This is a genomic window from Halogranum gelatinilyticum (assembly GCF_900103715.1).
GTDB lineage: Archaea > Halobacteriota > Halobacteria > Halobacteriales > Haloferacaceae > Halogranum > Halogranum gelatinilyticum.
Map to the genome: position 1 here is coordinate 496,519 of NZ_FNHL01000002.1, position 112,542 is coordinate 609,060.

The following is a 112,542-nucleotide window of genomic DNA, read 5'->3' on the forward strand; positions in this document are numbered from 1 at the left end:
TCGTTCGTTTCTCAGTCAATTCCTCGGTCGGGGTGGGATCTTCACTCATTGCTGTAGCTCCCACGCCCGATTGACGACAGATTCAAGAAGCCGCCCACCAAATCGACTGATGAGCGGTGACAGTCCTGACTGTCGCCCGTCGGGCGTGCTGTTGTTGACCCGGCATCCAAGCCAACTTCCACATTACCCTGGATGCAAACGGGTCCCGCGTCCGACTGCTTCTACGACGACCAACTTTGTCTGCACCTAGCTCTATCTAACTCCCCCCACTTAGTATTACCGCAGCAACACCTACGACATCCACCAAAATGGTTAACAAGATAGCCCAATTAAACAATAGCATAGGTGGATACCGACTATGGACGAGACAAAACAAATGATGCCTTCGGATGATCGGGATAGGGGAATACTCACTCCAGATGATCGTAAGTTCCTGAAGGGAAAGAAAGAATTCTCGAGTGAACAATCTGAGCGGGATGCTCGCTACAGGATACGTAAGAGGGTCAAGAATTCGATATTGGACTTCAGTATCCTTCTACATCACCTTGACGAGAGAGATCGAAAGCAGGTATTCTCGAAGCATATGGCGAAGTCTTCTGATGATGAGATATCTAGCGAGAAGCTACGCGAATTTGTTGAATCAACTATGTTCTCGCAAGGGATTTCCGACGCAATTTCTCTACTATATCTGGGCGTCAGCGATGCTGGCGATTCATTTGAGGCGGTTCTCAAAGAAGGAGTTGCTGGTGCTGAGGAGAGTAAGGGATACTTGGTTGACAGCGTCTCGGTCGATATCGATGTTTCTCGTGGGAAGCCCGACATGGAAGATCTTGTTTCGAAGTTGAATAGTGGCGAACCCTTATCCGAAGAAGAGATTAGAGCAGTCATCAACTCTGGCCAATTTGACATCGATGCCGAGTCGCTTGATATGCTTCTCCAGCAGATATCATCTCAATTATCCGTAGAGTCTGAGGATGTCGAGATTAATCTGAATTACGAACCAGATGACGAATAGCGGTTAACTCTACGATGTCGTAGTGAGTGAGTAGTCAGACAACTCGCGCTGCTTCTCCTCTTCGACGTAGTGTTCTATCGCCGTTGCCCATTTCCGCAGGTGGTTCGCATTTGCAGCGTGGTCGGTGTCGTCCAACGCTTCCTGATACTTGTCGTCGCCGTCCCATAGTTCTCCAACGAGGTCATCGAGCGTCTCATTCGTGACAGTCTCGCGATGCCCGTCTCTGGTTGTGATATAGTGTTGGGCTCGAGCTTTGCGATCATCTGCGAGCTGGAATATGTCGCTCCAAGAGTTCATGACCGGGTCGCAGGCTTGACACTCACAGAGCGGGTCATCAAAGTCCGTGCCAAGGTCTTCGACGTCGTAGACGTTGAGGAACTCCTTCACGGGGTTGTAGTAATATCGAACACTGTCACCACTGCCACCACCGGAGTCCGTTTTTTCCGATTTAGACTCGCCATGCTCGATTCCAAAGCTTACACCACGGAGACCGAAGAAGGCCATTAGATTAGCGAAGTAGTCACTGTACATCATGTGCGGATCAACTCCTCGCTGGGAGACCCGTTCAACCAAGTCGAGAGCTTTGCAGAGTTCCCCGATAGAAACATCTCGCTTATCGAATCCATCAATCCACAGGAACACCTCTCGAACCGGAGCCTCCTCCACTGCACGTACAATCTCTCTTCTGTTGCTCTCGGTATGGATGAAGGATTTATCCACGTAGAAGCAGGGCTTGACGGGACAATCACTGTATTCGGCCGCGTAGTTGATAATCTCCTCATTCGCCCGGATATCTGGCCGACTATTGATCTTAACGTACCAAGGAACCAGGGCTCGAGGAGTTAGACTGGCAACGCTGTCGAGGTAGCGTCCTAGCTTGTTTTCGCTGGCCTCATCCAGCAAATCCAGTTGCAGGTCGCACGACTTCTCGATTATCTTCTTCTGGTCTTCGCGACTGAAGTCGAAGTAGTTGAGGTTGCTCCGATTTTCCAGCACGTCAGAGATTGGTGGCCCGTAGTATTCTGCCAGGTTACTCGCCCACGAGCGAAGCTCTCCGTTCGACTTTCGAAAGTTGTCTCCCTTCCTGAACTCGGGGAGGTACGGTTGAACGTAGAAGTCTATCTGCTGTTCCGGTTGGAGGTTGGACAGCGTCCCAGCGATCTTGTCTGTCTCTGTAACGACGAAATGAGACGAAACTATGAGAGAATCGTAGTAGGGTGCAGCACGCTCAATTTCTTTGTACTCGCCGAAGGTGTAGTAGTGGAGGCTATTTTCGAACATGGTTGCGGACGTATTCCTGCACCCGAGATTTCGCGTGTGTGCTAGGATCATTCCGCACAGGAGGTGATAAGCATTTCACATGAGTTCCTACTGATAGAAGACCTATCGGTGAATCATCAATCCGAGAGACGAGATCGTCGGTGATGTTCTCTTCCCAAACCGATAGGTAAGAGAAGTCCACGACTGAGGTGTTTCTCTCGGCTTGGTTGATTCCTCGCTTGAAGTCTCGAGATTTCAGTTCCACAGCGACCGTGGTATTGCCCTGTAAGGCGACGATGTCGATAGGGATAGAGTAGAGACGTGCCTCTGTTGCAAATTGGTACCCTTCTTCGCGGAGGTAGTCAGCGACAATGCCCAGTTGATATTTTTCCGACCAGTACATCAGAGACCTACCCCAGAACGTCTTCCTTGATTTTCGACTTGTCGGTGTACTCTGGGTATTGCTCGTAAACGTACTCGAGGAGGTCGTCTAACTCCAGGTCATTGTATTTCTCGACGAGTGTCTCCAGATCTTCCTTCGTCTCGGGGTCAAGAACAGCGTCCAGCTCTTGGCTGATTTTGCGGCCTTTCTCAGTTATCACGAACTTCTTTCCGGCATGGTTGCTCCGATCCTCGGAGTCTCGGATGTAGTCATAGTCTTCGTCGGATTCAATTTCTTCGATGGCACCCAGAGAGATGAGGAACTCCAACGCGTCGAATGCACCTTCCGAAAAGGGACCGTAGTGGTAAGACTCGAATTCGAACGTGATGTCTTCGTAGAGGTTACTGAACTCGCTCTCGTGTTCGATGAGGAAGAGTAGCTTCTGTAGGCGTGTGGTTCCCTCGATCTCGTCGGCATATCGGAAGAGCAGAAATGCGACGTCCTCTCTGCGGTCGATATCGTCGATATTAGCCATATCAAGCCTAATAGGGCGAGTATGGAATAGTGTTGTGGAGTGTGAATGTACGTTCTTCAATCTATTATATGGTGTCAATTGTGAACCGGTCCCCATCAGTCACTCGGGGTGAAAGCCCGTGAATACGTAATCAATTAAGTCCTACTTCATTGACTCTGGAACCTACCACTCCTCTTCACGAACTGCTGTGTCTGGATCCATTTGCACATGACGTACTTGAATGTCTGGTGGGTTGGGGGAATTTTCTATTTGAGCCTTAGTGGCACCCATTTTAATCGCTGTTTCAAGAGATGTTCTACCCTTGATTGGAACTATGAATTGGACGACTTCGGTCGAATAATTTGATCCATCCACTCCCTGATATTCAAGTCCTATCGAAAACGAATACACACCTATCCCAGACACCTCATGTAATTTCTGTGATATTAGCTCAAAAGCCCATGGTGAAAATCTATCGTTGCCATGTCCATATTCCTTTTTGACCAACACACTTGGAGATATGATGAAAATATTCGACTGCTTAGGATGGAGATAGTTATCATCTGCTTGATACCAATCTAATTCACTTTCATCAAGAGTAACATCCTCAGTATGAGGTTTGAGAATCATGTCGTCTGATTTTGTATGTGGTGTGATCTTCACACGAATGTTGCTCGCAGGGCCGGTACCAATGTTCGAAATCTTCAGTTTAAATTGGCTACTTGGTTCGCTGTAAGGCCTTAATTTATCAACTACAAGATTCGGCTTTTGATTCAATGATAAGATTTCTTTTTGATCTCTCTGAATCTCGCTCTGGGAATCAAGAAGCGAAGTTTGTTTCTCTTGGAAGGAGGCCTGATCAGATAGTGACTCTGCTTGTGCAGAAAGGGCAGCCGCCTGATCGCTTAGGGCATCGGCTTGCTCTTGTTGTGTCTGTCCTGAACTCCAATACAGATACAAAAGCCCTAGGGTAAGGGTAGCGTCAATAATAATGCCAAATAGTTGGATTTCATCCCCTTCCGGTGCCAACATTAGGATTAATATTGAAAGAATATAGAAACAGACCGTAGATAAGGCAAGAGCGAAGCTAGCATATACAAACTTATCAATTATGTCTTGAATTTTCATTAGAGGAGAAATTATAAGCATCACATATATGCCTGTTTGTCACACAGTTGTGAGCTGGTTTTCACGCCAGCATATATTGATATCACAACTGAATTGTGGTCAATGAATTCACTTTTCCACTGAGGTTTTCATTAAACAAACCCAGCCCACTCACTCGGTCTCACTTTATCCGGTGGCCGCGGTCTCGGCATCGGCCGCATCAACTCCGCGTTCACCTTCCCCTCGAGGTACAACTCGCCCCACACAGTAATCTCGAAGTGATCTGCATCGGCATCGTCGGAGATCGGCGCGACCATCCCTGCGTGAGACAGTACACGACACCGCTCTCGCACGCGACGAGCTGAAGCGTCGGCACTCAACTCACGCGAGATGAACTCGGGTGAGCAGAGGCCTTCAGCTTGCAGCATCTCCAGTATCCGGTCATCTACAGCATTCTGCCACCGACCACTCTTCCTCGGAGCCGACATTGATAATTTTCCTACGAACCGGATTCAGCGACGCCATTGCTGTTTCCGTTATCGCCTTCATCTTCAACAGCGTTTACCGGACGGTCCTGCTCAGCATCCCACTCGCCGTCGAGATACTGTTCACCCTTCTCGGTGATGATGTAGACACCGTTGCCGAGAGCGGTGAGCATCCCATTTTCGGCCAGTTTTTTCAGACGACGAGATACGTGGGCGCGAGATACGTGGATGAATCCGCTATCCGCCAACTGCTTCGGAGAGCCAGAACCCTCCTCACGAATCACCTCGAGGATTCTGTCGTCCCAAATAGTCATCCACGAACCCGAATGTCGCATTAGATGCGAATAAACACGGGCGTTGGGTATACAATTGGTTTCCTACCGATAGTATTCGGGCATACTGTTACGACACGTCGTTACATATATGTAACAACGGTTCTACAGCGTAGATGCGGAGTTGTGAGACGAGCTGACGGCTGGTGATGATTTTGTAGGCCCCGCGGTGGTGCTGGAACCACCACCACGGGGAAGCTCCGTCAACCGCTATGACGGAAATTAAGACCGCGGGATTGCAGTCCCGCACGACAGTGGAGGCACCGCCCTTTGATAAGAGCGACGACGCTGACTGCGCAGTCTGTGGCATCCGACCAGCCGAAGGGCTGGACGCACGGACCCGCGAGGGCGTCTGTTCTACGTGTGCGCGTCTCCGGTGCGACGGAGGACGCGACGAGTACGACTTCTTCGACCTCGAGGGAGAGACAGAAATCGACGTCCGGTGTACCACACCGTGTGGCGCGCCGGACCTCTGCGACGGCTGGAACGAGACCGTCGAACTCGACGAACCAGCGTACATCGACGAGAACGAGCGCGTTCACTTCCCCGGCTTCGAGTGGCAGTGTCCCGAGTGTGGGAACCCGTACGAGTTCGTCGTCAACGGTGTGGAGGTGAGCAACCTTGTCTGAAGCCACGCAGTCCCGTGAGGAACTGTTGGTCTCCGACCTCACCGCGTTCCAGACTAACGCACTGTACGTTATCGCAGGTGAAGAGGACACTGAGCAGTGCTACGGGCTGGAAATCATGCGGCGTCTCAGAGAGGTCTACGGTAGGGTCATTCACCACAGCCGCCTCTACACGAACCTCGAGAGACTCGTCGACGATGACTTCGTCGCCAAAGGTCAACTCGACGAGCGCACGAACTTCTACGTCCTCACCGAGAAGGGACAGTACGCGCTTCGTGAATACCTCGAGTGGCAGGCTCGTCACTTGGGTCCAGAAGTTTCCGAGGAAGGTGACGACGCATGACCGACGACCTCGAGCCGCTCAAACCCCGCGAGGCGGTGAAGATGTATCTCGACTCTCGACGCAACGAGGTCAGCGACCAGACGCTGCAGTCGCACGACTATCGACTCCAGAAGTTCGTCGAGTGGTGCCAGGACAACGAGATTACCAACATGAACGACCTCGGCGGCCGCGACCTCCACTTCTTCCGCGTTCACCGCCGGGAGGAGGACGGGTTGAAGCCGGTCACGATGCAGGGACAGCTCTCGACACTCCGGCGGTTCCTGCAGTTCTGTGCGACGGTCGACGCCGTCGACTCCAACCTCGCCTCGAAAATCATCCTCCCGCGGCTCAAGCGCGGCGAGGAGGCTCGCGACATCAAACTCGAGCCCGACCACGCTGAAGCGATTCTCGAGTGGCTCGACACGTACCACTACGCGAGCCGGAAGCACGTCGAGGTACTTCTCGCGTGGCACACCGGGATGCGTATCGGTGCGATGCACGCCATCGATGTCGACGACGTCGACTTCGAGGACCTCTGCATCGAACTCCGCCACCGACCGGAGAGCGACACGCCGCTGAAGAACGGTATCGACGGCGAACGTGACATCAGTATCACGCTGGAGATCGGGCAGGTGCTCCACGACTACCTCGAGGTCAACCACTTCGACGTGACCGACGAGTTCGGACGGAAGCCGTTCCTCTCGTCTTCACACGGCCGCGTCTCGATTTCGAACATCCGCGGTGACTTCTACGCGTCCACTCGCCCCTGCAATTGGGGGAACTGTCCGCACGGACGCGAGCTCGCCGAGTGCGAGGCCATCAACCGTACCTCGGCGAGTCGCTGTCCGTCGTCTGTGAGTGCTCACCCGATTCGTCGTGGGTCAATCACTCACCAACTACGGCAGGACATCCCGACCGACATCGTGAGCGGCCGCGTGAACGCGACGCCCGAGATCATCGACAAGCACTACGACCGTCGGACGAAGCGCGACCGGATGGAACAGCGTCGTCAGCACCTGGAGAAGCTGGAGTGATTCTGGTGCGCTTTTTCACAACCCCAATTTCCCGCCCGAACCTGCCGGCCAGTTTCCGACTAGGTTCTTCGCCAGTCGCCGCGTTGGCCCATCCACTTTGCACTCGGCCCTTGGCCGAGTGCGGCTGGGGCCAGACAACTCCCCAGCCACTTAACTTCGTTACAACACCACCGAGAGACTTCTCGGTGCTGTCTTCTCGACTCCTCACCACCGGGAATGACGCCTGTTTCGTCCGTGGACGTCCACCGGAGCCTCGAAGACAACTGTCTGAAGCATAGGGTCTCCCGTTTAGCTAAATATTTAGATGAGCATCTAAACGCAGCACCGTCTCACTCGAAACTGCCCAGCGTCGCCTGGTCACTGTCGCCGCCTCCCTGCCCGTCACCCGCGTCGTCGTCTGCAACAGGTTCCGGGCCTCCACGTCGAGAGAACGACGCTCGGCGACGGATCTCCGGATCCGCCATCGCTTCGCTCGCTCGCTCCTGCAACTTCCCGAAGCGGTCCTGTGCCGACTGTCGTTTGGCCTCGTAGCCGACGATGGGCCGGGGGTAGTCCTCACCGACTTCGACGCCGCACTCCGACTGGACGTGGAGGGGTGTCTTTTCGGGTTGGTCGAGATAGTCGGCTGGGAGGTCGCGGAGTTCCGGTACCCATCGGTAGACGAACTCGCCGTCAGGGTCGTTGTCGCGGACCTGCTTGCGTGGGTTGTAGATCCGCATGGAGTGGACGCCGGTGACGCCGGTCTGCATCTGCCACTGGGTGTAGTTGATGGCCGGGTCGGCGTCGACGAGATGGTAGTAGAACCAGTCCGCACCGACCCGCCAGGGCTGTTCGAGGATATAGCCGAAAAAGGAGGCGCACATCGCCCGCATTCGGAAGTTGAGCCAGCCCGTCTCGCGGAGACAGCGCATCGAGGCGTCGACCATCGGAAACCCCGTCTCGCCGCGTTTCCATGTCTCGACGAGGTCGGCGTCGTGGTTCGAGCGGTTGAACCCCCGGAACACCGGGTTGACCGCGACGTCCATCCAGCCGGGCCAGTCTTCGAGTTTCTGGTTGTAGTGGCGGTTCCAGTAGAGTCGCGAGACGAACATCGACCGCCCGCTGCCGTCGGGTGCGTCGCGCTGGACGCGCTGGTAGACCTCGCGGACGGAGAGACAGCCGAAGCGCAGGTAGCCCGAGAGCCGACTGGTGCCCGTCTCTGCGGCACTCGGCGAGGAGATAGACGACGGATACGACCGGATCACGTCGACGAAGCGGTCCAGCCGGGCGACCCCCGCCCGGCGGCCGCCCTTCGGGACGCCGGTCTTCTCGGGAGAGACGTCGTACTGTTCCTCGATTGCCGTGGTCGTGACCGTCGAGTCCACGCCGTGGTCGCCGAATCCGGAGTCGTCGGGTGCGACGGTGTCAGTCTCGAAGTAGGTCTCGACGTGGTCGCTCCAGTTCTCGCGGGGGTCGTCGACACCGCGACGAAGCCCGTCGCCGTCGACGAAGGTGACGCCGAAGCGGTCGGCGAGGCGGTCGTCGCGGCGGCGGCCGTAGCGGCCGGTCGGTTCGGCCGTGGTGACGACGTCCCAGCCGCGGTCGACGAACTGTCCGAGAATCGTTTCGGGGTCGCCGTGGGCGAGGACGAGGTCGACGCCGCGCTCGGCGTACTGCTCGCCGAGGTCGTCGAGCGACTCGTGGAGAAACCGGCGGCGGGCGTCGCAGGCGAGCGAGCCGTCGGTGTAGAACTGGGGGTCGAAGAGGAACAGCGGACAGACGGTGTCGTACTCGCGGGTGGCGTAGGTGACGGCCGGGTTGTCGGCGACGCGGAGGTCGCGGCGATGCCAGAGGACGCACGCGGTGCCGTCGCTCTCGCTCTCGTCGGTGACAGCGGTGCCGACGTCTTCGGCGTCGTCGACGTCTGTGATTCCGTCACCGTCTTCGGCGTCAGCAACGTCTCCGGTGTCGCCACCGGCGGGGCTGTCGTCCGGTGTCGGCTGCGTCTCGCGGGACACGCGTCGGACTTCGGAGCGAGAGCGAATAACCGTGTGGTGTGGAGCGGGGTCGCGGCACCACGGCTCAGACGCGAAGCAGCCTGAGTCGTCCGGCGACCAGCCCGAGTACCGCACCGGTGAGATGTGCGACGAGCGCGCTGCCGGGCGCGCTGAACAGCAGCGTCAGCCCGCCTGCGACGACGGCGACGAGGAGGACCGTCACGCGTGGCGGGAGGCGAAAGCGGTCGAGCAGCGTCGACGAGACGGGATTGGCCGCGAGGACGTAGCCGACGAGTGCGAACGCCGCGCCGCTGGCACCGAGGACGCCGACACCGGGAGCGAAGAGACCGCCGAGCCAGACCTGCGCGAGACCGGCGAGGACGCCCGTCGTGAGGAAGAAGGCGTGAAACCGCAGGCGCGTCGTCGACCACGCGACGAGGCTGCCCGCGACGGCGACGACGACGGCGTTCGAGACCAGATGGCCCGGACCGGCGTGCGCGTAGACGCTCGTCACGAGTGCCCACGGTGGCGAGAGCACGGGCGGTGCGAGGACGAACAGCCCGGTGAGGCCGACGAGCGCGGCGGTCCACGTCAGAAGCGAGACGACGGCCATCGCCGCGAGCGTCTCGACGACCGGGTTACCGAGCAGCGCGCGCGAGACGAGCGACCGGGAGTCGGGAGGGTCGGAGTCGACGCCGGGGCGGGTTCCGGCGTCGGTGGTGTGAGGGCGAGTGGAGGACACGGCTCTGGTGGCCCGTCGGTAGGGGTCGACCAAAACCCTTCGCCCAGGTAGAGAGCACACGCTGGGGTCACGCCTTCGCACAGTCCCTATCAGTACTTATCCGCTCGTCTCGTACTTCGAGCGTGGCAAAGGACGACTTCACAAGCATCACCGGTCTTCCGGAAGAACTCGGCATCGACGACGACCTCCAGCGCGCCCGACAGCTGCTCACGGTCCGTGTCGACAGCCGACGCTACGGAAAGCCGGTCACCCTCGTCGAGGGCTTCGACCGCAACACCGACGTCAAGTCGCTCGCGAGCGACCTCAAGCGGGCACTGGCCTGTGGCGGGACGGTCGAAGACGGCACCATCGAACTGCAAGGGAACCATCTCCGGCGCGTTCCGGACCTCCTGGCCGACCGCGGTTACGACGTGGTCCGCTAACCGACTCGTCGGTCGTCGTTCTCGTCGTTCTCGTCGTTGGTGCGTCGAGAGCGACGGCTCGGCTCCGTGCCCATGCGAGAGCCGTTCGAATAGCCCGATAGTTCAAATATCGCGAGGACCACAGCCAACGTAGATGTTCCGCGACGTCGCCACCGACGGCCCGCTGTTCAAAGCCAAAGAGAGCGTCGGCGTGTTCGTCCGCAACGTCCCCTCGCTCGGGACCCTGCTGGCGAATCGAACCCAGCACTTCGAGCGCGCCCACGCGGTGCTCCCCTCGGACGCTGTCGTCGGCGAGTCCGTCGAGCTGACGGTGCAGGCGTGGGACCAGTGTGAACGGCTCGTCGACGACTTCCGCGGCTCGTTCGCGCTCGCCGCGACCGACCCCGACGCGGACCACCCAGAGGAGGTCCGCTTCGACCCGCACAACGGCGGGGTGACGAAACTCAGGGAGCTCTCCTTCGAGACGCCGGGCGTCCACTATCTCGTCCTCACCCACGACGAGTCGGGCGAGCGGTTCGTCACGAACCCCGTCCGAGTACACGAGACCGAGCCTGACCGACGGCTCTACTGGGGCGACATCCACCTGCACTCACAGATCTCCGACGGCACGGGGAGCATGGCGAAGGGGATGCGCTTCGGGCGGGACGTGATGGCGCTCGACGTCGTCGCCTACACCGACCACGACACGATGGGCTTCTTCATCCCGCCGAGCTGGCAACAGAAGCGGATGCACCGCGACTACTTCGACCGGATGAAGTCCGTTACCGACGACTTCCACGACCCCGGCGAGTTCGTCACGCTCATGGCCTACGAGTGGACGAAACAGCCCAACCGCGGCGGCCACATCAACGTCTACTTCGACGGCGTCGACGAGGCCGAGCTGTTCGACTCGATCGCGACGGAGACCGACACCTACGAGAAGCTCTGGGACCGCCTGCGCGAGTGGAACGAGTCGGGCGAGGGGCAGGCACTCACCATCCCCCACCATCCCGCGGAGAAGATGTATCCCTTCGACTTCTCGGCGATGGACTACGACGACGAGCTCGCGCCGCTCGTCGAGGTCTACTCGCAGTGGGGGTCGAGCGAACGTCCCGGCAGCGACGGCAACCAATACCCGCTCGCCATGGGCCAGGGCGAGGTCGACGAACCGGGCCACTACGTGCAGGACGCGCTCGAACTCGGCTACCGCGTGGGGATGGTCGCCTCCGCGGACTACCACGGGCCGCATCCGGGCCACTCGCTCATCCACGCTGACGCCCATCTCCCGAGTCTCGCCGAGTGGCGCGAGGACGGCCTCGGCTGGGCCAACATCTGGCGCGTCTGGGACGAGGGGAGCTACCCCGGCGGTCTCAACGCCTTCTCGGCCACGGACCTCTCGCGTGACGGCATCTTCGACGCCCTCGCCGACCGGCGGGTCTACGGGACGACCCAGCCCCACCGCATCGTCGTCGACTTCGCGGTCGACGGGACGCGCGTCGGCGAGAACGACAGCACGGTCGTCGTCGACGACGCGGAGACCGAGCGAACCGTCGAGGTCGACGTCGCCGGGACCGCGCCGCTGGAGCGCGTGGAGGTCGTCAAGAACAACGAGGTGCTCGCGGACGCGACCACCCTCACGAGCGCGACCGAGGGACTGGCGGCCAGCGACGGCGGGGTCGACGACGGCGACGGCGACGGCGACGAGTTCGCTGTCACCCATCTCGAAAACGGCAGCCTTGCCGAGTCCGTCGGCGACACGGTAGACCTCTCGGAGTACGTCTGCACGGCCACAGTCACCGACGACGAGCCGGTGACGGGGATGGCCTGGGACGAGGAGCGCGGCACCGACGCCGACGTCTACTACGTCCGGGTGACCCAGACCGACGGCGGGATGGCGTGGGTCGGCCCGGTGTGGGTCGAAGTCGCCTGACCTGTCGACGCACTTATTCTCCCGCCCTCAGTGAGTGGGGATATGCCCTCCACACGTCCGAGACGACAGCGGCAGGTCCGACAGTCCGACGGCGATACCGATTCACCCAGCCGCCCAGCGGCAGGGCGGTGACCCGTCGTGCCTGACTTCTTCACGCGACTCGACGACGGCTGGGACCGCGCGAGCGACGTGCTCGAACTCGCGTTCGTCCCGTTCGTCGTCGCGCTCCTGAACGTCGACGCGATACAGCGGATCTTCGCCCGCGAGAGCGACTTCTCGATCGGCGTGACGCTCCGCCCGCCGTCGGCCGTCGTCGACGTCTGGACGTTCGTCCAGCTCCCACAGCAGACGCTCTCGACCGGGACCGGCGGGACGAACGTGACCCTCGGCGGCCTGTTCGCGTTCCCCTCTATCCCCTTCTCGGTGGCGGCCGCGGGTCTCGTGCTCCTCCTCTGTCTCGAAGCCCTCCTGACCGCCGGCTTCCTCGGCAGCCTCAGACAGCAGCTGACGACGGGGTCGTACGACTTCGGCGTGGCCGTCGGCCGGTACACGGTCCCGCTTTTGGTCTACCGACTCGCCGTGACCGCGCTGGGCTTCGGACTCGTCGGGAGCGTCTTCCTCCTCGGCCCGAGCGGGCCGGGAGTCGTACTCATTCTCATCGCGATACCGGTCGGGCTACTGCTCAGCTATCTGTTCTATCCGATTCCGTATCTGGTCGTCCTCCGCGAACGCGGCCTCGCGGACGCCGTCGCCGGGAGTCTCGACCTCGCGACCGGGACGAAGGGCTACTTCGGCTACACGCTCGGCTTCGCCGGGTTCTCCGCGGTCGTCTCGCTCGTCGGCACGGCGGTCGTCGTCAACCTCGGCCTCGCCGGGATCCTCGTCGGTGCCGTCGCGGCCGCGCCGCTCGGACTGGCGTTGAGCACGACGACGCTGCGTTTTCTCGCCGACATTGACGACGCGTCGCCGACGGTCGAGTGGCCCGCTGACGACGGCGGAAACCCGAGCGACGAGGGCGACGTTCCGACGGGTGGGCCAGCGGCGACGACCGACTCCGGGAGTTAGAACCCTTCGCGGAGGAAGACCCGCTCCGAGGGGAACACAGCGGCCAAGCTGTCGCGAGCCGCGTCCGTCTCGATAGTCACGTCGCCGGTGCGTTCGAGATCCGCGACGGAGCGCGAGCCGACGACGAGCTGTGAGAGCGCGCCGATGCCGACAGTCACGTCCGCATCTTCCTGCCCGCCACCGTCGTGACGGCGACAGGTTACCCCGTCGCCGTCGACCGAGAGAACGAACAGCCCGTCGTTCCACGCGTACTGGTCGTCGGAGACGGCGAGGGCGACGGTCCCTGCCACGTCGCTGGGGGCGAGCGAGAGCGCGTCGACGGCGGCTTCGAGGTCGACGATACGGACCATCGGTCCGGGTTTGATGCGGACCTCGGCGGCGCGGGGGTCCGGGAGGCTATCGAGCAGCGTCGGCTCGTCGCGGTGGCCGTGGAGCCGTACCTCGTCGACCTGCGAGTCGTGGTCGCGGCAGAAGCGCAGGAGCTGGCCGCGGGCCGCCTCGTCCAGCCCGGCGAGTTCGTGGACGGTCATGCGTTTGTCGTCGCCGTCCTCGTCGACCGTGTAGAAGACGTAGCCGCGAAGCTCGCCCGACTCGTCTTCCCAGCCGTAGGCGTAGGGGTCCTGCCGCCAGCCGCGGAAGGTGCGAGTCCGCCACCAGCCTTCGGTACGGTCGAGGCTCAGCGTCTCGGTGGCCCACTCGCGGTGGACGTCGTCGACGGCGGCCCAGTCGTCGGCAGCGAGGCGGCGGAACGATCCGGCGGGGGCGGGCACGACGGCCGCGAGTTCCTCCGGCGGCAGTCGCGTCTCGGTGGACTGGTTTGTCATCCCGTAGCCGAAGCGCTGGTAGAACTCGTACTCGAAGGGCCAGAGGACGGCGAACGCGATACCCTCTTCGCGGAGTTCGCGGTGGAGATGGGCCAAGAGGTCGCCGATGAAGCCCTGTCGGCGCGACTCGGGCGGGGAGGCGACCGCCGAGACGCCGCCGACGTGGTGGAAGTCGCCGCGGATGCGCGCCGTGAAGTCGTAGTAGGCGCACATGACCCGGAGGTCGTCGGCCGCGAGGTCCTCGTCGCTGGTGTCGGGGGCGACGTCGTACAGGCCGCGTCGGTGGTAGATGTCGGGGCGGGGATGGTCCTCGTTGTCGGGGTCCGGTCCGGCCTCGGGGCGGAAGGCGTAGGTGAGAAGCCGGTTGACGCGGTCGTCGTGGGCCTCGGGGATGGGGCGGTAGTGCATAACCGGGAGACGGCGGGGAGGGTCAAAACCTTCGTGGTGGCGTGTGGCTGCGTGTCACTGACCCCAGAGCCGACGGCGACGAACCGAGGGGTTCAGGTCGCTTCGGTCCCGAGGCGGTAGTATGAGTGACGTGAGTGAGCAGAGTGAAGCGGATGGACTGCTGTCGGGCGACCGGCTGCTCGTTCTGGCCATCCTCTTCGTCGGCGTCGTCGGCTCGGGTATCGCCCGGTGGCTTCTCGGCAACGCGGGCTTCGAGACGCTCGGCATGGTCGTCTTCGTGCTCGGCTACGGGGGGATGGTGTTCACCCTCTGGTACGGCTGGCTCCGGCACATGGAGTTGACCGGACCGGGCGGGCAGTAGAACGGAACTTTAATGCGGTATTCGCGGTGAGTTAGGAACAAGAATGCTGCCGCTACAGGTCATCGACAGTTTCCTGCTCAACTACAACGTCGGGCAGGCACTGCTCTTGGGCTTCGTCGTGACGACACTCGGGGCACTGCCGCTGAAATCGCAGAAGATCGTCGCCATCAACACGGTACTGTTCGGCGTCATCTTCATGCTCACGCCGCAGTCCATCGCTGCCGCACACTACCTGTTCCTCGGGCTTGCACTGCTCATCGTCGGCCCCCTGCTGTACGTCACGGCGAACAAGTAACTCTCCGACTCCGGACTCTCCGGCTCGGGACTTCCCGACTCCGTGGCCGCTCACGACGACGGTCCCGGTGACTCGTTTCGGCACTGACGTCCCGGCGCGGCCGGGATAATCTCCATCTTCGCTACCTTTTTGCTTCGACCTCAGAAACCGCAAGGCATGATTACGGTGAGGGCCCCGGCGACGAGTGCCAACTTGGGGAGCGGATTCGACGTCTTCGGTGTGGCCCTCGACCACCCGGCGGACGTGGTCAGTGTCGAGAAAGCCGACGAGACGACCATCGAGGTGACGGGCGCGGGCAGCCAGTTCATCCCCGAAGACCCCAAACGCAACACGGTCGGCGCGGTCGTCGAAGCACTCGACGCGCCCGCTCACATCAAGATCGACAAGGGCATCCGACCGGCCTCGGGACTCGGCTCGTCGGCTGCGAGCGCGGCCGCGGTCGCCGTCGGTCTCAACGAACTCTACGACCGCGGTCTCACGCGGGAGGAACTCGTCCCCATCGCGGGCGAGGGCGAGGCAGTCGTCTCCGGTGAGGCCCACGTCGACAACGTCTGCCCCTCCATCCTCGGTGGCTTCACCATCGCCGCGAACGGCGACATCACGACGGTCCCGGCGTCGATTCCGCTCGTCGCCTGTCTTCCCGAAATCGCCGTCTCGACGCGCGACGCCCGGCGGGTCGTCCCCTCGGAGGCGTCGATGGACGACGTCGTCCACACGGTCGGCCGTGCGGCGACGTTGACCGCCGGGATGTGTCGGAACGACCCCGACCTCGTCGGCAAGGGGATGCACGACCGGGTCGTCACGCCCGTCCGCGCGGAACTCATCACGGGCTACGAGATGGTCCGCGAGGCGGCCTTCGAGGCGGGCGCGACCGGTGTGACCGTCAGCGGGGCCGGTCCGGGTATCCTCGCGGCCTGCCACTCCGGGGACCGTCGGGAGATCGCCAGCGCGATGGTCGACGCTTTCGCCGACGCCGGCGTCGACTCGCGGGCCTACCAGACCCGCATCGGCGACGGCGCGGAAGTTCTCAGTCGCTGACGTCGCTGTGAGTTCGGTGTCGTCTCGTACCGTGAGCCGTTGCTCTCGCGACTATGTCAGGCTCTCACCCGTGACAACCGCTACACGAGAGACACTGGCGTGGCCCGAGATGACAGTTCTCCGAGAATGTTCATCACCTCCCCACCCCTCTCTGAGATATGAACCGTGCACTCGTCGTCGTCACCGACACGGACCGTAGCGACCGCATCCTCCGCGAGGCTGGCGACATCGTCGCCGGCAACGGGGCAGAACTCGTGCTCCTCTCAGTCACGCCGACCGAGGAGTACGAGCGCACGCAGGACGCCGTCGCCGCCATCGGTTCCTCGGACGTCGTCTACACCATCGAACAGGCCGAGGAGTCTGCGACACGAAAGCTGAAGAAAGCCGCCTCGCGGGCGTTCGACGGCCGCGACGTCGACTACCACACGAAGGTCGTCTTCGGCCGCAAAGTCGACAGCATCCTCGACGTCGCCGACGCCTACGGCTGTGACCATCTCTTCATCGGCGGTCGCCGCCGCTCACCGACGGGGAAGGCACTCTTCGGCGACCTGACCCAGCAGGTGCTGCTCAGCTTCGACGGCCCGGTGACGGTGCTGCTCGGCGACGAAGAGTAGAGAACCGTCGCAGTGGCGGTGTTGTTGCTGTCGCAGTGCGGAAGCGTTCAATAACGTTGTACCGCGAGCGAGCGAAGCGAGTCTCGCGGGGCGGGTTTTTTCGCCGAGCTTTTTTAGTGGGGTTGAGGCCGCCGTAGGCGGCCGAGGCCCCACGCTGAAAAAAGGTCGTTTCTAGACGCCGCGGCCCTGCAGCTTCTCCTCGTCCTTCATGTCGGTGTTCGACTGGCCCTTCATCCCCTTGCCGATGCCGGAGGCGATCTCGGCGAGCGTCTCGGGGTCGTCCCAGTTGTTGACGGCCTCGACGATGGCGTTGCCCATCTCGACGGGGTCCTCGGCACCGAAGATACCGGAGCCGACGAAGATGCCGTCACAGCCGTGGTGCATCATGAGTGCCGCGTCGGCGGGCGTGGCGATGCCACCGGCCGCGAAGTTGACGACGGGCAGCCGACCCATCTCGGCGGTCTCGTGGACGAGGTCGGCGGGGGCCTCGTGCTCGCGGGCCCACTTCTCACGCTCCTCGTGGTTCATGCCGGTGAGCTGGCGAATCGCGCCCTTGATGGCGCGCTGGTGGGTGACGGCTTGGTTGACGTCGCCGGTCCCGGCCTCGCCCTTGGTGCGAATCATGGCCGCGCCCTCGTCGATGCGGCGGAGTGCCTCCTGAAGGTTGCGCGCGCCGCAGACGAACGGCGAGGTAAACTCGCGCTTGTCGATGTGGTATTCGTCGTCGGCGGGGGTCAGGACTTCCGACTCGTCGATCATGTCGACGCCGACGGCTTCGAGGATCTGTGCCTCGGTGTGGTGGCCGATGCGGGACTTCCCCATCACCGGGATGGAGACCTCGTCGATGATCTCCTCGACGGCTGCGGGGTCGGCCATCCGGGCGACGCCGCCGCGCTTGCGGATGTCGGCCGGGACGGCCTCCAGGGACATGACGGCGACCGCACCGGCGTCCTCGGCGATTCGAGCCTGTTCGCGCGTGACGACGTCCATGATGACGCCGCCCTTCTGCATCTGCGCGAACCCTCGTTTGACGAGTTCGGTTCCGCGCTTGAGGTCTTCGAGGTCAGTCTCCTCGGGCATAGCTGAGGCTTGGAGCGGACACACTTAACGGGTGTCTTTCCGGTGCTATCACGAGGCGTGAACCGCCGGCACACAGCGGACGTTATTACCTCAGCGCGCGACATAATAGGTAGGTGATTCTCGTGTCAACAGTAACCAAGCAGCAGCCACAACGCAAGAGCACACTCGTCAACGCCCTCATCGGCGCCGTCGTCACGGTCGTCGTGTCGTTCGTCCCGTTCTCGCCGATAATCGGCGGCGGCGTCGCCGGCTACCTCCAGCACGGCAGCCGTGAAGAGGGGGTGAAGGTCGGTGCCATCTCGGGTGTCATCGCGACCATCCCCGTCGTGCTCGCGGCCCTCCTGATCGCGAGCGTCTTCACCATCGTCCCGTCGGGGACGGGCGGCCTCGGACTCGCCGTCGGTGGTCTCGTGCTCGCGCTCATCGTGTTCCTCGTCGCCGGTCTCTACACGGTCGGTCTCGGTGCGGTCGGCGGCTACCTCGGTGCGTATCTCGCCGAGGAGCGCGTCGAGGACGAGAATCACATGGACGCGTAGTCCGAGGACCGGACCGACTGACCCGGCTTCGGCGACCGTCATCACTTTATCACCGCTCTCCTTCCGACTCGTCATGTCTGTGACCGACAGGGACGGTCGGCTGTCCGACCCGGCCGACCTCCCGCGGTGGCTCGCACCGCTGCCACGGTGGTTGGAGGACTTCGGACTCAGAGCCGCGTGGCTCATCGTCGCCATCAACCTCGCCGGGACGGCCTTCGGCTTCTGGTACTACGGTTTCCAGCCGATTCCGCTCTCGACGCCGCTCATCGGTCTGCAGTTCGCGAACGAGCCCGTCTCGATGTGGGCGTTCGTCCCCGACAGCCCGGTCGCGACGCTCTTCATCGGTCTCTCGCTCGCGCTCTGGAAACTCGGCCGGTCGAACGAGTACGTCAACGCCCTGGCCTTCTTCGGCTGTTGGAAACTCGGCTTCTGGACGCCGTACGTCCTCACGGTCTTCTTCGACGGCTTCATCGGCGTCGGCTGGCCGATGTACGCCTTCCTCTTCGGCAGCCATCTCGCGATGGTCGTCGAGGCCTTCCTCATCCACCGCTACTCGGACTTCCCGGTCAAGGCCGTCGCCGTCGCATTGCTGTGGTACGGCTTCAACGACGTCGTCGACTACTTCGTCCCCATCGTCGGCACGCCGCACCACACGAACGTCCCCGGACAGATGATCGACGCGACGACCGGCTTCTTCACCCATCCCTCGCCGGCCCACGAGTACGCCGCTGCTGGCGCGGTGGTCCTGACGCTGACGGCGACGTTCTGGGCACTGTCGACGCGCGTGAAGAAACTGGAAGTCGGTGCAATCGAGGAGTAACGAGCACTCGCCGGCGCACGTATTCTTAAACCGGAAGGGAGCGAAAGACGGCGCATGAGCCTGTTCGACGCCGTCGCGGACCGTCCACTCACCGTCGAGTCGAGCGACCGCACGCGCCACGAGCGCGACACTTCCAGTGACTTCGTGCGCGTCTCGACCGTCTACGCGCTCCACGGCGACGGCGTCACCGGACAGGGCGAGGACGTCACCTACGACGCCGAGGACCACGACGCGCTCGCGGACGCTCCCCCGCTCGTCGGCGACGGCGACGACCAACTGGCTCCCGGCGAGTACAGTTTCGCCGAGTTCTCCGACGCGCTGGACGACGTCGACCTCTTTCCGACGAAGGACCCCGAGCGGAAGACGGGTCACGCCTACCGTCGCTGGGCCGTCGAATCGGCGGGCTTGGACCTCGCGCTCAAGCAAGCGGAGACGAATCTCGGAGCGGCACTCGGCCAGGAGTACGGGCCGCTCCGGTTCGTCGTCAGCACCCGCCTCGGCGAGCCACCGAGTACCGACCGCGTCCACGACCTGCTCGACGCCTACCCGGACACGGAGTTCAAACTCGACCCGATCTCGGAGTGGGACGACGAGATCGTCGACGACCTCGCGTCGACGGGCGCAGTACGTATCCTTGATCTGAAAGGCCAGTACGAGGGGACCGACGTGGACCAGCCGCCGGACCCCGAACTCTACCAGCGCGTCTTCGACGGCTTCGGCGAGGCGGTCGTCGAGGACCCTGGCTTCACCGACGGGACGGCCCTGCTCCTCGAAAACAACGTCCCGCGCATCTCGTGGGACTACCCCATCACCGGCGTCGACAGCATCGAAAAACTCCCCTTCCCGCCGCAGTGGCTCAACATCAAGCCCTCGCGGTTCGGGACGGTCGAGTCGCTGTTCGACACCCTGGAGTACGCCGCCGAGAACAACATCACCCTCTACGGCGGCGGCCAGTTCGAACTCAGCGTGGGGAGAGACCACATCCAGGCACTCGCCTCGCTGTTCTACGCGGACGGCCCGAACGACGTCGCACCCGGCGTCTACAACGACCCCGAGATTCCCGAGGACGCCCCGACGAGTCCGCTCCAGCCCTCCGCAGAGCCGGACGGTCTGGGATTCTCGTTCTGAGTTAGTTGTCGGCGTGGGCGCGGACCCACAGCTCGCCGATACGCGACAGCCGCGTCCGGTAGGACTTCCCGCGTTCTTCCTGTTCGACGTAGCCCTTGCCGCCGGGACCGAGGCGGTCGACGTTGTAGATGACCTTCGAGCGGAAGCTGTCCGTGTACTCCTCGTTCAACTCGCGGGCGAGCACCTCTGCCAACTCCGAGACCGAGGCGAACTCGCCGTGGTCGCCGAGGAGAAAGAGGATGACCTCCTCGAAGGGCTTGACGTTCGAGAAGGAGGCGACCGGTAGCTCGACGATGTGGCCGTCACCGATCTTCTTCGCGCCGATGGTCGTCCCCCGCTCGTCGAACTCCTCCAACAGGTCGGAGATGCTGGCGAGATGGGTCGCGATCTCCTCGTCGTCGGCGTCGAGGTCGCCGTCGCGGACGCCCGCGAGCAGGTCCTTCGCGGCGCGCAACTCCTCGGCCAACTCGGTCTCCAGATACTTCTCGGGGGCGGTGTAGTAGGTGTGGATGCGGTCGCGGTCCTCCTGCCGTTCGAGGGTGATGGAGTGCGCCGCCGTCGCGAAGGCGAAGGAGACGGGCCGCGGCATCGCGCTGATGTTGACCCAGACCTCGCTTCCGGCGTCGAGTTCGGCGTTGATGAGGTCGTAGGCTTGCTCGAAAGCGGCGTCGTAGTCGTAGACACCGGCGACGACGACGCGCTCGGTTTCGGCACCGAGCAGGTTCGTGAAGTCCTTTTCGAGCTTCTTCGAGAGGTTCCGAGAGTATTCGACGTTGGCCTCGCTACCAACTGCGCCCTCCAAGAGGATGACGCGGTCCACGTCCAGTTGGTCGCGGATGAGCGGCGCGATGAGCCGGTCGTAATCGAAGCCGACCGGCACGATGTGGGTTTGCATGGGCGTCGGTTCGCAAGACCCGGGCAAAAGGATTCACTTCGCGGGCGTCGCGACGAGCAACGAGACGCCCGGTGCGGTGAGAAACGACTCCCGGTCGGTGACCTCGAAGCCGGCCTCGGCGAGCCACGCTACGACGTCGTCCACGTCGTGGGCACGGTGGCCGAGTGTGACGAGATAGGTGAGGCCGACGAACCCGACCGTCGCACGGGCCAGCGTCGTCCGCCCCGTCCCGTCGAACTGGTCGAGGACGTACAGTCGGCCGCCGGGAACGAGCGCGTCGCGGACTCGCTCGAACAGGGCGACGTTCTCCGGGCCGTCGTGGGCGTGGACGACGTTGAACAGGAGGGCAGTGTCGTAGCCCTCACCCAGCTCGTCGGTCGTGTAGTCGCCGGCGATGAACGAGAAGCGGTCAACAACGCCCGCGTCACGGGCTGTCTCCAGTGCCACCGCTCGGGCAGGTTCGGTGTCGAACACCGTCACCAGCGCGTCGGTGTGGCGGTCGGCGAGCGTGGCCGCGTACAGCCCGTGACCGCCACCGACGTCGAGGACGCGGGCGTGGCTTGGGAGACTCACCTTCTCGACGACGGTTGGGGCGAGGACGGCCGCCGCAGCGCGAAAGCCCTCGTGAGCCAGCTGCCACCGCTCGGGGTGGTCGTCCAGCCACTCGTAGAGCGTCTGTTCGGGTGCTCCCGTCCGGACGGCGGTCGTCATGTTGGCCTCCCAGAACGGGAAGACCACCTCGTGCCAAAACGTCAGCCACGGGCCGACGCCGTCGGTGGCGAGTAGCCACCGCTCCGTCATCGGCGTGGTGGCGTAGCGGTTGCCGTCACGGGTGAGGTAGCCGAGGGCGGTGAGGAAGTCACAGAGCGGCTCGAGTCCAGCGGGCTCGCAGTCGAGCTGTGAGGCCACGTCGTCGAGGGTCGCCGGGCCTGTCGCGAGCGCCTCGAACAGTCCGAGGTCCAGTGCGAGGCCGACGGCCCGCTCGCCGCCCGCACCGACCAGATCGAGGACGGGTCCGGGTGCTCTGTTCAGTTGGAGCATGACGAACCGCTCGAAGAGATTGGGCGCGACGGGCATGGAACCGATACGTCACCCGACAGCATCAGAGTTGTCAGCAGACGAACCCGACTACCGCTCGCTCAAATCCGGCCCAACACGTCCCGGCTCGACACGACCTGCGCGAACTCCCGATGCAAGTGCGCTAACGCGGTCTTGTGCATCGTCTCCGCCGAGTAGTACTCACCACTCGGTCCCTCTCGGTCGAACGTCGCCGTCGCGTCGTCGACGAGAATCGGCTCGAAACCGAGGTTCTCGGCCATGCGGGTCGTCGTCGACACGCAGTGGTCCGTCGTCAACCCGGCGATGACGACCGTCTCGTGGCCGTTCTCGTGGAGATAGTCCGCTAACTCCGTGCCGACGAACGCGCTGTTGACGCGCTTGACCAGCTCTTTCTCGCCCTCTTGCGGGACGAACTCGGGCTTGAACGCGAAGCCCGGCGCGTCACCGCGGAGCGGCGAGTTCTCCTCGGTCGAGTCGTGGCGAACGTGGACCACGGGGCGGTCGGCGGCGCGCCAGGCTTCGAGCAGATCCGCGAGTCGCGTCTCCAGGTCGGGGTTGTTGCGCTCGCCCCAGACCGGGTCGTCGAAGCCCTGTTGAAGGTCGACGAGGAGGAGAAGTGCGTCGTCGGGGAGCGCGTCGAGACTCACGCCTTCACCCGTTGCCACCGCTCCGGAACCGGAGCCTTCGGATGCTCACGCGAGATTTCGATGGGGCACTCGTCGGGGGCTTGGGACTCGTCGGCCGAGAGCATATACTGGTGCCACTCGCGGTCGCCCTCGACGCCCCAGTCGCCGATCTTGGCGTGCGGACAGACGCCGTCGTAGGCTGCGAGACGGTCTTGGATGACCTGGCGGGCCTGCTGACCCGCCTCGGTGTCGGCCGTGATGCCCTCGAACAGCTTGCGCGGCTGGAACGTGATTTCCAGCCCGAGCGGACAGTAGCGGCTCATCCGCTCCTCGTAGAACGGCGCGCGGCAGGTGGGGAACATCGACTCGCCGGCGAAGGAGAACTCCCAGTACTCGCTGTCGGGGTCTGTCGGGATGTCCTCGGGCCACGGCTCGGGGTCGTGGACGTGGAGGAACTGGAGGACGTGCCAGAGCTGTTCGTGGTACTCGCGTTCTGTGAGGTCCTCCTCGGGCGGCTTGAAGAACGTCACGAGCGAGCAGCGGTCGCTGAAGTCCTGGAACGTGTCGAGATATTCGATGAGCGTGTCCCGCAGTGCGAACAGCGCGTCCGGCTGGGTTGTCGACTCGACGAAGGTGTAGAGCGCGTCGCCGTTGCGCTCCGATTCGATGCCGAAGTAGCAGGGGAACGGTTCGCCGTCGCGCTCGTCGAGCATGGAGGCGTGGAACGTCTCGAAGTGGTCGACCGCCCAGTCGGGCAGGTCGCCGGAGTCGATACGGCCCATCACCGTCTCTTGGTCGAGGAGCGACTGAACCCCCGGTTCGTTCATAGTCGAAATCAGGGATGCGGAGCGATTTAGGTTTCGGTCCCGGCCGACCGTTCGAGTGCGAAAACAGGACGTAGCGTCGACGACAGGTCAGTCGGCGCGCAGCCCGTCGGTAAAGCGCGTCGAGTTCTCCGCGGCCGACGGCGACGTGAACGCCGAGACAGCAACGGTGAGCAGCAGACCGAGTGCCATCCCGTAGAGCGCGAAGTCCCAGCCGAGATAGGTCGCCGGCAGCCCGCCACCGAGGCCGAGCAGGTCGGCGATGGCGGGTGAGAAAACGTGTGCGAGGTAGAAGGCTTGGCTGCCGACGAGTCCCGCAATCATCCCGTTTCGGTTCGTCCCGCTCCAGTAGAGCGCGACGATGACCGGCAGCGCGAGCTGTGCGTAGCCGCCGAAGGCCGTGTCGCCGACGGTCACGAGCGACCCCGGCCGGAACAGGCTGGCGACGAAGGCGATGACGGCGAAGGCGACGACGCCGAAGCGGGCCACCCAGCCCTCACGCTGGCTGCTGGCGGCGGGGTCGACGAGCGGCCGGTAGATGTCCCGCGTCAGATACGACGACCCCGAGAGGAGCATCGAATCGGACGAGGACATCATCGCCGCCATCGCACCGGCGATGACGAGCGCGGCGAACCACACTGGCGTATATTCGTTCAGGAGTGCCGGGACGACGTTGCCGCCCTCGGGCACCGTCACGCCGAGCCCCTGCGCCCACGACCCGAGCATGAACGCCGGAACGAAGAGGAGGACGACGAGCACGGGCCAGAGCGCGAACGACCGCTTCAGCACGCGGTCGGACTTCGCGACGAAGAACCGTTGGTTGATCTGCGGGAACATCGCGACGCCGAAGGCGATGGTGACCGCCGAGGAGATCATCCACTTCGCCGAGTACAGCCCCCCACCCGAGAGGGTGAAGAGGTCGAAGCTTCCCTCCCCGCCGCCGAGTGCGAGGAAGTCGGGGTTGTTCTGGGCGAGCGCGCTCGTGGCGGCACCCGGGCCGCCGACGGCGACGAGGACCCAGGCGACCGCCGCCCACGTCACGGTGAGCATGAACAGCCCCTGAATCGTGTCGGTCCAGGCGACGCCCCGCAGGCCAGCGAGGACGACGTAGATGATCATGAAGACGGTGATGAGTGCCGCGCCAGCCCAATAGGGAATCATCCCGTCGGTGAGGCCGACGAGTGCCTCACCGGCACCCATCTGCTGGAGCATCACGTACGGGAACAGCCAGAACAGGGAGATACCGGCGACGAGCGCGCGGAGCCCAGTCGAGCCGAAGCGGTCGCCGAGCATCTCGCCGAGCGTGACGTAGCCCTGCGTGCGGCCGACGAGCCACTGTTTGTAGCCGATGACGTACCAGAGGATGGCGAAGAGGATGCCGTCCATCAGCCCCATGACGAGAATCCACTCGGGACCCGCGTTGAACGCGAGGTCCGGGCCGCCGAAGAAGGTGAACGCCGAGAGCAGCGTCGCGAAGGTCGTAAACAGGAGGACGACCGTCCCCATCGACCGGCTCGCGAGATAGTAGTCCTCGGCCTCGCGGCTCGTCACGCGGTAGGCGAGCAGCCCGACGCCGAGTGCGACGACGAGGTAGAGACCGATGACGCCGAGTTGGATTCCGAGGTCACCCGACCCCGTCTGAATGGGTAACAGGTCAGCCACGGCTGACCCCCATCACGCTGTCCCACCCGGTCTGTGTGAAGGCGTAGAACGTCGCCGTCGCGAGCACCATCCAGCCGATGTGCCACCAGAGCCACAGCGGCAGCCCGGCGACGACCTGCGAGTTACCCCACAGGAACCACGGGATGGCGAGTGCGACGAGGACGGCGAAGACGGCCGCCCAACGGATCGCGTCGGTATTCGGACGCATACATGAAGAGTAGCTCACACGCATACGTAAAGATTGCTAATAGTCGTTCTTCGGCCAGTATTGAAGACAAATTCTCTTCACAGGGGCGGGTGACTACCGTCGGAGCTAACTACCGGCCCCTGACATCACATCTCATGGACACTGCGATTCAGCTCTACTCGCTTCGCTCACTCGACGAACCGCTGGAAGAGACGCTCGCCCGCGTCGCCGACGCCGGACTCGACGGTGCGGAGTTCGCCGGGACCGGCGACGCCTCGCCGACGGAGTTGCGCGCGACGCTCGACGAGCAGGGTCTCGCCGCGGCGGGCGCGCACGTCCCCATCGAGGTCATCGAGGACGACGTGGCCGACATCGTCCGGACCTGCACACTCCTCGGGACCGACACGCTCGTCGTCCCCATCCTCGACGCCGACCGCTTCGCCGACGCCGACGCGGTGGCGGAGACGGCGACGATGCTCTCTGAACTCGCCGAGCGCGTCGCGGACGACGGGCTCCGGCTCGCGTACCACAACCACGAGCTGGAGTTCGTCGCGGTCGACGGCGACGGTGCAGGCGACGGCGAGGAGTCGGAGACCGCCTTCGAGCGGCTGGTCGAGACGACCGAGGGCGTCGACTTCGAACTCGACGTCGGCTGGGCGCACGCGGCCGGAGCCGATCCGGTCGCGCTCATCGAGCAGTACGGCGAGCGGATCTCGCGTGTCCACCTGAAGGACGTCGCCGTCGACGCCGCCGCCGAGCGCGGTGGTCGGCCGGTCGACCTCGGTGTGGGCGACGTGCCGCTGGTCGAGTGCGCCGAGGCGGCCCGCGCCGCCGACGTCGACTGGGCAGTCTTCGAGCACGACGCGCCGGAAGACCCGGTCGCGTTCGTGGAGAGCGCGGGCGAGTGGTCCGACCGCGTGTAAGAGCGCGGGCGAATGGGTCAACCGTAGATAGGAGCGCGAATCAGCAGGTCGTCCGGTTGCCGTCCGGCGGCCGTCCGGCAGTCGTCGGGCGGTCGTGCGAATAGATTCCAGGGAGCTATCGCCAGTACGATAGGTATTTCCCCCGTGGCGGACGTATATAAGACGAGTGGGAGCGGCCCACATCACTATCACCATCATCACCCCCACGGAGGGGGATTCCATCATGGACGACACAGCAAAATACCTCATCCACGCAGCCATCACCGCCGACGGGGTGGTCGAGCGGAGCGACGTGGTCGGAGCCATCTTCGGGCAGACCGAAGGCTTGCTCGGCGACGACCTCGACCTCCGCGACCTCCAGCAGTCCTCGAAGGTCGGCCGCATTGACGTACAGATACAGAGCGAAAACGGTCAGTCCTACGGCGAGGTCACCATCGCCAGCAGCCTCGACAAGGTCGAGACCTCCATCCTCGCGGCCTCCCTGGAGACCATCGCCCGCGTCGGCCCATGTCAGGCCACCGTCGAGGTGACCGACATCGAGGACGTCCGGGCGGCCAAACGCCGCGAAGTGGTCGAGCGAGCCAAGGAACTGCTCGCGGACTCCTTCGACGAGAGCGTCATGACCAGCCGCGAGATCCTCGAAGAGGTCCGGGAGTCGGTCCGCGTCGGCGACATCACCGAGTACGAGGGCTATCCCGCCGGGCCGAACGTCGACAGCTCCGACGCCATCATCGTCGTCGAAGGGCGCGCTGACGTGCTGACGCTCCTGCGCTACGGCATCAAGAACGCCGTCGCCGTCGAGGGGACGAACGTCCCCGACGTCGTCGCGTCGCTGACCCAAGAGCGCAACGTGACCGCCTTCCTCGACGGCGACCGCGGCGGCGAACTCATCCTGCGCGAACTCGCGCAGGTCGGGACCGTCGACTACGTAGCGTTCGCCCCGCGCGGCCGCTCGGTCGAGGATCTCGCCCGCCACGAGGTCATGTCGGCACTCCGCGACAAGGTGCCGTACGAGACGCTCGACGACGAACCGGTCGACCGGGAGTCGCTCCCGACCACGGAGACCGCTGCGACGCCCACGCCGGAGGAATCGGTAGACCCTCGGGTGGAGCTGTCGGCGACGACTGAGTCGTCGCCAGCTCCCGCCTCGGAGCCTGACGAGTCCGAGGCCAGCGTCGCCGGGACGAGCGCGACGGCCGCCGAGACCGACGCGTCCGCAGTGAGCCGCGAACGGGCCGTCGGCTCCGACGTCTCGGCCAACGGGACGGCCGACGGCGCGGCCGACGACGCGGTCACCGTCGAACCCATCCCGCGTGAGACCGACACGGGCGAGCGCGACGAGACGGGACCGACGGACGGCCGTGACGAGACGGACGAAACTGGAGAACCCGACGCCGGTGCCGACGAAGCGGCGGCCGAGTCGGCCGAGTCGGATGAAGCAGATGAAGCGGACGAAGCGGATGCGGCTGTCGGGGACCCGACACCGTCGCTCCGCGAACACGTCCGAGAGGTCGTCGCAAGCGAGTCGTCGACTGTCCGACTGCTCGACGAGACACTCGCCCAACTCGGCGAGTCGCCCGCGGCCGACGCCTTCGACGCCGTCGTCGGGGCCGAGACCGCCCCCTACGCACTCGTCGTCGACGACGAGATCAGTCAACGACTCGTCGACATCGCCGCCCAGCGCGGCGTCGAACACATCGTCGGCCGCTCGGCTGGCGAGTTCGTCAAGAAACCCGTCGGCGTCCGCGTCCGGACGGCCGACCAGCTGTTGAACGACTGAGTAGCCAGTAGACTCTGAATCAGCGGACCGCTCTTTTATACCGTCTTCACGAACCACAGTGCCGGCGCGCCACCGAAGTAGTCCGGCCGCCGCTCGCGCTCCTCGAAGCCGATGGCACGGTAAAACGCCTGCGCCCCTTCGTTGTCGGGTTCGACCGCGAGCGTCACCTCCTCGCCCGCGGCGAGACCGTCCGTGACCGCGTCGAGCAGTGCCGTCGCGTGGCCCTCGCGGCGGTGGTCGTCGTCGACGACGAGTTCCGCGACGTGGACGCCGTCGCCGGGGACGGGCAGGACGTAGCCGACGACGTCGCCGTCCACGGTCGCGACGAGCACGTCGCCGACGACGAGACCGTAGTCCAAGAGGTCCGGACTCTGGCGGGGAAGGAGCGACTGGAGTCGGGCGAGACGGCTGCCGTCGGTGGGTGTGGCGCGGCGAATCATGCGTAGGTCAGAGGAGGACGACCGCGAGGACGACACTCACGACTGCACCGGCGAGCGTCGCGAGGAAGTTCACGCTCTGGTTGCCGATGCGGTCGCCTTCGACGGTTGCCCCGAGCAGGCTGTCGACGGTCATGCCGCCGAGACCGCCGCCGACGATGACGAGTGCGCCGAAGAGCGGGTCGGCGATAGGCAGGCTGACGACGGCGATGGCGGCGACGAGGGCCGCACCGGCGATACCGGCGAGTTCGCCCTGCCACGTCACCCCGCCGTCGGTGCCGGGCGGGACGCGTTCGAGCGTCGTGATGAGCCGCGGCGTGTCGAACAGGCCGCCGATCTCGCTGGAGAGGGTGTCGCTCATGGCCGTCGCGAGCGACCCGGTGAAGGCGAACAGAAACAGCGTTCCGGGCAGCATGACCATCTCGCTGGCCGCGAAGCCGATGACGGCAAAGAGGGCGACGGCGGCGTTGCCGAGGACGTTGCCGCTGCCGCGGGCACCCTCGTTGTCCTCGGCGACGCCGCGGTCCAGTTTGTCGTCGTATTTGAACTTCGTCGAGAGGCCGCCGACGCCGAAGAAGGCGATGAGGACGGCGAACCAGCCGAAGCCGCCGAGGATGATGGTCAACACGCCGAGCAGCACACCCGCCAGCATCCCGGTGACGGAGGCCGTTCCGAGCGCGTAAGAAGCGTAGCCGAGGACGACCATCACGGCCAGCGCGCCGACGATCTCCAGCGGCGGAATCGTCGTGACGAGCTGGGCGAAGAACCACAGGAGTAGCCCCACGGAGAGCATGACGAGCGGGTCGTCGCGCTCGTAGAGCACGGAGCGGAGCAGCGCGGCGACGAGCGCGCCGGTCGAGGCCAGAAAGGCGGCGACGGCGGGGTCGATACTCGTCGTGGTGACACTCGCGGTCGCGACCTGGCCGACCGTCCCGGCGAGGAAGCCGACGACGGTGAAGCCCAGCGTCCCGATGAAGGGGTCGTCGGAGTAGTCGCCGACGAACCGCTCGCCGAGGTTGCCGTAGGCGAGGACGAGCACCGCGGTCACGAACAGGCTCACCGGCATCGGGTCGGTGAGCACGGTCGCGAGCAGTGCGAGTCCGGTCGCGGCGAGCGAGAAGCCCGCCAGCCCATTGAGGCGGCGGTCCTCGTAGTCACCGGGACGTGCGAACAGCTCGAACAGCGGGCCGTCGTCGACGACAAAGGCCGCCAACGCCGCGATGACGGCGAACGGGACGGCCGCCGCGGCACCGAGTATCGGTGCCGCGAGCGACAGCGTCCCCACGGCGGCGAACCCGCCTGCACGCCGGAGTGTCGAAGTCACATCTGCCGGTATCGCCGACGCACACTTAACCCTCCCGACACGCCCGACCGGGACGTGACCCGGGGTGACACAGAAGGCGTTTAACGCTGCCACTCCGTCTCGCCGTGTGTGGGACTCTACGACGCCTATCTCGCGATGCGTCACCGCCGCGCCGAGGCCGAGCCACCGGCACATATCGCGGTCGTCATCACCGAGCGCGACCTCCTGGAACAGGGCGCGTACGACACGCTGGAGGCCTTCCTCGGCTGGGCCTTCGAGTACGGTGCCGAACGCGTCACGGTCTCGGTGAGCGTCCTCGACGAGGCCGTCGCGCCGACGCTCGAACGCGAACTCCGCGACGTCGACGCTCCCCGTCCGGTCGCGGTCCGCGGTCCCGGCGACACCGAGCGCGCCGACGAACCCATCCAGGTGAGCATCGGGCTCGGCGGCAAACACGAGTTCGCCGAGGCCGTCCGCGCGCTCGCAGAAGAGGTCGACGCGGGGCGGCTGGCCCCCAAGGACATCGACGAGAGCGACGTCGAAGACCGCCTCGTCTTCCCCGAGGAACCCGACCTCGTCATCAAGACCGGCGCGGAACGGCTCTCGGACTTCATGATCTGGCAGTCGGTCTACTCGGAACTCTACTTCACCGACGTCAACTGGCGAGATTTCAGGAAGCGCGACTATCTCCGCGCCGTCTTGGACTATCAAGATCGGCAGCGGCGGTTCGGCCGCTAGGCCGAGCCATCAAATCTCTGATTCGCGTGGTTCGGTCGCTGACGGTCACGTCCGCGCCGCCAGATATACCACCGCCAGCTCGTGGAGTGCGGGATGGGGCATCGCTCGCGGGCGAGCCTCCCAGACGAGTTCGAGTGTCTCACGGAGCGGGCACTCCCTCTCGGTTGCGAGTGCCGTCGCGAGCACCGTCGCGCTCCGTGAGATACCGGCACTGCAGTTGACGAGGAGCGTCCCGTCGCGTCGGTGAAGTGTCCGGGCGGTGTCGACCGCTGCCGCGAACGCGGCCCAGTCGTTGCCGGGACCGTCGGTCAGCGGGTGGTGGTGCGTCGTAAGCGGAGACGGCTCACTCGACACGGAGAGCACGGCGTCGAAGGTTCCCTCGGGCAGTCGGGTCGCTGCGTGACGGTTCCCGATGAAGAGTTTGTCGTCGATACGTCGGACGGTGATGTGGGTTCGGTCGTCTCCAGCCATGGCTGTACGACCCGGCCGTGACCCGAGACGAGCGAGTCAGTCCGCCGTCTCGTTGCCCTGCCGCTCCAGCTCCGCCGACAGCTCCTCGGCACCGCGGTTCGACAGCTGCTCGCGCAGGCGACTGCCGACCGCGCGGGCCTCGTCGAGTTCGACGCTCGCCAGCGCGCGGACCAGCGCGACGGCGCGCTCCGTTCTGGTGCGCTGCCACGACGCCTCGCGGGACTCGTAGGTGCGGATGCCGCGCAGGAAGTCGACCTTCGAGAACTCCGGCCAGTAGGGAGCACAGAAGTAGACGGCCGCCTCGTTGCCGTTGGCGTGCCACGGCAGGAAGTTCGAGGTGCGCTCGTCGCCGCCGGTGCGGATGATGAGGTCGACGTCGCGGACGGGCTGGCGGTAGAGCCGCGATTCGACCGCCGCGCTGTCGATGTCTGCGGGGTCGAGGTCGCCCGCCTCGACAGCCTCGGCGACGTCGCGGGCGGCTCGGAGAAGTTCGTTGCGGCCGCCGTAGGCGAGCGCGATGTTCAATCTGAACTCCTCGTAGTCGGCAGTGCGGCGCTCGGCGTAATCGATGGCGTCGGTGACGCGCTCGGGGAGGCGGTCGATGTCGCCGATTGCGCGGATGCAGACGCCGTTGTCGTGGACGCGCTCGGCGTCGGCGAACTCGTAGAGCTTGTCCTCCAAGAGGTCGAACAGCGGTTCGAGTTCGCCCTCGGGGCGGTTGAAGTTCTCCGTCGAGAAGGCGTAGAGCGTCAGCTCCTCGATACCGAGTTCCTCACACCAGTCGAGGACCTGTTCCGTGGTCTGGGCGCCCGCGCGGTGGCCGTCGGGGGCGTCCTCGCCACGGTTGCGCGCGTAGCGGCGGTTGCCGTCCTGAATGATGGCGACGTGGGCTGGCCCGTCGTTGAGTTCGCGGCGAAGCAGCCGCTCGTACCCGCGGGCGAACGCCGTCCGGAGCCACTGGCGCATACTGTCTGTGGCTGTCGCCGCCGACCCGTATACGTTTTGTGACCCGTCGGTGACGTGTCTCGCCGCCGTCGGTGCGCGTTTCCGCCCTAAACGGCGTCGTTGACGCTGAATAACCGCGTCCGTGTCGCATCGGCCTCCCACCGTCGCTCGCGACGGAACCGCCACCCGTATATCGGAGCACCGACGACGACGAGTTATGAGCGACGCTGTCGACGACGACCTCTATCAACGCACCCTCGCGCTGCTCGAACCGGGCGACATCGAACTCGTGGGCGCGATTGTCCATACGGACCTCGGTGGCCAAGAGGACCTAGAGATGCACGAACTCACGGTCGAGTTGAACGACGTCATCGCCGAGCACGCGGGGAAGGGCGAGACGTACATCTACGCCGGAAACGACAATACGGACTTCGCCTCGAACCAGTTCCACGGGCTGACGCTCGACGGCGACGAGTTCGTCTGGGAGTGCCAACAGCTGCTCCGAAGCGGCACGTTCGACCTCGTGTTCTACTACGAAGCGATCGCCGACCAGGACGCCATCGTCGCCGCCATCGAGGAGACCGACCACGTCGACCGCGTGACGCCGGTCCCCTGAGCCGCGGCCCACGTCTCTTCTTCCTGCGAGCGACGCGAAACCTGCTCACCAGCGGTAGCCGTGCGTCGGTGTATCCCGCGCCGCTTATGCTTCGGCAGTCCTGACAAAGTGGTATGAAACAGGTGGACGCGGACCTCTCTTCGCTCGACCGTGCCATCATCAACGCCTTCCAGGGTGGCTTCCCGGTCGTCGAACGCCCGTTCGAGCCAGCGGCCGCAGCGCTCCGCGAACGCGGCGTCGACGTCTCGGCATCCGAACTCTGCGAGCGTATCCGCGAACTGGACGACGAGGGTGTCCTGACGCGGTTCGGCGCGCTCGTCAACGCCCAGGAGATCGGCGGCAACGCGACGCTCGTCGCGATGCACGCGCCGCCCGAACGCTTCGACGAGATCAACGAGCTGGTCAACGGTCACATCGAGGTCGCGCACAACTACGAGCGCGAGCATCCCCACCTCAACATGTGGTTCGTCGTCAGCGTCGCCGACGAGGACCGCATCGAGGAGGTACTGGCCGAAATCGAGGAAGAGACCGGCCAGCCGACCTACAACCTCCCCAAGGTTCGGGAGTTCCGCGTCGAGGCGAAGTTCCTCGTCGACGGCCCGGTTCCCGAGGGCGACGTCGACCTCTCGCATCTCGGCCCGGACGTCGAACCGAGCGGCCGGACGACGCTCACACCGGAGGAGCGCGATCTGGTTCTGGAGATTCAGGGCGGGCTTCCCATCACGGAGACGCCCTACGCCGACGTCGCCGACGCGCTCGGCGCGGAGACCGAGTGGGTCGTCGAGACCATCAAGCGGTTCAATCAGGAGGGGAGGGTCCGTCGCGTCGGCGTCATCCCGAACCACTACGCGCTCGGCTACACCGAGAACGGGATGACCGTCTGGAACGTCCCCGACGAGCTCGTTCCTGAAGTGGGCCCCGCCGTGGCCGGACTGGACTTCGTGACCCACTGCTACCAGCGGCCCCGCCACGAGGGCGTCTGGCCGTACAACTTCTTCGCGATGACCCACGGCCGCAGCGAGGAGGAGAGCCAGCGACGGATTCAGGAAGTGAAGGCGAAGATGGAGGAGTTCTGGGACGTCGGCGACGACGACTGGGACTCGCTGTTCTCGACGCGCATCCTGAAGAAGACGGGCATCCGTCTGGCCGAACGCGCCGACGCCAACACGGAGTGAGATGATTCCACTGGTCCACGACTTCAGCGGCGAGACGGTGCTGGTCTTCGGGGGCGGTCCCGTCGGCGCGCGGAAGGCCCGACGGTTCGCCCGCGAGACGCGGACCGTGGTGGTGAGTCCCGACTTCAGTGATCGGGATTTCGGCGACGCCGAACTGGTCCGTGCCGCACCCGACCCCGACGACGTGGCCGACTGGGTCGCCCGCTTCGACCCGGTGCTCGTCGTCGCGGCGACGAGCGTCGCGGCGGTCAACGAGGCCGCAGAGCGAGCGGCGAGAGACCACGGCGCGCTCGTCAACCGCGCGGACCACAGCGGCGAGCGCGACCCCGGCAGCGTCGTCGTCCCCGCCACGGTGGAGGACGACCCGGTCTCGGTGGCCATCTCGACGGGGGGCGTGAGCCCGGCGCTGTCGAAGTATCTCCGCGAGCGAATCGAGGACGAACTGGCCGGTGCGGGCGGGATGGCCGAGCTGACCGCCGAGCTGCGGTCGACGTTGAAAGAGAGCGACCTGTCACCCAGTGAGCGGCGGGATGTTGTCCGGGCAGTGGTGCAGTCGTCGCCCGTTTGGAAGGCTTTACGTACAGGGGAATCCAACCCCCGCGAAGAGGCAGCGCGCGTGATAGGAACCCAGTTCGGAACCGACGTCAGCAAGCACGTTCGAGGTGAGACCCGATGAACTACGGTGGTGTCATCTCGGCTGTGAGCGTGTCGCATACGAACGCGACCGTCGACGACATCGAGGCGGCCTGTCGCGACAGCGAACGGGCACTCGTCGAGGAGCTTCTCGCCCACGAGGGCGTCGACGAGGCGTTCGCCATCCAGACCTGTAACCGCGCGGAGGCGTACGTCGTGACGGCGGACGCCGCCGTCGGCCGACGCGCACTTTCGAACTTCGCCCCCGACGTCCGCGACGGCGCGGTCGTCGAGATGGACCACGAGGAGAGCATCCGGCATCTCATGCGAGTCGCCGCCGGACTCGAATCGCTGGTCGTCGGCGAAGACCAGATTCTCGGCCAGCTCAAGACGGCGATGGACGAGGCCCGAGCGGTCGGCGGCGTCGGCGAGATGCTCGACGACACGCTGACGAAGGCCATCCACGTCGGCGAGCGCGCCCGGACGGAGACAGCGATCAACGAGGGCGTCGTCTCGCTCGGCAGTGCCGCGGTCAGACTCGCCGAAGGGACGCTCGACCTCGACGGGACGACGGCACTCGTCGTCGGCGCGGGCGAGATGGGGACGCTCGCCGCACGAGCACTCGACACCACGTCGGTCGGGACGATTCTCGTCGCCAACCGGACCGTCCCCCACGCCGAACACGTCGCGAGCGAGATCACGACCGACGCGAGCGCGGTCGCGCTCGACGCGGTCCCCGCCGCGACGGCGGAGGCCGACCTCGTCATCACGGCGACCGGCAGCCCGGACTACGTGCTCGACGCCGAGACCCTTCGCGCGTCCGGCGAGACGCTCGTCATCGACCTCGCCCAGCCGCGCGACGTCGACCCCGAAGCGAGCGACGTCGACGGCGTCCGGTTCCACGACATCGACACACTCGAAGCGGTGACCGCAGAGACTCGGGCCCGCCGACAGGCGGCCGCCGAGGACGTTCGAGCGATGATCGACGACGAATTCGAGCGCCTGCTGGACGCCTACAAGCGTAAGCGGGCCGACGACGCGATCAGCGCGATGTACGAGTCCGCCGAGGACGTGAAACAACGCGAACTCGACACCGCGATGACCAAACTGGAGGCACAGGGCGAGTTGACCGACGAACAGCGTCAGACGGTGGCGGCACTGGCGGACGCGCTCGTCGGCCAGCTGCTCTCGGCTCCGACCAAGAGCCTTCGGGAGGCGGCCGCCGAGGACGACTGGACGACCATCCAGACGGCGATGCAGCTGTTCGACCCCGAGTTCGGCGGCGACCTACCGGACCTGCCGTCGGGCGCGGAACCGCGTGAGGGGAAGCCGAAAGACGTCCCCGAGGACGCCGACATCCCGAAGCGCGTGCTCGAACAGCTCTCCGACGACTGATCTCCGACGACTGATTCTGCGGTGTTCCGACCCTCGACGACTCGGTTCACGAGCGGCCGCGACGGAACGGGCCAAAGCGTTTTCACGTCACCGAGAGAAAAAGTGAGGTATGGCAGAGGTACTCGACGACGACGAGATCGAACAGAACCTACCCGAAGGGTGGGAACGCGACGGCGACGAAATCGTCCGGACGTACGAGTTCGACGACTACCTCCAGGGAATCTCCTTCGTGAGCGACGTCGGCGAGGTCGCCGAGGAGGAGTTCCACCACCCCGAGATCGTCGTCGGGTACAAGGAGGTCGAGGTGCGGCTGACGACCCACGACGCGGGCGGCATCACGGACCTGGATATGCGGCTCGCGGACCTGTTCAACGACGAATTCTGACGGGATGAACGCCGCGTACGTCTTCCGGGTCCGGTTCCGACTCGACGCCTCGGACGTCCGCCTCGACCCGCAAGAGTTCGAGACGGTGCTGCGGCTTCCAGTTGTCGACCCCGACGACGAGGACGACCCCGACGGCTGGCTGTTCTTCCGGGACAACCTCTGGCGCGGCGACGCCGCCGACGAACGGCATCTCCGGACGACCGCGAGCGACCTGCTCGGTGTCGACGTGACGAGCGTTCACTTCTCGGAGTTAGCGACCGACCGTGCCTCGCTGGAACGGCTGCGGGAGGCCATCGCCAGCGACCTGGAGGAGTTCAACGCCGACAGCGTCGACGAGGTGCTCCACAAGTATCTCGGGAGTTCGATTCGCGTCACCGACTGAGCCGTGATAGGACAACCGAGACACCGAGAGAAACGAACCGAGAGAACGTGGCGGAGGGCCGAAGCGGGGCCGAGAGTGCCTGACGTCTCAACGAGCGTCACGGCCGATTAAATGCTTTCTGTTCCATCGGCTCGAAAAGAGGTCCCGAGAAGGCGGAAAGCACATACCATCCCACCGCCTAGAGCCATCTCCCTATGGTCGTCGACAGCTACGACTTCTGGCTTTTCGACCTCGACGGCACGCTCGTCGACGCCGAGTGGTCCTACACGCGGGACGTGTTCGACCGCGTCGGCGACCGACTCGGCCGCCGCTTCTCCGACCGCGAGGCCGAAATCCTCTGGCACGGACTGGGCGGTGCGAGAAACGCCCAACTCGTCGAGTGGGGCATCGCCCCCGAGGACTTCTGGCCCGCCTTCCACGCCGAGGAGGACCCCCAGACCCGCGCCGAGGCCACCTTCCTCCACGACGACGCCGCCGACCTCGTCGGCAGGCTCGACGCTCCGGTCGGTCTCGTCACGCACTGTCAGGCCTTCTTGACGGGTCCCGTCCTCCAGCATCTCGACATCCGCGACTGGTTCGACACGGTCGTCTGCTGTACGGAAGAACTCGGCTGGAAACCCGACCCCGCTCCCGTCCGGCACGCGATGCGCGACCTGGGTGTCGAGGAGGGGAGTACGGGCGTCCTCGCCGGTGACGGCGCGAACGACATCGGTGCGGCGTGGAACGCCGGTCTCGACGGAATCCACGTCGAACGTCACGGGCCGGAGCACCGCGGACAGTGCGTCCTCGGCGACTACCGCGTGGGCACGTTCCACGACCTCATCAACTGACAACTGACAACTGGCGACCGAGAAATAGCTCACGACGGCTTAGCGACTGCTCACGCGACCGCTCAGAGTGGACGGATACCGATGTCGCCGTCGCTCGTCACGACCAGCTCGTATCCGCGGTACGGGAACCGCACCTGGATTCCCGGTCGCTCGCCGTCGAACGGCCGCGGTTCGAGAACCGCTTGCAGTGCCTCGGCGTCGATGCTCTCGAACAACGGTTCGAACGTTTCGAGATCCTCGTCCGTGTAGCTCTCGACAGCCTCTACCAAGGCCACGCCGAGTTCCTCCGTCTCCGTCCAGTCGTACCGACCGATGAGTTCCCACTCCCCGTCGAACGTCGCCGAGACTGCGAGCGACGAGACGGGTGCCACGCTCGACAGCGCGTCGCGACGGTCCTCACCGAGAACGAGCGACGCCCCGCGGGCAGCGGCGAGCTGTTCGACGTGTCGCTTGACCGCATAGATCTCGTCGACGCCGGACTTCTGGACGTATTCGGTGACGTTCGCCCGGATGGCGTCGTCGGCGACGGCGTCCCACTCCTTGCCGGTGAAGAGGACGATGGGGATGTCGGCAGTGAAATCGCGGGCAGCCGAGATGAAGGGGATACCCTCGGCGGTGACGACGAAGTCGCTGACGATACAGTCGACTTCGTGTTCCTCCAGCAGCCGGAGACCGTCCTCCGCGGTTGGAGCGGTCAGCGTTTCGAACGCCTCACCGGTCGCAAAGAGTGCCGAAGAGACATCGAGAAAGTCCGGGTCGTCGTCGACGTGTAGGACGGTCATGTGTGGAGTCATCTCCCTCTCATACGACCGGATGAGGTATAAATAAATCGTGTATCACACTGGCATAGATAACAGTCCGTTTTACAATAATGTTCTGCAGCCACTCGTCGCGGCTGACGTGGGAGGATTCGGCCGACTGCGACGCGGTCGACCGCAACGCGCGGTGTCGTCTCGGTCCGTGAGATTCGCCTCAGTCAGCGTAATCCGCCTCGGTCAGCGTGATTCGAAGCCGTCGAGGTCGCCAACGACGTCCGAGACGGCGTCGAGAGCCGCCGAGACCGCCTGTACCCCGGCTTTGTCGACGCGAGCGGGGTTCGCACGGACGGCGACGTCCTGTGTGCCCAGCGGGACGAAGCCAAGTCCCAGCCGGGTCGCCGTCGCGCGCAGGCCGAGTCCGACGTCCGCCGACCCGCCGAGGACCTTCCGCGCGGGGCTCTCGTGGGCCTTCACTGTGAGGTCGAAGCCGTCGATAGCGTCGACGAGACTGTGGCGTTCGACCCCGCGCTCGTCGGCGAGGTCGGCCAGCGCGTTCGCGAGACTCGTCCGCAGCCCGGAGTTGGTGTCGCGGTTGACGAACCGGAGGTCGCGGTCCACAAGGTCGGCCAGCCCCTCGACATCCGCGGGGTTGTCCGCGGGGACGACCAGTCCCCACTCGCGCGTCCAGCCGCCGAGGTCGACGCTCTCGACGTCGCGGTCGGCGGGGCCGGCGACGACCGCGACGTCCGGAAGACCGTCACGGAGCCGTCGGAGGCCTTCGCGGCTCCCGAGGGGCAAGTATCGAGGATTGTCGACACGGTCGAGCAGGCGCGAGAGCGCGGGGTCGTCCTCGCCGACGCCGAGCAGCGACGGCAACCGGACGTCCGGCGAGAACAGCTGGACGGTCACGTCCTCGCCCTCGCTCAGATAGCTCGTGTCGGCACCGACCTCGACGACGCCGTCGGCCTCGACGAGGCTCGTGGTCGCGCCGCTGCCCTTGTCGACAGGGTAAACGAGGGTCTCGCCGTCCTCGTCTTCGAGTAGCCCGACCGGCATCAGCCGCATCCGACCCTCCTCGTAGCGCTCGCGGGTCGCCATCTTCCCCGTCACTGTCGCCGTCCGCGGCTCCGGCAGTCCCGCCTCGCGGCGGATCGCGGGCGCGACGAAGGTACGGAAGATGGTCAGCGCGGAGACGGGGTAGCCGGGCAGGCCGACGTAGGCACTGTCGCCGAGCGAGCCGACGAGCATCGGCTTGCCGGGCTTGACGGCGACGCCGTGGAGCAGGAGTTCGCCCTTGTCCTCGATGACGCGGTAGATGACGTCGACCGCGCTCGCGGAGGTCGACCCCGAGGAGAGCACGAGGTCGCACTCCTCGGCCGCATCCAGCAGGATACGCTCCATCTCGTCGTAGTCGTCGCCCGCGTGGGGGTAGAGCTTCGCCTCGCCACCGGCCTCCTCGACGCCCGCGGCGATGGTGTAGCTGTTGACGTCGTAAATCTGGCCGCGGCTGCTGTCGAGTTCGTCGCCGGGGCGGACGAGTTCGTCGCCCGTGGAGACGATGCCGACCGTCGGCGTTCCTCGAACCCTGACCTCGTCTACGCCGAGTGCCGACAGCAGGCCGATCTCCCGCGGCGTGATGCGCGTGCCGGGACCGAGCGCACGCGCACCGGCGGCGATGTCCGCGCCCGCGACCATGACGTGGTCGCCCGGCGCGACGGCCTTCCGAATGAGAATCTCGTCGTCACCCTTCTCGTCGGTTCGCTCGACCATCACGACGGCGTCCGCACCCGGCGGCATCACCGCACCGGTCGAGATTTCGGCGCAAGTCCCCGATTCGACGGTCACGTCCGGCTCCGCGCCGGCGTGGACCGCACCCGCGAGGTCGAGGGTGACGGGGTCGGCCTCGTCGGCCCCGAAGGTGTCCTTCGCGCGAACGGCGTAGCCGTCCATGCTCGCCCGGTCGAAGCCGGGGACGTCGAGGTCGGCGTCGAGCCGTTCGGCCAGCACGCGGCCGCGCGCCTCGTCCAGGGGGACGGTCTCGGCGTCGCCCGCGAGGGACAGCGAGGCGATGGCGGCGTGGGCCTCCTCGGGCGCGGCGAGGTCACGGAACTCTTTCCGCGAGCTCATGCCGACCACTCCCAGTCCTCGACGGCGACGGTCTCACCTGCGGCGATGCCCTCGCGCTCTTCGGGGACGACGACCCAGCCGTCGGCGAGCGCGACGCTGGAGAGCACGCCCGAGCCGCTGGCGCGGGTCGGTGTCGCTTTCGGCCCCTCCTCGCTCTCTTCGACCTTCACGCGCACGAACGTCCGCGTGCCGGGTTCGCTCGTAATCTTCCGCGTCAGCGTCGCCTCGGTGGTCGGGTGAGGCTCGTCGGGGAGATGGCCCATCCGCTTGAGTACAGGACGGAGGAACTGCACGGCGTTGATGATGCAGGCGACGGGGTAGCCCGGCAGCATGAGGACGGGCGTGTCCTCGACGACGCCGAGTGCGACCGGATGCCCCGGCTTGAGCGCGACGCCGTGAACCAGTACCTCGCCGAGTTCATCGACGACCTCGGGAGTGTAGTCGCGTTCGCCGACGGAGGAGCCGCCGGTCAGGACGACGACGTCCTTCGTCAGGTCCCGTTGGATAGCCGCGCGAATCGCCTCGGGGTCGTCGGTGACGACGTCCCGATAGGTGGGGACGCCGCCCCACCGGGACACCATGTGCGAGACGGTCAGCCCGTTGGTCTCGATGACCTCGCCCGGCTGGGGGTCCGCTTGCACCAACTCCTCGCCGGTCGGAATCACGCCGACGGTGGGGTGGTCGTAGACCTCGACCTCGCTCAGGCCGACGGACTTCAGCAGACCGAGGTCGGAGGGTCGCAGCCGGTGGCCGGGTTCGTACAGGCTCGTGCCCTCGGCGACGTCCTCGCCGACGGGACCGACGTTCTCGCCCTCGGCAACACCATCAAAAACCTCGACCTCGCTGCCGACGGCTTCGGTCTGTTCGACCATGACGACGGCGTCGGCTCCGTCGGGCAGCTCGCTGCCCGTGTGGACCCGAACGGCCTCGCCGGCGACGACGCGCTCGTCGCCCTCGCGCAGGATCTTCGGCGAGCGGTCCGAGGCTCCGAAGGTGTCCTCGGCGCGGACGGCCCAGCCGTCCATCGCCGCGCGGTCGTAGCCGGGGACGGGGTTCGGGGCCGTGACCGTCTCGGCGACCGTCCGCCCGTCGGCGCGGCCGAGCGGGATTCGTTCGGTCCGCTCGTGCGGTGTCACCGCCTCGAAGAGGGTATCGCGGGCGGCGGCGACGCGGGTTCGGTCCTTGAACCCGGCACGTCGCAAGTCATCGTGAGTCATGAGAGGAGGTTGCGGCCGGAGGGTGAAAGCGTCTGCCCCTTCGGCTCTGCTCCCCACTGCCGTCGCCTCCTGTGCCAGCACCCCACACACCGGAGAACCCCTCACCTACCGCGGCCTTTTTCGACCCCCGGTCCTTAGAACGGTCCATGTCAGCACTGCGTGACGCGCTGCGCGAACTCCCGGAGGCCGTCTTCGCCGACCTACTGGAGAGTGACGACGCGTACCTCATCGTTCTCGACCTGCCCGGCGTCTCGGCCGAGACGGCCGACATCGCCGTCGAGAACAAGAAGCTCGTCATCGAAGCCCGTCGCGAGAAGGCCCTCCCCCCGGAGTTCCGCTACGTCCGCGAGGACCGGTCGCTCTTCCTCGACGCCGAGATTCCCCTCCCGCCGGACGCGACCGGCGCGGGTGCCGAGGCGAACATGAGCCGCGGCGTCCTCGAAATTCGCCTCCCCAAGCGCGAAGCCGCCCCCGAGCAGACTATCGAGATCGAGGACGCGTAAGTCCGGGGTGGTTAACCTGGTCAATCTCCGCGCCTACTGGCGCTTTCTGATCGTCTTCTATCAGTTCCTCCCGCTCATCGTCGCCTACAGCCGCGACCGCAAGCGGTTCTTCGTCGTCGGCAGCGGCCGCTCGGTCACGCCCGAGATGCGGACCAAGCGGGCCCAGATTCTGCTCGACTCCCTCCTGACCCTCGGGCCGACGTTCATCAAGCTCGGCCAGCTGCTGTCGACCCGCCCCGACATCCTCCCGCGGGAGTATATCGAGGTGCTGTCGAGTCTGCAGGACGAGGTGCCCGCCGCCGAGTGGGCCGAGGCCAAGCAGGTGCTCGAAGCCGACCTCGGTCCCGTCGGCGACGTGTACGACGAGTTCGACACCGAGGCCATCAGCGGCGCGAGTCTCGGCCAGGTCTACCTCGCCGAGTACGGCGGCGAGAAGGTCGCCGTCAAGGTCCGCCGCCCCGGCATCGAGGAGTTGGTCGAGGCCGACCTCCGCGTGATTCGATGGTCGCTCCCGCTCCTCCAGCGGTTCATCGGCCAGGGGCGGGCGTTCTCCCTGGAGAACCTCTCCGACGAGTTCGCGAAGACCATCCGTCAGGAGATGGACTACACCCGCGAGGGCCGGATGCTCAACGAGATCCGCGAGAACTTCGCCGGCAACGACGACATCCGCATCCCGAACGTCGTCGACGAGGTCTCCGGGCCGCGTGTGCTCACGATGGAGTATCTCCCCGGCGTGAAGATTACCGACCTGAAGACGCTCGACGAGATGGGCATCGACCGCACCGAACTCGCGACGCGCCTGCAAGAGATCTACCTCCAGATGATCATCGACGACGGCGTCTTCCACGCCGACCCCCACCCTGGGAACCTCGCGGTCGACGACGACGGCGCGGTCATCTTCTACGACTTCGGGATGAGCGGCCGCGTCGACTCGTTCATCCAGGACAAGATCGTCGAGTTCTACATCGCCGTCGCCAACCAGGACATCGACGCCATCCTGGACACGCTCGTCGAGATGGGGACGCTCTCGCCGGAGGCCGACCGACAGGTCATGTCCGACGTGATGGAGTTGGCCATCGCCGACGCCCGCGGCGAGGACATCGAACAGTACCGCGTCAACCAGATCATCGAACAGGTCGAGTCGACCATCTACGAGTTTCCCCTCCGGCTCCCCCGAAATCTCGCGCTCGTGCTCCGCGTCGCCACCGTCGTCGAAGGCGTCTGTGTCACCCTCGACGAGAACTTCGACTTCATCACCGTCGCGACCGACTATCTGACCGCGGAGGGCTACCGCGAGGAGACCATCAAACGCGTCGCTGGCGAGGTGTCGAACCAGCTGCAGGCGACCACCCAGTCGCTCGTCCGGGTGCCACCGAAGCTCGAACGCGTCCTCGACCGTGCCGAGCGCGAGAGCCTGACGCTCAACGTCCGCATCGACGACAAGAACAAGGTGTTCGACAAGCTGGCGAAGCGCATCGCGCTCACCATCCTCTTGGCGGTCGGTGTGCTCTCGTCGGCCATCCTCTACGCCTTCGGGGCGTCCTGGCAGCCCGCCGTGGCGGTCGCGGCGGTCACGCTCCCCATCGGCTTCCTGCTCTATCGCTCCTTCCGGAAGAAGAAGAAGGGGCTTCGCGCCAGCCCGCAGTTCACCCGTCAGGGCCTCAAAGAGCAGCGTCGCAAGGACTGAGAGACGCCGTCACACCACCGAACCACTCTTGTCAACACGGTGTGACGACACGGCAGATGAAGCTCCTCGTCTTCGGCGACCTCCATCTCAAACCAAGCGGCCAGTCCGTCGACTACGACGCGCTGTCGGTGTCGACGGACATCGATGCGGTCGTCTCGCTCGGCGATCTCACCCACCGTGCCGAGGCGGCAGACCGCGAGACTGCGCGGGAGTTCCTCGCGCACGTCGCGGCCGACGACCGACCCGTCGTCTGCGTCCCCGGCAACCACGACCCACACGACCACTACACCGACCTGCTCGGGGAACTTGCGGCCGACGGTGTCGTCGACGCCCACGACCGACGTGTCACCCCCGACGGCGTCGGTTTCGCGCTCGTCGGCTGGGGGTGTGAGGAGTTCCACTTCGAACCCGAACTGCACTACGCCGAGATGGCCGCCCTCGACCCACGCGAGCGCGACGGTGACCGCCGACACGTCGCCGACGTGCTCGCGACCGCGTACGAGGACCTCCTCGTCGAGTACGGTCGCGGTGAACGGTCCCGTGAGGGTCTGCTGGACGGCTTGGTCGCCGTCGGCGACGAGGGCACGGCCGAGTTGACCCGTCGGGAGCGGGCCGCACTCCGAGAGCAACTCGACGCCTTCGACGCCGCGTACGACCGGCTGACGGGACTGCTCGACGGGTCGGACGAGACGGTCCTCCTCAGCCACGTCCCCCCGTTCAACACGGCACTCGACCGTCACCACTCCCACGGCACCCGCGAGGACGACCTCGAAGGGCTTCACTGGGGGTCGATGGTGCTCAAGACCGCCATCCGGACCCACCGGCCGCTCGCCGTGCTCTGTGGCCACTCACACACGCAGGGATACGACGTCTGTCGCGGCGACGGGGGCGAGACACAGCTTCTCAACCCCGGCTTCCGCGGCGTCGCGACGGTCGACGTCAGTCGTGGCGGATTCGCCTACCAGTTCTTCTAGAGGCCGTCGTCGATGCGTTCGCCCGTCTCGATTCCGTTCCACAGGGCTGCGCGCACTCTCGCCTCGCCAGCGACCCAGTCACCCGCAAAGTAGAGCTTCGCGTCTTCGGCACTCGTGACGACAGACTCGACCGCCCCGTCGTCCGGCAGTGCGTACCGCCAGCCCTGGTCGTCCACCCAGTCGGGGTCGGCCAGACGCTCGTCATCGAGGAGGTCGGCCACCTTCTCGGCGGCGACGCTCGCCGCCTCGTCGAGCGGGTCGTCGTAGTGTTCGGTCGACCACTCGGGCCCCATCTGTGCGATGAGCAGGCTCTCGCCGTCAGGGACGTGGCCGGGCTTGCACTCCTCGCGGGAGACCCAGCCGACGTCGTGTTCCTTGCTGGTGTCGACGAGCGCGTAGTAGGGGACGTCAAGTTCGAAGGGGTAGTGCAGGACCAGCGTCCGGACGGTGCGGTAGGGGACCGCCCCGACTGCCTCGATGAGCGTCGTCAGCCGGTCGTCGTTCCACTTGGCTTCTGCGAGCAGGGATGCGGTCTGGGGGGCCGGTGGCGTCAGCAGCAGGCCGTCGAACGGGCCGTAGGTCTCGCCGTCGGTGTCGGTCAGCCACCAGCCGTCGCCGCGCTCGAAGGAAGCGATGCGCGTCGGCTGGTCGACCGTGGCGTCGCTCCGGGCGAGCAGCCGTTTCGCGAGTTGGGTCATCCCCTCGGTCCACGTCCACTTGCGGACGTCGCCGGGGTCGTCGCCCTCGCTGACCGTGCCGTCGGCGTCGAACGTCCAGACCGGCTCGTCGATGTCGACGAGACCCTCGTCGCCGAGCGTGTGCAGGAGGTCTGTCGTCCGGCCGCCGGCGTCCTTGATGTAGTTCGCGCCGTGGTCGTAGCGACAGCCCTCCTTGCGGCGGGTTGCGGCCCGGCCGCAGACGCCACGGCTCTTCTCGAAGATGGTCACGTCGACGTCGCTGTCTCGAAGCGCGTACGCGGCCCCCGCGCCAGCGGCTCCCGCACCGACGACGGCGAGCGAACGGGTCATCGGTCTCCCTCTGTCTGTGTGTGCATCGTTCTCGTGAATGGGGTCGGACGCTGGACGCTTGATAGTGTTTGTTGTGGCTGTTTCCCGCCGGTTTGTCACCCCGTCCCGGCGAACCGGCGGGATTGACTCACAACAAACACGATGAGCCTTCGTCCGGCGGCAGAGTGGGGCGGCGAGCGCGCACGGTCGGTGGGCGACCGGGAGGCAGTGGAACGCTTTTGTCCACCGCGTGCCGAGGAAGGCTGTGAGCTACGACGCAGTTCTCTTCGACAACGACGGCGTCCTCGTCGACCTCGTCGAGTACGACGTCCTCCAGCGGGCCGCCGCCGAGACCTTCCGGACGCTCGGTGTCGACCCCCATCCGGACCACGTCGACGACATCGCCGTCGGCGTGACGCCGGAGACGTTGCAGGCGATCTGTACGGCCTACGACCTCGACGCCGCGGAGTTCTTCGCCCTCCGCGACAGCACCTCCTCGAAGCACCAACAGCAGGAGGTCCACGCCGGCCGGAAGACGCTCTACGACGACTTCGACGCCCTCTACGACCTCGAACATCCCCTCGGCATCGTCAGCTCGAACCAACAGGAGACGGTCGACTTCCTGCTCGACCATTTCGACATTGGCCATCTGTTCGAGACGGCCTACGGCCGGGAGCCGACGCCCGAGAGCCTCCACCGCAAGAAGCCGAACACGCACTATCTCGACCGCGCGCTCGCGGACCTCGACGCCGAGACGGCGCTGTTCGTCGGCGACAGCGAGACGGACCTCATCGCCGCCCACGAGGCGGGGCTGGACTCGGTGTTCATCCGCCGCCCCCACCGCGCCGACGCCGACTTCGACACGGAGCCGACGTACGAGATCGGCGGGCTACACGCGCTCTCGGAGCTGACGACCGAGTAATCGGCGGTTTCAGCGGCTGACAGCCCAACCCCAACACCTTACCGTAGTGGCCGAGAAGCCGAGGCTATGGCAATTATTCTCGAGCTTTCGCTTCCTGCAGAGTCGTTCGCGCTGGGGGACGTGCTCGAGGCCGTACCGGGTACCAAGCTCGAACTGGACCAGGTCGTCCCCACGGGAGGACGGAAGCTTCCGTATCTCTGGGTCGAGACCACCGACTTCGAACAGTTCGAAGAATACGCACAGGACGCGCCGAACGTCGCGGATCTCGAAGCCGTCGAGACGGCCGGTGACAAGCGGCTGTACCAGCTCCGGTGGCAGGGTCGCGTCGAGAACTTCACCACGGGCGTCGTCGAGGCCCAGGGAACGATACTCGCCGGTCGTGCGTCGAGCACGTGTTGGGAGTTCAGACTGCGGTTTCCCGACCGGAGCCACGCGAAGGCGTTCCAGTCGCACTGCGTCGAGACGGAGACACCGCTCGACCTCTCGAAGGTGTACGACCTCTCACAGGGCAGCGCGCGCAAGGAGTACGGGCTGACTGAGAAGCAGTACGTCGCGCTCCAACTCGCCTACGAACGGGGCTACTTCCGCGAGCCACGTGGGGCCGACCTCGCCGACCTCGGCAGCGAGCTCGACATCTCGCCGCGGGCCGTCTCCTACCGACTCCGGCGTGGGGTGTCGAGTCTCGTCGAACACAGTATCGACCCCTGACCCTGCGAATTTATAGCACGGTGACATAAACACGTGCAGACGTGAAGGGGAGCGTATAGCCCGTTCGTCGCCCAACATACGGTGAGGGTTGGCGGATGCTACTCTAGCCCACTCGTAGCGACGGCGTGCCGTCACGCTGCGCGTTCCAGCCTCTGCGCGTGTGGGAGGTGACGCGCGCCGACACTCCGCCGGACTCTCCGCTTTCATACCCGACGCCTAAGTACGCCGACGGTCAGATGTCTCCATGGACGAGACGCTTCCCCCGGTCGGTCTCGGGACGATGGGTATCGAGACGCCCGAACCGGTCACGACGGCCCTCGACGTGGGCTACCGCCATCTCGACACGGCCCAGATCTACCACAACGAGCACGTCGTCGGCGCGGGCGTCGCCGCCAGCGACGTCCCCCGCGAGGAGGTCTTCCTCGCGACGAAGGTCTGGGCGGACAGCCTCGCACCAGACGCCGTCCTCGCGAGCACGCAGGCCAGCCTCGCCCGCCTCGGCGTCGACACCGTCGACCTGCTCTACGTCCACCGGCCCATCGAGAGCTACGCCGCCGAGGCGACGCTTCCGGCCTTCGACGCACTCGTCGACGCGGGCAAGGTCCGGCACGTCGGCGTGAGCAACTTCACTATCGACGAACTGGACGAGGCGATGGCGACGCTCGACGCGCCGCTCTTCGCCCACCAGACGGAGTACCATCCGCTCTTCCAGCGGCCCGAACTCGTCGTCCACGCCCAGGAACACGACTACCACGTCGTCGCCTACTCGCCGCTCGCGGGCGGGCAGGTCTTCGAGAACGAAGTTCTGCAGGACATCGCCGAGAAACACGACACCACGGAGGCCGCCGTCTCCATCGCGTGGCTGCGCTCGATGCAGCACGTCGTCGTCATCCCGAAGGCCGCGAGCGAAGCACATCTCCGGGCGAACTTCGCGGCCCAAGACGTGCGACTCGACGCCGAGGACGTCACGCGCATCGAGGAGATCGAAGACGAAGTGGAGCTGTATCCCGAATGAGCGGCGGAGACGAGCGAGTCGTCGAGTACGACAAACTCGTCCGCGACGACATCCCCGAGATAATCCGTGCCGACGGCGAGAAGCCGGAGACGCACGTCGCCGACGACACGGAGTACGCTCGTCGCCTGCGCGAGAAACTGGTCGAGGAAGCCGAGGAGTTCGCCGAATCGGGCGAGATCGAAGAACTCGCGGACGTCGTCGCCGTCGTCGACGCAATTGGTGAGAACCGGGGCGTCGGCTGGGAGGAACTGGAACGCCGTGCCGACGAGAAAGCCAGCGAGCGTGGCGGCTTCGCCGAGGGAATCGTCCTCGAACGTGTGTGGAAGTAGGGTTCTGGCGCGTGGCTTCGCGCCGTTTCGTCGTTTCCGCGAGGGGAGCGAGCGGAAGCCAGCAAGAACGAAGCTCTTGCGTCGGCGCGTGACACTCGTGCGAGGTTCTCGTGGACGGAGTGAACGAGAGCATGACAGCGCTTGCTCTGCCAAGGGAGCGAAGGAGTCGGTTGGGGAGGATGTGGCTGCGGCGGGTGTCCTCGTGAACCGTGCGGGACCGGAGGTCCCGCTGGAAGCCGGCGCACCGCGCCGGCGACGCAGTGAACGAGGGCTTGGAAGAGCAAGCTCTTCCAATGGGACTGAAAGGGGACGCGTCACCGGAAGCTTTGCTTCCGGTTGCTCGCGAGGGCTTCGCTCTCGCCCAGTTCTCGGCGAAGCACGACGAAGTAAGCACTGCAGGCCGAGGGCCGAGGAGCATGGCGAGTCGCGCGAGTTGAGAACGCGTGGGCTTTCGTGCTGTTCTCACACTCTGTGGAATCAAACAAGTGGCTCTGTTGAAATGCTCTATCACTGACAGTCTGTTGAGGCCGTGCTGAATAGAGCGCGCAAGTCGGTCACGAACCAATCGTCATCTGGTGGGGAGTAACGTGAGAGACACAGAGAATGAGTCCGTCACCGATTAACCCCGAGTCCCACTACAACAGTTCCAGCTACCACAAGGAGGATTCCAACCCCAAGAAGAGATCCCAGTCCCTCGATTCTCCCAAGAACTGCAAAGAAAATCGCAATCAGTGTCATCTGAGTTCCTGCAAATACGGCTTTCAGATTTAGTTCGTCTCTGCTCATGTGAACAGAAATCCATGGAGAAGGTAAATCAGTTCTGTTACGAAGAGTGGCGGATTGCTGAACTCACCCTCTATATTCAGCACGCGATATCTGTCACCCCTCGAGGATTTTGACAACACCAAACAAGTCATAAGCGGACGAACAGGCATCGTGCTCAGCTAGTCATACCGAGCAAGGTCTATCCGCCTCCAGCCCCTTCCAGCCAGTATGAGTAACCCTGAGAGCCAAAACGTCCCCAAGACCGACGAGGAATGGCGCGAGAAGCTGTCCGAGGAGGAGTACCGTATCCTCCGACAGAGCGGCACCGAGGCGCGCTTCTCCGGCGAGCACGTCGACCGCGACGACGCCGGCGTCTACAAATGCAAGGGCTGTGGGTCGGTCCTGTTCGAATCGGACACGAAGTTCGACTCGTCGTGTGGCTGGCCGAGTTTCTACGCCGCCGAGGAGGCGAACGTGACGAAACACGTCGACACGAGCCACGGAATGCGCCGCACGGAGGTCCGGTGTGCGACCTGTGACGGCCATCTCGGCCACGTCTTCGACGACGGTCCCAAGCCGACGGGCAAGCGGTTCTGTATCAACTCCGTCGCGCTCGACTTCGAAGCCGACGAGTAATCGCAGTAACGCGAACGCTCTTTTCGGCCGCCCGCGACCGCAGAGATGTGACCGACTCCCCACGGCTCCTGATTCCGTACCACGTCCCGCCGAGCCGAACGAACGAACTCCTCGACGCCCTCGACGGCCACCTCCCGGCCGACAGCCTCGTCGTCGCCGACACACCCGCCGAGTCACGCGAACTCGCCCCGTCGGCCGACGGTATCGTGACCTACCATCTCGACGCCGACCTGCTCGACGCGGCCGAGAACCTCCGGTGGATTCAGTGTCTCAGTGCCGGTGTCGACCACTACGACTTCGACGCGCTCCGCGAGCGGGATGTCGTCCTCACCAACTCGTCGGGCATCCACGCCGAACCCATCGCCGAGCAGGTGCTCTGCTACCTGCTGATGTTCGAGCGCGGCCTCGTCCAGGCGGGCCGTCAGCAGGCCCGCGGCGTCTGGGAACGGTTCGAGGGCGGCGAGCTTCGGGGCAAAACGGTCGGCGTCGTCGGCGTCGGAGCCATCGGCGGGCGAGTCGCCCAGGTCTGCTCCGCGCTCGGGATGCGCGTCCTCGGCACCAAGCGCGACACCAGCGAGGTGCCCGGCGGCGTCGACGAACTCTACGCGGCCGACGAGTACCACCAACTCCTGCTCGACGCGGACTACGTCGTCCTCGCCTGCCCACTGACCGACGAGACCGAGGGCCTGCTGGGCCGCGAGGAGTTCCGACTCATGTCCGAGGAGAGCGTGCTGGTCAACATCGCCCGCGGCGGCGTCGTCGACGAGGCCGCGATGACCCGTGCACTCCAGAACCGGGCGATCCGCGGGGCTGCACTCGACGTGTTCGAGACCGAACCCCTACCCCCCGGGTCGCCCTTGTGGGACCTCTCGAACGTCGTCGTCACGCCCCACATGGCCGGGTCGACCCCCAAGAAGCCCGAACGCTGGCGCGACATCATCGTCGGGAACTACGAGGCACTCGCGGCGGACGACCGCGACGCGATGGTCAACCGGATCGTCTGAGCCGAAAAGCAGTCACGGCACAACCGCTTTCTCGGTCGGCGACGACGACTCCCGCATGGTCTCTCGCGATACGAAAGTGACCGCCGTCTTCGCCCTCCTCGGGACGGCACTGTGGCTCGTGGCGGGGCAACTGACGGACGTCCAGTGGATTCAGTGGGCCGTGTTGGTCGGCGTCGGCATCGTCGTGCCGACGCTCCTCAACGAACGCCGCGGCTGAGACGACCCCGTCGCGCCCCGTACCGCCCTACCTGCCGTCAGCCACCGCGTCGCCGACACCGCCGAATCGCGTCGACGACCTCGCGGCCGTCGTCGTGCTCGGAGAGGTCACCGCGGTAGACCGTCGGAACGGGGAGTCTCCGGCGGACTCGCAGCGTATCTCCATGGTCGGCGTCGACGCGGCTGACCTGCCGCCACGGGACGAGCGTCTGCGGGTTTCCGCCTTCGGAGCGGACCAGTAGCCCGCTGTCGAGCGCGACGAGCTGGTACGTGTCGCGTCCGCGGAAGAGCAGCAGAGCGGCACTGACACCGCTAGCCGCCCCGAGTTCGAGCACCGAGTACGGCTCGCCGAACGCGACAGAGACCGTCACGAGGACGACGACGCTCTCGGCGAACAGCAGCGGGAACTCGCCCCATCGGGACTTCGTGACCGTCGCGAGCGCGTGTGCCCGCTCGGCGTCGGCGACGACGCGCGCCCGCCGCTGTCTGCCGAGTATCCCCACGACCAGCGCGAGAAGGCTAGTCAGCGAGAACGGGACGTGAAGCGACTCGGGGAGCGCGAGACTGCCATCGAGGACGCTGAGACCGGCAAGCACCAGGGTCGCGACGGCAGCCGCAAGTGCCGGGAGGAGATGGAGTCGCCCGTCGAGCGCGGTGTCGACTCGGTCGGGGAACCGTTCGAGGACGGCCCAGACGGCGAGCGCGACGGCGAGACCGATGCCGACCACGACGCCGGACGTCGCTGAGACGGCGAGCACGAGACCGGAGGCGACTGCCGAGCCGACGAACAGGCCGGTGGCGGCAGCGAAGCCGTCGACAGCGGGGAGGGTGGGACGCATCGTCGAATCTTTCACACCGCTCGTTTCAAATAATCATCCACTGCCGCCGCCCCGCCGACATCGCCGTATCGCGTCGGCGACTTCGCGAGCGTCGTCGCGCGAGGAGAGGTCCGCGAGAAACGTCCGCGGGACCGGCAGTCCGCAGACGACCCGCAGCCTGTCGCCCTCGGCTTCGACCGTCCGAACCCGTTGCCACGGGACGAGCGACCGCGGCTTCCCGCCCTCGCTCCGGACGAGCAGGCCGTTGTCGATGACGGCGAGTTCCGTCGTCTCCGGGCCAGTGAAGAAGACGATAGCGAGCGTCCCGAGGACGAAGCCGACCACGGAGCCGATGCCGACCGTGCCTTCGAGGAGATACGACATGACCGCGAGGGTTGGGACGGCCCCGAGAAGCGGGTAGACGAGCTGTTGCCAGCGCGGCTGCTGTGCGGTGACGACGGCGTGAATCGGTACCCCGTCGGCGAGAGTACGGACGCGTCGGAACTCGCCGACCACGCCGACGAGGATACCGCCGACTGCCAGGCCGACGAACGCCCACGTGGCGGTGAGACCGACGTCCGAGACAAGTCCGGCCAGCCGTCCACCGACGGCGACGAGGACCGGCAACAGCAGTAGCCCGGCGATAGCGACGTGAAGCCGCCAGCGGAGCGTCGCGTCGACTCGCTCGGGGATCTGTTCGAGGGCGGTCCAGACGGCGATGGCGACGACGACGCCGAGCGCGCCGAGCGGCTCTTCGACAGGGACGTCGACGCCGGGGGCGACGACCAGTGCCCCGACGACGGCGGCGGCGGTGACGATGCCGACGGTGAGACTGAAGCCGTCGGCGGAGGGGAGGCGGGGACGCATCGGCCGAGAGTTCTCGTGGGTCGTGGTAAAGTCTTGACCCGTTTCCGACGACAGTCGGTCCACGCTGGGGTGGTGGAGAGACTGCCGTGGGCGAGAGACAGACGACGGTCTCGGGGCGCAGAACGTCCGTTTCTGCCGGACGAAGGTTAAGCCGACGCGTGTGGTATGATACACCATGGCAGACACATCGCCGGAGTTCGACGAGTCGTTCACGGAGGAGATCGAGATCGACGACGGCGAGTTCGACCAGCTGTTCGGCATCGTCGTCGACGGTGTCGTCGGCGCGGCGGGCGGGCTGGTCGGCACGGCGATGTTGACCGGCGTGTTGCTCGTCGCGGAGTCGGTCGGAGCCTTCTCGCGGGAGTCGTTCGCGTCGCTGGCGACGCTCGTCGGGCTGGAGGCGTTCGGCCCGGCAGTCGTCATCGGCTATCTCGTCTTCCTCGCGAACGGGATGGTGCCGTTTCCGCTGCTGTTCGCCTCGGTGATGGAGTATCTCCCAGGCGAGCGGCCGCCGGTCAGCGGGATGGTCTTCGGTGCCATCCTCTGGACCGGGTTCGTCCTCGCGTTCAACGAGGGCTTCACCGGCTTCGCGCTCGTCGGCTACGTCGTCCTGACGTTCGTCGCCCACCTCGCCTACGGCTTCGGTCTCGGGCTGGTCTTCGAGTATCTGTCGACCCGTCCCGATTCGCTCGTGTGAGCCGCGGTCGCGATTCCTGAGGATTCCCGACCGTGTCGGGAGAGTGGTGTTGCCGCGAATCGACGACTGAGTTTTGCCGTCGCCGACCCTCTCTCGGCTATGACGGTGGACCCCGAGGTCGAGCGACTCCTGACGAGCGAGCCGGTCATGGCACATCTGGCGACGTGTTCCGACGGCCGCCCCCACGTCGCGCCGGTCTGGTACGACTACGCCGACGGCGTGGTCGAGATACTGACGACGGGCCGGAAACTCGCCAACATCCGCGAGAACCCGCTAGTCGCGCTGTCGGTGCAGAAAGACGAGGGGGGACAGGCGGAGTGGATGGTGTCGCTACTCGGGACGGCGGAAGTCGTCGAGGACGAGGAAGCGACGCGGGCGGCGGAGAGCCGTATCAACCCGAAGTACGGCGCGCCCCCCGACGCGTGGACCGGCAACACGTTGGTCCGCGTCGAGGTCGGGTCGGCGTCGTCGCGGACGTACTGACCGCTCAGTCGTCGGCGGTGCTCGCAGCCGGGGTCGGTCCGTCGCCCTCGGCCGACGCGCCGGGTTCGGGCAGACCGATGCCCGTCGCCGCGACGGCGAAGAGGATGAGCGGCGAGAGAATGCCGAAGAAGTAGAACGGCGCGTAGGCGGTCGTCGCCACGCCCGTCACTTCGGCCATGTAGACCGCGCCGGCGTGCCACGGGATGAGCGCGCCGGTCGGCGTGCCCGCCGACTCGATGGCCTGCGAGAGGTCGTCGGTGTCCAGTCCGTACTCGTCGTAGACGTCACGGAGCGTGAGACCGGGGACGACGATGCTCATGTACTGCTGGGCGGTGAGGACGTTCGTCAGGATGGCGGCCGCACCCGTCCCGGCGACGAGACCGGCGACCGAGCTGACGGACTGGGCGAGTTCGTTGGCGAGGACGGCGAGGACGCCCGTCTTCTCGAGGAGGCCGCCGAGCGAGAGCGCGGCGACGACGACGGTGATGGTCCACGCCGAGCCGGTGAGACCACCGGAGCCGAGCAGGCCGTTCACGAGGTCGCTGCCCGTCTGCGGCGACGTGCCGTACATGAAGACCTCCCAGGCTTCGACGAAGCCTGCGCCCTGGAAGACGATGGTCGTGAAGACCCCGGCGAGGACGCCCGCGACGAGCGTCGGAATCGCCGGGAACTGCCGCAGTGCGAGACCGAAGGTCACGAGCAGCGGCAGGAAGACGAGCGGCGTCAAGTTGTAGCTGCCCGAGAGCGCGGACTGGATCTCCGCGACCGTGCCGGGGGGCGACCCGCCGCTCGCGACCTGCAGCCCGAGGACGACGTAGATGGCCGCCGCGAGACCGAACGCCAGAAGCGTGCTGTTGCGCATCGCGCGGATGTGGTCGTAGAGGTCGGTGTTGGTGACACCCGCTGCGAGGTTGGTCGTATCGGAGAGCGGCGACTGCTTGTCACCGGCGTAGGCACCGGAGAGCACCGCGCCAACGGTCATCGCCCCGGGAATACCCAGCCCGGAGCCGATGCCGACGAAGGCGACGCCGAGGGTGCCGACCGTCGTCCACGACGAGCCGATGGCGAAGGCGACGGCGAAGGCGAGCACCGCGGCGACGGGCAGGAAGACCTGCGGGGAGAGCAGTTCCAGCCCGTAGGACATCAGCGCGGGAATCGTCCCCGCGCTGACCCACGTCGCGATGAGCGCGTAGATGACGAAGATGATGAACAGTGCCTGACGGCCCATGAGCAGGCCGCGGGCGAGACCGTCGCCGACGTCGTCCCACGACAGGCCGAGTTTGCGCCGGGCGAGGACGGCGGTGAAGATGATGCTCCAGAGCAGTGGCACGTGCGGGTCGAGCTTGAGCACGGCCGAGCCGACGCCGAGAAAGAGGACGACCGCCAGGACGGGTAGGAGTGCCGTCCGGAACGACGGTCGGTGCTCGGGGTCGATGTCGTCGACCGTGAGTGGTGTGATGTCGAGCGTTCCCATCGACTCGATGTATGCGCATAGAGCATAAAAGCTCGTTGGATTATGCGCACAGGTCATGCGGTCTGGTGACACGACCCGTGAGGAGACGGGGCAAATGAGCCGACGGCGACAGGTCGCTGCGGCGACACGCCGGACTACCGAACGAGTCGTTCGCGTGCGGAAACGAGCCGTTAGTCGGCGAAAACGAGTAGTCGGGGCTAGTGGGCAATGCGAGCAGTCGAGGTCAGTGGAGACAACGAGCAGTCGAGGCTAGTGGGTCAAGACGAGCAGTTGGTCGTCGGTGCGGGCGAGACAGATCGGGCCGTTGGGCGCGCTGTTGAACGTCACTTCCGACTGCTCGGAAACGAAGAGTCGTTCGAACGGTCGGTCGCAAGCGGGGCACAGACAGTCCTCGCGGTTCTCCAGATACATCGTTCCGCGGTCCTGCTTGACGAGTTTGAGCTTCGTCCGGTAGTCGTGGACGTCGAAGCCGTCGGAGACGTCGAGGCGGGTCATAGCGAGGGGACGGGAGAGACCGAAAAGTAGCTACGGGTCGTGCGGCGTCGGCATCGCGTGGTTCTCGTCGTCGACACAGTTCCGGAGTCGGTCGGTGTTGTGGGCGGCGAACTGCTGTTGGCACCGGGCGATGCCCGAGGCGGTGTCGCGGTCGGATGACGTGTCGAGCGGGCCGTCCGACCGTGTCGGCTCGTCCGTGGGCTGGCTGTCGGTTCGCGGCTCGGTTTCGATCTCTGTCGGCTGTCGGCTGTCGGTCGTCGGGTAGGTGTGTGTGCTCACTGTCGGTTGGTGTCGAAATCGGTCGTCCGTGTCGGTGCGCGGGTCGAAGGGGAGAATCAGACGCGTACGGATACGACCGACATGATGTACTCGGGGGGAGACACCCATCCATCATAAATGTTCATGTTGGAACAGACGTTGCGGTGAGGGGCGACGCTCCGGACTGTCTGCAACGACACCATGTATAAGATAACCGTTCGCGTACTGACTACTCTCTCATGACGTGGCAGTCGACACCGGCAGTGTTGGTGTTGTTCGTAGCGGGTCTTGCCGCGCTCTCGTGGGCGGTGTACGGCTTCGCGAGCCGACGGCCACACGGCGACGCGCACGTCACGGTCCTGTCGTTGCTCTGTCTCGCCGTGGCCGGCTGGGCCTTCGGCTACGGCGTCCAGCTCTCCGCCACCGACTTCCGGACGCAACTCGCCGTCTACAAGCTGCTCCACGTCGCGGCGGCCTTCGTCGCCCCGCTGTGGTTTCTGTTCGGCGTCGCCTACGAGGGACGGTCCGGACTGCCGAGCCGTCGCCGCGTCGCCCTCCTCTGTGTCGTCCCGGTGGTGCTGTTGCTCGCGCTCCCGACGAATCCGGGGTCGCTGGTCCTGACCGCCGCCTCCCAGCAGTCGGTCGGGGGTCTCGTCACGCTCGTCACCGACAGCGGCCCGCTCTATCAGCTCTTCTTGGCCTACAGCTACGTCCTCCTCCTCGTCGGCTGCGGGCTCGTCGGCCGCCACGCGCTCCGGTCGGCCCCGCACGTCCGCGGGCAGGCGACGCTCGTGCTCGCCGCGGCACTCGTCCCCTTCGCCGTGAGCGTGCTGGATACGTTCGACGTGCCGCCTGTCGGCACGCTCCCGATCAACCTGACGCCGGTGTCGCTCTCGCTGTCGGTCGTCGTCTTCGGTCTCGCCGTCTTCCGGAACCGGCTGTTCGACCCGACGCCGGTCGCCCGGACGACCGTCTTCGAGACGATGCGCGAGGGCGTAGTCGTCGTCGCCGCCGACGGTCGGGTCGTCGACGTCAACCCGGCTGCACGGACACTGCTTGACCTCCCGGACGACGTCGTAGGACGACAGGCGTCCAGCGTCGTCCCTGGCGTCGAGAGCGGCGACGGTGCCAGCGTCGACGCCGAGTTGGTGGTGTGCCCCGAGGATGGGAGCGGCGAACGACACACGCTGCAAGTGACGCGCTCACCGCTCGACCCCGACGGGACCGCCGGTGGGTCGGTTCTGCTCTACCACGACGTGACCGAGCGGGAGGCACACCGGCGGCTGCTCGAACGCCGCAACGACCGTCTCGACACGTTCACCACGACCATCTCCCACGACCTGCGTAACCCGCTCAGCGTCATCTCCGGCTACGTCGCACTGACGCGCGACACGGGGAACCTCGACCATCTCGACACCGTCGACCGGACGGTCACCCGCATCGCCGACTTCCTCGACGACCTCCTCACGTTGGCCCGCCAGGGACGGACCATCGGCGACCCGGTCCGCGTCTCGCTCGCGGCACTCGTCGACGAGACGGTCGCGGCCGCCGAGACCGAGCTGACCGTCGAGGCGACGACGGACAGAGACCTCCTCGCGGACCCCGACCGGCTCAGACAGGTCTTCGAGAACCTGCTCCACAACGCGGCCGACCACGGCGGCGCGACGACGGTCCGCGTCGGCGACCTCCCCGACGGGTTCTTCGTCGAGGACGACGGGACGGGAATCTCGGCCGAGAAACGGGAGACGGTGTTCGACTACGGCTACACGACGAGTGCCGGTGGAAGCGGCTTCGGACTCGTCATCGTCCGCGAGATCGTCGAGGCCCACGGCTGGGAGATCGCGGTCACCGAGGGGTCGACGGGGGGCGCGCGCTTCGAGGTGACGGGCGTCGACTCGATGACCCCGATTGCGGCCTCGTTGTCGACGGAACCGCCACGGACGGAGCCGTCGCAGGCGTCCGCCGAGGAGAGCGGAGTCGACGACTGACCGCCGGACGGTCGACGTGCGCGACTCGCAGTGTGCGCGACCCGCAGTGTTTTCTACGCGCTCACCCTCGCGTGACGCATGTCGACAGACAGAGACCGCGTCGTCGTGGTCGGCGCGGGCGTCTCGGGGCTGGCTATCGCCCGCGAACTCGCCCCCGACCACGACGTGCTCGTGCTCGACAAGGGCGGCGTCGCCGCCGACACCTCCTCGCGCGCCTCCGGGATGATCTCGCTCTCGCTTGAACCGTTCCCCGACGGCTGGGCCGAGTTCGCCTTGGAGGAGTTCCGCGCGCTCGACGGGCAGGGCGTCTTCTCGTTCACCGAGGAGGAGACCGTCCGACTCGTGCCCGAGTCAGAGAGCGAGCGATACACCGACGACGCACCCGACGGCGGGGAGTTCCTCGCGCGCGACGAACTCGAAGCCCGCTACCCCGACTCCTTCGGTGACCTCTCGGCCTACGGCGGCGGTCTCGTCTACGACGGGACCGGCTATCTGGACGCGCTGGACTACGCGATGACCCTGAAGTGGGCGGCAGAGACGGCCGGAGCGGGCGTCTTCCGCGACCACGAGGTGACGGACCTCCGCGTCGAGGATGGGCAGGTCACGGGCGTCGAGACCGAATACGGCCCGATCGACGCCGACCACGTCGTCTACGCGACGGGCTGGAAGACCCGCGACCTCCTCGCCGAGTACGTCGAACTACCCGTGCGGCCGCTCCGGTGGAACGCGCTCGTCGTCGAACCCGACGAGCCGCTGCCGCCGGACTGCCCGCTCGGCTCGGAGCCGACGATGCGGGTCTACTGGCGACCCACTCGTCGGGGCGACGTCCTCATCGGCGGCAACGAACACCTCCTCGCAGACCCCGAAGGGACGGAGATGGCCGTCGACGAGGCCTTCCACGACATGGTGATGGAGGAGATCGCGCCGCTGTTGAACGGCGTCGCGGAGGGGACAGTCCGGCGAGAAGACTGCTGTCCGACGGCCGACTGTGCCTCGCCGGACGGCCTCCCCATCATCGACGCACCCGAGGAAGCACCGGACGGGTTGGCCCTCGTGACAGGGCTGCACGGTCGCGGCGTGATGCTCTCGCCCGTGACGGGGCGGGCAGTCCGGTCGCTCGTGACGGGTGAGGACGCGCCGTTCCCAACGGGAGAGTTCGAGCTCGACCGGTTCGACGACCGCTCGGCGGACTTCGAGTACCGGAGCCACTGGAATTAGAGCTTAATCCCGCGAGTCGAACTCCTGGTAGATGACGTGGCCGCAGGCCTTGCAGTGGGAGGCGTCGGGGTCGTGGTACGCGAGCCCGCAGTCCGGGCAGGTCACCTCGACTTTCTCCTTGTTCGTCCACTCTCTGACGATGCGGCTGGCCTGCCACGGGATGAGGATGATCGCGGCGAGAACGCTCGCGACGGTGACCCACCGCCCGGCCTGTGTGGCGGGGATGATGTCGCCGAAGCCGACGGTCGTCAGCGAGACGACGGTGAAGTAGAACGCGTCACCGAAGGTTCGGATGTTCGGGTTGACGGCTTGCTCTGCGGTGTAGAACAGCCCCGCCGAGACGAAGAGCAGGCTGAGAACGGTCAGGAGGAGCTTCATGACCCGGAGCGTCTCGCTTGAGACCGTCCCGAAGAAGAACTCCTCGTCGTCGGTGAACCGGTAGAACCGGAGGACGCGGATGACGCGGAACACCCGGAGGAAGCCGATGTTGATACCGATAATGGAGGCACCGGGCACGAAGGCCGTGGCCAGCGTCGGGAGAATCGTGAGCAGGTCGACCATCGTGTAGCCGTTGAGGAACTCCGCGAGCCGGTCGGGCGCGCCGTAGAGCCGCAGCACGTACTCGACGATGAACACCGCGACGATGGAGAGTTCAAGGAGCCACAGGAGGTCGGCAGCCGCCTGCGAGAGAGGATACGTCGCGAGGACGTAGACCCCGATAAACACGAGGTTGAGCACGAACAGGCCGATGTCGATGGCCTTCCCCAGCGTCGTCCGGTGGTCCAGCAGGTAGAACTCGATCGTCTCGCGGACGCTCGTCTGCGACGAACGCGACGCCTGCCCAGCCATATCCTACTGGTAGAGACGGTGATACAAAGCGGCTGCGAGTCTCCTACTGGCCGCGCTTGCGACGGAACCAGACTCGGGAGCCGACCGGCGACTCGTCCGCCGCGAGGTCGAGTCGACCGACGAAGAGGTCCCGAACCGCCAGCGTCACCACGAGTTCGACCGTCTCACCGTCCTCGTCGGCCACGTCGACGACGCAGTGGCCGTCGCGCTCCCGAATCCGCTCGATGGTGCCGACCTCCCAGCGGTCGACGTGGTGACTCGGCTCCCTCGCGTGGATGCGGTCGTGTTTCATCGTTCTTCATCGTTCATCGCGGGAGGTCGACGCGCTCGCCGTCCTCGGGGACGACGGCGTCGGGGACGGTCTCCCGCAGCTCCTCGCGTGTCAGCAGACAGTGGTTGATGGCGCCCATGTGGACTGCGACGACCGGACAGTCGGCGTGGTCGACGGTCGCCTGCACGCCCGCTTCGTCCATCGTGATGGGCTCACCCTCGACGAACCGCGCCGCACCGGCGTTGACGACGACGAGGTCCGGCTCGAAGCGGTCGATGGTCGCCGGAACCTCCTCGTACCAGACCGTGTCGCCGGCGACGTAGACCGTCTCGTCGCCGGACTCGAAGACGAACCCCGCCACGGGAGCCATCGCCTCGGCCAACTCGCCGTGGCCGTGGCGGGCGGGCGTCCGGGTGACGCTCACGTCGCCGACGACCAGCGAGGTCTCGACCGGCCGGACGTCGGTGAAGCCCTCCTCGCGGAACGCGTCGGCCTCCTCGGGCTGACAGAAGAGCGGGACGTCGTCGGCGAGTGCCTCGCGGGCGGCGTCGTCGAAGTGGTCGTTGTGACGGTGGGTCACGAGGACGGCGTCGACGCCCTCCATGGGGTCGAACTCGGGCAGCGGAATCAGGGGGTTGCGGCGGTCGTTCGGCGTGTTCTGGACCGGCGGGTCGACGCCGACGTCGCCGAACATCGGGTCGACGAGGACGGTCGTCTCGTCGAACTCGACGAGCAGCGTTGCGTGACGGACGAGACGGAGGCTGGCCATATCCCGTGTTTCCGCCGCGAACCGATAAACGCACGTCTCACGGCGAACGGGACCGCCTCGCCGGGAGCGGCCGAGAATTAGACTAATCTAAACTTAGACTTAGAGCGGCAGTATTATCAACCGGGGTCGCCCAAATACAGATAATGACGAACGGTACCAACCAGCCGGGCGATAGCCATCGGCTCTCACGTCGGCAGCTGTTGGCAGCGAGCGGGAGTCTCGCACTCGCCGGAACCGCGGGCTGTCTCGGCGGCAGTGCCGAGATGGCCGGTGGCGGTGCGGACGGGTCGAACAGCGGATCGAACAGCGACGACTCCGGCGACGGGCCGGTCGCCGTCGCCTCCTTCTTCAGCTTCTACGACTTCGCGCGGAAGGTCGCCGACGGGACGCCCGTCACGGTCCGGAACCTGATTCCGACCGGGCTGCACGGCCACGGCTGGGAGCCGAACGCGAGCGTCACGCGCGACATCATCGAGGCGGACGCGTTCATCCACGTCGGCAAGGACTTCCAGCCGTGGGCCGACCGGGCGATTCAGACGCTGAAAGACGACGACATCGACACGCAGCTCATCAACGTCCGCGAGGGCATCGAACTCGTCGAACTGGCCGCCAGCCTGGATCGGGAAGAAGAAGGCGTCGGCGAGGGCCGCGGCAGAGACCCCCACTTCTGGCTCGACCCCCAGCGCGCGAAGGTGAGCGTCGACAACATCACCGAAGGGCTCGTCGAACTCTCGCCCGAGCACGAGGAGACGTTCCGCGACAACGCGGCGACGTACAAGACGGACGTGTTGGACCGCATCGACGCGGACTACCAGGACATCTTCGACCGCGCCGACCGCGACGTGGTCCAGCTGGCCGCCCACAACGCCTTCCAGTACATCGGCGTCCGCTACGGCGTCCAGATGCGGCCGCTCGTGGTCAACCTCGCCGCCAGCGGCGACGTGAAGCCCTCCGACATCACGGAGGCCAAGCGCGTCATCGACGAGAACAACATCAAGTACGTCGGCGCGGGCGTCTTCGAGACGCGCAAGCCTGCCAAACAGCTCGTCGCCGAGACGGCCGTCGAGGCCTACTTCCCCGTGACGCCCTACGCGGGCGTCCGCGAGGACTGGGTCGAGAACGACTGGGGCTACGAGGAGATCGCCTACAACATCAATATGCCCACCTTCGAGGTCGTCCTCGGCAACAAAGCACCCGAGGAGGTCGGCCCCGACGGCTGGCACGAGCAGTGGAGAAACTTCGAATGAGTCGGCGCGAGGCACGCGCCAGAAACGGCGCGGCCGGCGGAACGAAGCCGGTCATCGAACTCTCCGACGTCGCGTTCGGCTACACGGCGAGCCCGGTCGTCGAAGACATCTCGCTGACCATCGACGAGGGCGAGTACGTCGCCGTCGTCGGTCCCAACGGCTCGGGGAAGTCGACGCTGATGCGGCTCATGCTCGGCCTGCTGCGGCCCGACTCGGGGGTCGCCAAGCTGTTCGGCGAACCGTCGCACACGTTCGACGACGGCGCGCGCATCGGCTACGTCGCCCAACACGCCAGCGCGTCGAAGAAGATGCCCATCACCGTCCGTGAGGTCGTGAAGATGGGCCGGTTTCCCCACGTCGGCTTCGGCCGCCTCTCGGCCGACGACTGGGCCATCGTCGACGACGCCCTGGAAACGGTCGGGATGTCGGCCTTCGCCGACCGCCGGGTGACGCAGCTCTCCGGCGGCCAGCGTCAACGGGCCTTCATCGCCCGCGCGCTCGCTGGTGAGGCCGACCTGCTCGTCCTCGACGAGCCGACCGTCGGCGTCGACGCCGAGTCGGTCGAGGCGTTCTACGACCTGTTGGAGTCGCTCAACGACGACGGAATCACCGTGCTGCTCATCGAACACGACCTGAGCGCGGTGACCGAACAGGCCGAGCGCGTCGTCTGTCTCAACCGCGAGATCTACTTCGACGGGCCGACGAGCGAGTTCGTCGAGAGCGACGCCCTCGCCCGCGCGTTCGGGACGGCTGCGAACTTCGTGGGAGGGAGCCGATGACGCTCCCGACCACCGTCTTCGGTCTCCCGACGCTGCCGCTTCAGTCCGGCAGTCCGCTCGACCCGGTGCTCGCGCCGTTCTACTGGTTCCTCGAACTCTGGTCGACGGTCATGTTCGCCGTCGCCGACGCGACCGGTCTCGAACTGCTCCAGTACGCCTTCATGCACCGCGCCATCCTCGTCGGACTCTGCATCGGCGTGATGGCCCCGCTCATCGGGACCTTCCTCGTCCACCGCCAGCTCGCGCTCATCGGCGACGCGCTGGCACACACCGCCTTCGCCGGGGTCGCCATCGGGCTGTTCCTCAACGGCGTCCTCGAACTCGGCGTCTCGCCGTATCTCTCGGCCGTCGTCGTCGCCGTCATCGCGGCGTTGCTCATCGAGGTCATCTCGGAGGCGACCGACGCCTACAACGACGTCTCGATGGCCATCGTCCTCTCGACGGGCTTCGCGCTCGGGACGGTGCTCATCAGCCTCAACGCCGGGGGACTGGCCGTCGGCATCAACCAGTATCTCTTCGGCAACCTCTCGACGGTGTCGGCGGAGAACGCGGCCATCCTGCTCGTGCTCTTCGGCATCATCGTCGCCACGGTCGGCCTGACCCGGAACCAACTGCTCTACGTCACCTTCGACGAGACGGCCGCACAGGTCTCCGGTCTCTCGGTCAGCTGGTACAACCGTGTGATGGTCATGCTGACGGCACTCGTCGTCGTCGGCGCGATGCAGATCATGGGCGTCATCCTCGTCGCCGCGATGCTCGTCGTCCCCGTCGCGGGGGCCGCCCAGATTTCCAAGAGCTTCACCCAGTCGCTGTGGGCCTCGGTCGTCCTCGCCGAACTTGCCGTGCTGCTCGGCATCGGCGTCGCCTACTACGGCGAGGCGACCGCGGGGGGCGTCATCGTCCTCGTCGCGGTCGGCATCTACGTCCTCTCGGTCGTCGTCGGAAAGATTCAGACGAGCGTCGGCGAGGACAAGACGCCCGAACTCGGCAGTATCGACGCCAACGAGTCGAGCTCGGACTGACTGCGATAGCCTCGCCGTGCAGTGGTGGCTGTTGTCTCATCAGACAGGTTTATATGCTCTTCTCTGGAGCATGTAGATAACAGACGAAGAGTTGTCGTTATTTCACATGATTTCCCAGTATACTAGTGAGTCGGACGTGCAGTTCCGAAGAAAGGAGGACGGATGTCCACTCGTGACTCTCCATGCATCGGTCTGAGCCGACGGCCGAGATGTCCGGGGAGACGGCCGGCCCGACGCAGTCCGAAGCCGACGACGGCGGCCGAGTCCGCGTCCGAGTCCACGTCCGACCGCAGCCGCGACCGCCCGCTCTCCGGGTCGTCCAGTGACGTTCGTCGTCGACGGCGAGGGACGGCTGTCGTCGGTCGGGACGACCTTCGCCACGTCGGTCGGGACCGACCCGGACGCGCTCGCGGGCGAGTCGCTCGCGAGTCTCGTCGACGACGACGACAGGCAAGCCGTCCGCGACGCGCTCGACGCGGTCGGCAGCGGTGAGTGCGAGCGACGACGCTGTCGCTGTCGGCTCCGAGGCCACGGGGACACTGTCGTCGAGGGCGACCTCGAACTCGTCGCGAACCCCGCGCTCGTTTTCGGCACGTTCACGGCGAGCGAGGCGACAGCGGCCGCCGCAGTCTCGGCGACACCGGACACTCCGAAGTCGTCGGCCGCGGAACCGATTGCGCCGACAGCGTCGGAGCCGACGCCACGGGCGACGGACCGGACGGCGGCGAGCGTCGAGAGCGAACGAGAGCGGTTCGGACGGCTGTTCGAACTGATCAGAGATCCCGTCGTCGAGGTCGAGGTCGTCGACGGCGAGCCGGTCGTGCGGTCCGTCAACTCGCGGTTCGTCGACGTCTTCGGCTACGAGGCCGACCAAATCGTCGGCGAGTCGCTCAACGAGTTCATCGTCCCCGACGACTGCGACGGCGAGGCGACCGAGTTCGACCGCCGGACCGCCGGTGGCAGAGCGAACCGCGCCATCGTGACCCGCCGGACCGCGTGGGGTCGCCGGGAGTTCCTGTACCACGGCATCCCGTTCGAGGCGGCTCCGGGCGACCAACGCGGCTTCGCCATCTACTCCGACATCACCTCCGAGAAGCAGTCGCGCGAACATCTCCAGGTGCTCCACCGCGTGCTCCGGCACAACCTGCGAAACGAGCTGAACGTCGTGCTCGGGCGGGCCGACGAGATACGAGAGGCGGCGGCCGACCCGTCGGTCCAGCGGGCGGCCGCACAGATCGCGGACCACGCCGAACAGCTGTTGGCCGCGAGCGAGAAGGCCCGGTCGGCCGCGGACGTCGTCGAGTACGAGTCGCGACGGGAGAGCACGGACGTCGCCGCCCATCTCCGGGCTGTCGCTGACGCGGCCCGGCAGGCGGCTCCCGACGCGACCATCGAGACCGACCTGCCGTCGCGGCTCCCTGTCTCGGGCACTGCGACGGTCCGCGAGGCCGCCGCTAACCTCCTCGAGAACGCACTCGAACACACCGGGCCGTCGACGACGGTTCGGATTTCGGCCGTCGTCGACGGTCGCGACGCCGTCGTCACCGTCGCCGACGACGGGCGGGGGATTCCGCCCGCCGAGTGGGAGGCGATATTCGGCGACGGCCATCTCACACAGCTCGACCACAGCTCCGGGCTGGGCCTGTGGCTCGTGAAGTGGGTCGTCGAGTCCGCGGGTGGCCGCGTCGACTACGAGCGGGTCGACGGCTGGACCAAGGTCGTCCTGACGCTTCCGCGAGCGACAGGGCGGCTGTCGGCCGAGGAGCCGACCACCTGAGTTCTGTTCCCCCAAAGCCGTCGCTCGGGGTGATGTCGTCGGTATCCGAACCGTCTGGTCTCGGGCGTCTCGAGTGTCTCGGACGTCCCGGTCGTCTCCGCCCGCACAGCGCGTCCGCTCACCGGGCGAGTTTTCGAAGAATGAAAATCACACGTGTCGCCAAAGGCGACTATGCGAGATTAGTTACTGTCGAACGACGTTCTTCGCGCGCGGGCCCTTCGGGGCCTGTTCGATGTCGAATTCGATCTCGGTCCCCTCGGTGAGGTCCTCGCCGCCAACGTCTTCCATGTGGAAGAACACGTCGTCGTCTGCGTCGTCCGTCGAGATGAAACCGTAGCCGCCTGTGTCGTTGAAGAAATCAACCTTACCGTTTGCCATTGCAACTAAACACAGCCCGACCACACGGATAAGACTTGGGTATTCGTTTTCTAAATCCGGATTTGAATTGACGAACGTCTACACTAGCTGCATAATAGAACAACTTTGTCTACTTCTCGTGTTCTGCGGCGAATCGCTGTCGGTCTCGGAACAACCAGCAAGGAATTCCGATGAATCCGCAGTTCGGTGTCGCCGCCGGTCACGGAGACTGCCCAGACGTCGTGGAACGAACACCGACTCACCGTCTGCCGCTACCAACAACGCCTGTGTCGTCGGGTCCCGAGTTCCGCCATGGACGAGGACCTGTCGTACCGCGACACCGCCATCCGCGCGCTCGGTGCCGACCGCCACGACACCGCCGCCGACAGCTACGCCCGCGCTGCCTACGCCGAACTCGCCGGGCTGCAGGGTCGCCGCCGCGACGTCTACGACCCCGAGACGGCCACCTGGGTCGGCTACCCACTCGGCGCGTTCTTCCTCGCGGCCGTCTGTCACCGCGTCGACGGCGCGGACGACCGTGCCCGCAACCGCGCCGGACAGGGTATCATGGTCGCGGGCGACCACCGGGACCATCTCCTCGACGACCCGGTCGCCGAAGCCGCCTGCCACGAATGGGTCGGCGACTTTCGGACCGTCGCTGGCGACGACGACAAGGCGCGTGCCGCCTACGACCGCGCCGAGTCGGGTTACGAGGAGGCCGCACCCGACGACCCCGTCTCGTGGACGACGGAGCCGCTCCTGCAAGCTGGCACGGATACCGTCCTCCAGCTCTCGCGGCCCGACGACGTCCAGTGGGACGACCTCCACGGCTCCGCGCCCCAGCAGGCACTGACGCACCGCGTGCGGTTCAAGCGGAGCCGTCTCGCCTCGATGGTGGCGAAGCGGGTCGACGACGGCAAGCTCCACGCCCCCCGCGGGTCGACGGAGTACGGCGTCGGCCAGTTCAAGTGTCCCGACTGCGGCTCCTCGGACGTCAACTACGTCGCCGACACGGTGCTGTGTCTGCGGTGTGATACGCCCGTGGACGGACGCTGACCCCGTCGTGTCGTCTCGCTGTCCCCGGTCGGTCTCGCACCTTCCTCGGGTCAAAGGGTTATTGCGGTGCCGCCCTTTCGCCTCCCTATGAGTACGACCCGTTCGCTGGACGCCCTCCGACTGACGAAGCCGGAGCTGGCGGTCTTCGTCTCCGGTGTCGCCAGCATGGGCCTGGAGATCCTCGCCGGGCGGATGATCGCCCCCCAGTTCGGCAGCAGTATCTACACTTGGGGGAGCATCATCGGCGTTTTCCTCGCCGCACTCAGCTACGGCTACCACCGCGGCGGGAAGCAGGCGGCGACACGCGCGACCAACGGCCGGATGGCCCGCGTCTTCCTCCTCACCGCGGCCTACGTCGCCGGTCTCATCTTCATGGGCGACCTCCTCCTCCGGGCGACCATCGGCTTCCCGCTCCCCAGTCGCTTCGCCTCGTTGCCGGCCATCATCCTGCTGTTCGGCCCGCCGACCTACTTCCTCGGCTACATCAGCCCCTACGCCGCCGAGCTGTCGTCGAAGGAGGGCATCGGCGAGGCCTCGGGCCACGTCTACATGCTCGGGACGGTCGGCAGCATCGTCGGCGCGTTCGCGACGACCTACTTCCTCATTCCCTCGCTCGGTATCGACCAGATCGCGCTCGTCTTCGGCGTCATCTCCGTCGCGACGGCCATCGCGCTCGTCGGGCCGCGGCTGAACAAAGACCAGATCATCGTCAACGGCTTCGTCGCCCTGCTGCTCGTCGCAGCGGCCGGCAGCGGCGCGGCGGGGATCAGCGTCGAAGGTCGCGTCGTCTACGAGACCCAGACGCCCTACCAGGAACTCCAGGTGGTCGACCTCGGCGACACCCGGACCCTCTATCTCGACGGCCAACGCCACAGCGCGATGGATCTCGAAGACCCCCAGCGACACGTCTTCGGCTACACGCGCTACTTCCATCTCCCCCTCCTGATGACCGACGACGTCGACCGCGTACTGTTCGTCGGCGGCGGCGGCTTCACCGGTCCCAAACGCTTTGCCCACGACTACAACGTCACCGTCGACGTCGCCGAGATCGACCCCGAAGTCATCCGCGTCTCGAAGGAGTATTTCGGCGTCGAGGAGTCAGCGAAGCTCAACATCTACAACGAGGGAGGACGGCAGTTCCTCCGCGACACGAACGAGACGTACGACCTCATCGTCTTGGACGCCTACCGCAAGGACAAGGTTCCCTTCGAGTTGACGACGGAGGAGTTCATGGAACTCGCGAACGACCGCCTCTCCGACGATGGCGTCCTCTTTGCGAACCTCATCTCCGCGCCGAGCGGCCCGGCCTCGCAGTTCTACCGCGCCGAGTACAAGACCATCTCACAGGTGTATCCGCAGGTCTACAGCTTCCCGACGAGCGGCGGCGCGGTCGTCCAGAACATCGAGGTCATCGCCACGAAAAACGAGACGCGGCTGACGGAAGAACAGCTGCTCGCGCGGAACGAAAAGCGGGATATCGGAATCGGTCTCGCGAGCGAGATCCGGACCTATCAGGAACCGCCGCGGACCGAGGACGTGCCGCTCCTACGGGACGACCGCGCACCAGTGGACGCACTGTTAGACCCGATGGTCGGCCAGCGGTACGTCTTGGAGGAGACGAACGAGACGGCGAGTAGTGACGTGAGTACCGTCAGAGTGGCTGGCTGACCTGTCGCTCCCTGCGTCGCTCGTCAGAGCTTGCCGCTCATCTCGGCGGTCACGTCGACCGTCCCGCCGGTCTCGGCGAGTTCGATGTCGGCGGCGTAGAACTGTCCGTCCGCGCTCGTCTTGGCGTACGAAACGTCCTCGATGCCGCCGCCGCGCCGTCCGAAGCTGAGCGTCGGCGGCTCGGTGAACCGAGTGTCGAAGTTGAACCGGACCTGCCCGCGGCCGTCGTCGGTGAGCGTCGCCTCGTTGAACGTCGGCTTCGAGTCGCCTTCGGTCCGAATCTGGTGAATCTCCGAGTCGAACACCGAGTTCGCGGCGATGTCGAGTTCGGCACCGTTCTGGAGTTCGAGAGACTCGATCTCCGAACCCGCCTGGAGACCGTCGACGACGAGGTCACCCGCCTGCGCCAGTACGTCGCCGATAGAGCCGTCGTACATCGAGAGACGGACGGCGGGACCCTGGTAGTCGATAGACGGCGGAACCGGCTCGCCGCCACGGCCGTATATGCGGTCGATCCGCCCGCCGAGGAGTTCGTCCACTTCGACGTCCGCCCCCTCGTTCACCTCGCCCATGATCCGATGGAAGACGGTGTCGGTCCCCTCCATCCCGAGATACACACCGCGGCCCTTCGCGAAGTTCGTGTATATCCGGTCGACGACGCTGAGTCCGATACCGTCGATTCGGACGCCGTCGCCGTCGCAGAACTTGGATCGGAGGAGGGAGAACGTGCTGAGTCCCGGGAAGCCGCCACCCTCGCCCACGTTCAGCCAGATGCCGTGGCCGCCGGCCCCGAACGCCCGGAGGTCGCCGAACGTACAGTTGAAGATGCTCCCGACGAGTTCGATGCCCGCCTCGCTCCCGCCCTCGGTGACGATGTTGTGAAAGATCGAGTCCGCAAAGGGGCTGTACGTACTGCCGGCCGTCTCGCCGAACAGTCGGAACGCGACTGTCCCGCTCTCGGCGTGGACGAACAGGTCCTCGACGTGGACACCCCGGACGCCCTGTTCGCCGTTGTAGACCGCTACGGCGACGCCGCTGCCCGTGAACTTGAGGCCGACCGGGTCGACCGCGATAGCGTCGGCCCCTTGTTTCGAGAAGTTCGTGACCGCGCGCTCGCCGGTGAGCTTCATCGGTGTCGAGATGACGATGTTCTCGGAATACTCGAACAGGTCGGTCAGGTGGAGATGCACGCCTCGCGGGAAGTCCTCCTGAACCTGGTTGACGATGGTCCCGATGTCGTCGCCGCTGTAGAGCACTTCTCGGGTGAGACCGTCGACGACGTACGCCGTCTCGCCGTCGCGATAGGCGACGAGTTCGAAGCCCGCGCCGACGTTCGGCGAGACCGAGTCGGTCGCGACGGTCTCGTTGTTCACCGGTGCGGTCAACGCTCCGTCCTCGTCGAAATACTGGCCGTCCTGCTGGGCAACTGCGTCCGAACTGCCGGCGTCGCCAGCCACACTGTTCCCGTCGTTCGAGCCACCGAGCGCGTTACAGCCTGCGAGCCCGGTTATGGCACCGAGCGACAACATCTTCCTCCGTGACAAGTCCATGGTTGGCCCGGCGGTTCTGCGGTCATAAGTGCTGGGGTCGCAGAGGTCCTCGGGAGGAAGGGAACGGACGGAACGGGCGGGCCGTCGCACGTCGGTTCGCGACGTTCCACGCGGCGAGACAACGCAGCAGACAGGTCCGCACAGCAAGATACAGGTAGCACCGTCACGGACATCGGTGCAAGGTAATAATGGCTGGAGACTCGTATCAGGACACTCTTTTCACGCCGTCTGCGGACGCTTCGCGGCACACACGCTCGGTGATTACATCGACGGATCTCTCTGCACTCATCAACGACTCTGCCGACAGTCGACAGGAACCATACGCTGTCGACGTCGACGCCGGAAAGAACACGACTCTCTATCAGGCACACTCCTACTGGACGAAGGTTCCGCCCCAGGGGATTCGCCCCTACATCGACCACTTCACCGACCCCGGCGACCTGGTGCTCGACCCGTTCTGTGGCTCGGGGATGACCGGCATCGCCGCCCTGTCGGAGTCCCGGCGCGTCGTCTTGAACGACCTGGGGTCCGCGGCCACGCATATCGCGTACAACTACAACACGCCGATAGACCCGGACCGACTCGAACTCGCCGTCGACAAACTCGAGGCGGAAGTTGCGGACTTCTTCGAGTGGCTCTACACCACGGAGTGTACGGACTGTGGCGAGACACGGGAGATCAAGAACACGATCTGGTCCGAGATTCGAGAGTGTCCGCACTGCGGAGAGACGTTCAACCTCTGGGAGCCAGCGGTCATCGACGAGAAAGTCGAGGAGCGGAAAAACGGGTTCGTCCGCGACGAGTTCGACTGTCCTGCCTGCGAGACGAGTCTCACCAAGACCGACCCGGAGTACAGAGGCATCGAAGTCAGCCGAATCGAATACAAATGTACCCCCTGTTTCGGGCGGAAATACGGGCTCAAAGAGCCGGACGAGGCCGACAGACAGCTCCTCGAGGACGTCAGCGACACGCTCGAGGAGACGGAGCTCTGGTATCCCACCGACGACTTCCCCGACGGATACAACACCCGACAGCCGATTCAGAAGGGGCTGACGTCCGTCGACAAGTTCTACGTCGACCGCGCGCTCCTGGCGATGGCGAAGCTCTGGGACGAGATACAGCGGTGGGAGGAAGACGCCGTCCGCGAGAAGTTGGAGTTCGTCTTCACGGCAATCGCAAACCGGACGACACGGAAGCACGCGTTCCGTCCCTGGGGCGGAGCGGGAAACAGCGCGACGCTGTTCGTCCCGACGTTCCACCGCGAGCAGAACATCTGGGTGACGTACTCGCGGAAGGCGAACGACATCGTCAAAGCCCAGACGGAACTCTACGAGCAGTATCCCGAAGATCTCGACAACTACCTGCGTGTGCACAACGGCAGTGCCACCGATATGGGATTCCTCCCCGACAACTCCGTGGACTACGTGTTCACCGACCCGCCGTTCGGAGCGAACATCAACTACAGCGAGATGAACTTCGTCTGGGAGTCGTGGCTGGGGCGGAAGACGGACGTCGAACTGGAAGCCATCGTCAACTCGAAGCAGGACAAAGACGTCGCGGACTACGAGCTGTTGATGCGGGAGTCGTTCGCCGAGATCAAGCGGGTGCTGAAAGACGACCACTGGATGACGCTGGTGTTCAACAACTCGAAGGCCGAGGTCTGGAACGCACTCCAACAGTCGCTGCGCGACGCCGGATTCGTGATCGCACAGTTCGCAACGTTCGACAAGCAGCAGCCGACGCTCCAACAGATCACGTCCGAGGGGGCAGTCGGACAGGACGTGATGGTCGCGTGTCTGAACGTGGACGACCCGACGGAGATCGGCGAGAGCCTCACGGAAGACGAGATCGTTCGCCACGTCAGACAGCTCCTGCCGGAACTGGCGGAGAAGACCGACAGGCGGACGGCGCGGGGAATCTACAGCAGTGTCGTCGGCTTCGCGCTGAACAACCGGCGGTCGGTCGACAACCTGGACTTCGAGACGCTGGTCGAGACGCTCGAACGACACTTCGAAGCGAAGACACTGGAGTACGAACGGCCGTACAAGGACGTCGTCGTCGAGCAGACGCTGTGGTACGTAGAATGAAGACCCGACAGTTACGAGCTATCGCTCCAGATGCCGGTCAGCTGTGACTCGTCGTAGCCGCGTTCGTCCAGCAGCTCGTCGACGTTCGGCACTCTCCAGTCGCCGCTCTGGAACTCCTTTTTGAACGCACGGCGGAGGTCGCTGAGTATCTTGGAGCCGACGGCCGATTGGAACGTCTCGAACGCTCGGTCGTACCAGCCGTTCAGTTCCTCGATGGTGACGATGCCGCTGACCCGCTCGTAGCCGAGTTGGTCGGTGACGTTCCGAATGACGTCTCGCTCGGCCTCTCGGCACACGACGACGACTCTGTTCACGTACGCGGTGTCTTCGATCTCTTTGGCCTTCTTCTCGTTGAGCGAGATGTGCTTGACCTGGACCATCGTCCCGAAGTTCGTCCCGATATCGATCCCTTTGTCGGCTGCGTACGTCCCCTTGCCAGCGCGGTGGATGTCGACTAGCGTCTCGAACGACGTCTCACCGGGGCTCAAGCCCAAGAACGTGTGTACGAAGCTGTCGAACTCGTGGAGTATCTCGTCGTTCGGGTTTCCGAGTTCGAGTGTGGCTTTCGCGTCGAGTTCGCGCGTGATCGCCTTGAAAAGCGCGTAGACCGCAATCTCCAGCATCGCGTCCTCTTCGAGTCCGCTCTCCTTCGTGAGCCCCATATACTCGCTGAAGCTGAACTCGTCGACGGCCGTCGACGTGACGTACTCCTGGGCAGCGATCAGCCCGTTCCACTTCTTGGATTTCAGTTGGCGATAGATGTAGTTCTCGACGATGCCGTCGTTGGCGGAGTTGACGTCGTCGAGTGTCTGCAGCTTGTCCGCACTGATGAGATTGCTGAAGTCCTTCTGATAGGACTGTGAGGAGGTAGAGCCCTTGCCAGTCAGTCTCCGCGACATCTCGTCGCGCCAGTTGTTGCTCGCGACGCGGTAGCTTTCGGGGTTGGTGATGGTGATATCCGACTGGGTTCGAGATTTATAGAGAACCTCCGCGACACGGATCGGACGGTAGCATCGAAACCGAGCGTCACTAATGAGAGAATCGAGTTCTGCTTTGGCCGCTTGTTCGCTCACGGAAACGTAGCGACACCCTGATACGTTAACTGTTCCGGGTATGCTCACTCCCCAGTCGGGAGCGTCGCCTGCTGGGTATCGTCCTTTATCTCGCCGCGACGGATCGTCCGGATCATCTCTTTCGCAACTGCTTCGATCATCGGAACCGGCACCGAGTTACCGACCTGCTCTCGGATTCTCGTGTACGCGCCAGTGACCTCGAAATCCTCGGGGAATCCCTGGAGTCGGAGCATCTCTCGCGGCGTGAAATGCCGTTTGCCGTTGACGAGCAAGTAGTTGTGTGATGCATTGGCACGGAGGGCACACGAGTATGGCAGCATCGAGATGTTGCCGGAGCGGTTCTCGTGCCAGACCGAGGGGGAGAAGACGTGCTCGTCTTTCACCGCGTCCTGTCGCTTCTCTTTGATGTAATCCGTCGCTTCGTACTCTTCGTCGACGTCCGCATCGTCGAGTAAAACGTCGTCTAAGTCCCGCGATTCACCGTTCCGTTCGGGGATGCGGAACTTGTAATTCTCTTTGAAGCCGACGATTATCGTTCGCTCTCGCTTCTGCGGCAGTCCGAAATCCAGCGCGTTCAACACCTTCGAAGAGACGTGGTATCCCGCGTCCTCCAGTCGGGACTCGATGAACTCGTACACCTCGCCACCGTCGATCCCTTTGAGATGCTTCACGTTCTCCAGCATGAACGCGTGGGGCTGTTTCTCTTTCAGGATGCGTTCGATCTCGAAGAACAACGCGCCACGTTCGTCGTCCATCCCCTCTTTGTCTCCCATGATACTGAACGACGGGCAGGGCCAGCCGCCGACGAGGATGTCGTGATCCGGAACCTCGCTTGCAGGAATCTCTTTGATGTCGCCGTGGGGGACCTCACCGAAGGCCTCTTCGTACGTCTGACGGGCCATGTCGTCGATCTCGGACGAGAAGACACACTCGCCACCAGCGCGCTCGAAGGCTATCCGAATGCCGCCAATACCCGCAAAGAGGTCGATGAAGGTGAAGTCGTCTGGGTCCATATGTGAGTGCTGCTGTGGTGGCAATTTCGTTCGCTAATGTGTCCAGTGAGGTATAAAAACATCGTGTAATCGACGGGGGGTCACCTGCGGTCTCCCGCGTCAGCGGCACGCCGAACGTGTGCTCGTGGCTCGTGGCTGTGGAAGAGCAGGACCGGTGCCTTCGCTTCCGTCGCGAGCCACGACTGCTCGTATCCACCCGTCATCGGTCGTGACCGCTCGTCCGTCCGACGACGGACGCGTCGTCTGCCCGGACTGTCGCCTCAGAGATAAAATTCAACTCCGATATGAAGGGATTTTTGCCATCGGCAGGATTGGATACCAACGCAGACGGTCGTGAGATTAACACGGCGGTCCCCGCTGGCGCCGTCTCCGACCCTGTCTGCCCTCCCGCTTCGTCTTTCGGCTGCGTTGCCAGCGTCGCAACCGCCAGCACCGAGCGACAGGCCCGCGCTGGCGACGCACGGGCGGCCGTCGATGTCCGGGCCGGTGTGGATGAGTCGGCCCAACCCGCCGCGGTGGAGGGGGCAGAGCTTTGCGCGGCCCCGCCGAACCCCGGAGCGATGCACCGCCGTCGCCTCCTCACTGCCGTGACGGGTCTCTCCGGACTCGCCACGCTCTCGGGCTGTTCGCTCTTCGGGTCGGGCGAGGAGGCGGTGTCGACGGAGACGACCGAGGGGCGTGCGCCGACGGTCGAACCCTACACCGAGCCGCAGGTCGACCGGCCCACTGACGGAGACGAGACACCGGGAGCCACCGCGCCTCGGGACTGTCGCCCGCGCGGCGTACACGTCGTCAACACCGCTGCTGCCGACCAGTACGTCACAGTCGCGCTCGACGCCGTCGACAGCGGGGCGAGTGCGGTCGAGAGCGCGTCCGTCCCGGCCGGTGAGACGGTCGTCCACGAAGCGTTGGCAGCCGGACGCGGCCGCTACCGCGTCACCGTCGACACCGCCGACGGCCGGGTCAGCTCCGGCGAGTTCGTCGTGAGCGAGGGCACCTCCGACCTTGTCGTCTTCGCCGGGACGGACCGGGTTCGCCTCCGCCAGCGGGCGACCGGCTGGCCCGACTGCCCGCTCGTCTCGACCGGGAGCGAGACGCGCCCGCCGCCGTCGCCACCGGTCGCCGAGGCACTCAGGCGGTACGGTCTCCAGCGCGTCGTAGTCGACAACGTGGGGACGGAGCCGACGACGGCCCGGCTCGGCGTCGTCGCCGTCGACGGCTCCCGGACCCTCCTCGACCACGGCTACCGGCTGCCGCCGGGGATGCGACTCGATCTCCCGCTTCTGCCGCTCGCCGCGAGCTACGACCTGACCGTTGCGACGGACGAGGGTCGCGAGCGGCGACGCTGGGACGTCGAGCGAGAGCCGGTCGTCCGTGTCGCGCTCGACGGCGGAGCTGTCGCGTTCCCGGCCAGCCCATCGGTGCGGGAGCCAGCGACGCCCCAGTCGGCACTCGACGCCGAACTCAACCATCTCGTCAACGGCGACAACCGGCCGCACGCCGTCACGCTGACGCTCCGTCGGGGCGACAGACTCCTGGTCGCCGAGGGCTACAACCTCGCTATCGACGAGCAGATCGGGCTCGGCGTGTCGCTGCCCGAGGCCGCCGACGGGCAGTCCGTCGAACTGGCCGTCTCGACCGCCGACGGTGCCGCGGCGAGCGTGACGTGGGACGGCTGTCCGCCCCGCGGAACCGTCGTCGTCGCCCTCGACGACCGCGGCGAGTTTCGGATTTACAGCAGTCGCACCGGGAGTCTCACCGACTGAGTCCGAGGGGTCAGCGGAACCGACGGGAGCCTTTTGTCGACGGGGACCGACGGGACTGCCATGCGACGCCGTCGGCTGCTCGCTTCGCTCTCCACCGCCGGGCTGAGCGGTCTCGCCGGATGTGGGGGCCGCCTGCCGTTCGGGCCGAGCGACGCCGCCACCTCGACGCCGACCCCGTCGACGACGCCGACGGCGGAACCCGAAGCCGAGGACGCACAGTGGCTCGCGGTGAAGAACACGCGGGCGGTCTCGACCTACGTCACCGTCGTCGTCGAGGCGGTGGACGGGTCGGATTCCTTTTTCGACAGTGCGGACCTCTTCTCCGGCGAGCAGGTCCGCTTTCGGGCCGCCGCCGCTCCGGACTCGGAGTACGAGGTCATCCTGGAGACGGCGGATGGCGAACGGATCACGTCCCGCTGGGAGACGGCGAGAGAACTCGATGGTCTCACGGCTTATCTGACCGACGACGGCGTCGACTTCTGGCGGTCGGTCCGCTGTCGTCCCGGCTGTGCGGTCTCGGACGCCGTCGAGGCGGACGACCTCCCGCTCATCGGCGACGGGACGGGTCGGTGGTACGCACCGGCCAGTCTCGTCCTCCAGAATCCGACGGACAGCGAGCGGCCGGTCGAAACCAGCGTCTCGTTGCGCGGGTCGACCGTGCTCGACGCCGCGTACCGGCTGCCCGCACGGACGGAACTCTGGGTTCCCATCAGCTACCGGACGGGGACCTACACCGTCGCCGTCGACAGCGACGACCGCTCGACGGAGACCGAGTGGCCCGTGCCCGCAGTGCCCCAGCGACACGTCCGCCTGGACGAGTCGGTCGCCGTCGGCTGTGGCCCGGCGACGCCACAGCTCGCCGTGTCGAACAACGACTCCATCGAACAGGAGTTGACCGTGAGTCTCCACCGCGACGACGAGCTGCAGTTCTCCCGGCGGCTCACGCTCGACCCGGAGGAGACCGTCGAGTTCACGCCCGTCATGGACTCGGGTCCCTACGAGGTCCGCGTCGAGCGCGACGGCGAGACCTTCTCGACGACGTGGTGGGCCTGCCCGCCGCGGGAGGTGGCGACGCTCCTCGTCGACGCCGCGGGCGGCGTGAGTCTCCAGCAGGGCGGTCCGCAGCCGGGATGAGCGGCTACTCCAGCGTATACTGCGTCGGCCGGACGGCCAGTTTCAACAGCCGTCGCGCGACGATGCCAGCCGCGCCGCCGACCAGCGCGCCGAAGGCGTTGGCCAGTGCGTCGGCGGCGTCGAGACTGCGCTCCGGGAGCGGTCCCTGCACGAGTTCGATGCCGACACCGTAGACGGCGGCGGCGACGACGGCGGCGACGAGCGCGCGTTCGGGATGGCGCGGCGGGACGAGCGCGACGAAGAGGACGAAGCCGAGACCGGCGTAGGCGAACGTGTGGAGCCACTTGTCGAAGCCGACGAGACCGAGCGGGCCGAGGCTGGGGACGCCACTGCTCGGCGGGTCGAGCACCGAGGCGGCGAAGATTCCTCCGGCGACGAAAGCGACGACAGCCCACCGGAGCCACCGCGGTGGGGTCGGGAGACGGGTCATATGTGGCGTGACACGACCGACTCGGATAAACGACCCGACGAGGCCAGTGGTGCGACCGGGAGAACCGTGTCGGATATCGCCCGACAGAACCGAGATGTAACCGTTTGTGGTTGCGTACTTGTGCCAACGACTAACGGGGTACGGCACCAACATAATCAACGTACATTACAATGACTGAACTTGGCGGCTATCAGGACCACGTGGCACGCGTCGATCTCTCGGGAGGGGACGTCGCGTACGAGGGTATCGACGACGAGGACGCGAAGAAGTATATCGGGGCACGCGGTCTCGGCGTAAAATACGTCTTCGAGCAGGGGGCGGACGTCGACCCGCTCGGCCCGGACAACATGTTGGCGTTCATGACCGGGCCGCTGACGGGGACACAGGTGACGATGAGCGGTCGTATCGCGCTCGTCACCAAGTCGCCACTGACCGGTACGGTCACCGACTCCCACCACGGCGGGTGGAGCGGAGCACGACTGAAGTGGTCCGGTTTCGACGGCCTGCTGTTCACGGGGAAGGCCGAAAAACCGGTCTACGCGTTCGTCGAGGACGGTAAAGTCGAACTCCGCGACGCCTCCCACGTCTGGGGGAAGGGCGTCCACGAGACCATCGACACGCTCGCCGGGGAAGTCGAGGGGTCGCTCGGCAAGAACCTCAGCGTCATGGCCATCGGCGAGGCTGGCGAGAACCAGGTCCGCTACGCCTGCGTCGTCAACGAGGACGACCGTGCCTCGGGCCGCGGCGGCACCGGCTGTGTCATGGGGTCGAAGAACCTCAAGGCCGTCGTCGTCAAGTCCGGAACGCGGATGCCGAAGCCGAAGGACGCCGAGACGTTCAAAGAGGGCTACCAGCAGGCACTGCAGGTCATCCGCGAGTCCGACGTGACGGCCCCGAACGAGGGCGGGCTGTCGCTCTACGGGACGAACGTCCTCATGAACATCGGCGAAGAGATGGACGGCCTGCCGACGAAGAACGGCAAGTACACGAGTACGGAGGCGTACCGCGACGCCGAGGGCGTCGACATCGACTCCGAGCGTGTCTCCGGCGAGAACGTCCGCGAGAACATCCTCGTCGACGAGCCGACCTGTCACTCCTGCCCCGTCGCCTGTAAGAAGGAAGTCGAGGTCAAGTACACCCACAAGGGCGAGGAGATGAACGTCCGGACGGAGTCCTACGAGTACGAGTCGGCCTACGCGCTCGGCCCGAACTCCGGCAACACCGACCGCGACGCCATCGCCGTGATGCTCGAACAGTGCAACGACCACGGCATCGACACCATCGAGGTCGGCAACGTGATGGCCATGGCGATGGAGATGACCGAAGAGGGCAAACTCGACGGTCTCGGTGACGGTCTGGAGTGGGGTGACGTCGAGACGATGATCGACATGATCCCGAAGATCGCCACCCGCGACGGCGAGCTCGCCGACCATCTCGCTGGCGGCCCGAACCACCTCATCGAGGAGTTCGACGCCGAGGAGAACTCCCTGGCCGTCAAGGGCCAGACCATCGCGGCCTACGACCCGCGCTGCATGAAGGGCATGGGCATCGCCTACGCCACCTCGAACCGCGGGGCGTGCCATCTGCGGGCCTACACGCCGTCGGCCGAGATCCTCGGCTTCCCGATGAAAGTCGATCCGTACGAGTGGGAGGGCAAGGGCGAACTGACCGCCACCTTCCAGGATATGCACGCCATCTCGGACTCCTTCGACATCTGCAAGTTCAGCGCGTTCGCAGAGGGCATCGAGGAGTACGTCCTGCAGTACAACGGGATGACCGGTCTCGACGTGAGCGAGGACGAACTGCTGGAGACGGGCGAGCGCATCTACACGCTCGAACGCTACTACAACAACCTCGCAGGCTTCGACGGCGACGACGACTCGCTGCCGGCACGCTTCCTCGAAGGCGGTATCCCCGGCCAGGGTGCCTCCGAGGGCGAGTACTGTGAGCTGCCGGAGATGAAAGCCGAATACTACAGCCACCGCGGCTGGGTCGACGGCGTCGTCCCCGACGAGAAGCTCGACGAACTCGGCATCGACCTCGGTCCCGGCACCGGCGTCTCCGCCGGTGGCGACTCGACCGCACCGGCCGACGACTGAGCGTCCACCGACCGTTCCGACTTTTTGATGTGACCGGAAGCCCGCGAGCGACGTGGCTCGTCCGCAAGCGACTCAGCCGCAGCGACTCAGCCGCCAACGACGCAAGCGACGCAGCTCACCTCTCGGAAGAGACGACAGCAGACAGTCGATAGAAATCCGACAGTAGGAGGGCCATACCGTCGGCAGACGGAACATACCTTTTCCCCGGACTGTCGTCTGAGCCGCACATGAGTCACAGCCGACAGCCAAACGAACATCCCGCTCGTCCGGGCGTCGGCCGCCGGGCCGTCCTTCGCGGACTCGGCACGCTCTCCGCGCTCTCCGCACTCGGCACCGGCAGCGTGGCGGCCCGTCACGTGCCGTCGACGCCGGCGGCACCCCCGTCGCACCACCGCGGCGGCCGGCGGCTGGTAGACGCCTACCACCACCGCCGCCGGGCGGCGCGCTTCCACACCGACCACCGACCGCCGGAGCACCGCGCCAACGGCGACGAGTCCCTCGACGGCTATCTCGCCTCCTTCACGAAGGGGCTACCACACGATGAACTGGGGATGGTCGACGCCGCGGCCTACGAGACACTCCTCGCCGCGCTGGACGGCCGCGGTTCGTTCGACGACGTCCCGTTGGGTGGCGACCGGAAGCTCGTCAACCCGCAGGCGGCACTGTCGTTCGTCATCACCGGGCCGGACCCCCACGACGTGACGATGCCGCCCGCCCCGCGGTTCGACAGCCCCGAGTCGGCCGCCGAGATGGTCGAACTCTACTGGCAGGCACTCCTGCGCGACGTTCCCTTCGACGCCTACGAGGGCAACCCGGTCGCCGAGGCGGCCGCCGCCAACCTCTCGGGGCTCTCGGGATACGCCGGTCCCCGTGACGACGAGGGACGGGTGACGCCCGAACTGCTGTTCCGCGGACCGAGCGACGGCGACCGGACCGGCCCGTATCTGTCGCAGTTCTTCTACTACCCCATCCCCCGCGGCGACGTGGTCGAACAGCCACAGCTGTGCCGCGTCTACGAGCCGGGTGTCGACTATCTGACCGACTTTGAGACGTGGCTCGACTGTGCCGCCGGTGCCGCCCCCGGCCACGGCGACGTCTACGACCCGATGGCGCGCTACCTCCACAGCGGCCGCGACCTCTCGACGTACGTCCACCGCGACTACGCGATTCAGTCCTACCTCGACGCCGCGCTCGTCCTCCTCGGGCTGGGCGCGCCAGCCAACCCCGGTATTCCATCGACGGAGGGCCAGTCGCTGTTCGTCGACTTCGGTCCCCACGACGTGCTCGACGCGGTTCCGGGTGTCCTGAAGGCGGTCCAAGGGGCCAACTGGGCACAGAAGTGGCTCGTCCACCGTCGGCTCCGCCCCGAGGCGTTCGGCGCGCACGTCCACAGCCAGCTGACCGACGTCCGTGAGTCGCCGATTCACCCCGACCTGCTGGACTCGCCCGTGCTGGACGAGATACAGGCGGCGTACGGGAGCTACCTCCTGCCGCAAGCATATCCCGAGGGGTCGCCGTTGCATCCGTCGTATCCGGCAGGGCACGCCGGTATCGCCGGAGCCTGCGTCACCGTCCTGAAGGCGTTCTTCGACGAGTCGTGGCTCCTGCCGAACCCGGTCGCCCCCTCGGCGGACGGGACCGCCCTCGTCGCCGTCGACGACGCGTTGACCGTCGGCGACGAACTGGACAAGCTTGCCTCGAACATGTCCATCGGCCGCAACTGGGCGGGTATCCACTACCGCAGCGACGCCGACGCCGGTATCCGGATGGGCGAACAGGTCGCCATCGGCTTCCTCGCCGACCGCGCACGGCTATACGATGCGGCCTACGGCTTCGAGGGCTTCCGCCTCACCACGTTCGACGGCGAGCGTATCCGCATCACCGCCGACGGCGCGGTTCCGGCCTGAGCTAGGCCACGAGCGGGAGACCGAAGCGGATCGCCCACAGCACGAGCATCCCGACGGCGATGGTCGCAAAGACGTTCTCCGTCCGCCAGGCGACGGCGGCGGCGACGAGACCGGCGACGAGTCGGTCGTCGGCCACAGTGTCGACGAGCGACGGTTCGATGGTCACGAGTGCCGGGACGACCAGTGCCGCGAGCACCGCCGCCGGGACGTACGACAGTGCCCGTTCGACCCACTCGGGGATGTCGTCGACGCGGCCGAACAGTGCGATAAAGGAGAGGCGGATGGCGTAGGTGACGACGCCGAGAGCGAGAATGACGGCCCACAGCGTCGCCGGGCCGTAGCTGGTCGTCATCGCCGTCCCTCCACGAACATCCCGGCCGCGACGCCGACGAGCGCGGCGACGATCAGTCCGAGATTGAACGGGAGTCCCGCACCGACGACGGCGACGATGCCTGCGGCGGCCCCTGCGGCGAGCGATTCACGGTTTTTCAACGCCGGCACGAGCAAGGCGAGGAAGACGAGCGGGACGGCGAACTCGAGGCCCCACGACTCGGGGACGCCCGCGCCGACGACGACGCCGACGACGGTGCCGACCTGCCAGACGCCCCACAGCGCGAGCGACACGCCGAGATAGTACCACCGCTGGCCCGAGTCGTCGGCGTCGTAGCGGGCGACGGTGAGCGCGAACGCCTGGTCGGTGAGGAAGTACGCGAGCAGCGCGCGGATACGGGCCGTCGCGGCCCGGAAGTGCGGCGCGATAGAGGCCGAGTACATCAGCATCCGGAGGTTGATGACGGCGGCCGTGAGAACGACGACGGCGAGCGAGGCGTCGTTCCCGAGCAGTTCGAGTGCGGCCAGCTGCGACGCACCTGCGAAGACGAAGACGGACATTCCGACCGCCTGAAGGAGCGAGAGACCGGTTTCGGCGGCGGCGACGCCCGCGACGAGCGCGAAGGGGAGGATACCGAGGAGGAGGGGAAGCGCGTCACGGATCCCTGCGGAGAAGTGAGTCGAGACTCGGTCCATACAGTGGAAGAAATGTGGAGCTATGAAACCCCTGTCTATTCGGCAACGCGTCCTGTCGATTCCGCATACCCAACCGTTATCACGCGACGCGCGGAGAGTCGAACAGATATGTCAGCCGAGAGTGACAGCGACGCCTTCAGCCCGGAAGACCTCGCACGCCTCCCCGAGTTCTACCATCCGAGCGTTTCGCCGGACGGCTCGACGGTCGCGCTCTACTACGACGGCACCGGCCGCAACGAACTCTTTCTCCTCGACCCGGTGACCGGCGAGCGGACGCAGGTCAGCGACGGCGACGTCCCGCGCAACGCCCGCTGGCCGATTCTGTGGCGCGGCGACGGCGAGGCGGTCTACTTCCACCGCGACGAGGGCGGCGACGAACAGAACGACGTCTACAGCATCGACCGCGAGGGACGCGTCGAGCAGGTCGTCGCCGTCGACGGGCAGGCCATCGCCATGGACAGCAGTTCCGACGGCCGCTATCTGCTCTACGCCAGCGACGAGGGCACGCAGATGAACCTCTATCACTACGACACCGACGCCGACGAGCGCGAGCAGCTCACCGCCTCAGAGAAGCCGGTCTACCAGGGACTGTTCTCCCCGGACGACGACCGTATCGCCTACGCCGCCAACGAGACAGACGACCTCGAAAACACCGACACGTACGTCATGCGCGCCGACGGGAGCGAGAAGCGGAAGCTCGCCGTCGGCACGGCGGGCACCGAGGTCCAGCCGGTCGACTGGCATCCTGCGGGCGACCGTCTCCTCGTCGCCGACAACAGCGCGGACCTCGGCCGAGCCGGAATCTACTATCTCGACGACGACACGGTCGAATGGCTCGGCAACGGCCAACACGAGGAGTCTCCGGCGGCGTTCTCGCCGGACGGGAGTCAGGTCGTCGTCACTCGCCAGCGCGAGGCGGCGTCGATGCCCGTCGTCTACGACCTCGACGGCCGCGAAGTCGCGGAGTTCGACCTCCCGGAGGGCGTCACCAGCGTCGCCGGACGGAGTGGCTTCCTCGACGACGAGACGCTCGTCCTCGGCCACAGTACCCCGAGCGAGCGGTCGACGCTCTACGCCTACGACCTGGGGATGCACACGACGACGACGCTCTTGGCTCCGGACTACGGCGACGTCGACCCCGACCGCTTCGTCGACGCCGAGTACGTGACCTACGAGTCGACCGACGGTCTCGGCATCGGCGCGCTGTTGTTCGACGCCCGCCAGCGGCCCGGCGTCGACGCCGACGCAACGGAGCAGCCAGCGGTCGTGATGGTCCACGGCGGGCCGCACGGCCAGTCGACGAAGGCGTTCAACCTCTACGCGCAGTTCCTCGTCAACAAGGGCTACACGGTCCTCCAGCCGAACTACCGCGGGTCGACCGGCCGTGGCCGCGAGTTCAAGAACCGCATCCACGGCGACTGGGGCGGCATGGAGCAGGCCGACGTCGCCGAGGGCGGCCGCTGGCTGATGGGTCGCGACTGGGTCGACGAGGAGCGCGTCGCCGTCTTCGGCGGCTCCTACGGTGGCTATTCCGTCTACATGCAGCTCGTGCAGTATCCCGAGCTGTGGGCGACGGGTATCGCCTGGATCGGCATCACCGACCTCCACCGGCTCTACGAGGACTCGATGCCGCATTTCCAGACGATGCTCGAACAGCAGCTGGGCGACCCGGAGGAGAACGACGAGCTGTGGCGCGACCGCAGTGCCATCACCCACGTCGACGCCATCGAACGGCCGATATTCATGGTCCACGGCGTCAACGACCCGCGCTGTCCGGTCTCGCAGGCACGAATCTTCCGCGACGCGCTCGAAGAACGGGGCTGGACCGAGGGGGAGGAGTTCGAGTACGAGGAACTCGGCGAGGAGGGCCACGGCTCGACCGACACCGACCAGAAGCTCCGGACGTTCTCGCTGTTGGGTGACTATCTCGACCGGCGGCTCTGACGGCGCGACATTAGAGGTGATGGTAAGACGAGCGGCCCTGAAAGAAAGAGCGTTCAGTACCGTGCGATCCGTCTTCGGACGGTCGCCGGTCGCTAGTCTGCTCGGTCGTCGAACTGTGCGTGGTAGCGGTTCTGCACTTCGACGACGTGGTCGCGGTTCTCGAGGTCGTAGTAGTGCATCCCGTACAGTCGCTCGGCGATCTCCTCGCGCGTCTCGATGTCGGCGGGAGTGTCACCGGCCGGGAAGGGCTGGCGGTTGTAGATGGCCTGCACCTGTCCCGTCGTCTCGGTGCTCAGATCGGCGAACGCTACCCCGTACTTCGCCTGTGAGATCTCCTCACGGCTGTATTCGGGGTCGGTCGGCAGTGGGCCGAACTGTGCGTCGTAGGCGTTCTGGACCTCGATCAGCTGTTCTGCCGTCAGTTTGGCTGCGAGCGTCGACTCCTGCGCTCGCATATCGTACAGCCGCTCGGCGATCTCTTCGCGCGTCTCGATGTCACCCGGGGTGGCACCGTCGGCGAAGGGCTGGCGGTTGTAGATGTCCTGCACCTGTCCCGCCGTCTCGTAACTGACCTCGGCGAAGTCGTAGCCGTACTTCGCCTGCGTGATCTCGTCACGGGTGTACGTCTTGTCGCCGTCACCGTCGCCACCAGTGGGCTCGGTCACGGTGAGAGTGGCGGTCTGAGCGTCGTCGTCGGTGTAGACACCGTGGGTGTACTCACCGGCTGCGAGACCGCTCGTGTCGATATCTTCGAAGGTCACCGTCTGGCTCTCACCGCCAGCGAGGGTGACGTCCTGACTGGAGAGGACCGTCCCGTCGACTTGGAAGGAGACCGATTGGGTCCCTTCCTCGTCACCGGTGTTCTCGACGGTCGCACTGACGTCGATGACGTCACCTTGCGTGACGGTCACGTCCATCGGATTCAGGTCCGACACCTCGAAGTTCGCCGGGTCGCTGGGTGCGGCCGGTGCGTCGACGGTCAACGTCGCAGTCTGTGAGTCGTCGTCGGTGTAGATGCCGTGGGTGTAGTCACCCGGTGCGAGACCGCTCGTGTCGATGTCCTCGAAGGTCACCGTCTGGCTCTCACCGCCAGCGAGGGTGACATCCTGACTGGAGAGGACAGTCCCGTCGACCTGGAAGGAGACCGATTGGGTCCCTTCCTCGTCACCAGTGTTCTCGACGGTCGCGCTGACGTCGATGACGTCACCCTGCGTGACCGTCACGTAGGTCGGGTTCAGGTCAGACACCTGGAAGTCCGCTGGGTCGCTGGGCGTCGCTGGTGCATCGACGGTCAACGTCGCAGTCTGTGAGTCGTCATCGGTGTAGATGCCATGGGTGTAGTCACCTGGAGCGAGGCCACTGGTGCCGATGTCTTCGAACGTCACCGTCTGGCTCTCGCCACCAGCGAGGGTCACATCTTCGCTCGCGATAGCCGTACTACCGACGCGGAACTCGACACGCTGCGTGTCCGAGTCGTCGCCGGTGTTCTCGACGGTCGCGCTGACGTCGATGACGTCACCCTGGGTGACAGTCACGTCCGTCGGATTCAGGTCCGACACCTGGAAGTTCGCCGGGTCGCTGGGCGTCGCTGGTGCTTCGACCGTCAACGTCGCGGTCTGGGAGTCGTCATCGGTGTAGACACCGTGGGTGTACTCACCGGCTGCGAGACCGCTGGTATCGATGTCCTCGAAGGTCACCGTCCGGCTCTCACCGCCAGCGAGGGTGACATCCTGACCAGTGAGTGCCGTCCCGTCGACACGGAACTCGACGCGCTGCGTGTCCGAGTCGTCGCCGGTGTTCTCGACGGTCGCGCTGACGTCGATGACGTCACCCTGCGTGACCGTCACGTCGGTCGGGTTCAGGTTCGACACCTGGAAGTTCGCCGGGTCGCTCGGGGAACTGCCGCTGTCGACGGTCAGTGTGGCCCCACTCATGTCGGTGACCGTGTAACTGTGCCCCGCCTCGGTGCCGAGCGCCGTGACGCTCAGGCCGAGGTCGGTCGTGCCGGCATCGTCGCCTTCGACGGTGACCGTCGCGATGACGACGCTGCCGGTGTTGTCGGTGTCCGCCAACGCCGCGACAGCCCGCGCCGACGAGCCGTCGGCCGCGATGGTGACGTCGGACGTCTGGTCGGACGGTGAGCCATGCAACTCGACGTCGGTGATAGAGGCGACCGACGGGGTCGCGACCGTCACCTCGAAGTCGTAGGCACCGACACCGCCGTCGGCACTCTCGACGACGACGTCGAAGGTCGTCGAGGAGCCCTCGTCGATTCCGTCACTCGCCGGATTCATCGAGACGGTCGTCTCGGGGTCGGGCTGCGGTTCCGGGTCCGGGTCCGGGTCAGGGTCCGGGTCCGGGTCAGGGTCCGGGTCCGGGTCAGGGTCCGGGTCCGGGTTCTGGTTGTTCGTGTCCGTGTTCTGGACGGTGACGACGACGGTATCGGTGTCGCTCGCCTCGCCGTCACTGACATCGACCTCGAAGGTCAATGCCGTGTCGCTGTCGACGTCTGGTGCCTCGAAGGTCGCCGTGCTGGTGTCGTCACCGGTGAGCGACACGTCGGGGCCGTCCGTCTGGCTCCAGGCGTAGGTCAACGCGTCGCCGTCGGGGTCGCTGGACCCCGTCGCGTCGAGCGTGACCGTCGTCTCTTCGTCGACCGTCTGGTCGGCACCGGCGTCAGCCGTGGGTGGCCGGTTGGCCGGTGTCGGGTCCGTGACGGTCAGCGTCGCGCCGTTCGCCTCGGTGACGGTGTAGCTCTGACCGCTCTCGGTACCGAGCGCCTCGACAGACAGGCCGAGGTCGGTCGTCCCGGCCGCGTCACCTTCGACGGTGACCGTCGCGATGACGACGCTCCCGGTGTCGTCGGTATCCGCCAGTGCGGCGACTACCGAGACGGCGGAGCCGTCGTTCGCGAGGGTGACGTCCGAGGTCTGTGCCGGCGGTCCGCCACCCAGGGAGATGTCAGTGATCGATGCGACGGTCGAATCGGCGACTGTCACGTCGAAGTCGTAGGCACCGACACCACCGTCGGCGGTGTCGACGACGACATCGTACGTCGTCGTGTCTCCGGGGTCGATCGTTGTACTCTGCGGTGCGAGGCTCACGGCGGAACTGGGCTGTGCTTGTTGGGCAGCGACAGCTGGTGCCGTCACACTTCCTCCGAGAACCCCGAACGGAGCCGCGTTTACCGCGACCGCACCGACGACGAGTGCCGTCAGTGCGAGCGCGATGAGGCTCTTCGTGGTGAGGACGTTCTGTCCGGTTCGTGTACTCATAGTATCCCTTTCGCTGCTGTTACCGCTGTTCTCGCCACTCGCGTGCTACTGGGTGAGCGCATCAGGCACCACCGTTTATTAGGAGGTAGTACTGCGCCTGGACGTCGACGATGTCGAACGTCGCGTCGCCGTTGTAGTTGAACTTCTCAGGATTGTTCTGGATGACCGGGTCGTTGATGTTCGCGAACGTAGCCTGGATGTCGACGATGTTGAAGACACCGTCGCCGTTCGTGTCTTCGTACAGTCCGTCACCGTTGAGGTCGTTCGGGGAGTTCTGGAAGTTGCCGATCGGTGCGAGGTCGACGGCGGTCACGGTCGCACCACTGGTGCTGTCGACCGTGTAGCTGTTGCCGTTCTCGTCACCGAGTGCAGCGACGTCGAGACCGAGATTTGCCGTCCCTTCACCCTGACCCGTCACCTCGATGGTCGCGATGGTGACGCTGCCGGTGTTCGCCGTGTCCGCGAGTGCAGCGTTGATGGTGACCGACGAGTTGTCGCTCGCGTAGTCGGTCTCCAGCAAGCCGGGGCTTCCCTGCACCTCGACGTCCGTGATAATCGCGACGGACGGGTCATCGACGGTCACGGTCGCGGTGAAGGCACCGACACCACCGTCGGTGTTCTCGACGACGATGTCGTACGTCCCGGTGTTTCCGAGCGTGATCTCGGCGTCCGTCGGCGACAGGCTCACGTCGGTCGACTTGACCGCCGGGGCCGGGTCGACGCTGAGGGTGGCAGTCTGTGAGTCGTCGCTGGTGTAGACGCCGTGGGTGTAGTCGCCCGGTGCGAGCGTTGAGGTGTCGATGTCCTCGAAGGTCACCGTCTGGCTGGCACCCGCGGCGAGCGTCACGTCCTGGCTGGTGAGAGCGGTGCCGTCGACCTGGAAGGAGACCGATTGCGTCCCGGCTTCGTCGCCGGTGTTCTCGACAGTCGCGCTGACGTCGATGACGTCACCCTGCGTGACCGTCACGTCGGTCGGGTTCAGGTTCGACACCTGGAAGTTCGCCGGGTTGACGACCGGTTCCTCGACGGTGATGGTCGTCGAGTCGGTGCTCGTGAGACGGTTACTGGTCGCAGGCTCGATGACCGAGCCCTCCGACGTCACCGTGTAGTCACCCGGTGCCGCGTCGCTGGGGACGAGGACGGTGTAGGTGTGGGTGTACGTACCGGTCACCCCGTCCATGTCGGACAGCGTGATTCCACCGAGGAAGGTCGTCTGTGCGGCGACGTAGTCCCAGCCGTTGGCTGCGGTCGTCGCGGTGATCGTCCACCCGTCGGGGAGACTCGGCACCATCGCAGGCGCGTTCGCCTCTGTCTGTGTGAACTCCACCGTGATCTGGACCTCGTCGCCGGGAGCGGCGGTGACGCTGTTTTGGGCGTGTGAGACCGTGACGCCGGGTGCTGCGACGACCACGCCTACCGGTCCGAGGACCGAGAGGACGAGGGCGAGTGCGACGAGTGCGGCCGTTGTTTGTCTGAGTCGCTGCTGGATTTTGTTCGTCATTGGTTGGATACTGTCAGTTGTCGTTCTGTTGGTCGGTGTGCGGTTCGCGTCTCGGAGCCAGTCGGCTCCGCCCCGTTTGACCGACGAGAGAGGGTGCCTCGGGAGGCGTGGCGTCGACGCAGTCGGTGTGGTTACCCCCGATGGACACCGGTCGCCGACGGATGCCGTACCAGACCGGTTCTGGTCCGTCATCGGTCCGACTCCGAGCGTCGCCACTGCCGTAGCAGGACTCGTCCCCGCTGGACGAGTCGCGATGGCGACCGACGACGCGTGCGGAGTGTCTCGTCATTGGTCGGTCGAGCGCCCGCTCTACGCGCTGCCCTCCGATTCGATGATTTCGATTGCTCTGATCTCCGGGTTCTCGAACGCACCTTGCTCGAAGACGACCGTGATGGTGCCGTCGCCATCGTCGGTCGCAGTAAAGCTCTTCAGAACCCCAGTCGCGTGGCCGACGTCGGCCACGGGGTCGTACTGTTCGAGTACCTGTTGGCCCTCGATGGAGACGTTGAACTGTCGCTGGCCGGGCTCGCTCGCACCGGGGTACGAGTTGCCGAAGTAGAGTCGGACGTCGACCGTCTGCCCGGAGTCCACCGAGAACGCCCAGGTCATCTCGCCGTAGCGTTCACAGTCGAACACGGCGTCCGGTGTCGACGAGGGGACGGTGCTCCCGGCCGTGATGGCGTCGCCAGCGCAGTAGTTCCCCGCACCGGTGCTCGCGACAGAGACGAGATACGGCGAACTGGTGTCCCCGACGCCCGTCCAGTCGGGGCCGTCGCCGGTTGCCGCGACGGTCGTCGCCTCACCCGCGTTCACGCGGTGGAGAATCTGCGGTTCGGTGCTTCCGACTTCCAGGATGACCGTGTTCGAGGCCACCCCGGTATCACCGCTGCCGTCCTGGACGGCCGCGACGAAGTAGTTCAGGTTCGTGTCCGAGAGCGTCACCGAGACGGTTGCCTCGCCGTTCGCGTCGAGCGAGACGGACTGAGTGTTGACCGCCTGAGCGTTGTCGCCCTCGTAGGCGTCGATGTCGTAACCATCGGACGGCGGCGTGCTGAGTTCCATCTGGATCAGCTGGACCGTTCCGTCCGCCGGACCGCTGAGCGTCAGTGTCTGTGCCGTGTCGCCCACGGTGGCCGCCTCGTGGCCAGGGAAGTCCGTCGCGGCCAGCGTGACGTCCTGCACGCCGAGCGTAGGTGCGCTCGGGACGACGGACTTCGCGGTGGCCTGCGCGCCACCCGCGCTGCCGTCGCCGAAGAGGTCGGTCGTCTGGGTCGCCCCGTCACCGTACGAGACGCTCACGGCACTGCCCGCGAGTTCCAGCCCCGAAACGGACCCGGCACCACCGGTCGTGGAGGCACCTTGGATGGTCGTCGGGTCGATGTCCGTCGAGAAGGTCACGACCTCGCCAGGCTCGAAGTCCCCGAACTCGATGGTCAGGACGTCGTAGCCGTCGGTGCCGTCGACGCCGTTGTGTGGTTGACTGAACACGTCGGCGTCGGCGGTACTGACGACACCCACGCCGTCACCGGACTCGCTGTCGATGACGAGTCCCTTCGCGGTCGCGTCACCAGCCGTGCCGGTGGGGTCGAAGACCGCATCCGGGACCGCGCTCTCACTCAGGTCGAACGAGACCGAGGAGATGGGCTGGTCGCCGGTGTTCTCGATGCTGAACGAACCGCCGTTGAAGGTACTCGCGTCGATGCCCCCGTTGGCGTTGACTGCGATGTCGGCCGAGCCGGGACCGGTGCTACCGTCGGACGGTGCGATGCCGATCGCCGAGACCTTTGCCTGGTCCACCTCAGCGGTGAACTGGATGTTCAGTTCGCCGTCGGTCACGTCGGCCGTGTAGGTCTTCGTCGTCGCCGTCGCGGAACCGGCGTCGGCGATGATGTCGTAGTTGTCGAGGACCTGCTGGCCTTCGATTGCGACGTCGAATTCGCGTGCGCCGACGCCGTTACCGTTCTGCACACCGTGGTAGATTTCGGCGAAGTGGAGCGTGACGTCGTACGCCCCGTTGGCGAGCGGGATGGCGTACTCGAACGTGCCGTACCGCTCGGTCTGGTAGAGCGTGTCGTCGTCAGTGCCTGCGATCTCGAGACCGTCGCTGGCGAACGGCGTGCCACCGACGAAGTTCACGTCAGCCGCGTAGGTCGTGCTGTCCGTCGCCGTGTACTCTGCCCCACCCGAGTTCACGTAGAACTCGGTCGGGCCGCTCGACTGTTCGTACTTCAGGACGACGACGTTCGAGGCGTCGCCCATGTCGCCGGAGGCGACCCCGTGGGCCGCCACGAAGTAGTTGAAGCCGGCTTCGTCACTGTCGTCGGGGCCATTGGTCAGGGTGACCGGCACCGACGCCTCACCGTTGCCGTCGAGCGTGACGCTGATGTACTCGACGTTCACTGCGTTGTTCGCTTCCAGTGCTTCGATGTCGTAGCCGCCGTTCGGGACGTCGCTCAGCGAGAGTTCGCCCTCGACGCGCACGAGCGTGACAGTCTCTCCGGGTTCGCCGGTGACCGTCACGGTCTGGGCGGCCTCGGAGACGACCGCGCCGCTGTGGTAGCCGTCGAGGACGCTGCCGTCGAGGCTGACACCGTCGACACCGATGGTCGGTGCCGGGGCTTCCTCGCCGTCGAGGACGGCGGTCGAGCCACCGACGGAGCCGTCACCCATCAGGTTGGCCGTCTGGGACGTGCCGTCCGCGTAGGTGACCGTCACCGTCGAACGGGCGAGTTCCAGTCCGGAGACGGGACCGGCCTCCTGGGAGCTGACCGTCGCGCCCTTGATGCTGGTCGGGTCGTTGTCGGCCCAGAAGGTCGCCGTCTCGCCGGGCTGGAAGTCGCCGAACTCGACGGTCATGACGTCGTAGCCGTCGGCACCGTCGACGCCGTTGTGCGGCTGGGAGAACGCCTCGTCCGAGCCGCCGCCGGCCGTCGTGATTCCCGTTCCACCGTCGCTGACGATGTTGAGGCCCTCACCGGTCGGGTCGCCGGCCGTCCCGTCCGGGTCGAAGACCATATCCGGCATACTCGCCGTACTCAGGTCGAACGAGACGGACACGATGTCGGTCTCACCGGTGTTCGTCACCTGGTAGGAGCCGAAGCCGTAGGTCGTCTGGTCGATGTTCGTGCTGTCCGGCGTCACCTCGACCAGCGACGAGCTGGTGAGGCTGGGGGCGACCGTGACGGTCGCCGTGTCGGTCGCTTCGGGGTTCGTGTACTCCGTGTGCACCATGTCCGCCACGGTGACGGTGACGGTGTGTTCGCCCGCCGCGACGTTCTCGAACGTGTACGAGCCGTCGATGGGCTGGCCGCCGACGTAGTCGTTGTCGTCGAGTTGGACGTGGACGTGGTCGGTGTCCATCGCCTTCGTCCCGTCCCACGTGACGGTGACGTTCGACCCGTCGACGGAGGTGCTGGTAATCTGCATCGACGCCGGAGTGCTCACGGTCGCACCGGTCGCCCACATGTTGGTGAGCTGTTGGAGCATCGAGAGGTCGATCGTCTCGCCGCCGGTGTTCGGGACGGCGGTCTCGGTCGCCCACCAGTTGGTAGCGAGCTGCAGCTCCGAGATCTCGATGACCGTGTCGTCGCCGGTCGAGTCGGCACTGGCGACCGCCTGTTCGATGGACAGGTCGTCGGTCGCCCCGACGGTCACCGTGGCGTCGCTCGTGCCGGTGATGTCGTAGTCCTCTGCGGCGTCCGTGCCGATGTTCACCGACTGGTCGTCGACCGAGAACGTCGCCGTTCCGGCCGCGTCGGCTGCCACCGTGACCGTGGCGAGGACGACCTCGCCGGTTCCGGTCGTGTCGGACGCGAAGACGGCGACTGTCGCCGACGAGCCGTCGGCAGCGATGGTAATGTCACTGACGCTCTCGTCGGGGTCGCCGGCCAGATCGACGTCGGTGATGGACGCGACCGTCGGGTCGTCCACCGAGATGGTGAACTCGTAGGAGCCGACGCCCTCCGTCGCCTGTGTGGCGACGACGTCGACTGTCGTCGTGCTCCCGGTGCCGACCGACTGACTGGCCGGAGCGATCGCTACCTGCGTACTCGCCGCGAGCACGACGCTGGTGGCTCCCGCCGAGACGACGAGAAGCACCGCCATCGTGAGCACGAGGAGTGTTCTGAGTGTTGGTGTATGGGTTGGTTTGCGTTTCATTTCGTGTCCTGCGATTGTGGGTTGGTTCTGTGGGGTTCTGTGCTGGATTCGGTCGGCTGTGTCCGACCCGAGTGGCTGCCGTGGGCCTCTGGAGTGAGCGTACCCGTGGCTCCTCGTGTCCGAAACCGAGAGCGGGAATCAGCCGCTCCCGGACGTCGTCGTGTCGTCGAGCGATTCGATGAACAGTGCCTGCACGTCGACGACGTTGACTTCGCCGTTGCCGTTGAAGTCGAACGCCTCCGAGTAGTTCTGGACCTCGTCGCTCTGGTAGTTCTGGAAGAACGCCTGCACGTCGACGATGTTGAACTCACCGTTGCCGTTGACGTCCTCGTAGAGGCCGTCGCCGTCCGTGTCGGTCGGTGGGTTCTCGAAGCTCCCGACGGGGCCGGGGGCACTCTCGACCGCGACGATCTCGATGGCGTTGAGCTGGGGGTTCTCGACGTCGTGGATGAACACGATGTCGAGGTCACCGTCGGACCCGGCAGTCACGGTGAACGACTCCATGCCAGCGTTCTGGTCGCCGTAGGCGGCGATGGGGTCGAATCCGGACGCTTGGGTCGTGCCTTCGATGACGATGTCGAAGACGCGGTCACCGGGATCAGCCGTCCCCGAGTAGCCGTCGTAGAAGTACAGGCGGACCTCGTAGGTCTGGCCTGCCTCGATGCCGTCGGCGAACTGCCACGCCATCTCCGGGTCGGCAGGTGGGTCCCACCGCTCGCTGTTCCAGAGCTCCGACGGCGTGTCGGCGGGGACGGACGAGTCGACGCTGTTCAGTCCACCGCCGTACGCGCCAGTGTTGTCGCCACCGGCGACGAGATACTGACTCGGTGCCGCTTCGGTGTCGGTGCTCCACGCTGGACCGCCGTCGGCCGCAGCGACTTCGGCGCCGCCCGCGTTCACGCGGTAGAGGACGTCACCCTGCGCGAGCGTCGTGTCCTGCACCGTCACGTCGACCGTGTCGGTGTCGGAGAGGTCGCCGTCGGAGACGCTCAACTCGAAGGTGAGCGTCGTGTCGCCGTCGACCTCGGGTGCCGTGAACGACACCTGTTCGCTGTCGCTCACGTCGAGCAGTCCGTCGGGCGTGCCCGCCGTCTGCGTCCACGTGTAGCCGAGTTGCGCTCCCTCGGGATCCGAGGAGCCCGAGCCGTCGAGCGTGACGGTCTGTCCCTCGTCGACGACGATGTCCGCACCGGCGTCAGCCACGGGCGGCTGGTTCGCGGGTGGGGTGACGTACTCGACGTTGAGGTCGGTCCACGTCGCGTCGAAGGTCGAACTGGCTTGGTAGGACGTTGCGATGACGCCGACCGCCATCGCGCTACCGTCGCTGCTGTCGAGCCAACTTGCTGGAATCGCCGTGGTCTCGACGACCGTCTTTGCGCCACCGTCGATACCGTACTCGGCGGTGACTGCGACGTCGTCGCTGCCGTCGTTCGGCGTCGGGTCGGTCGTCGGGTCGACCGTTAGGTACAGGTCGGTGTTCGTCGATGGCCCGGTGACTCCGCTGTCGTCGGGCTGCGCGACGCTCGAGAAGCTGCCACCGACTTCCTTCGCGAACTGCACACCACCCGTGCCGCCGTTCGCGGCGACGACGAGCTTGGCGTAGTTGTCCTGGTCGCCGTTCCCGACGTAGATGCCCATCGCCTGGTAGTTCTCCGGGTTGTCGGGGAACCCGTTGACCGTCGTCGAGACCGTGAAGGGCTCGCTCGGTGCGTCGATACCGCGCTGGAAGGCGAACTGCTGGCTGTTCTGCGCGTTGACCGCGTCACCAGCCGGGACGCTCTCGACTGTCAGCACCTGTGCCGCGCCACCGACAGTCATCTGCTCGGTATCGTAGAGGATGAGGTAGTCGTCGCCGTTGGTCATGAGACCCGTCCAGCCCTGTCCGGAGTCACCGAAGAGTGCCGTCTCCGAGAAGTCCATCTGGACCGGGAGGGCCGTGCCGACGCCGTTGGTCGCGTCGAGTGCGAACGGGTCCTCGGTGTCGACGATGCCGTCACCGTCGTCGTCGGGGTCGTTCAGGTTAGACGTGCCGTCGTCGTCGAAATCGGCGGGCGTCGACGCGGCCGAACACGGGTTCGTGTCGTTGTCGATCTCGTCGGCGTTGTCGTAGCCGTCGCCGTCCTCGTCGAGAGACGCGTCGTCAGCACCCGTACACTGCGGGCCGGTCGTGCTGTCGTAGTCGTTCGGTTCGAAGACGTTGATTCCACCGCGGGCGGTCCAGACGGTGCCCGGGAAGGGACCGCCGTCGCCCACGGTGGTGATGCCGAGCGCGTCGATGTCACTGAAGAAGTTGCCTTCCTGGTTCGTGACGTCGTCACCGGCAGCGTTGAGTTCGACGCGCTCGACGGAGCCGCCGTTCTCGACGACGAGCAGGTCACCCTGCATCCCACCGCCGAAGTTCGAGGCGGTGTACTCGTCGATACCGCCGGTCCAGCCGAAGGTGTTCCCGATGGAGTTGTCCTGGGTCGGATCCTGGTAGTCACACTCGATCGGGTTCACGAACGAGGCTGGAACCGGACTGTTCTCTTCGGTGATGTCCAGCACCACGTTGCCGGCACTGTCGTAGATGTCCGCACCGGTCGGGTTACCCCGAATCGGCGCGGCGTGTCCACCGTACGAACCTTGGGTCGCGAGGTGGAGCTGGTCGCCGGTGCTGTAGCTTTCGTCCTCGTTAGGCTCGTTGGTACAGATACCCGTCGGCCCCTCGTCAACCGGGATGCCACCCCAGCCACCGTTCGGTCCGTTGTCGATGACGTAGAGTTGGTCGTCCTCCGAGAGGACGAGGTCGTACGGGTTGCGGTAGCCGGAGGAGTAGACTTGGACCGGGCCGTTCTCTACCCACTTCGCCTGGTTGACCCCGTCGTCGCCGCCGAACGGCAGGTCGTCGCCGTCCGTGGCGTCGTCGTTCTGGATGGTCGGGATGCCGTAGTAGAACGTCAGGTCAGGGTAGTTGGCGTTGTAGTCCTGGAGGTTCTTCGCGCCGAAGCTCTCGACCTGCGCGAGGTCGATAGTGAGCACGGCAGCCGACAGCGCGTACTCGGGGGTGTAGCCGAAGTTGTTGCTCGGTGCACCCTTGTTCGCGTGGCCACCCGATGCGACGTACAGCGTGTTGCCGTCGTCGCTCAGGTCGAGCCCGTTCGTCGCGTGGTTCTCCTCGGAGCGTGGCAGGCCGAGGACCAACACTTCGTGCGTGATCTCGCTGTCGGCGAGGACGCCGTCGCCACCCCAGTCGAGGGTGAGCCGCGAGACCGCGCCGGAGTTGGTGTCGACGCTGTCGTCGTCGGTACCGACCTTGATGGTCGGGTCGCTCGACGAGACGTAGAGGATGGGTTGACTGGCCGTCCCACCCACCGTGATGCCCGTAATCTGTCGAGTCCCCTCGCCAGCGTTGAGGACCCCGTTATCATCGTGGTTCGGGATGTCCTGAATCAGTGCGATCTCCTTCTCGTAGACGACCGAGTAGGAGTTCGCTCCGTTGCGCTCGATCTCGAGCGCGTAGACCATCCCGTTCTGCTTGGTGACGTAGAGTCGGTCGTCGGGACCGAACTCGAGGGCCGTGAGCGACCCGTCGCCGAAGCCCTGGAGACTGCTCTTGCCGAAGCCGATTTCGGCCGTGCTCGTCCCCTCACCGGAGAGGTCCACCGCCAGCGGCGAGTTCGTCCCGGTGTGGGTGATCTCGAGCGTTCCAGCCTTGGCCTGGGCGTCCTGTGGTGCGAACGACACCGGGATGTCAGCGGAGTCGCCCGGCGCGAGCGACGTCTGCGAGGGCGACCCCACAGTGAACGCGCTGTCGCCGGACGTCGAGACGCCGGTGATGTCGATGCTCGGGTCGGTCGTACCACCGAGGTTGGTCACGGTGACCGTCTCCGTCTCGGTGTTTCCGACGAGGACGCTTCCGAAGTCGAGGCTCGACTGTGCACCGAGCGTGTCGGACTGCGGCTCGGCCGCGATGATCTCGATCGCAGAGACCTTCGCGTTGTCCGTCACCGTGGTGAAGTCGATGTCGAGCGTGCTGTCGGTCGGCGTGACGGTGTAGGACTTCATCGTCCCGACGTCGTGGCCGACCTCGGCGTGGATGTCGTAGGCACTGAGGACCTGTTTGCCCTCGATGGCCACGTCGAACTCGCGAGCACCGTCGCTGGTCGCGAAGATCTCAGCGAAGTAGAGTCGAACCTGATACTGCTGGCCGGCCGCCACCGAGAAGCTCCACTGTGTGTTGCCGTAGCGCTCGGTCTGGAAGACGGCTGCCGGTGTACTGCTCGGCACCGAACTGTCGGTCGTAATCGAGTCCTGAGTGGAGTACGTGTTCGTACTGCCACCGACGGTCACCCCAGTTGTCGACCCGGGTGCCGTCCAGTCGTCGCCACCGTCTGTCGCGGCGACGGTGTTTGTCCCCCCGTTCACGCGGTACTCGACTGTCCCTGCCGTCTGTGCGAACGCCGGACCTGCGACGAGTGCCACGGTCCCGGCGAACATCGACGTAACCAGCAGGAAGGAGACCACCACCACGGCCGCCCGTCTCACTCGCGTCATGGCCCCCTCAGCCGGTACCGTCTCCGTAGACAGCCGCGTTCGAGTCGTGTGCCGGAGGGTGGGGCGCCCAACGGTGACTCGGTCTGTGCACCAGTTTCAATCCCCAATCGTGTCATAGTGTGTCAACCCCCCGATGGTTCGGCGAGCTCACTCTTGAAATAATGTTATCTATATGTAAGTATCCACAATATAACATGAACGGCTGGCGGCCGAGTGCGAATTAATTCACAATTAATCCAGGATTAATTCACAGGCAAGTAGCCGTTGTCGAACCGAATGTCAAACTGTCAGGTTTGCACAAAACCCAGAGACAGAGTGCTGGTCGAAGACAAAACATTCCCGACACTAGTACCAACCATGACATCGCACCTATTCCATTCCCGAATGACATATTCGTAAGATAGACGGTCTGTAAAAGACCCCACTTCGAGCCCGATCCGGTGTGCGTATCGGTCGGTTCAGGTGCCAAACCGCCCCGTCCGTCGAGCGTATCACTCGGATTTCTGTCGAAACCGACGCCGCTAGAATAACCGACGAGTCGGCTTGCAAGAACGACGATGATATCGGAACGGGAGACTTGTCGTTCGCCCAGGTCAGACGCCGACCACGACCGCTTCCCGGATCTCCAGTGCCGTCTCGAACTCGTCGCGGCGGCCGAGCCGCGAGCCGAGTCGGCGCAGCTGTTCTGTGTGTGCCCGGCGGACGGCGTCGGTCTCGCGGCGGTTGCAGCCGAGTCGGTCGCCGACGGTCGTCCAGTGGTCGCTCGGGACGAGAAACGTCACGCGCTCGTCGTCCTCGGCGACGCACTCGAACTCCCGGCGGTAGTCGTCGAGGCGAGGACCGAGGTCGGCCTGGACGCGAGAGAGCAGTTCGGGCAGTGCGTTCGGCGCGACGCTGGCCTTCGCTGCGGCCAAGACGAGGACCTGTCCCTCGATAGGGAACTCGGTCATGTCAGCCTCCGGCGCGCATCGCCTTCTGCGAGAAGTCGTCGACGAGCGGGGCGAGCGTCGCCTCGTCGCCCTCGAAGACGATCCGCACTTCCGTCAGCGAGACCGTCGGCCCGACGCCGACCTTCTCGCTCGTGAGCGTCGCCCGCCAGCCGTCGGCCTCGACGGTGCCTTCGGTATCGCCTGTCTCGACCGGCTCGACGGCCTCGCCGCCGAGGTTCTCCAGATAGTGGACGGCGAGGCGGACAGAGATGCCGCGGAACGCCTTCTCGCGTGTGACTGTGGCCATCAGCCACCTGCTACGGGCGGGAAGACACTCAACGTGTCGCCGTCGTCGAGACTCGTGTCGATACCCTCCATGTGCAGCACCTCGCGGCCGTTCTTCAGGACGTTTATCTGTGGCCTGAGGTCGCCGTCTTCGATTATCTGCCCTGCCAGCCCATCGAACTCGGCTTCGAGTGCCCGGAGGACGTCGCCGACGACCATTCCGTCGTCGTACTCCCGTTCGATGGTCTTCGTCCCGACCGCCTCACGGAAGGTGGCGAAAAACCGAAGTTGGAGTTGCATACCGTCCGATGCGTTCGCGCGGGTAAAAAGGTGTACGGGGTCACCGGGTTCGGCGCACAGCCGCGGCGGTCGCGACGAGCGCGAGACCGACGACGCCACCGACGGCACCGCCGACGCCGAAGCCGGGACTGGTCGTCGTCGTCGGTGAGCGGCTGGTGGATGGCCGCGTTGTCGTCGACGGCTCTCGGGTCGTCGTCTCCGTCGTGACACCGCCGACGACGCCCTCGCGTCGGGTCAGTTCCGACCCGTCGAGCGAGAGCGTGATACTCACCGGCGCGCCGTAGCGCGTCCCGGTGAGGTCGACCGTCTCGTTGAACCGGCCGTCGGGACCGAGGTCGGTCTCCAGATACAGGAGGAAGGGTCGAGCACCCTCGCCGTGGATACGGAGGACGATCTCCGTCCCCTGCGGGAGGTCGGTCTCCCCGGAGACCACGGTCGACGACCGCTGGCCGAGGACGACCGTCCCGTTCTCGGTGGTCCGGTCGAAGCTGCCGGTCACGTTGGCGGTGTCGTCGGTCACCGTCCAGCTACAGGCACTGAGATCTCCCCCGGAGACGCCGATTCGGAGCGACCCCTCTCCGTCGTCGACGGCGACCGCCCGCTCGTCGTAGGTGAGGACGTACCGGCCGTCGAGTCGGGCCGTCGAGACGACAGCGACTCCGCTCCGGTTGACGGTGATCGTCCGGACGCTCCGGCCGACGGTGTTGTCGTCGTGAAGTCGGCGCAGGGAGAACTCGCGTTGGCTCTCGTTGAGCTGACTCGGATACTCGCCGGTCGTCTGGCTGACGACTCGGGAGCCGTCGAAGTACAGCTGTTGGCCTTGCCAGGCCGTCGACCCGGAGTCGAGCATCGCGTCGGCACTGGACAGTTCCTGCCCGCTGGCGGGACCGGCCAGCCCGAGCCCGCCGAGCGCGAGGAGGACGACGAGTGCGACTGCCAGTGTTCGATGGGGGTGGAGAGCTACCATAGGGACCACGTTCGCCGCACTCAGCCGTGTGCGGCCGTGAACGATAATGACTGATTAGTCATCCCACATATAGCTGTTGTTCCCACAGCAGACACGTCACAAAGAAAACGGGTGTTCGAACCGCTGGAGCGCGACACACCGCTCGTTGGAGAAAGTCCGTCCTGTCGAGAGAGCGGCAGTTCGAAAGTGACAGTTCGAGAGCGACGGGTTCAGCGTTTGCCGAAGCGAATGCCGTCCTCGACGAGACGGGCGTTGCGCTCGCGGTCGAGACGTTCGGCGAGCCACTCGACTTCGTAGAGCTGGGCGACGAGGTCCGCCTGGAGGTTGCGCCACGCGATGGCGTAGATGGGCGACTGGCCCCACGCGCGGAGTTCCGGAACGAACTCGTCGTAGGTCTCGTAGTTGTCTTCGAGATGTTCGATGGCGTCGGCGACGGCCGAGACGGCCTCCTTCTCGTCTTCGGCGGCGTCGACGGCGCGGTTGATGCTCGACTCGATCCCCTCGACCGCTCGCTGCATATCCTGTGCGGCCGACTCGCTGCCCTCGGGCAGGGCGTCCAGAATCGGGCGCGGCACGCCGAGTTCGATGTCGTCCATATCCACGGGGTGGGTCCCGCCCCGTAAAAAGCCGTGGGGGGAGACGCGTCAGGCGCTCGTCTCGGCCCCGCGACGGCCGGGAACCGCGAGCAGTCCCACGCCGACGACGGCGAGGAGGTTCAGCACCGCGAGAACGGCGAAGCCGCCGACGTAACTGCCCATGGCGTCGCGTAGGTAGCCGGTCACTGCGGGCACGACGAGCGAGGCGACGTTGCCGACGGCGACCATCGTCGCGATGGCGGTGCCCTCGCGCCCCGTCGCGTCGGCCGCCAGCGAGTACGAGGCTCCGAACGGCAACGACACCGCGACCATCGCTACGAGCGGCAGGACGAGCACGGCGACTCCCGAGGGGCCGAGTGCGAGCGCCCCGAAACCGAGCGCGCCGAGCGCGGCCGACCCGCCGATGAGACCGGTGTCGCTCACGGGCCACCGCCAGACGGCGGTCCCGCCCACCGCTCGTCCGAGCGTCGCCATCAGCAGGACCGCGGCGTTGAGCGGCCCGAGCACGTCGAGCTCGCTGTAGTACGACGTGATGAACGTTGAGAGGGTGATGTACGAGGCGATGATGGCGACGTAGGCCAGCGAGGCCACGACGACGGCAGGGTGGGTGACGACGCTGCGGACGCTCGGCTGGGTCGCCGTCGCCGAGTCAGCGGACGTGGAGACGGTCGCCGGTGCCGTCAGTCCCGTCTTCCGGTGTCGCCACAGGAGAACGAGGCCGGGGAGCGCGAGCACCCCACCGAGGGCGTTCAGGCCGACGGGGAGCGAGACGAGCGTCGGCGCGGCGAGGAAGCCGACCGCGCCACCGAGCGTCAGCATCCCGCCGTAGACTCCCTGTTCGCGGGTGGCCGCGCCGCCGGAGACCAGCCGCGAGATGCCGGTCGCCCCCGCGCTCAGGACGAAGCCGCCCGTGAGCCCCCAGAGGAAGCGCAGCGCGAGCAACGCCTCGAACGAGGGCGCGAGGTCGAGTGCGACGGCGAGCAGTGCGTGGGCCGCGGTGCCGACGAGCAGTAACCGAGTCGCCGAGTGGCGGTCGACCAGCCGACTCGTCGGGGCCTGCGCGACGACGAAGGCGGCGAGTGCGGCACTCATCAAGAGGCCGAAGGCGGCGAACCCGACCTCCAGTTCGCGCATCAGGGTATCGGGGACGGCCGCGTAGGCGAAGACGACGTAGCCGACGCTGGCGACGACGAGATGCGGCGCGAGTCGGAGGCCGCGCGGCGCGCTCACGTTACTTCTCTTCGACGTGGCGCACTTCCGCGGCGATTCCCCTCGTGGACTCGGCCATCTCCGGGCCGGACATCTCCGCGCGGCCGACGGCGAACGCCTTCGGTCCCTCGACGACGACCTCGTCGCCGGGGCGGATGTCGTCGTCCGCGTCGACGACGCCGGGCGCGAGCACCGAGCCGTGTGGCGCGAAGTTGTCGATCTCGACGCGCTTCGTCGGGGCGTCGCTCTCGACCCAGTGTTTCGCGCCCTTCAGCGTGAACGAGAGCACGCCGTACTGCGGGACCATCGCCGCGAGCTGTTCGCCGTCTTCGTCTCTCACCTGGAGTTTCGGATACCGGCTCGTCATCTGGATGTCCGCGTCGCCCCAGAGCGCGTCGCCCGCGCCGTCGCCGAACTGGTAGTCGGCGAGCGCCTTGATGGTGTTGTGCTCGCGCTCGCGCTTCGAGAACTTCAGTTCGCCTTCGAGGGTGCGCATGAGGTTGCCGATGGACTCGGTCGTCGTCGGGTGGTCTTCGACGGTGTACTCGAAGTCCATCCCCAGTTCTTCCTCGACGCGCTCGCAGATGTCGCGGTAGCCGTGTTCCGGGACGTGCGCGATGACGCGGGGATACTCGTTGCGCTGGAGGTAGCGTTTGAGGACCTCGGCGACGAAGTCCTTCTCGTCCTCCGACCAGCGGCCCGTGACGACGGAGTCGTAGTGCTGGGCCGGGTAGGTGAGTTCGAGTTCTTGGGGCACGACGCCGATGGGCGAGGTCATCGAGACGGTGTGCGCCCGGAACTGGATGGCGTCCTGATACTGGCCGTGGCTCTGGGACTCGCTGTAGGGCTTCTTGGCCGAACAGGGCACGAGGACGAGCGGGTTCTGGAAGCGGTTCTGGTACCGCGTGGTCACGCGCTCGGCGAAGCGCTGAATCTCGACGCGGCGAATCGAATCACTCGTCGCCGCTGCGAGTTCCGAGTCGCGGATGACGGGCGTGCGCTCTTCGAGGTAATTGTACTGCTGGTCGAGTTCGCGGAAGGCGGCAGTGAGCCACTGGTCGTGGCGGGTCTGTCCCTCGATGTAGTCGCGGAGACGACCGTCGCGAATCCGGCGACGGACGACAGCGAGTTCCGTCCGCAGGGCGTTGACGTTGTGCTCGGCGCAGTCCTGGCGGGTGAACTCCTCGCGCGGGGTCTGACACGCCGCACAGGCGCAGGGAAGCTCGTCGAGGTCTTCGAGGAAGTACTCGTTCTCGCTCGTGAGATACTTGCCTTCGAGTCCTTTCACCATCGAGAGTTTGGCGTCCACGAGGTCGACACCGGCGTAGACGAGCGTCGCGGCGTTGAGCGGCGTCGCCACGCCTGAGAGGTAGAGCGCGGTGTCGGCGGGCAGCGTGTTCTTGGCTTCGATGATGGCGTCTTTGAACGCCGAGGCGTGGCCGACGAAGCCCTGTGCGTCCGAGAGGATGTAGGCGTCCGTCCCGGCGTCGTAGGCGTCGTCGCTGGCGACGACGGCGGCACTCGGATAGTCCACCTCGGGGTAGTCGACGCGGAACGACTCTTTCACCTCGTCGGCAGTGCCAGCGGGGAAGGCGCGGTGCGGGAGGACAGTGAGGACGGAGTCGTCGCCCTCGGGCACCTCACGCTCCTCGCTCCAGAGGCTGCCAGCGTCCTCGACGTAGTCGTCGACGAGTGCCGGTGTCGTCACCGGCGTCGAGAGGCGGAGTTCGCCGATGCGGGCCGCCCCGTCCCGCGAGAGAACCTCGAAATAATCGGTCATGCCTTGGTCTGTGCGACGGAGGGTGAATTATCTTCCTTTGTCGCGTCGGCCGTGTGGGAGTTCGTACCGCGGGAGCCTCCCTAGGCAGTTTTCCACCTGCTCCGCGTAGGACGGCTATGGAACAACAGAGCACGGCCAAGTTCTCGGGCGTCTGGTCCCCCGAGGAGGTCGCCGACTTCCTCACCGAGACGACCGTGCCGATCCGCATCTCCTGCCGAACCCCACGCGACGACCTCTGGATGCTCTCGCTGTGGTACGAGTACGTCGACGGCGAGTTCCGGTGTGCGACGGGCAAAGACGCCGACATCGTCGAGTTCCTCCAGTCGACCGAGGAGGTCGCCTTCGAGGTGTCGACCAACGACCCGCCCTACCGCGGCGTCCGCGGCCGCGGCACCGCCTCGCTCGGTCCCGACGAGGACAAACAGCAGCTTCGGGCACTGCTCGAACGCTATCTCGGCGGGACCGACAGCTCGCTCGCCCGGTCGCTGCTCGCGCCCGAGCGCGAGGAGGTCCGCATCCGCATCACGCCCGAGAAACTCTACAGCTGGGACTTCTCCGAGCGGATGGGCGAGAGCAACGACGCCTGAGCGAGGCAGAACACTTACCGGGAGCGGTCGCCGACCGCCACATATGGCCCTCCCTCGCCCGCTCGCTCGACTCGTCGCGCCCCATCGGGCGTTCGGCGACGACGAGAACCGGACGTCCCTCCCGGTCGCGCTCGGTCTCGTCCTCCTCGTCGCCGTCGTCAGTACGGTGAGTTTCTCGATGGCGGCGACGCCCATCGCCGCCGCGGTCGACGGCACGGTGACCGTCGACAATCCGAACCGCCCCGCCGACTTTGTCTGCCAGTCACAGACCGACGACGGGAGCGGCTGGAACAGCGACACGCCCGAGGCCTGCACCGAACCCGAACAGCTCACCCGGTCGCTCGCGGGCTACGCACAGAGCGCGGTCGGTGGGCTGCTCGGTCCCGCGTTCCTCACCGTCGTCGTCGGCTGGCTCCTCGCCACGGCGTGGCTCTACACTCTGACCGGCAGCGGCGACGAGGGGTTGGTGACGACGCTGCTCGGCGACACCGCCTGGGCCGGACTCCCGTTTCTGTTACCGGCTGTCGCCCGTCCGCTCGTCCTCGGGCGGACCGCCGAGACCTACCGCTACGGCGCGACTATCGAGAGCGTCGAGACGACGGCGGTCGCCGTCGCCTCGGGTGCCGACTCGACGGTCCTGTTCGCCGTCTCCGTCGCCGCGCTGCTCTGGAGCGGTGCCGTCCTCGTCGGGGTCGCCCACCGGCGGCGCGACCTGCCGCTCCGGGGTGCTGGCAGCCTCGTCGCGGTCCCGGTCGGGATTCTCGTCTTCGCGGCGTCGGCCCAGCAGACACCGGGGGCGAGTCAGCGGGCGTTCGTCGTCGGCGGAATCATGCTCGCGTTCGGCCTGCCGTACGCGCTCTTCCCGGTCGCCCTCATCAGGCTGAGCAAGCGCCTCGAACTCATCGGCTTCCGGGGCGACGTCGAACCGGAGGAGTGGTACGTCAACCTCCACCGGTACGGCGGGTTGGCCGCGGCGTGTCTCGGGTTCCTTCTCGTCGGCGCGCCACCGCTCGTTATCTGAGTCGTGTCGGCGACGACGCCAGTGCCACCGCTCGTAATCTGAGCCGCGTCGGCGACGACGCCAGTGTCACTCGTCCGTGTCGACGCCGCTGAACCGCAGCCGCGCTCCGCCGTCCGGACTCGCTTCGAGTGCCAGCGTCCAGCCGTGGGCCTCGGCGACTTCCTCGACGATGGAGAGCCCGAGTCCTGTGCTGTCGCCGCCGGAGACGCCGACGTCGAGAAGTTGCCGTGGCTCCGGGGGGAACCCCGGGCCGTCGTCGTCGACGGCGAAGCCGTCGTCGGTGTCGCGGACGGTCACGGCCACCATCTCGCCGCCGTGTGTGACGGCGTTTCTGACGACGTTCTCGAACAGCCGTAGCAACGAGCCTTCGTTGGCCTCGACGTCCCGGTCGCTCTCGACGGTGAGGGTGGCGTCGGCGGTGTCGACGCTCGTCCAAGCCCGCTCGGCGACCGACGCGAGCGACAGCCGCGTCCGGTCGAGGTCGCTGGCGTCGCGGGTCGTCAGAAACAGCAGGTCGTCGACGAGGCGGTCCATCCGCGAGAGCGCGGTGTCGAGCTTGTCGAAGTGCTCGGAGTCACCCGTCTCGCGGGCCAGGGTGGCGTAGCCGCTCGCGACGTTCAGCGGGTTCCGGAGGTCGTGCGAGAAGAAGCGTGCGAGGTTCGCGAGCCGCCGGTTTCGGGTCTCCAACTCCCGTTCGGTCGCGACGCGGTCCGTCACGTCGCGTGTCGTGGCGGCGACACCGCGCAGGTCGTCGGTGTCGAGGCGCGTCAGTCGCGTCTCGGTCGTCCGGTTCCCGATGTCCGGTAGCTGGAGGTCCATCTCGACGCGGGCCGACTCCCGCTCGCCGTCGAGCAACTGCTGGACGACGGCGTCGTACGATTCGAGGTCGGCCGCGTCCATGATGCCCTCCTCGACGAATATCTCCGGTGCCTCCCGCTGGAGCCGTTCGGTGTCGATGCCGTGGACGTCGGCACTCCGTCCGTTGAAGAAGACGCGCTCGCCGTCCTCGTCGATGATGTGCGCGCCGTCCATGACCCCCTCGACGAGCGCGCGGTAGTAGGCGAACTCCTGCCCGTTGGCGTCGCCCGCCCCGCCTTCCGGCCGTTTCTCTCGGGCGTCGGCGACAGAGTCGCGGACGCGCTCGACGAGCGTCTCGTGGCTCGCTTCGGATTCTCGGTTCGGGACGTAGCCTGCGGCACCGGCGGCGAACGCCTCGCCAGCGAGCGTCTCGCTGCCGTCTCGCGGATAGAACACGACAGGAGTCCGGTTCCCGTGGTGGGCGAGTTCGGCGAGAAGTGCGAAGCCGTCGACGTCGGGTGGCTGGTGGCTCGTCACGAGACAGTCGACAGCGGTCTCGTCGGTGTCATCGACGCGCTCGAAGCGAGCGAGCGCGGCCTCCGTGGAGTCGACGGCCGTGGCCGTCACTCCGCCGTCCCGACTCAGTGCCGTCGCCGTCCGCGTGCGTGATTCGGGGTCGCCGTCGACGACGAGCACCCGAACATCCAGAGCCATCTGCTCTTAAAATATGCGGGGTCTGGTAAAAATAGCCCGGACAGTTACGAACGCAAACTATTCACCCAGTTGTCACCACGGCACGGCGACAGCAGGTTATTGGCCTGTCTCGCCGTCCGCGCTGTCGCTGTCCGCGTAGTGGCTCCGGACGAGGTTCTCCCGGTGGACCCGCTCGGGCAGCGCGTCGAGTGCGGCGTCGGGCCAGTCGTCGTGGGCGAGTGTGACCGAGACCTCGGGATTCGCCTCGGCCAGCCGGCTCACGCCGTCGGCAGCCGCCAGATAGGCGTCGTCGTCGAACCGCTCGGGGACCTCGGCGGTCAGGGGGTAAGTCTCCGAGAGCGCGCGCGGGAACGGGCCGAGCGGCGGGACGACCCGCCAGACGGCGTCGAAGTCGTGCTCCTTCGGCGTACCGCCCTGCGTGAGCAACACGTCGCCCGAGAGGTCGAAGCGGTCGAGTCGCTCGTGGTGACGGAGAACCTCGGGACGGCGGGCACTCTCGTTGGAGAGATAGAAGAACGACCCCTTCGAGACAGGGTCCTCGCGTTCGAGTTGCTCGGCGTGTTCGAGGAGCGCGCGGTAGCCGTCGAGCATCGCCGGATGGCCGCGGGCACGCGTCTCGACGAGTTCCAGCAGGTTGCCAGAGCGGATGGCCTGCTTGATGCGGCGGATCTCCTCGAACGTGACGTGGAGGTTGTGCTCGGCGAGCAGCCGCTCTTGGGTGTCCTCGTCGAAGCCGCGGACGTCCGCGGGGTCGTGTTCGGCACAGACGGGACAGGAGCAGGGGAAGTAGTCGAGTTCCTCCAGATGCTCGGTTCCGCGGACGGTCAGATAGCGGCCGTCGCGGGCGTAGAGCGCGTAGGCGGCGGAGTCGAACAGGTCACAGCCCATGGCGACGGCGAGCGCGAACATCATCGGATGGCCCGCGCCGAAGAGATGGACCGGGCAGTCCGCGCCCAGTCCGCGCTTCGCCCCGGCGACGACGTCGACCATGTCGTCGTAGCGGTAGGCGTTCATCAGCGGGACGACGGCCCCGACGGGGAACACGTCGAGGTCCGTCGCTTCGGCGTGGCTGCCCGCACGTTCGCGCAGGTCGGAGTACGTCGACCCCTGGACGGGCGCGTTGACGAGCATCTCGCCGGTGTCGATGGCTTCGGCGTCGGCGAGGGCGGTCTGCGTGATTTCGAGTTCTTCTTCCGCTTGCTCGCGGGAGACGTCCGGCGGCGTCGGGATGTCGACGGGCGTGCCGATGTCGGAGCCGATGTCCAGCTGGAACTGGATGATCTCCTCGGTCGTGACCTCGATCTCGCCGTATTCGGCGAGCTGGAAGGAGCCGGAGTCGGTCATGATGGCCCCGTCGAAGTCGAGCAGTTCGTGGAGTCCGACGTCGAGTGCCTGCTCGCGCAGGCGGTCGGTCTGGCGGATGATGTAGGAGTTCGTGATGAGAATCTCCGCGCCGAACTCCGATTCGAGCCGGGCGGGAGAGATGGTCTGGAGATTGGGGTTGACGACGGGCAGGAGTGCCGGTGTCTCGACGGTGACGCCCGCTCGCGGCACCGTGAGCTGGCCGATGCGGCCACCGGCGTCGCCGTCGCGAATCTCGAAACAGTCGCGCATGGGTCGGAGTTTCCGGTCGCTGGCGGTAAGAGTTGCGTTCGGCCGGTACCGGAGTCAGCTGGTCGAGTGCTGTCGTTCGATGGCGTGGATAGGGCTGGGTCATGGCGCGTGGCTTCGCGCCGCTCCGTCGGCGCGTCACACTCGTGCGAGGGATGAGTGAACGAGCGATAGCGAGTGAGCGAATCGGCTGGGGAGGGTGTGGCTGTGCGGAGTGCGGGGCTTTCGGGTTGTTACGGAACTCGTGATGAGAGACAGCCAATCAATTCCTGAACTGCCCTCTGGGTCCAGCCGTGCTCGACAACCGACAGAGTGGAATCACTCTACGCGCCGATTTCGTCCAAGAACCCAGCTACCACGTCGTTGAACACCTCGGCGTTGTCGAGATTCGACAGATGCCCCGCCGCCGGAATCTCCTGCATCTCGGCGTCCAACGCCGTCGCCAACTTCCGGTTCTGTGCGACCACCGCACGGGCCTCGTGGTCGCCGTAGAGCAAGAGCGAGGGCGCGTCGACGGACGACACGTCCACCCCGTCGGCCTCGTAGAGCGCGTCGAACACCTTCACGAACTCCCGCGAAGAGAAGGCGTCGACCTCCCCCAGGGCGTACTCGCGGACGTCGTCGTTGAGCGCGAGCCACCGCTTGCCCTCGACGGCACGGACGCTCTGGAGTAGCATCCGGAAGGCCGTGCCGGAGCCGAGCAGTCTGAACGTCGGATAGAGCGACGGCTTGGGGAAGAGGAACTGTTTTTGAAGTCCTGTCATCGGCACCGGCGGCAGCGACTCGACGGTATCGGCGAGCACGAGGCCCGAAACGTCGTAGTCGGCGGCGTAGGTCTGCGCCACCAGCCCGCCGAGCGAGAGCCCGCAGAGAATCGGGTCGTCGACAGCGAGGTCGCGCAGGGTCGCCCGCAGGTCGGCGGCGAAGAGGTCGACGGTGTAGGTCCGTGCGTCGGTCGCGCCCGTCTCACCGTGGCCGCGGATGTCGACCGTGATGACCCGGTATTCGTCGGCGAAGCGGTCGACCTGTGGCCGCCACATCTCGCCGGAGAGCCAGCCGCCGTGGACGAAGACGAGCGGCTGGCCGGTTCCCGTCGACTCGGTGTGGAGGACTCGCGCGTCCGACTGTCTCGTCGTCACAGGTTGTGGCTAGGGATGGTGGGTCCTGAACCGTTCGATTCCGGCTAGATGGGATTGTCGGGAAATTCTAGAGAGTTGGTCTGGTGTGCAGTGCTGTGTCTCTGACCGTCTCGAAAGCCCACGCGCTGTCGACTCGGGGGCCTCGTCGCGCTCCTCGTCGCTCACTTCGTTCGCTCCTGCGGTGCTTACGTCGTCCGCCGTCGTCGACAACGCGTCCCCTTTCAGTCCCACCCGAACGGCACGGCCACAGCCTCCCCAGCCGATTCACTCACTCGCTGTCGCTCGTTCGCTCATCCCTCGCACGAGTGTGACGCGCCGACGGAGCGGCGCGAAGCCACGCGCCACGGCGGACAGAGAGCAGTCGCTCTCAACCGAAGAATACGAGAAAAGCGTCCCCAGCCTCAGAGCAGTGCCGTCTGGAGGTTCGGATTCGTTGCGACGAAGTAGAGAATGCTGAACAGCGTCGCGTTGTAGGCACCGTGAATCAGCGACGGGACGACGAGGTTGTCGGTCAGTTCGTAGACCGTCCCGAAGACCAGACTCGGGAAGAAGAGAATACTGATGGAGACGAGTCGCGCGCCAGCCGCGCCCGAGAGTGCCGAGAAGTGAATCGAGGCGAAGATAATCGCCCCGAGGATGATGCTCGCGGGCGCGCCGAACGACTCGCGGATGCGGTTCTGGACGACGCCACGGAAGAGCAGCTCCTCGCCCGGCCCGATGAGGAGGAAGGAGGCCGGGATGAGAAGCAAGAGCACCTCGGGGTTCTCCAGGCCGATCTCGGCCGCCTGGTTCGCGCCGGCTTCGACGCCGGTGGTCGCGACGACGACGGAGCCTGCGATGGCGAGACCGAACGCGAGGACGTAGCCGCCGCCGACGAACAGCAGTTCGCGGATGCTGGGGAGTCGGACACCGATGTAGTCGCGGCCGAGACCGCGATAGCGGAGATAGCCGAGACCGATGCCACCGAAGGCGACGCCCTGTACGAGGACGAGCGAGATGACGATGAGCGAGACGGGCGTGAGCGAGACACCAGCGAACTGGAGGCCGAGTGCGGCCCCGAAGACCAGCACCGTCCCGCCAACCAGCCCGAGTATCGCGATACCGAGGGCGGCGAGAATGGCGACGGCCGAACGCACGACGGGGGAGGCGGAGTCCATGTCCCTTTCTCAGGCTCCCGTGGTGAAAACAGTTCCCGCTCCCGTCGCCCGAAAACCCCCGCTCCCACGAGGATTCGCGCCGTGAGTCCAGTTCGCCGGTTACCGCTGGGTCAGTTCGTAGTTGAGCACGGCGATGGCCGTCCGGCCGTCGACGACGTCTTCGCCCGTGCCGCTGTCGACGACGGCCGCGAGCAGGTCGTCGTAGTCCGCGACGTCGACGCGGATGCTCTCGTTGAAGTCGAGTTCCTGTTCCGCGGTCGGCTCACATCCCCGTGCGACGAAGTAGTGGTGGACGGAGTTGGCGATGCCGTTGGCTGGCTCGGCGGTGGTCAGATGGATCAACTCGTCGGCCTCGTAGCCCGTCTCCTCGGCGAGTTCACGCTCGGCCGCGGCCGCGAGGTCGTCGTCGTCGGGTTCGGTGCCGCCCGCGG

108 protein-coding genes (2 of these 108 cut by a window edge) are annotated in these 112,542 nt (G+C 65.8%); 53 read left to right on the forward strand and 55 right to left on the reverse strand.

What is annotated here, in order from left to right; genetic code table 11:
• Nucleotides 1-49, reverse strand: partial view of a hypothetical protein gene (locus BLR57_RS09095; RefSeq protein ID WP_089697008.1) — the beginning only. 479 nt of this gene lie to the left of the window's left edge; 49 of the gene's 528 nt are visible here — the first part of the coding sequence; its start codon is at nucleotides 47-49; its stop codon lies off the left edge, out of view.
• A 309-nt stretch (nucleotides 50-358) separates the two neighbouring features.
• On the opposite strand from BLR57_RS09095, the gene BLR57_RS09100 reads away from it, so the two are divergent.
• A complete protein-coding gene (locus BLR57_RS09100) occupies nucleotides 359-1,015 on the forward strand; it encodes a DUF8102 family protein (RefSeq protein WP_089697011.1) in 657 nt (218 codons plus the stop codon).
• Between the two features lie 9 nt (nucleotides 1,016-1,024).
• Here the strand turns inward: BLR57_RS09100 and BLR57_RS09105 are convergent, their stop codons facing one another.
• The 4 genes from BLR57_RS09105 to BLR57_RS09120 all read right to left on the reverse strand — a co-directional run bounded on the left by BLR57_RS09105 (nucleotide 1,025) and on the right by BLR57_RS09120 (nucleotide 5,098).
• On the reverse strand, nucleotides 1,025-2,296 hold the full coding sequence (locus BLR57_RS09105) for a hypothetical protein (protein ID WP_089697014.1): 1,272 nt from the start codon (nucleotides 2,294-2,296) through the stop codon (nucleotides 1,025-1,027).
• 389 nt (nucleotides 2,297-2,685) lie between these two features.
• Nucleotides 2,686-3,192 (reverse strand): type II toxin-antitoxin system antitoxin SocA domain-containing protein, encoded by a 507-nt coding sequence (locus BLR57_RS09110; protein ID WP_170830597.1) that lies wholly within the window; start codon nucleotides 3,190-3,192, stop codon nucleotides 2,686-2,688.
• A 162-nt stretch (nucleotides 3,193-3,354) separates the two neighbouring features.
• Entirely contained in the window at nucleotides 3,355-4,299 is a 945-nt protein-coding gene (locus tag BLR57_RS18920; protein WP_139173311.1) for a hypothetical protein, read from the reverse strand.
• Nucleotides 4,300-4,777: 478 nt separating this feature from the next.
• Nucleotides 4,778-5,098, reverse strand: a complete 321-nt coding sequence (locus BLR57_RS09120) for a helix-turn-helix domain-containing protein (RefSeq protein ID WP_089697025.1) — start codon at nucleotides 5,096-5,098, stop codon at nucleotides 4,778-4,780.
• A gap of 209 nt (nucleotides 5,099-5,307) precedes the next feature.
• On the opposite strand from BLR57_RS09120, the gene BLR57_RS18925 reads away from it, so the two are divergent.
• From BLR57_RS18925 to BLR57_RS09130, 3 genes are read left to right on the forward strand one after another with little or no spacing between them, the layout of a single operon-like run.
• The gene (locus BLR57_RS18925) at nucleotides 5,308-5,724 is read left to right on the forward strand and encodes a hypothetical protein (RefSeq protein ID WP_139173313.1); all 417 of its coding nucleotides are present in this window, start codon (nucleotides 5,308-5,310) and stop codon (nucleotides 5,722-5,724) included.
• Nucleotides 5,717-6,064, forward strand: coding sequence for a PadR family transcriptional regulator (locus tag BLR57_RS19610; RefSeq protein WP_211603201.1), 348 nt, complete (start codon nucleotides 5,717-5,719; stop codon nucleotides 6,062-6,064). Before BLR57_RS18925 ends, BLR57_RS19610 begins: the two co-directional genes overlap by 8 nt.
• Nucleotides 6,061-7,077: a tyrosine-type recombinase/integrase gene (locus BLR57_RS09130; RefSeq protein ID WP_089697028.1), complete on the forward strand. Its 1,017-nt coding sequence runs from the start codon at nucleotides 6,061-6,063 to the stop codon at nucleotides 7,075-7,077. The genes BLR57_RS19610 and BLR57_RS09130 overlap by 4 nt, the downstream gene beginning before the upstream one ends.
• 329 nt (nucleotides 7,078-7,406) lie before the next feature.
• Here BLR57_RS09130 and BLR57_RS09135 read toward each other — a convergent pair whose 3' ends face one another.
• Together BLR57_RS09135 and BLR57_RS09140 are read right to left on the reverse strand one after the other, a co-directional pair.
• The gene (locus tag BLR57_RS09135; RefSeq protein WP_244509969.1) at nucleotides 7,407-9,074 is read right to left on the reverse strand and encodes an FAD-binding domain-containing protein; all 1,668 of its coding nucleotides are present in this window, start codon (nucleotides 9,072-9,074) and stop codon (nucleotides 7,407-7,409) included.
• 64 nt (nucleotides 9,075-9,138) lie between these two features.
• Complete coding sequence (locus tag BLR57_RS09140; protein WP_089697640.1) at nucleotides 9,139-9,666, reverse strand: rhomboid family intramembrane serine protease; 528 nt, start codon at nucleotides 9,664-9,666, stop codon at nucleotides 9,139-9,141.
• Between the two features lie 251 nt (nucleotides 9,667-9,917).
• On the opposite strand from BLR57_RS09140, the gene yciH reads away from it, so the two are divergent.
• The 3 genes from yciH (at nucleotide 9,918) to BLR57_RS09155 (ending at nucleotide 13,191) form a co-directional block, all read left to right on the forward strand.
• Nucleotides 9,918-10,217, forward strand: coding sequence for a stress response translation initiation inhibitor YciH (gene yciH, locus BLR57_RS09145; protein WP_089697030.1), 300 nt, complete (start codon nucleotides 9,918-9,920; stop codon nucleotides 10,215-10,217).
• 133 nt (nucleotides 10,218-10,350) lie between these two features.
• Nucleotides 10,351-12,126 (forward strand): DUF3604 domain-containing protein, encoded by a 1,776-nt coding sequence (locus tag BLR57_RS09150; protein WP_089697034.1) that lies wholly within the window; start codon nucleotides 10,351-10,353, stop codon nucleotides 12,124-12,126.
• Between the two features lie 138 nt (nucleotides 12,127-12,264).
• Nucleotides 12,265-13,191 (forward strand): hypothetical protein, encoded by a 927-nt coding sequence (locus BLR57_RS09155; protein ID WP_089697039.1) that lies wholly within the window; start codon nucleotides 12,265-12,267, stop codon nucleotides 13,189-13,191.
• Here BLR57_RS09155 and BLR57_RS09160 read toward each other — a convergent pair.
• A complete protein-coding gene (locus tag BLR57_RS09160; RefSeq protein WP_089697042.1) occupies nucleotides 13,188-14,423 on the reverse strand; it encodes a GNAT family N-acetyltransferase in 1,236 nt (411 codons plus the stop codon). The two genes, BLR57_RS09155 and BLR57_RS09160, sit on opposite strands and share 4 nt — an antisense overlap.
• A gap of 121 nt (nucleotides 14,424-14,544) precedes the next feature.
• Here BLR57_RS09160 and BLR57_RS09165 point away from each other — a divergent pair, with 121 nt between their 5' ends.
• From BLR57_RS09165 to BLR57_RS09180, 4 genes are all read left to right on the forward strand, one after another.
• The gene (locus tag BLR57_RS09165) at nucleotides 14,545-14,784 is read left to right on the forward strand and encodes a DUF7996 family protein (protein ID WP_089697044.1); all 240 of its coding nucleotides are present in this window, start codon (nucleotides 14,545-14,547) and stop codon (nucleotides 14,782-14,784) included.
• 43 nt (nucleotides 14,785-14,827) lie between these two features.
• Nucleotides 14,828-15,079: a DUF8006 family protein gene (locus BLR57_RS09170; protein WP_089697048.1), complete on the forward strand. Its 252-nt coding sequence runs from the start codon at nucleotides 14,828-14,830 to the stop codon at nucleotides 15,077-15,079.
• Between the two features lie 156 nt (nucleotides 15,080-15,235).
• Nucleotides 15,236-16,117: a homoserine kinase gene (locus BLR57_RS09175; protein ID WP_089697051.1), complete on the forward strand. Its 882-nt coding sequence runs from the start codon at nucleotides 15,236-15,238 to the stop codon at nucleotides 16,115-16,117.
• A gap of 158 nt (nucleotides 16,118-16,275) precedes the next feature.
• Nucleotides 16,276-16,731, forward strand: a complete 456-nt coding sequence (locus BLR57_RS09180) for a universal stress protein (RefSeq protein ID WP_089697054.1) — start codon at nucleotides 16,276-16,278, stop codon at nucleotides 16,729-16,731.
• Nucleotides 16,732-16,902: 171 nt separating this feature from the next.
• Here BLR57_RS09180 and pdxS read toward each other — a convergent pair whose 3' ends face one another.
• Nucleotides 16,903-17,811: a pyridoxal 5'-phosphate synthase lyase subunit PdxS gene (gene pdxS, locus BLR57_RS09185; RefSeq protein ID WP_089697055.1), complete on the reverse strand. Its 909-nt coding sequence runs from the start codon at nucleotides 17,809-17,811 to the stop codon at nucleotides 16,903-16,905.
• Nucleotides 17,812-17,933: 122 nt separating this feature from the next.
• Here pdxS and BLR57_RS09190 point away from each other — a divergent pair, with 122 nt between their 5' ends.
• From BLR57_RS09190 to BLR57_RS09200, 3 genes are all read left to right on the forward strand, one after another.
• Nucleotides 17,934-18,347, forward strand: a complete 414-nt coding sequence (locus BLR57_RS09190) for a DUF5518 domain-containing protein (protein ID WP_089697641.1) — start codon at nucleotides 17,934-17,936, stop codon at nucleotides 18,345-18,347.
• A 73-nt stretch (nucleotides 18,348-18,420) separates the two neighbouring features.
• On the forward strand, nucleotides 18,421-19,167 hold the full coding sequence (locus BLR57_RS09195) for a DUF1405 domain-containing protein (protein WP_089697059.1): 747 nt from the start codon (nucleotides 18,421-18,423) through the stop codon (nucleotides 19,165-19,167).
• 54 nt (nucleotides 19,168-19,221) lie between these two features.
• Nucleotides 19,222-20,295, forward strand: coding sequence for an enolase-like domain-containing protein (locus BLR57_RS09200; protein WP_089697062.1), 1,074 nt, complete (start codon nucleotides 19,222-19,224; stop codon nucleotides 20,293-20,295).
• Nucleotide 20,296: 1 nt separating this feature from the next.
• Here BLR57_RS09200 and BLR57_RS09205 read toward each other — a convergent pair whose 3' ends face one another.
• The 6 genes from BLR57_RS09205 to BLR57_RS09230 form a co-directional block, all read right to left on the reverse strand.
• A complete protein-coding gene (locus tag BLR57_RS09205) occupies nucleotides 20,297-21,190 on the reverse strand; it encodes an HFX_2341 family transcriptional regulator (protein WP_089697064.1) in 894 nt (297 codons plus the stop codon).
• A 33-nt stretch (nucleotides 21,191-21,223) separates the two neighbouring features.
• Nucleotides 21,224-22,267 carry a class I SAM-dependent methyltransferase gene (locus BLR57_RS09210; protein WP_089697067.1) on the reverse strand — a complete coding sequence of 348 codons (1,044 nt, stop codon included), beginning with the start codon at nucleotides 22,265-22,267 and terminating at the stop codon, nucleotides 21,224-21,226.
• A gap of 62 nt (nucleotides 22,268-22,329) precedes the next feature.
• Nucleotides 22,330-22,896, reverse strand: a complete 567-nt coding sequence (locus tag BLR57_RS09215; protein WP_089697071.1) for a cysteine hydrolase family protein — start codon at nucleotides 22,894-22,896, stop codon at nucleotides 22,330-22,332.
• Entirely contained in the window at nucleotides 22,893-23,702 is an 810-nt protein-coding gene (locus BLR57_RS09220; RefSeq protein ID WP_089697075.1) for a YqcI/YcgG family protein, read from the reverse strand. The genes BLR57_RS09215 and BLR57_RS09220 overlap by 4 nt, the downstream gene beginning before the upstream one ends.
• Nucleotides 23,703-23,789: 87 nt before the next feature.
• A complete protein-coding gene (locus BLR57_RS09225) occupies nucleotides 23,790-25,361 on the reverse strand; it encodes a sodium:solute symporter family protein (protein WP_394327570.1) in 1,572 nt (523 codons plus the stop codon).
• Entirely contained in the window at nucleotides 25,354-25,569 is a 216-nt protein-coding gene (locus BLR57_RS09230; RefSeq protein WP_089697078.1) for a DUF3311 domain-containing protein, read from the reverse strand. The genes BLR57_RS09225 and BLR57_RS09230 overlap by 8 nt, the downstream gene beginning before the upstream one ends.
• A gap of 134 nt (nucleotides 25,570-25,703) precedes the next feature.
• On the opposite strand from BLR57_RS09230, the gene BLR57_RS09235 reads away from it, so the two are divergent.
• Nucleotides 25,704-26,471, forward strand: coding sequence for a sugar phosphate isomerase/epimerase family protein (locus BLR57_RS09235; RefSeq protein ID WP_089697081.1), 768 nt, complete (start codon nucleotides 25,704-25,706; stop codon nucleotides 26,469-26,471).
• A 223-nt stretch (nucleotides 26,472-26,694) separates the two neighbouring features.
• Nucleotides 26,695-28,251: a DNA primase DnaG gene (dnaG, locus tag BLR57_RS09240; protein ID WP_089697643.1), complete on the forward strand. Its 1,557-nt coding sequence runs from the start codon at nucleotides 26,695-26,697 to the stop codon at nucleotides 28,249-28,251.
• A 35-nt stretch (nucleotides 28,252-28,286) separates the two neighbouring features.
• On the opposite strand, the gene BLR57_RS09245 is transcribed toward dnaG, so the two are convergent.
• Together BLR57_RS09245 and BLR57_RS09250 are read right to left on the reverse strand one after the other, a co-directional pair.
• Nucleotides 28,287-28,691, reverse strand: a complete 405-nt coding sequence (locus BLR57_RS09245; protein ID WP_089697084.1) for a GNAT family N-acetyltransferase — start codon at nucleotides 28,689-28,691, stop codon at nucleotides 28,287-28,289.
• A gap of 7 nt (nucleotides 28,692-28,698) precedes the next feature.
• Entirely contained in the window at nucleotides 28,699-30,012 is a 1,314-nt protein-coding gene (locus BLR57_RS09250; protein WP_089697087.1) for a DUF92 domain-containing protein, read from the reverse strand.
• Nucleotides 30,013-30,120: 108 nt separating this feature from the next.
• Here BLR57_RS09250 and BLR57_RS09255 point away from each other — a divergent pair, with 108 nt between their 5' ends.
• The gene (locus BLR57_RS09255) at nucleotides 30,121-30,729 is read left to right on the forward strand and encodes an undecaprenyl diphosphate synthase family protein (RefSeq protein WP_089697090.1); all 609 of its coding nucleotides are present in this window, start codon (nucleotides 30,121-30,123) and stop codon (nucleotides 30,727-30,729) included.
• 45 nt (nucleotides 30,730-30,774) lie between these two features.
• On the opposite strand, the gene BLR57_RS09260 is transcribed toward BLR57_RS09255, so the two are convergent.
• Entirely contained in the window at nucleotides 30,775-31,200 is a 426-nt protein-coding gene (locus BLR57_RS09260) for a protein-tyrosine phosphatase family protein (protein WP_089697093.1), read from the reverse strand.
• A 36-nt stretch (nucleotides 31,201-31,236) separates the two neighbouring features.
• Nucleotides 31,237-32,166 carry a polyprenyl diphosphate synthase gene (gene uppS / locus BLR57_RS09265; RefSeq protein WP_089697096.1) on the reverse strand — a complete coding sequence of 310 codons (930 nt, stop codon included), beginning with the start codon at nucleotides 32,164-32,166 and terminating at the stop codon, nucleotides 31,237-31,239.
• Between the two features lie 196 nt (nucleotides 32,167-32,362).
• Between uppS and BLR57_RS09270 the strand changes: the two genes are divergently transcribed.
• From BLR57_RS09270 to BLR57_RS09300, 7 genes are all read left to right on the forward strand, one after another.
• A complete protein-coding gene (locus tag BLR57_RS09270; protein WP_089697100.1) occupies nucleotides 32,363-32,761 on the forward strand; it encodes a DUF5778 family protein in 399 nt (132 codons plus the stop codon).
• A 113-nt stretch (nucleotides 32,762-32,874) separates the two neighbouring features.
• Nucleotides 32,875-33,936 (forward strand): siroheme decarboxylase subunit beta, encoded by a 1,062-nt coding sequence (gene ahbB / locus BLR57_RS09275; protein WP_089697103.1) that lies wholly within the window; start codon nucleotides 32,875-32,877, stop codon nucleotides 33,934-33,936.
• 1 nt (nucleotide 33,937) lies between these two features.
• On the forward strand, nucleotides 33,938-34,612 hold the full coding sequence (locus tag BLR57_RS09280) for a precorrin-2 dehydrogenase/sirohydrochlorin ferrochelatase family protein (RefSeq protein ID WP_089697106.1): 675 nt from the start codon (nucleotides 33,938-33,940) through the stop codon (nucleotides 34,610-34,612).
• A complete protein-coding gene (gene hemA, locus BLR57_RS09285; RefSeq protein WP_089697109.1) occupies nucleotides 34,609-35,964 on the forward strand; it encodes a glutamyl-tRNA reductase in 1,356 nt (451 codons plus the stop codon). The genes BLR57_RS09280 and hemA overlap by 4 nt, the downstream gene beginning before the upstream one ends.
• A gap of 109 nt (nucleotides 35,965-36,073) precedes the next feature.
• Nucleotides 36,074-36,349 (forward strand): 4a-hydroxytetrahydrobiopterin dehydratase, encoded by a 276-nt coding sequence (locus BLR57_RS09290; RefSeq protein ID WP_089697112.1) that lies wholly within the window; start codon nucleotides 36,074-36,076, stop codon nucleotides 36,347-36,349.
• A gap of 4 nt (nucleotides 36,350-36,353) precedes the next feature.
• Entirely contained in the window at nucleotides 36,354-36,731 is a 378-nt protein-coding gene (lwrS, locus tag BLR57_RS09295; RefSeq protein WP_089697115.1) for an LWR-salt protein, read from the forward strand.
• A 194-nt stretch (nucleotides 36,732-36,925) separates the two neighbouring features.
• On the forward strand, nucleotides 36,926-37,561 hold the full coding sequence (locus BLR57_RS09300) for an HAD family hydrolase (RefSeq protein ID WP_089697118.1): 636 nt from the start codon (nucleotides 36,926-36,928) through the stop codon (nucleotides 37,559-37,561).
• A 62-nt stretch (nucleotides 37,562-37,623) separates the two neighbouring features.
• Here the strand turns inward: BLR57_RS09300 and BLR57_RS09305 are convergent, their stop codons facing one another.
• The 3 genes from BLR57_RS09305 to BLR57_RS09315 all read right to left on the reverse strand — a co-directional run bounded on the left by BLR57_RS09305 (nucleotide 37,624) and on the right by BLR57_RS09315 (nucleotide 41,663).
• Nucleotides 37,624-38,355 (reverse strand): HalOD1 output domain-containing protein, encoded by a 732-nt coding sequence (locus BLR57_RS09305; RefSeq protein WP_089697121.1) that lies wholly within the window; start codon nucleotides 38,353-38,355, stop codon nucleotides 37,624-37,626.
• Nucleotides 38,356-38,556: 201 nt separating this feature from the next.
• Entirely contained in the window at nucleotides 38,557-40,446 is a 1,890-nt protein-coding gene (locus BLR57_RS09310) for a molybdopterin biosynthesis protein (protein WP_089697124.1), read from the reverse strand.
• On the reverse strand, nucleotides 40,443-41,663 hold the full coding sequence (locus BLR57_RS09315; protein ID WP_089697126.1) for a molybdopterin molybdotransferase MoeA: 1,221 nt from the start codon (nucleotides 41,661-41,663) through the stop codon (nucleotides 40,443-40,445). Before BLR57_RS09315 ends, BLR57_RS09310 begins: the two co-directional genes overlap by 4 nt.
• 146 nt (nucleotides 41,664-41,809) lie before the next feature.
• Between BLR57_RS09315 and BLR57_RS09320 the strand changes: the two genes are divergently transcribed.
• The 3 genes from BLR57_RS09320 to BLR57_RS09330 are packed head-to-tail and all read left to right on the forward strand — an operon-like array spanning nucleotide 41,810 to nucleotide 44,827.
• Complete coding sequence (locus BLR57_RS09320; protein WP_089697129.1) at nucleotides 41,810-42,166, forward strand: Hsp20/alpha crystallin family protein; 357 nt, start codon at nucleotides 41,810-41,812, stop codon at nucleotides 42,164-42,166.
• A 7-nt stretch (nucleotides 42,167-42,173) separates the two neighbouring features.
• Nucleotides 42,174-43,853, forward strand: coding sequence for an ABC1 kinase family protein (locus tag BLR57_RS09325; RefSeq protein WP_089697132.1), 1,680 nt, complete (start codon nucleotides 42,174-42,176; stop codon nucleotides 43,851-43,853).
• A 56-nt stretch (nucleotides 43,854-43,909) separates the two neighbouring features.
• Nucleotides 43,910-44,827, forward strand: coding sequence for a metallophosphoesterase family protein (locus tag BLR57_RS09330; RefSeq protein WP_089697135.1), 918 nt, complete (start codon nucleotides 43,910-43,912; stop codon nucleotides 44,825-44,827).
• Here BLR57_RS09330 and BLR57_RS09335 read toward each other — a convergent pair.
• Nucleotides 44,824-45,855, reverse strand: a complete 1,032-nt coding sequence (locus BLR57_RS09335) for an NAD(P)/FAD-dependent oxidoreductase (RefSeq protein ID WP_089697138.1) — start codon at nucleotides 45,853-45,855, stop codon at nucleotides 44,824-44,826. The genes BLR57_RS09330 and BLR57_RS09335 overlap by 4 nt on opposite strands.
• A gap of 244 nt (nucleotides 45,856-46,099) precedes the next feature.
• Between BLR57_RS09335 and BLR57_RS09340 the strand changes: the two genes are divergently transcribed.
• The 4 genes from BLR57_RS09340 to BLR57_RS09355 all read left to right on the forward strand — a co-directional run bounded on the left by BLR57_RS09340 (nucleotide 46,100) and on the right by BLR57_RS09355 (nucleotide 48,808).
• Nucleotides 46,100-46,756 (forward strand): HAD family hydrolase, encoded by a 657-nt coding sequence (locus BLR57_RS09340; RefSeq protein ID WP_089697140.1) that lies wholly within the window; start codon nucleotides 46,100-46,102, stop codon nucleotides 46,754-46,756.
• A gap of 66 nt (nucleotides 46,757-46,822) precedes the next feature.
• Entirely contained in the window at nucleotides 46,823-47,464 is a 642-nt protein-coding gene (locus BLR57_RS09345; RefSeq protein WP_089697142.1) for a helix-turn-helix domain-containing protein, read from the forward strand.
• 244 nt (nucleotides 47,465-47,708) lie between these two features.
• Nucleotides 47,709-48,479, forward strand: a complete 771-nt coding sequence (locus BLR57_RS09350) for an aldo/keto reductase (RefSeq protein ID WP_089697144.1) — start codon at nucleotides 47,709-47,711, stop codon at nucleotides 48,477-48,479.
• On the forward strand, nucleotides 48,476-48,808 hold the full coding sequence (locus BLR57_RS09355) for a nucleoside triphosphate pyrophosphohydrolase (protein ID WP_089697146.1): 333 nt from the start codon (nucleotides 48,476-48,478) through the stop codon (nucleotides 48,806-48,808). Before BLR57_RS09350 ends, BLR57_RS09355 begins: the two co-directional genes overlap by 4 nt.
• Nucleotides 48,809-49,420: 612 nt before the next feature.
• Here the strand turns inward: BLR57_RS09355 and BLR57_RS19360 are convergent.
• A complete protein-coding gene (locus BLR57_RS19360) occupies nucleotides 49,421-49,594 on the reverse strand; it encodes a hypothetical protein (protein WP_170830598.1) in 174 nt (57 codons plus the stop codon).
• A gap of 207 nt (nucleotides 49,595-49,801) precedes the next feature.
• Here BLR57_RS19360 and msrB point away from each other — a divergent pair, with 207 nt between their 5' ends.
• Genes msrB through BLR57_RS19365 form a run of 3 tightly spaced genes read left to right on the forward strand, consistent with a single transcriptional unit; the run spans nucleotide 49,802 to nucleotide 51,430 of the window.
• Nucleotides 49,802-50,209 (forward strand): peptide-methionine (R)-S-oxide reductase MsrB, encoded by a 408-nt coding sequence (gene msrB / locus BLR57_RS09360; RefSeq protein WP_089697148.1) that lies wholly within the window; start codon nucleotides 49,802-49,804, stop codon nucleotides 50,207-50,209.
• A 47-nt stretch (nucleotides 50,210-50,256) separates the two neighbouring features.
• Complete coding sequence (locus BLR57_RS09365) at nucleotides 50,257-51,213, forward strand: D-2-hydroxyacid dehydrogenase (RefSeq protein WP_089697150.1); 957 nt, start codon at nucleotides 50,257-50,259, stop codon at nucleotides 51,211-51,213.
• A gap of 55 nt (nucleotides 51,214-51,268) precedes the next feature.
• On the forward strand, nucleotides 51,269-51,430 hold the full coding sequence (locus BLR57_RS19365) for a DUF7987 family protein (RefSeq protein WP_170830599.1): 162 nt from the start codon (nucleotides 51,269-51,271) through the stop codon (nucleotides 51,428-51,430).
• A gap of 37 nt (nucleotides 51,431-51,467) precedes the next feature.
• Here the strand turns inward: BLR57_RS19365 and BLR57_RS09370 are convergent, their stop codons facing one another.
• Nucleotides 51,468-52,268, reverse strand: coding sequence for a hypothetical protein (locus BLR57_RS09370; protein ID WP_089697152.1), 801 nt, complete (start codon nucleotides 52,266-52,268; stop codon nucleotides 51,468-51,470).
• A gap of 33 nt (nucleotides 52,269-52,301) precedes the next feature.
• Complete coding sequence (locus tag BLR57_RS09375) at nucleotides 52,302-53,114, reverse strand: hypothetical protein (RefSeq protein WP_089697154.1); 813 nt, start codon at nucleotides 53,112-53,114, stop codon at nucleotides 52,302-52,304.
• Nucleotides 53,115-53,289: 175 nt separating this feature from the next.
• Here BLR57_RS09375 and BLR57_RS09380 point away from each other — a divergent pair, with 175 nt between their 5' ends.
• Together BLR57_RS09380 and BLR57_RS09385 are read left to right on the forward strand one after the other, a co-directional pair.
• Nucleotides 53,290-53,811 carry a DUF6789 family protein gene (locus BLR57_RS09380; RefSeq protein ID WP_089697156.1) on the forward strand — a complete coding sequence of 174 codons (522 nt, stop codon included), beginning with the start codon at nucleotides 53,290-53,292 and terminating at the stop codon, nucleotides 53,809-53,811.
• Nucleotides 53,812-53,910: 99 nt separating this feature from the next.
• Nucleotides 53,911-54,294 carry a pyridoxamine 5'-phosphate oxidase family protein gene (locus BLR57_RS09385; protein ID WP_089697158.1) on the forward strand — a complete coding sequence of 128 codons (384 nt, stop codon included), beginning with the start codon at nucleotides 53,911-53,913 and terminating at the stop codon, nucleotides 54,292-54,294.
• A gap of 4 nt (nucleotides 54,295-54,298) precedes the next feature.
• On the opposite strand, the gene arcD is transcribed toward BLR57_RS09385, so the two are convergent.
• The 3 genes from arcD to BLR57_RS09400 form a co-directional block, all read right to left on the reverse strand.
• Nucleotides 54,299-55,768: an arginine/ornithine antiporter ArcD gene (arcD, locus tag BLR57_RS09390; RefSeq protein WP_089697160.1), complete on the reverse strand. Its 1,470-nt coding sequence runs from the start codon at nucleotides 55,766-55,768 to the stop codon at nucleotides 54,299-54,301.
• Between the two features lie 249 nt (nucleotides 55,769-56,017).
• Nucleotides 56,018-56,263: a DUF7385 family protein gene (locus tag BLR57_RS09395; RefSeq protein WP_089697161.1), complete on the reverse strand. Its 246-nt coding sequence runs from the start codon at nucleotides 56,261-56,263 to the stop codon at nucleotides 56,018-56,020.
• A gap of 30 nt (nucleotides 56,264-56,293) precedes the next feature.
• A complete protein-coding gene (locus BLR57_RS09400) occupies nucleotides 56,294-56,542 on the reverse strand; it encodes a hypothetical protein (RefSeq protein ID WP_139173314.1) in 249 nt (82 codons plus the stop codon).
• Between the two features lie 218 nt (nucleotides 56,543-56,760).
• On the opposite strand from BLR57_RS09400, the gene BLR57_RS09405 reads away from it, so the two are divergent.
• Both BLR57_RS09405 and BLR57_RS09410 read left to right on the forward strand, forming a co-directional pair.
• Entirely contained in the window at nucleotides 56,761-58,509 is a 1,749-nt protein-coding gene (locus BLR57_RS09405) for a histidine kinase N-terminal 7TM domain-containing protein (RefSeq protein ID WP_089697165.1), read from the forward strand.
• A 78-nt stretch (nucleotides 58,510-58,587) separates the two neighbouring features.
• Entirely contained in the window at nucleotides 58,588-59,727 is a 1,140-nt protein-coding gene (locus BLR57_RS09410; protein WP_089697167.1) for an NAD(P)/FAD-dependent oxidoreductase, read from the forward strand.
• A gap of 3 nt (nucleotides 59,728-59,730) precedes the next feature.
• On the opposite strand, the gene BLR57_RS09415 is transcribed toward BLR57_RS09410, so the two are convergent.
• Genes BLR57_RS09415 through BLR57_RS09425 form a run of 3 tightly spaced genes read right to left on the reverse strand, consistent with a single transcriptional unit; the run spans nucleotide 59,731 to nucleotide 61,616 of the window.
• Nucleotides 59,731-60,576 carry an ion transporter gene (locus BLR57_RS09415; RefSeq protein WP_089697169.1) on the reverse strand — a complete coding sequence of 282 codons (846 nt, stop codon included), beginning with the start codon at nucleotides 60,574-60,576 and terminating at the stop codon, nucleotides 59,731-59,733.
• A gap of 43 nt (nucleotides 60,577-60,619) precedes the next feature.
• Nucleotides 60,620-60,868 (reverse strand): DUF7861 family protein, encoded by a 249-nt coding sequence (locus tag BLR57_RS09420; RefSeq protein WP_089697171.1) that lies wholly within the window; start codon nucleotides 60,866-60,868, stop codon nucleotides 60,620-60,622.
• Nucleotides 60,869-60,881: 13 nt separating this feature from the next.
• The gene (locus BLR57_RS09425) at nucleotides 60,882-61,616 is read right to left on the reverse strand and encodes an MBL fold metallo-hydrolase (RefSeq protein ID WP_089697173.1); all 735 of its coding nucleotides are present in this window, start codon (nucleotides 61,614-61,616) and stop codon (nucleotides 60,882-60,884) included.
• Between the two features lie 143 nt (nucleotides 61,617-61,759).
• Between BLR57_RS09425 and BLR57_RS09430 the strand changes: the two genes are divergently transcribed.
• The 5 genes from BLR57_RS09430 to BLR57_RS09445 all read left to right on the forward strand — a co-directional run bounded on the left by BLR57_RS09430 (nucleotide 61,760) and on the right by BLR57_RS09445 (nucleotide 66,441).
• A complete protein-coding gene (locus BLR57_RS09430) occupies nucleotides 61,760-62,863 on the forward strand; it encodes a metal ABC transporter substrate-binding protein (RefSeq protein ID WP_089697176.1) in 1,104 nt (367 codons plus the stop codon).
• Nucleotides 62,860-63,642, forward strand: a complete 783-nt coding sequence (locus tag BLR57_RS09435; protein ID WP_089697178.1) for a metal ABC transporter ATP-binding protein — start codon at nucleotides 62,860-62,862, stop codon at nucleotides 63,640-63,642. The genes BLR57_RS09430 and BLR57_RS09435 overlap by 4 nt, the downstream gene beginning before the upstream one ends.
• Entirely contained in the window at nucleotides 63,639-64,664 is a 1,026-nt protein-coding gene (locus tag BLR57_RS09440; protein WP_089697180.1) for a metal ABC transporter permease, read from the forward strand. Before BLR57_RS09435 ends, BLR57_RS09440 begins: the two co-directional genes overlap by 4 nt.
• A 182-nt stretch (nucleotides 64,665-64,846) precedes the next feature.
• Entirely contained in the window at nucleotides 64,847-64,990 is a 144-nt protein-coding gene (locus tag BLR57_RS19370; protein WP_170830600.1) for a hypothetical protein, read from the forward strand.
• On the forward strand, nucleotides 64,987-66,441 hold the full coding sequence (locus tag BLR57_RS09445; RefSeq protein WP_139173316.1) for a PAS domain-containing sensor histidine kinase: 1,455 nt from the start codon (nucleotides 64,987-64,989) through the stop codon (nucleotides 66,439-66,441). Before BLR57_RS19370 ends, BLR57_RS09445 begins: the two co-directional genes overlap by 4 nt.
• 183 nt (nucleotides 66,442-66,624) lie before the next feature.
• Here the strand turns inward: BLR57_RS09445 and BLR57_RS09450 are convergent, their stop codons facing one another.
• Nucleotides 66,625-66,819 (reverse strand): cold-shock protein, encoded by a 195-nt coding sequence (locus tag BLR57_RS09450; protein WP_089697182.1) that lies wholly within the window; start codon nucleotides 66,817-66,819, stop codon nucleotides 66,625-66,627.
• 291 nt (nucleotides 66,820-67,110) lie between these two features.
• Between BLR57_RS09450 and BLR57_RS09455 the strand changes: the two genes are divergently transcribed.
• Both BLR57_RS09455 and BLR57_RS09460 read left to right on the forward strand, forming a co-directional pair.
• Nucleotides 67,111-67,854: a hypothetical protein gene (locus BLR57_RS09455; RefSeq protein ID WP_089697645.1), complete on the forward strand. Its 744-nt coding sequence runs from the start codon at nucleotides 67,111-67,113 to the stop codon at nucleotides 67,852-67,854.
• 87 nt (nucleotides 67,855-67,941) lie between these two features.
• Nucleotides 67,942-69,522, forward strand: coding sequence for a spermidine synthase (locus tag BLR57_RS09460; protein WP_089697184.1), 1,581 nt, complete (start codon nucleotides 67,942-67,944; stop codon nucleotides 69,520-69,522).
• Nucleotides 69,523-69,545: 23 nt separating this feature from the next.
• On the opposite strand, the gene BLR57_RS09465 is transcribed toward BLR57_RS09460, so the two are convergent.
• Nucleotides 69,546-71,072, reverse strand: coding sequence for a hypothetical protein (locus tag BLR57_RS09465; protein WP_089697187.1), 1,527 nt, complete (start codon nucleotides 71,070-71,072; stop codon nucleotides 69,546-69,548).
• A gap of 257 nt (nucleotides 71,073-71,329) precedes the next feature.
• Between BLR57_RS09465 and BLR57_RS09470 the strand changes: the two genes are divergently transcribed.
• A complete protein-coding gene (locus BLR57_RS09470) occupies nucleotides 71,330-73,159 on the forward strand; it encodes a DNA methyltransferase (RefSeq protein WP_170830601.1) in 1,830 nt (609 codons plus the stop codon).
• Between the two features lie 11 nt (nucleotides 73,160-73,170).
• Here BLR57_RS09470 and BLR57_RS09475 read toward each other — a convergent pair whose 3' ends face one another.
• Nucleotides 73,171-74,232: a HaeII family restriction endonuclease gene (locus BLR57_RS09475; protein ID WP_170830602.1), complete on the reverse strand. Its 1,062-nt coding sequence runs from the start codon at nucleotides 74,230-74,232 to the stop codon at nucleotides 73,171-73,173.
• A gap of 44 nt (nucleotides 74,233-74,276) precedes the next feature.
• Nucleotides 74,277-75,245: a DNA cytosine methyltransferase gene (locus tag BLR57_RS09480; protein ID WP_089697193.1), complete on the reverse strand. Its 969-nt coding sequence runs from the start codon at nucleotides 75,243-75,245 to the stop codon at nucleotides 74,277-74,279.
• Between the two features lie 560 nt (nucleotides 75,246-75,805).
• Between BLR57_RS09480 and BLR57_RS09485 the strand changes: the two genes are divergently transcribed.
• Together BLR57_RS09485 and BLR57_RS19705 are read left to right on the forward strand one after the other, a co-directional pair.
• On the forward strand, nucleotides 75,806-77,011 hold the full coding sequence (locus BLR57_RS09485; protein WP_089697194.1) for an Ig-like domain-containing protein: 1,206 nt from the start codon (nucleotides 75,806-75,808) through the stop codon (nucleotides 77,009-77,011).
• Nucleotides 77,012-77,071: 60 nt separating this feature from the next.
• Nucleotides 77,072-78,145 (forward strand): Ig-like domain-containing protein, encoded by a 1,074-nt coding sequence (locus BLR57_RS19705; protein ID WP_244509972.1) that lies wholly within the window; start codon nucleotides 77,072-77,074, stop codon nucleotides 78,143-78,145.
• A 4-nt stretch (nucleotides 78,146-78,149) separates the two neighbouring features.
• On the opposite strand, the gene BLR57_RS09495 is transcribed toward BLR57_RS19705, so the two are convergent.
• Nucleotides 78,150-78,575, reverse strand: a complete 426-nt coding sequence (locus BLR57_RS09495; protein WP_139173318.1) for a VanZ family protein — start codon at nucleotides 78,573-78,575, stop codon at nucleotides 78,150-78,152.
• A gap of 170 nt (nucleotides 78,576-78,745) precedes the next feature.
• Here BLR57_RS09495 and BLR57_RS09500 point away from each other — a divergent pair, with 170 nt between their 5' ends.
• Both BLR57_RS09500 and BLR57_RS09505 read left to right on the forward strand, forming a co-directional pair.
• Nucleotides 78,746-80,674 carry an aldehyde ferredoxin oxidoreductase family protein gene (locus BLR57_RS09500; RefSeq protein WP_089697196.1) on the forward strand — a complete coding sequence of 643 codons (1,929 nt, stop codon included), beginning with the start codon at nucleotides 78,746-78,748 and terminating at the stop codon, nucleotides 80,672-80,674.
• Between the two features lie 227 nt (nucleotides 80,675-80,901).
• Nucleotides 80,902-82,581, forward strand: coding sequence for a vanadium-dependent haloperoxidase (locus tag BLR57_RS09505; protein ID WP_211603203.1), 1,680 nt, complete (start codon nucleotides 80,902-80,904; stop codon nucleotides 82,579-82,581).
• Nucleotide 82,582: 1 nt separating this feature from the next.
• On the opposite strand, the gene BLR57_RS09510 is transcribed toward BLR57_RS09505, so the two are convergent.
• Together BLR57_RS09510 and BLR57_RS09515 are read right to left on the reverse strand one after the other, a co-directional pair.
• On the reverse strand, nucleotides 82,583-82,933 hold the full coding sequence (locus BLR57_RS09510; protein WP_089697198.1) for an AzlD domain-containing protein: 351 nt from the start codon (nucleotides 82,931-82,933) through the stop codon (nucleotides 82,583-82,585).
• On the reverse strand, nucleotides 82,930-83,607 hold the full coding sequence (locus BLR57_RS09515; RefSeq protein ID WP_139173320.1) for an AzlC family ABC transporter permease: 678 nt from the start codon (nucleotides 83,605-83,607) through the stop codon (nucleotides 82,930-82,932). Before BLR57_RS09515 ends, BLR57_RS09510 begins: the two co-directional genes overlap by 4 nt.
• A 108-nt stretch (nucleotides 83,608-83,715) precedes the next feature.
• Here BLR57_RS09515 and BLR57_RS09520 point away from each other — a divergent pair, with 108 nt between their 5' ends.
• Nucleotides 83,716-85,551 (forward strand): S9 family peptidase, encoded by a 1,836-nt coding sequence (locus tag BLR57_RS09520; RefSeq protein ID WP_089697200.1) that lies wholly within the window; start codon nucleotides 83,716-83,718, stop codon nucleotides 85,549-85,551.
• 92 nt (nucleotides 85,552-85,643) lie between these two features.
• Here the strand turns inward: BLR57_RS09520 and BLR57_RS19375 are convergent, their stop codons facing one another.
• The 11 genes from BLR57_RS19375 to arcS form a co-directional block, all read right to left on the reverse strand.
• Nucleotides 85,644-88,826: a CARDB domain-containing protein gene (locus BLR57_RS19375; protein ID WP_089697201.1), complete on the reverse strand. Its 3,183-nt coding sequence runs from the start codon at nucleotides 88,824-88,826 to the stop codon at nucleotides 85,644-85,646.
• Nucleotides 88,827-88,887: 61 nt separating this feature from the next.
• The gene (locus BLR57_RS09530) at nucleotides 88,888-90,327 is read right to left on the reverse strand and encodes a hypothetical protein (RefSeq protein ID WP_089697203.1); all 1,440 of its coding nucleotides are present in this window, start codon (nucleotides 90,325-90,327) and stop codon (nucleotides 88,888-88,890) included.
• 309 nt (nucleotides 90,328-90,636) lie between these two features.
• Nucleotides 90,637-94,485 (reverse strand): malectin domain-containing carbohydrate-binding protein, encoded by a 3,849-nt coding sequence (locus tag BLR57_RS09535; protein WP_139173321.1) that lies wholly within the window; start codon nucleotides 94,483-94,485, stop codon nucleotides 90,637-90,639.
• 138 nt (nucleotides 94,486-94,623) lie between these two features.
• Nucleotides 94,624-99,018, reverse strand: coding sequence for a malectin domain-containing carbohydrate-binding protein (locus BLR57_RS09540; RefSeq protein ID WP_089697206.1), 4,395 nt, complete (start codon nucleotides 99,016-99,018; stop codon nucleotides 94,624-94,626).
• Between the two features lie 593 nt (nucleotides 99,019-99,611).
• Nucleotides 99,612-99,968, reverse strand: a complete 357-nt coding sequence (locus tag BLR57_RS09545; protein ID WP_089697208.1) for a DUF8048 family protein — start codon at nucleotides 99,966-99,968, stop codon at nucleotides 99,612-99,614.
• 1 nt (nucleotide 99,969) lies between these two features.
• Complete coding sequence (locus BLR57_RS09550; RefSeq protein ID WP_089697211.1) at nucleotides 99,970-100,254, reverse strand: MoaD-like domain-containing protein; 285 nt, start codon at nucleotides 100,252-100,254, stop codon at nucleotides 99,970-99,972.
• Nucleotides 100,254-100,532, reverse strand: coding sequence for a ubiquitin-like small modifier protein 1 (locus BLR57_RS09555; RefSeq protein ID WP_089697214.1), 279 nt, complete (start codon nucleotides 100,530-100,532; stop codon nucleotides 100,254-100,256). Before BLR57_RS09555 ends, BLR57_RS09550 begins: the two co-directional genes overlap by 1 nt.
• Before the next feature lie 40 nt (nucleotides 100,533-100,572).
• On the reverse strand, nucleotides 100,573-101,499 hold the full coding sequence (locus BLR57_RS09560; RefSeq protein WP_089697217.1) for a BGTF surface domain-containing protein: 927 nt from the start codon (nucleotides 101,497-101,499) through the stop codon (nucleotides 100,573-100,575).
• Between the two features lie 209 nt (nucleotides 101,500-101,708).
• Nucleotides 101,709-102,095: a DUF7971 family protein gene (locus BLR57_RS09565; RefSeq protein WP_211603205.1), complete on the reverse strand. Its 387-nt coding sequence runs from the start codon at nucleotides 102,093-102,095 to the stop codon at nucleotides 101,709-101,711.
• 48 nt (nucleotides 102,096-102,143) lie between these two features.
• Nucleotides 102,144-103,325: an MFS transporter gene (locus tag BLR57_RS09570; RefSeq protein ID WP_089697221.1), complete on the reverse strand. Its 1,182-nt coding sequence runs from the start codon at nucleotides 103,323-103,325 to the stop codon at nucleotides 102,144-102,146.
• A 1-nt stretch (nucleotide 103,326) separates the two neighbouring features.
• Nucleotides 103,327-105,084, reverse strand: a complete 1,758-nt coding sequence (arcS, locus tag BLR57_RS09575) for an archaeosine synthase subunit alpha (protein ID WP_089697223.1) — start codon at nucleotides 105,082-105,084, stop codon at nucleotides 103,327-103,329.
• A 116-nt stretch (nucleotides 105,085-105,200) separates the two neighbouring features.
• Here arcS and BLR57_RS09580 point away from each other — a divergent pair, with 116 nt between their 5' ends.
• Nucleotides 105,201-105,671 (forward strand): pyridoxamine 5'-phosphate oxidase family protein, encoded by a 471-nt coding sequence (locus BLR57_RS09580; RefSeq protein ID WP_089697225.1) that lies wholly within the window; start codon nucleotides 105,201-105,203, stop codon nucleotides 105,669-105,671.
• Between the two features lie 43 nt (nucleotides 105,672-105,714).
• A complete protein-coding gene (locus BLR57_RS09585; protein WP_089697228.1) occupies nucleotides 105,715-106,692 on the forward strand; it encodes a DUF6199 family natural product biosynthesis protein in 978 nt (325 codons plus the stop codon).
• 66 nt (nucleotides 106,693-106,758) lie between these two features.
• On the opposite strand, the gene BLR57_RS09590 is transcribed toward BLR57_RS09585, so the two are convergent.
• The 5 genes from BLR57_RS09590 to BLR57_RS09615 form a co-directional block, all read right to left on the reverse strand.
• Entirely contained in the window at nucleotides 106,759-108,204 is a 1,446-nt protein-coding gene (locus tag BLR57_RS09590; protein ID WP_089697231.1) for a sensor histidine kinase, read from the reverse strand.
• A gap of 96 nt (nucleotides 108,205-108,300) precedes the next feature.
• Complete coding sequence (tgtA, locus tag BLR57_RS09595; protein ID WP_089697234.1) at nucleotides 108,301-109,818, reverse strand: tRNA guanosine(15) transglycosylase TgtA; 1,518 nt, start codon at nucleotides 109,816-109,818, stop codon at nucleotides 108,301-108,303.
• Nucleotides 109,819-110,138: 320 nt separating this feature from the next.
• A complete protein-coding gene (locus BLR57_RS09600) occupies nucleotides 110,139-110,954 on the reverse strand; it encodes an alpha/beta fold hydrolase (RefSeq protein ID WP_089697237.1) in 816 nt (271 codons plus the stop codon).
• Between the two features lie 401 nt (nucleotides 110,955-111,355).
• The gene (locus BLR57_RS09610) at nucleotides 111,356-112,111 is read right to left on the reverse strand and encodes a CPBP family intramembrane glutamic endopeptidase (protein ID WP_089697243.1); all 756 of its coding nucleotides are present in this window, start codon (nucleotides 112,109-112,111) and stop codon (nucleotides 111,356-111,358) included.
• Between the two features lie 99 nt (nucleotides 112,112-112,210).
• Nucleotides 112,211-112,542, reverse strand: partial view of an NUDIX domain-containing protein gene (locus tag BLR57_RS09615; protein ID WP_089697245.1) — the 3' portion only. 226 nt of this gene lie beyond the right edge of the window; 332 of the gene's 558 nt are visible here — the last part of the coding sequence; its start codon lies beyond the right edge, outside the window — the gene reads right to left on this strand; the stop codon is at nucleotides 112,211-112,213.

Bases quoted from the DNA above. Each gene is read 5' to 3' on its own strand.
- BLR57_RS09100 (WP_089697011.1), top strand. From the start codon at position 359: ATGGACGAGACAAAACAAATGATGCCTTCGGATGATCGGGATAGGGGA.
- BLR57_RS09105 (WP_089697014.1), bottom strand. From the start codon at position 2,296: ATGTTCGAAAATAGCCTCCACTACTACACCTTCGGCGAGTACAAAGAA.
- BLR57_RS09110 (WP_170830597.1), bottom strand. From the start codon at position 3,192: ATGGCTAATATCGACGATATCGACCGCAGAGAGGACGTCGCATTTCTG.
- BLR57_RS18920 (WP_139173311.1), bottom strand. From the start codon at position 4,299: ATGAAAATTCAAGACATAATTGATAAGTTTGTATATGCTAGCTTCGCT.
- BLR57_RS09120 (WP_089697025.1), bottom strand. From the start codon at position 5,098: ATGCGACATTCGGGTTCGTGGATGACTATTTGGGACGACAGAATCCTC.
- BLR57_RS18925 (WP_139173313.1), top strand. From the start codon at position 5,308: ATGACGGAAATTAAGACCGCGGGATTGCAGTCCCGCACGACAGTGGAG.
- BLR57_RS09130 (WP_089697028.1), top strand. From the start codon at position 6,061: ATGACCGACGACCTCGAGCCGCTCAAACCCCGCGAGGCGGTGAAGATG.
- BLR57_RS09140 (WP_089697640.1), bottom strand. From the start codon at position 9,666: ATGGCCGTCGTCTCGCTTCTGACGTGGACCGCCGCGCTCGTCGGCCTC.
- BLR57_RS09150 (WP_089697034.1), top strand. From the start codon at position 10,351: ATGTTCCGCGACGTCGCCACCGACGGCCCGCTGTTCAAAGCCAAAGAG.
- BLR57_RS09160 (WP_089697042.1), bottom strand. From the start codon at position 14,423: ATGCACTACCGCCCCATCCCCGAGGCCCACGACGACCGCGTCAACCGG.
- BLR57_RS09165 (WP_089697044.1), top strand. From the start codon at position 14,545: ATGAGTGACGTGAGTGAGCAGAGTGAAGCGGATGGACTGCTGTCGGGC.
- BLR57_RS09170 (WP_089697048.1), top strand. From the start codon at position 14,828: ATGCTGCCGCTACAGGTCATCGACAGTTTCCTGCTCAACTACAACGTC.
- BLR57_RS09175 (WP_089697051.1), top strand. From the start codon at position 15,236: ATGATTACGGTGAGGGCCCCGGCGACGAGTGCCAACTTGGGGAGCGGA.
- BLR57_RS09180 (WP_089697054.1), top strand. From the start codon at position 16,276: ATGAACCGTGCACTCGTCGTCGTCACCGACACGGACCGTAGCGACCGC.
- pdxS (WP_089697055.1), bottom strand. From the start codon at position 17,811: ATGCCCGAGGAGACTGACCTCGAAGACCTCAAGCGCGGAACCGAACTC.
- BLR57_RS09195 (WP_089697059.1), top strand. From the start codon at position 18,421: ATGTCTGTGACCGACAGGGACGGTCGGCTGTCCGACCCGGCCGACCTC.
- BLR57_RS09200 (WP_089697062.1), top strand. From the start codon at position 19,222: ATGAGCCTGTTCGACGCCGTCGCGGACCGTCCACTCACCGTCGAGTCG.
- BLR57_RS09205 (WP_089697064.1), bottom strand. From the start codon at position 21,190: ATGCAAACCCACATCGTGCCGGTCGGCTTCGATTACGACCGGCTCATC.
- BLR57_RS09210 (WP_089697067.1), bottom strand. From the start codon at position 22,267: ATGCCCGTCGCGCCCAATCTCTTCGAGCGGTTCGTCATGCTCCAACTG.
- BLR57_RS09220 (WP_089697075.1), bottom strand. From the start codon at position 23,702: ATGAACGAACCGGGGGTTCAGTCGCTCCTCGACCAAGAGACGGTGATG.
- BLR57_RS09230 (WP_089697078.1), bottom strand. From the start codon at position 25,569: ATGCGTCCGAATACCGACGCGATCCGTTGGGCGGCCGTCTTCGCCGTC.
- BLR57_RS09235 (WP_089697081.1), top strand. From the start codon at position 25,704: ATGGACACTGCGATTCAGCTCTACTCGCTTCGCTCACTCGACGAACCG.
- dnaG (WP_089697643.1), top strand. From the start codon at position 26,695: ATGGACGACACAGCAAAATACCTCATCCACGCAGCCATCACCGCCGAC.
- BLR57_RS09245 (WP_089697084.1), bottom strand. From the start codon at position 28,691: ATGATTCGCCGCGCCACACCCACCGACGGCAGCCGTCTCGCCCGACTC.
- BLR57_RS09260 (WP_089697093.1), bottom strand. From the start codon at position 31,200: ATGGCTGGAGACGACCGAACCCACATCACCGTCCGACGTATCGACGAC.
- uppS (WP_089697096.1), bottom strand. From the start codon at position 32,166: ATGCGCCAGTGGCTCCGGACGGCGTTCGCCCGCGGGTACGAGCGGCTG.
- BLR57_RS09270 (WP_089697100.1), top strand. From the start codon at position 32,363: ATGAGCGACGCTGTCGACGACGACCTCTATCAACGCACCCTCGCGCTG.
- ahbB (WP_089697103.1), top strand. From the start codon at position 32,875: ATGAAACAGGTGGACGCGGACCTCTCTTCGCTCGACCGTGCCATCATC.
- BLR57_RS09280 (WP_089697106.1), top strand. From the start codon at position 33,938: ATGATTCCACTGGTCCACGACTTCAGCGGCGAGACGGTGCTGGTCTTC.
- hemA (WP_089697109.1), top strand. From the start codon at position 34,609: ATGAACTACGGTGGTGTCATCTCGGCTGTGAGCGTGTCGCATACGAAC.
- BLR57_RS09290 (WP_089697112.1), top strand. From the start codon at position 36,074: ATGGCAGAGGTACTCGACGACGACGAGATCGAACAGAACCTACCCGAA.
- lwrS (WP_089697115.1), top strand. From the start codon at position 36,354: ATGAACGCCGCGTACGTCTTCCGGGTCCGGTTCCGACTCGACGCCTCG.
- BLR57_RS09300 (WP_089697118.1), top strand. From the start codon at position 36,926: ATGGTCGTCGACAGCTACGACTTCTGGCTTTTCGACCTCGACGGCACG.
- BLR57_RS09305 (WP_089697121.1), bottom strand. From the start codon at position 38,355: ATGACTCCACACATGACCGTCCTACACGTCGACGACGACCCGGACTTT.
- BLR57_RS09310 (WP_089697124.1), bottom strand. From the start codon at position 40,446: ATGAGCTCGCGGAAAGAGTTCCGTGACCTCGCCGCGCCCGAGGAGGCC.
- BLR57_RS09315 (WP_089697126.1), bottom strand. From the start codon at position 41,663: ATGACTCACGATGACTTGCGACGTGCCGGGTTCAAGGACCGAACCCGC.
- BLR57_RS09320 (WP_089697129.1), top strand. From the start codon at position 41,810: ATGTCAGCACTGCGTGACGCGCTGCGCGAACTCCCGGAGGCCGTCTTC.
- BLR57_RS09330 (WP_089697135.1), top strand. From the start codon at position 43,910: ATGAAGCTCCTCGTCTTCGGCGACCTCCATCTCAAACCAAGCGGCCAG.
- BLR57_RS09335 (WP_089697138.1), bottom strand. From the start codon at position 45,855: ATGACCCGTTCGCTCGCCGTCGTCGGTGCGGGAGCCGCTGGCGCGGGG.
- BLR57_RS09345 (WP_089697142.1), top strand. From the start codon at position 46,823: ATGGCAATTATTCTCGAGCTTTCGCTTCCTGCAGAGTCGTTCGCGCTG.
- BLR57_RS09350 (WP_089697144.1), top strand. From the start codon at position 47,709: ATGGACGAGACGCTTCCCCCGGTCGGTCTCGGGACGATGGGTATCGAG.
- BLR57_RS09355 (WP_089697146.1), top strand. From the start codon at position 48,476: ATGAGCGGCGGAGACGAGCGAGTCGTCGAGTACGACAAACTCGTCCGC.
- BLR57_RS19360 (WP_170830598.1), bottom strand. From the start codon at position 49,594: ATGAGCAGAGACGAACTAAATCTGAAAGCCGTATTTGCAGGAACTCAG.
- msrB (WP_089697148.1), top strand. From the start codon at position 49,802: ATGAGTAACCCTGAGAGCCAAAACGTCCCCAAGACCGACGAGGAATGG.
- BLR57_RS19365 (WP_170830599.1), top strand. From the start codon at position 51,269: ATGGTCTCTCGCGATACGAAAGTGACCGCCGTCTTCGCCCTCCTCGGG.
- BLR57_RS09370 (WP_089697152.1), bottom strand. From the start codon at position 52,268: ATGCGTCCCACCCTCCCCGCTGTCGACGGCTTCGCTGCCGCCACCGGC.
- BLR57_RS09375 (WP_089697154.1), bottom strand. From the start codon at position 53,114: ATGCGTCCCCGCCTCCCCTCCGCCGACGGCTTCAGTCTCACCGTCGGC.
- BLR57_RS09380 (WP_089697156.1), top strand. From the start codon at position 53,290: ATGGCAGACACATCGCCGGAGTTCGACGAGTCGTTCACGGAGGAGATC.
- BLR57_RS09385 (WP_089697158.1), top strand. From the start codon at position 53,911: ATGACGGTGGACCCCGAGGTCGAGCGACTCCTGACGAGCGAGCCGGTC.
- arcD (WP_089697160.1), bottom strand. From the start codon at position 55,768: ATGGGAACGCTCGACATCACACCACTCACGGTCGACGACATCGACCCC.
- BLR57_RS09395 (WP_089697161.1), bottom strand. From the start codon at position 56,263: ATGACCCGCCTCGACGTCTCCGACGGCTTCGACGTCCACGACTACCGG.
- BLR57_RS09405 (WP_089697165.1), top strand. From the start codon at position 56,761: ATGACGTGGCAGTCGACACCGGCAGTGTTGGTGTTGTTCGTAGCGGGT.
- BLR57_RS09410 (WP_089697167.1), top strand. From the start codon at position 58,588: ATGTCGACAGACAGAGACCGCGTCGTCGTGGTCGGCGCGGGCGTCTCG.
- BLR57_RS09415 (WP_089697169.1), bottom strand. From the start codon at position 60,576: ATGGCTGGGCAGGCGTCGCGTTCGTCGCAGACGAGCGTCCGCGAGACG.
- BLR57_RS09420 (WP_089697171.1), bottom strand. From the start codon at position 60,868: ATGAAACACGACCGCATCCACGCGAGGGAGCCGAGTCACCACGTCGAC.
- BLR57_RS09425 (WP_089697173.1), bottom strand. From the start codon at position 61,616: ATGGCCAGCCTCCGTCTCGTCCGTCACGCAACGCTGCTCGTCGAGTTC.
- BLR57_RS09430 (WP_089697176.1), top strand. From the start codon at position 61,760: ATGACGAACGGTACCAACCAGCCGGGCGATAGCCATCGGCTCTCACGT.
- BLR57_RS09435 (WP_089697178.1), top strand. From the start codon at position 62,860: ATGAGTCGGCGCGAGGCACGCGCCAGAAACGGCGCGGCCGGCGGAACG.
- BLR57_RS09440 (WP_089697180.1), top strand. From the start codon at position 63,639: ATGACGCTCCCGACCACCGTCTTCGGTCTCCCGACGCTGCCGCTTCAG.
- BLR57_RS19370 (WP_170830600.1), top strand. From the start codon at position 64,847: ATGCATCGGTCTGAGCCGACGGCCGAGATGTCCGGGGAGACGGCCGGC.
- BLR57_RS09450 (WP_089697182.1), bottom strand. From the start codon at position 66,819: ATGGCAAACGGTAAGGTTGATTTCTTCAACGACACAGGCGGCTACGGT.
- BLR57_RS09455 (WP_089697645.1), top strand. From the start codon at position 67,111: ATGGACGAGGACCTGTCGTACCGCGACACCGCCATCCGCGCGCTCGGT.
- BLR57_RS09460 (WP_089697184.1), top strand. From the start codon at position 67,942: ATGAGTACGACCCGTTCGCTGGACGCCCTCCGACTGACGAAGCCGGAG.
- BLR57_RS09465 (WP_089697187.1), bottom strand. From the start codon at position 71,072: ATGGACTTGTCACGGAGGAAGATGTTGTCGCTCGGTGCCATAACCGGG.
- BLR57_RS09480 (WP_089697193.1), bottom strand. From the start codon at position 75,245: ATGGACCCAGACGACTTCACCTTCATCGACCTCTTTGCGGGTATTGGC.
- BLR57_RS09485 (WP_089697194.1), top strand. From the start codon at position 75,806: ATGCACCGCCGTCGCCTCCTCACTGCCGTGACGGGTCTCTCCGGACTC.
- BLR57_RS19705 (WP_244509972.1), top strand. From the start codon at position 77,072: ATGCGACGCCGTCGGCTGCTCGCTTCGCTCTCCACCGCCGGGCTGAGC.
- BLR57_RS09495 (WP_139173318.1), bottom strand. From the start codon at position 78,575: ATGACCCGTCTCCCGACCCCACCGCGGTGGCTCCGGTGGGCTGTCGTC.
- BLR57_RS09500 (WP_089697196.1), top strand. From the start codon at position 78,746: ATGACTGAACTTGGCGGCTATCAGGACCACGTGGCACGCGTCGATCTC.
- BLR57_RS09505 (WP_211603203.1), top strand. From the start codon at position 80,902: ATGAGTCACAGCCGACAGCCAAACGAACATCCCGCTCGTCCGGGCGTC.
- BLR57_RS09510 (WP_089697198.1), bottom strand. From the start codon at position 82,933: ATGACGACCAGCTACGGCCCGGCGACGCTGTGGGCCGTCATTCTCGCT.
- BLR57_RS09515 (WP_139173320.1), bottom strand. From the start codon at position 83,607: ATGGACCGAGTCTCGACTCACTTCTCCGCAGGGATCCGTGACGCGCTT.
- BLR57_RS09520 (WP_089697200.1), top strand. From the start codon at position 83,716: ATGTCAGCCGAGAGTGACAGCGACGCCTTCAGCCCGGAAGACCTCGCA.
- BLR57_RS19375 (WP_089697201.1), bottom strand. From the start codon at position 88,826: ATGAGTACACGAACCGGACAGAACGTCCTCACCACGAAGAGCCTCATC.
- BLR57_RS09530 (WP_089697203.1), bottom strand. From the start codon at position 90,327: ATGACGAACAAAATCCAGCAGCGACTCAGACAAACAACGGCCGCACTC.
- BLR57_RS09535 (WP_139173321.1), bottom strand. From the start codon at position 94,485: ATGAAACGCAAACCAACCCATACACCAACACTCAGAACACTCCTCGTG.
- BLR57_RS09540 (WP_089697206.1), bottom strand. From the start codon at position 99,018: ATGACGCGAGTGAGACGGGCGGCCGTGGTGGTGGTCTCCTTCCTGCTG.
- BLR57_RS09545 (WP_089697208.1), bottom strand. From the start codon at position 99,968: ATGACCGAGTTCCCTATCGAGGGACAGGTCCTCGTCTTGGCCGCAGCG.
- BLR57_RS09550 (WP_089697211.1), bottom strand. From the start codon at position 100,254: ATGGCCACAGTCACACGCGAGAAGGCGTTCCGCGGCATCTCTGTCCGC.
- BLR57_RS09555 (WP_089697214.1), bottom strand. From the start codon at position 100,532: ATGCAACTCCAACTTCGGTTTTTCGCCACCTTCCGTGAGGCGGTCGGG.
- BLR57_RS09560 (WP_089697217.1), bottom strand. From the start codon at position 101,499: ATGGTAGCTCTCCACCCCCATCGAACACTGGCAGTCGCACTCGTCGTC.
- BLR57_RS09565 (WP_211603205.1), bottom strand. From the start codon at position 102,095: ATGGACGACATCGAACTCGGCGTGCCGCGCCCGATTCTGGACGCCCTG.
- arcS (WP_089697223.1), bottom strand. From the start codon at position 105,084: ATGACCGATTATTTCGAGGTTCTCTCGCGGGACGGGGCGGCCCGCATC.
- BLR57_RS09580 (WP_089697225.1), top strand. From the start codon at position 105,201: ATGGAACAACAGAGCACGGCCAAGTTCTCGGGCGTCTGGTCCCCCGAG.
- BLR57_RS09585 (WP_089697228.1), top strand. From the start codon at position 105,715: ATGGCCCTCCCTCGCCCGCTCGCTCGACTCGTCGCGCCCCATCGGGCG.
- BLR57_RS09590 (WP_089697231.1), bottom strand. From the start codon at position 108,204: ATGGCTCTGGATGTTCGGGTGCTCGTCGTCGACGGCGACCCCGAATCA.
- tgtA (WP_089697234.1), bottom strand. From the start codon at position 109,818: ATGCGCGACTGTTTCGAGATTCGCGACGGCGACGCCGGTGGCCGCATC.
- BLR57_RS09610 (WP_089697243.1), bottom strand. From the start codon at position 112,111: ATGGACTCCGCCTCCCCCGTCGTGCGTTCGGCCGTCGCCATTCTCGCC.